Origin of the sequence: Streptosporangium roseum DSM 43021 (assembly GCF_000024865.1) — a bacterium.
Classification (GTDB): domain Bacteria; phylum Actinomycetota; class Actinomycetes; order Streptosporangiales; family Streptosporangiaceae; genus Streptosporangium; species Streptosporangium roseum.
In genome coordinates this window covers 7,024,242-7,139,584 of sequence record NC_013595.1, presented here as the reverse complement: position 1 = coordinate 7,139,584, position 115,343 = coordinate 7,024,242, and the positions used below count along the sequence as shown (strand labels likewise).

Annotated in this window: 91 protein-coding genes (1 of these 91 only partly in view); 50 read left to right on the top strand and 41 right to left on the bottom strand. The window is 70.7% G+C overall.

Annotated elements, in window-relative coordinates; all coding sequences use genetic code 11:
• Positions 1 to 245 precede the first annotated feature (245 nt).
• A complete protein-coding gene (locus tag SROS_RS31405; protein WP_012892952.1) occupies positions 246 to 1,472 on the top strand; it encodes a hypothetical protein in 1,227 nt (408 codons plus the stop codon).
• 117 nt (positions 1,473 to 1,589) lie between these two features.
• Here the strand turns inward: SROS_RS31405 and SROS_RS31400 are convergent, their stop codons facing one another.
• Together SROS_RS31400 and SROS_RS31395 are read right to left on the bottom strand one after the other, a co-directional pair.
• Positions 1,590 to 2,546, bottom strand: coding sequence for a polysaccharide deacetylase family protein (locus SROS_RS31400; RefSeq protein ID WP_218919721.1), 957 nt, complete (start codon positions 2,544 to 2,546; stop codon positions 1,590 to 1,592).
• 126 nt (positions 2,547 to 2,672) lie between these two features.
• Positions 2,673 to 3,233: a class I SAM-dependent methyltransferase gene (locus tag SROS_RS31395; RefSeq protein WP_043653305.1), complete on the bottom strand. Its 561-nt coding sequence runs from the start codon at positions 3,231 to 3,233 to the stop codon at positions 2,673 to 2,675.
• Positions 3,234 to 3,731: 498 nt separating this feature from the next.
• Between SROS_RS31395 and SROS_RS31390 the strand changes: the two genes are divergently transcribed.
• Positions 3,732 to 5,030, top strand: a complete 1,299-nt coding sequence (locus SROS_RS31390) for a lipopolysaccharide biosynthesis protein (protein ID WP_043653303.1) — start codon at positions 3,732 to 3,734, stop codon at positions 5,028 to 5,030.
• 63 nt (positions 5,031 to 5,093) lie between these two features.
• Here the strand turns inward: SROS_RS31390 and asnB are convergent, their stop codons facing one another.
• The 3 genes from asnB to SROS_RS31375 all read right to left on the bottom strand — a co-directional run bounded on the left by asnB (position 5,094) and on the right by SROS_RS31375 (position 9,765).
• Positions 5,094 to 6,992 carry an asparagine synthase (glutamine-hydrolyzing) gene (gene asnB, locus SROS_RS31385; protein WP_169369419.1) on the bottom strand — a complete coding sequence of 633 codons (1,899 nt, stop codon included), beginning with the start codon at positions 6,990 to 6,992 and terminating at the stop codon, positions 5,094 to 5,096.
• 5 nt (positions 6,993 to 6,997) lie between these two features.
• A complete protein-coding gene (locus SROS_RS31380) occupies positions 6,998 to 8,152 on the bottom strand; it encodes a glycosyltransferase (RefSeq protein WP_012892947.1) in 1,155 nt (384 codons plus the stop codon).
• A gap of 395 nt (positions 8,153 to 8,547) precedes the next feature.
• Positions 8,548 to 9,765: a glycosyltransferase gene (locus SROS_RS31375; protein WP_081453259.1), complete on the bottom strand. Its 1,218-nt coding sequence runs from the start codon at positions 9,763 to 9,765 to the stop codon at positions 8,548 to 8,550.
• Positions 9,766 to 10,097: 332 nt separating this feature from the next.
• Between SROS_RS31375 and SROS_RS31370 the strand changes: the two genes are divergently transcribed.
• Positions 10,098 to 12,290, top strand: a complete 2,193-nt coding sequence (locus SROS_RS31370; RefSeq protein WP_012892945.1) for a hypothetical protein — start codon at positions 10,098 to 10,100, stop codon at positions 12,288 to 12,290.
• Positions 12,291 to 12,449: 159 nt separating this feature from the next.
• On the opposite strand, the gene SROS_RS31365 is transcribed toward SROS_RS31370, so the two are convergent.
• Entirely contained in the window at positions 12,450 to 15,623 is a 3,174-nt protein-coding gene (locus tag SROS_RS31365) for a DUF4082 domain-containing protein (protein WP_148269260.1), read from the bottom strand.
• Between the two features lie 464 nt (positions 15,624 to 16,087).
• Between SROS_RS31365 and rffA the strand changes: the two genes are divergently transcribed.
• Together rffA and SROS_RS31355 are read left to right on the top strand one after the other, a co-directional pair.
• Complete coding sequence (rffA, locus tag SROS_RS31360; RefSeq protein WP_218919720.1) at positions 16,088 to 17,242, top strand: dTDP-4-amino-4,6-dideoxygalactose transaminase; 1,155 nt, start codon at positions 16,088 to 16,090, stop codon at positions 17,240 to 17,242.
• On the top strand, positions 17,242 to 18,051 hold the full coding sequence (locus SROS_RS31355; RefSeq protein ID WP_012892942.1) for a GNAT family N-acetyltransferase: 810 nt from the start codon (positions 17,242 to 17,244) through the stop codon (positions 18,049 to 18,051). Before rffA ends, SROS_RS31355 begins: the two co-directional genes overlap by 1 nt.
• Here the strand turns inward: SROS_RS31355 and SROS_RS31350 are convergent.
• Positions 18,002 to 19,009 (bottom strand): glycosyltransferase family 2 protein, encoded by a 1,008-nt coding sequence (locus SROS_RS31350; RefSeq protein ID WP_012892941.1) that lies wholly within the window; start codon positions 19,007 to 19,009, stop codon positions 18,002 to 18,004. The genes SROS_RS31355 and SROS_RS31350 overlap by 50 nt on opposite strands.
• Before the next feature lie 79 nt (positions 19,010 to 19,088).
• Between SROS_RS31350 and SROS_RS31345 the strand changes: the two genes are divergently transcribed.
• The 3 genes from SROS_RS31345 (at position 19,089) to rfbB (ending at position 21,730) form a co-directional block, all read left to right on the top strand.
• A complete protein-coding gene (locus SROS_RS31345; protein WP_012892940.1) occupies positions 19,089 to 19,553 on the top strand; it encodes a GtrA family protein in 465 nt (154 codons plus the stop codon).
• A 135-nt stretch (positions 19,554 to 19,688) separates the two neighbouring features.
• Positions 19,689 to 20,756: a glucose-1-phosphate thymidylyltransferase gene (locus tag SROS_RS31340; protein ID WP_012892939.1), complete on the top strand. Its 1,068-nt coding sequence runs from the start codon at positions 19,689 to 19,691 to the stop codon at positions 20,754 to 20,756.
• Positions 20,753 to 21,730 carry a dTDP-glucose 4,6-dehydratase gene (gene rfbB, locus SROS_RS31335; RefSeq protein ID WP_012892938.1) on the top strand — a complete coding sequence of 326 codons (978 nt, stop codon included), beginning with the start codon at positions 20,753 to 20,755 and terminating at the stop codon, positions 21,728 to 21,730. The genes SROS_RS31340 and rfbB overlap by 4 nt, the downstream gene beginning before the upstream one ends.
• Before the next feature lie 122 nt (positions 21,731 to 21,852).
• On the opposite strand, the gene SROS_RS46335 is transcribed toward rfbB, so the two are convergent.
• A complete protein-coding gene (locus SROS_RS46335; RefSeq protein WP_169369417.1) occupies positions 21,853 to 23,826 on the bottom strand; it encodes a DUF4082 domain-containing protein in 1,974 nt (657 codons plus the stop codon).
• Positions 23,827 to 24,602: 776 nt separating this feature from the next.
• On the opposite strand from SROS_RS46335, the gene SROS_RS31320 reads away from it, so the two are divergent.
• Positions 24,603 to 25,862 (top strand): nucleotide sugar dehydrogenase, encoded by a 1,260-nt coding sequence (locus SROS_RS31320; RefSeq protein WP_012892936.1) that lies wholly within the window; start codon positions 24,603 to 24,605, stop codon positions 25,860 to 25,862.
• A 66-nt stretch (positions 25,863 to 25,928) separates the two neighbouring features.
• Here the strand turns inward: SROS_RS31320 and SROS_RS31315 are convergent, their stop codons facing one another.
• Positions 25,929 to 26,312, bottom strand: a complete 384-nt coding sequence (locus tag SROS_RS31315) for a carboxymuconolactone decarboxylase family protein (RefSeq protein ID WP_012892935.1) — start codon at positions 26,310 to 26,312, stop codon at positions 25,929 to 25,931.
• A 268-nt stretch (positions 26,313 to 26,580) separates the two neighbouring features.
• A complete protein-coding gene (locus SROS_RS31310) occupies positions 26,581 to 27,417 on the bottom strand; it encodes an SDR family oxidoreductase (RefSeq protein ID WP_012892934.1) in 837 nt (278 codons plus the stop codon).
• Positions 27,418 to 27,843: 426 nt separating this feature from the next.
• Between SROS_RS31310 and SROS_RS31305 the strand changes: the two genes are divergently transcribed.
• From SROS_RS31305 to SROS_RS31295, 3 genes are all read left to right on the top strand, one after another.
• Complete coding sequence (locus tag SROS_RS31305) at positions 27,844 to 30,546, top strand: glycoside hydrolase family 3 protein (protein WP_012892933.1); 2,703 nt, start codon at positions 27,844 to 27,846, stop codon at positions 30,544 to 30,546.
• Positions 30,547 to 30,765: 219 nt separating this feature from the next.
• Complete coding sequence (locus SROS_RS31300; protein WP_012892932.1) at positions 30,766 to 31,458, top strand: hypothetical protein; 693 nt, start codon at positions 30,766 to 30,768, stop codon at positions 31,456 to 31,458.
• A gap of 14 nt (positions 31,459 to 31,472) precedes the next feature.
• On the top strand, positions 31,473 to 34,379 hold the full coding sequence (locus SROS_RS31295) for an AAA family ATPase (protein WP_012892931.1): 2,907 nt from the start codon (positions 31,473 to 31,475) through the stop codon (positions 34,377 to 34,379).
• A gap of 81 nt (positions 34,380 to 34,460) precedes the next feature.
• Here the strand turns inward: SROS_RS31295 and SROS_RS31290 are convergent, their stop codons facing one another.
• The gene (locus SROS_RS31290) at positions 34,461 to 34,691 is read right to left on the bottom strand and encodes a DUF397 domain-containing protein (RefSeq protein WP_012892930.1); all 231 of its coding nucleotides are present in this window, start codon (positions 34,689 to 34,691) and stop codon (positions 34,461 to 34,463) included.
• A 27-nt stretch (positions 34,692 to 34,718) separates the two neighbouring features.
• Entirely contained in the window at positions 34,719 to 35,594 is an 876-nt protein-coding gene (locus SROS_RS31285; RefSeq protein WP_012892929.1) for a helix-turn-helix domain-containing protein, read from the bottom strand.
• 146 nt (positions 35,595 to 35,740) lie between these two features.
• Here SROS_RS31285 and SROS_RS31280 point away from each other — a divergent pair, with 146 nt between their 5' ends.
• On the top strand, positions 35,741 to 36,145 hold the full coding sequence (locus tag SROS_RS31280) for an ATP-binding protein (RefSeq protein ID WP_012892928.1): 405 nt from the start codon (positions 35,741 to 35,743) through the stop codon (positions 36,143 to 36,145).
• Positions 36,146 to 36,283: 138 nt separating this feature from the next.
• Positions 36,284 to 38,104 (top strand): M14 family metallopeptidase, encoded by a 1,821-nt coding sequence (locus SROS_RS31275; RefSeq protein WP_012892927.1) that lies wholly within the window; start codon positions 36,284 to 36,286, stop codon positions 38,102 to 38,104.
• 209 nt (positions 38,105 to 38,313) lie between these two features.
• On the opposite strand, the gene SROS_RS31270 is transcribed toward SROS_RS31275, so the two are convergent.
• The 3 genes from SROS_RS31270 to SROS_RS31260 form a co-directional block, all read right to left on the bottom strand.
• On the bottom strand, positions 38,314 to 39,123 hold the full coding sequence (locus SROS_RS31270; RefSeq protein WP_012892926.1) for a class I SAM-dependent methyltransferase: 810 nt from the start codon (positions 39,121 to 39,123) through the stop codon (positions 38,314 to 38,316).
• Positions 39,124 to 39,730: 607 nt separating this feature from the next.
• Complete coding sequence (locus SROS_RS31265; RefSeq protein WP_012892925.1) at positions 39,731 to 41,266, bottom strand: aldehyde dehydrogenase family protein; 1,536 nt, start codon at positions 41,264 to 41,266, stop codon at positions 39,731 to 39,733.
• A gap of 67 nt (positions 41,267 to 41,333) precedes the next feature.
• Entirely contained in the window at positions 41,334 to 41,765 is a 432-nt protein-coding gene (locus tag SROS_RS31260; protein ID WP_012892924.1) for a cupin domain-containing protein, read from the bottom strand.
• A gap of 300 nt (positions 41,766 to 42,065) precedes the next feature.
• Here SROS_RS31260 and SROS_RS31255 point away from each other — a divergent pair, with 300 nt between their 5' ends.
• The 7 genes from SROS_RS31255 to SROS_RS50095 all read left to right on the top strand — a co-directional run bounded on the left by SROS_RS31255 (position 42,066) and on the right by SROS_RS50095 (position 51,275).
• Entirely contained in the window at positions 42,066 to 43,439 is a 1,374-nt protein-coding gene (locus SROS_RS31255; protein WP_012892923.1) for an SWIM zinc finger family protein, read from the top strand.
• Positions 43,436 to 44,845, top strand: coding sequence for a DUF5691 domain-containing protein (locus SROS_RS31250; protein ID WP_012892922.1), 1,410 nt, complete (start codon positions 43,436 to 43,438; stop codon positions 44,843 to 44,845). Before SROS_RS31255 ends, SROS_RS31250 begins: the two co-directional genes overlap by 4 nt.
• Positions 44,842 to 45,909, top strand: coding sequence for an ATP-binding protein (locus tag SROS_RS31245; RefSeq protein ID WP_012892921.1), 1,068 nt, complete (start codon positions 44,842 to 44,844; stop codon positions 45,907 to 45,909). Before SROS_RS31250 ends, SROS_RS31245 begins: the two co-directional genes overlap by 4 nt.
• A 111-nt stretch (positions 45,910 to 46,020) precedes the next feature.
• Positions 46,021 to 48,378: a DUF5682 family protein gene (locus SROS_RS31240; protein ID WP_012892920.1), complete on the top strand. Its 2,358-nt coding sequence runs from the start codon at positions 46,021 to 46,023 to the stop codon at positions 48,376 to 48,378.
• The gene (locus SROS_RS31235) at positions 48,378 to 49,535 is read left to right on the top strand and encodes a VWA domain-containing protein (protein WP_012892919.1); all 1,158 of its coding nucleotides are present in this window, start codon (positions 48,378 to 48,380) and stop codon (positions 49,533 to 49,535) included. The genes SROS_RS31240 and SROS_RS31235 overlap by 1 nt, the downstream gene beginning before the upstream one ends.
• Positions 49,536 to 50,178: 643 nt before the next feature.
• On the top strand, positions 50,179 to 50,367 hold the full coding sequence (locus SROS_RS31230; protein ID WP_043653294.1) for a hypothetical protein: 189 nt from the start codon (positions 50,179 to 50,181) through the stop codon (positions 50,365 to 50,367).
• A 50-nt stretch (positions 50,368 to 50,417) separates the two neighbouring features.
• Complete coding sequence (locus SROS_RS50095; protein ID WP_148269259.1) at positions 50,418 to 51,275, top strand: hypothetical protein; 858 nt, start codon at positions 50,418 to 50,420, stop codon at positions 51,273 to 51,275.
• On the opposite strand, the gene SROS_RS31220 is transcribed toward SROS_RS50095, so the two are convergent.
• Complete coding sequence (locus SROS_RS31220) at positions 51,200 to 52,855, bottom strand: serine hydrolase (RefSeq protein WP_012892915.1); 1,656 nt, start codon at positions 52,853 to 52,855, stop codon at positions 51,200 to 51,202. The genes SROS_RS50095 and SROS_RS31220 overlap by 76 nt on opposite strands.
• A 220-nt stretch (positions 52,856 to 53,075) precedes the next feature.
• Between SROS_RS31220 and SROS_RS31215 the strand changes: the two genes are divergently transcribed.
• Entirely contained in the window at positions 53,076 to 54,026 is a 951-nt protein-coding gene (locus SROS_RS31215; protein ID WP_012892914.1) for a helix-turn-helix domain-containing protein, read from the top strand.
• Between the two features lie 252 nt (positions 54,027 to 54,278).
• Here SROS_RS31215 and SROS_RS31210 read toward each other — a convergent pair whose 3' ends face one another.
• On the bottom strand, positions 54,279 to 55,733 hold the full coding sequence (locus SROS_RS31210; protein ID WP_012892913.1) for an MFS transporter: 1,455 nt from the start codon (positions 55,731 to 55,733) through the stop codon (positions 54,279 to 54,281).
• A gap of 156 nt (positions 55,734 to 55,889) precedes the next feature.
• On the opposite strand from SROS_RS31210, the gene SROS_RS31205 reads away from it, so the two are divergent.
• The 3 genes from SROS_RS31205 (at position 55,890) to SROS_RS31195 (ending at position 59,137) form a co-directional block, all read left to right on the top strand.
• Positions 55,890 to 56,627: a TetR/AcrR family transcriptional regulator gene (locus SROS_RS31205; protein WP_012892912.1), complete on the top strand. Its 738-nt coding sequence runs from the start codon at positions 55,890 to 55,892 to the stop codon at positions 56,625 to 56,627.
• Between the two features lie 48 nt (positions 56,628 to 56,675).
• Positions 56,676 to 58,028: an MFS transporter gene (locus SROS_RS31200; RefSeq protein WP_043657150.1), complete on the top strand. Its 1,353-nt coding sequence runs from the start codon at positions 56,676 to 56,678 to the stop codon at positions 58,026 to 58,028.
• Between the two features lie 104 nt (positions 58,029 to 58,132).
• Entirely contained in the window at positions 58,133 to 59,137 is a 1,005-nt protein-coding gene (locus tag SROS_RS31195; RefSeq protein WP_012892910.1) for an enolase C-terminal domain-like protein, read from the top strand.
• Between the two features lie 107 nt (positions 59,138 to 59,244).
• On the opposite strand, the gene SROS_RS31190 is transcribed toward SROS_RS31195, so the two are convergent.
• On the bottom strand, positions 59,245 to 59,541 hold the full coding sequence (locus tag SROS_RS31190) for a hypothetical protein (protein ID WP_012892909.1): 297 nt from the start codon (positions 59,539 to 59,541) through the stop codon (positions 59,245 to 59,247).
• A gap of 209 nt (positions 59,542 to 59,750) precedes the next feature.
• Here SROS_RS31190 and SROS_RS31185 point away from each other — a divergent pair, with 209 nt between their 5' ends.
• Complete coding sequence (locus SROS_RS31185) at positions 59,751 to 60,059, top strand: hypothetical protein (RefSeq protein WP_012892908.1); 309 nt, start codon at positions 59,751 to 59,753, stop codon at positions 60,057 to 60,059.
• 28 nt (positions 60,060 to 60,087) lie between these two features.
• Positions 60,088 to 62,067, top strand: coding sequence for a hypothetical protein (locus tag SROS_RS31180; RefSeq protein ID WP_012892907.1), 1,980 nt, complete (start codon positions 60,088 to 60,090; stop codon positions 62,065 to 62,067).
• Positions 62,068 to 62,077: 10 nt separating this feature from the next.
• On the opposite strand, the gene SROS_RS50090 is transcribed toward SROS_RS31180, so the two are convergent.
• Complete coding sequence (locus tag SROS_RS50090; protein WP_012892906.1) at positions 62,078 to 62,554, bottom strand: hypothetical protein; 477 nt, start codon at positions 62,552 to 62,554, stop codon at positions 62,078 to 62,080.
• Between the two features lie 494 nt (positions 62,555 to 63,048).
• On the opposite strand from SROS_RS50090, the gene SROS_RS54570 reads away from it, so the two are divergent.
• The gene (locus tag SROS_RS54570; RefSeq protein ID WP_012892905.1) at positions 63,049 to 63,576 is read left to right on the top strand and encodes a Scr1 family TA system antitoxin-like transcriptional regulator; all 528 of its coding nucleotides are present in this window, start codon (positions 63,049 to 63,051) and stop codon (positions 63,574 to 63,576) included.
• 108 nt (positions 63,577 to 63,684) lie between these two features.
• Here SROS_RS54570 and SROS_RS31165 read toward each other — a convergent pair whose 3' ends face one another.
• Positions 63,685 to 65,217, bottom strand: coding sequence for an LCP family protein (locus SROS_RS31165; protein ID WP_245564345.1), 1,533 nt, complete (start codon positions 65,215 to 65,217; stop codon positions 63,685 to 63,687).
• Positions 65,218 to 65,358: 141 nt separating this feature from the next.
• Here SROS_RS31165 and SROS_RS31160 point away from each other — a divergent pair, with 141 nt between their 5' ends.
• Both SROS_RS31160 and SROS_RS31155 read left to right on the top strand, forming a co-directional pair.
• A complete protein-coding gene (locus SROS_RS31160; protein WP_012892903.1) occupies positions 65,359 to 66,240 on the top strand; it encodes a crotonase/enoyl-CoA hydratase family protein in 882 nt (293 codons plus the stop codon).
• A 4-nt stretch (positions 66,241 to 66,244) separates the two neighbouring features.
• The gene (locus SROS_RS31155) at positions 66,245 to 67,201 is read left to right on the top strand and encodes an alpha/beta hydrolase (protein WP_012892902.1); all 957 of its coding nucleotides are present in this window, start codon (positions 66,245 to 66,247) and stop codon (positions 67,199 to 67,201) included.
• On the opposite strand, the gene SROS_RS48005 is transcribed toward SROS_RS31155, so the two are convergent.
• Positions 67,174 to 68,616 carry an alpha/beta hydrolase family protein gene (locus SROS_RS48005; RefSeq protein ID WP_245564344.1) on the bottom strand — a complete coding sequence of 481 codons (1,443 nt, stop codon included), beginning with the start codon at positions 68,614 to 68,616 and terminating at the stop codon, positions 67,174 to 67,176. The two genes, SROS_RS31155 and SROS_RS48005, sit on opposite strands and share 28 nt — an antisense overlap.
• A 213-nt stretch (positions 68,617 to 68,829) precedes the next feature.
• Between SROS_RS48005 and SROS_RS31145 the strand changes: the two genes are divergently transcribed.
• The 3 genes from SROS_RS31145 (at position 68,830) to SROS_RS31135 (ending at position 74,505) form a co-directional block, all read left to right on the top strand.
• Entirely contained in the window at positions 68,830 to 69,957 is a 1,128-nt protein-coding gene (locus SROS_RS31145) for an exonuclease SbcCD subunit D (RefSeq protein ID WP_012892900.1), read from the top strand.
• Positions 69,958 to 73,833 carry an AAA family ATPase gene (locus SROS_RS54025; RefSeq protein ID WP_012892899.1) on the top strand — a complete coding sequence of 1,292 codons (3,876 nt, stop codon included), beginning with the start codon at positions 69,958 to 69,960 and terminating at the stop codon, positions 73,831 to 73,833.
• 105 nt (positions 73,834 to 73,938) lie between these two features.
• Positions 73,939 to 74,505 (top strand): TetR/AcrR family transcriptional regulator, encoded by a 567-nt coding sequence (locus tag SROS_RS31135; RefSeq protein WP_012892898.1) that lies wholly within the window; start codon positions 73,939 to 73,941, stop codon positions 74,503 to 74,505.
• Positions 74,506 to 74,517: 12 nt separating this feature from the next.
• On the opposite strand, the gene SROS_RS31130 is transcribed toward SROS_RS31135, so the two are convergent.
• Genes SROS_RS31130 through SROS_RS31110 form a run of 4 tightly spaced genes read right to left on the bottom strand, consistent with a single transcriptional unit; the run spans position 74,518 to position 81,478 of the window.
• Positions 74,518 to 75,864: a threonine/serine exporter family protein gene (locus tag SROS_RS31130; protein WP_012892897.1), complete on the bottom strand. Its 1,347-nt coding sequence runs from the start codon at positions 75,862 to 75,864 to the stop codon at positions 74,518 to 74,520.
• Positions 75,865 to 75,904: 40 nt separating this feature from the next.
• Positions 75,905 to 79,075: a coiled-coil domain-containing protein gene (locus SROS_RS31125; RefSeq protein WP_245564343.1), complete on the bottom strand. Its 3,171-nt coding sequence runs from the start codon at positions 79,073 to 79,075 to the stop codon at positions 75,905 to 75,907.
• Positions 79,076 to 79,089: 14 nt separating this feature from the next.
• Positions 79,090 to 80,271 (bottom strand): hypothetical protein, encoded by a 1,182-nt coding sequence (locus SROS_RS53325; protein WP_012892895.1) that lies wholly within the window; start codon positions 80,269 to 80,271, stop codon positions 79,090 to 79,092.
• Positions 80,261 to 81,478 (bottom strand): hypothetical protein, encoded by a 1,218-nt coding sequence (locus tag SROS_RS31110; RefSeq protein WP_012892894.1) that lies wholly within the window; start codon positions 81,476 to 81,478, stop codon positions 80,261 to 80,263. Before SROS_RS31110 ends, SROS_RS53325 begins: the two co-directional genes overlap by 11 nt.
• A gap of 247 nt (positions 81,479 to 81,725) precedes the next feature.
• Between SROS_RS31110 and SROS_RS46330 the strand changes: the two genes are divergently transcribed.
• The 3 genes from SROS_RS46330 (at position 81,726) to SROS_RS31095 (ending at position 85,093) form a co-directional block, all read left to right on the top strand.
• On the top strand, positions 81,726 to 82,964 hold the full coding sequence (locus SROS_RS46330) for a winged helix DNA-binding domain-containing protein (RefSeq protein WP_012892893.1): 1,239 nt from the start codon (positions 81,726 to 81,728) through the stop codon (positions 82,962 to 82,964).
• A 126-nt stretch (positions 82,965 to 83,090) separates the two neighbouring features.
• Positions 83,091 to 84,233 carry a helix-turn-helix domain-containing protein gene (locus SROS_RS31100; protein ID WP_012892892.1) on the top strand — a complete coding sequence of 381 codons (1,143 nt, stop codon included), beginning with the start codon at positions 83,091 to 83,093 and terminating at the stop codon, positions 84,231 to 84,233.
• A 98-nt stretch (positions 84,234 to 84,331) separates the two neighbouring features.
• Positions 84,332 to 85,093, top strand: a complete 762-nt coding sequence (locus SROS_RS31095) for an SAM-dependent methyltransferase (protein WP_012892891.1) — start codon at positions 84,332 to 84,334, stop codon at positions 85,091 to 85,093.
• A gap of 51 nt (positions 85,094 to 85,144) precedes the next feature.
• Here SROS_RS31095 and SROS_RS31090 read toward each other — a convergent pair whose 3' ends face one another.
• Positions 85,145 to 86,308, bottom strand: a complete 1,164-nt coding sequence (locus SROS_RS31090; RefSeq protein ID WP_012892890.1) for a cytochrome P450 — start codon at positions 86,306 to 86,308, stop codon at positions 85,145 to 85,147.
• A 277-nt stretch (positions 86,309 to 86,585) separates the two neighbouring features.
• Between SROS_RS31090 and SROS_RS31085 the strand changes: the two genes are divergently transcribed.
• Entirely contained in the window at positions 86,586 to 87,269 is a 684-nt protein-coding gene (locus tag SROS_RS31085; protein WP_012892889.1) for a response regulator transcription factor, read from the top strand.
• A gap of 16 nt (positions 87,270 to 87,285) precedes the next feature.
• Here the strand turns inward: SROS_RS31085 and SROS_RS31080 are convergent, their stop codons facing one another.
• The gene (locus SROS_RS31080) at positions 87,286 to 89,286 is read right to left on the bottom strand and encodes a prolyl oligopeptidase family serine peptidase (RefSeq protein WP_012892888.1); all 2,001 of its coding nucleotides are present in this window, start codon (positions 89,284 to 89,286) and stop codon (positions 87,286 to 87,288) included.
• Positions 89,283 to 90,215, bottom strand: a complete 933-nt coding sequence (locus tag SROS_RS53320) for an ATP-binding cassette domain-containing protein (protein ID WP_012892887.1) — start codon at positions 90,213 to 90,215, stop codon at positions 89,283 to 89,285. The genes SROS_RS31080 and SROS_RS53320 overlap by 4 nt, the downstream gene beginning before the upstream one ends.
• Between SROS_RS53320 and SROS_RS53315 the strand changes: the two genes are divergently transcribed.
• Positions 90,202 to 91,089 carry a hypothetical protein gene (locus SROS_RS53315; protein ID WP_081453256.1) on the top strand — a complete coding sequence of 296 codons (888 nt, stop codon included), beginning with the start codon at positions 90,202 to 90,204 and terminating at the stop codon, positions 91,087 to 91,089. The genes SROS_RS53320 and SROS_RS53315 overlap by 14 nt on opposite strands.
• Here SROS_RS53315 and SROS_RS31070 read toward each other — a convergent pair.
• The 7 genes from SROS_RS31070 to SROS_RS31055 form a co-directional block, all read right to left on the bottom strand.
• Positions 91,056 to 92,729, bottom strand: coding sequence for an ABC transporter ATP-binding protein (locus SROS_RS31070; protein WP_012892885.1), 1,674 nt, complete (start codon positions 92,727 to 92,729; stop codon positions 91,056 to 91,058). The two genes, SROS_RS53315 and SROS_RS31070, sit on opposite strands and share 34 nt — an antisense overlap.
• 89 nt (positions 92,730 to 92,818) lie before the next feature.
• Positions 92,819 to 92,950, bottom strand: coding sequence for a SapB/AmfS family lanthipeptide (locus SROS_RS48835; RefSeq protein WP_012892884.1), 132 nt, complete (start codon positions 92,948 to 92,950; stop codon positions 92,819 to 92,821).
• A gap of 33 nt (positions 92,951 to 92,983) precedes the next feature.
• Positions 92,984 to 93,115: a SapB/AmfS family lanthipeptide gene (locus SROS_RS48830; RefSeq protein WP_012892884.1), complete on the bottom strand. Its 132-nt coding sequence runs from the start codon at positions 93,113 to 93,115 to the stop codon at positions 92,984 to 92,986.
• Between the two features lie 33 nt (positions 93,116 to 93,148).
• A complete protein-coding gene (locus tag SROS_RS48825; RefSeq protein WP_012892883.1) occupies positions 93,149 to 93,283 on the bottom strand; it encodes a SapB/AmfS family lanthipeptide in 135 nt (44 codons plus the stop codon).
• A 4-nt stretch (positions 93,284 to 93,287) separates the two neighbouring features.
• A complete protein-coding gene (gene lanKC / locus SROS_RS31065; RefSeq protein WP_012892882.1) occupies positions 93,288 to 95,924 on the bottom strand; it encodes a class III lanthionine synthetase LanKC in 2,637 nt (878 codons plus the stop codon).
• A 147-nt stretch (positions 95,925 to 96,071) separates the two neighbouring features.
• The gene (locus SROS_RS31060; protein ID WP_012892881.1) at positions 96,072 to 96,776 is read right to left on the bottom strand and encodes a sensor histidine kinase; all 705 of its coding nucleotides are present in this window, start codon (positions 96,774 to 96,776) and stop codon (positions 96,072 to 96,074) included.
• 275 nt (positions 96,777 to 97,051) lie between these two features.
• The gene (locus tag SROS_RS31055; RefSeq protein ID WP_012892880.1) at positions 97,052 to 97,765 is read right to left on the bottom strand and encodes a M50 family metallopeptidase; all 714 of its coding nucleotides are present in this window, start codon (positions 97,763 to 97,765) and stop codon (positions 97,052 to 97,054) included.
• Positions 97,766 to 97,839: 74 nt separating this feature from the next.
• On the opposite strand from SROS_RS31055, the gene SROS_RS31050 reads away from it, so the two are divergent.
• From SROS_RS31050 to SROS_RS31040, 3 genes are read left to right on the top strand one after another with little or no spacing between them, the layout of a single operon-like run.
• On the top strand, positions 97,840 to 98,769 hold the full coding sequence (locus SROS_RS31050; RefSeq protein WP_012892879.1) for an amidohydrolase family protein: 930 nt from the start codon (positions 97,840 to 97,842) through the stop codon (positions 98,767 to 98,769).
• Positions 98,766 to 99,260 carry a nuclear transport factor 2 family protein gene (locus tag SROS_RS31045; RefSeq protein ID WP_012892878.1) on the top strand — a complete coding sequence of 165 codons (495 nt, stop codon included), beginning with the start codon at positions 98,766 to 98,768 and terminating at the stop codon, positions 99,258 to 99,260. Before SROS_RS31050 ends, SROS_RS31045 begins: the two co-directional genes overlap by 4 nt.
• A gap of 10 nt (positions 99,261 to 99,270) precedes the next feature.
• Positions 99,271 to 100,413, top strand: coding sequence for a magnesium and cobalt transport protein CorA (locus tag SROS_RS31040; protein ID WP_012892877.1), 1,143 nt, complete (start codon positions 99,271 to 99,273; stop codon positions 100,411 to 100,413).
• Between the two features lie 263 nt (positions 100,414 to 100,676).
• Here SROS_RS31040 and SROS_RS31035 read toward each other — a convergent pair whose 3' ends face one another.
• Entirely contained in the window at positions 100,677 to 101,366 is a 690-nt protein-coding gene (locus tag SROS_RS31035) for a hypothetical protein (RefSeq protein WP_012892876.1), read from the bottom strand.
• Between the two features lie 300 nt (positions 101,367 to 101,666).
• Positions 101,667 to 102,191, bottom strand: a complete 525-nt coding sequence (locus SROS_RS46325; RefSeq protein WP_012892875.1) for a hypothetical protein — start codon at positions 102,189 to 102,191, stop codon at positions 101,667 to 101,669.
• 102 nt (positions 102,192 to 102,293) lie between these two features.
• Between SROS_RS46325 and SROS_RS31025 the strand changes: the two genes are divergently transcribed.
• Positions 102,294 to 103,004 carry a TetR/AcrR family transcriptional regulator gene (locus tag SROS_RS31025; RefSeq protein ID WP_169369415.1) on the top strand — a complete coding sequence of 237 codons (711 nt, stop codon included), beginning with the start codon at positions 102,294 to 102,296 and terminating at the stop codon, positions 103,002 to 103,004.
• Between the two features lie 84 nt (positions 103,005 to 103,088).
• On the opposite strand, the gene SROS_RS31020 is transcribed toward SROS_RS31025, so the two are convergent.
• Entirely contained in the window at positions 103,089 to 103,397 is a 309-nt protein-coding gene (locus tag SROS_RS31020; protein WP_012892873.1) for a transcriptional regulator, read from the bottom strand.
• Positions 103,394 to 103,879, bottom strand: a complete 486-nt coding sequence (locus tag SROS_RS31015; RefSeq protein ID WP_012892872.1) for a hypothetical protein — start codon at positions 103,877 to 103,879, stop codon at positions 103,394 to 103,396. The genes SROS_RS31020 and SROS_RS31015 overlap by 4 nt, the downstream gene beginning before the upstream one ends.
• Before the next feature lie 358 nt (positions 103,880 to 104,237).
• Here SROS_RS31015 and SROS_RS31010 point away from each other — a divergent pair, with 358 nt between their 5' ends.
• Both SROS_RS31010 and SROS_RS31005 read left to right on the top strand, forming a co-directional pair.
• Positions 104,238 to 104,888: a TetR/AcrR family transcriptional regulator gene (locus SROS_RS31010; RefSeq protein ID WP_012892871.1), complete on the top strand. Its 651-nt coding sequence runs from the start codon at positions 104,238 to 104,240 to the stop codon at positions 104,886 to 104,888.
• A gap of 47 nt (positions 104,889 to 104,935) precedes the next feature.
• Positions 104,936 to 108,103 carry a bifunctional cytochrome P450/NADPH--P450 reductase gene (locus SROS_RS31005; protein ID WP_012892870.1) on the top strand — a complete coding sequence of 1,056 codons (3,168 nt, stop codon included), beginning with the start codon at positions 104,936 to 104,938 and terminating at the stop codon, positions 108,101 to 108,103.
• A 51-nt stretch (positions 108,104 to 108,154) separates the two neighbouring features.
• Here the strand turns inward: SROS_RS31005 and SROS_RS31000 are convergent, their stop codons facing one another.
• Complete coding sequence (locus SROS_RS31000; protein ID WP_012892869.1) at positions 108,155 to 110,365, bottom strand: thiamine pyrophosphate-dependent enzyme; 2,211 nt, start codon at positions 110,363 to 110,365, stop codon at positions 108,155 to 108,157.
• Between the two features lie 207 nt (positions 110,366 to 110,572).
• Between SROS_RS31000 and SROS_RS46320 the strand changes: the two genes are divergently transcribed.
• The 5 genes from SROS_RS46320 (at position 110,573) to SROS_RS30975 (ending at position 114,585) form a co-directional block, all read left to right on the top strand.
• Complete coding sequence (locus SROS_RS46320) at positions 110,573 to 111,964, top strand: hypothetical protein (protein ID WP_012892868.1); 1,392 nt, start codon at positions 110,573 to 110,575, stop codon at positions 111,962 to 111,964.
• A 608-nt stretch (positions 111,965 to 112,572) separates the two neighbouring features.
• Complete coding sequence (locus SROS_RS52395; RefSeq protein WP_012892867.1) at positions 112,573 to 112,926, top strand: hypothetical protein; 354 nt, start codon at positions 112,573 to 112,575, stop codon at positions 112,924 to 112,926.
• Positions 112,927 to 113,087: 161 nt separating this feature from the next.
• A complete protein-coding gene (locus tag SROS_RS30985; RefSeq protein ID WP_148269255.1) occupies positions 113,088 to 113,456 on the top strand; it encodes a hypothetical protein in 369 nt (122 codons plus the stop codon).
• Between the two features lie 161 nt (positions 113,457 to 113,617).
• Positions 113,618 to 113,980, top strand: coding sequence for a TraR/DksA family transcriptional regulator (locus SROS_RS30980; RefSeq protein WP_012892865.1), 363 nt, complete (start codon positions 113,618 to 113,620; stop codon positions 113,978 to 113,980).
• A 272-nt stretch (positions 113,981 to 114,252) separates the two neighbouring features.
• Positions 114,253 to 114,585, top strand: coding sequence for a TraR/DksA family transcriptional regulator (locus tag SROS_RS30975; RefSeq protein ID WP_012892864.1), 333 nt, complete (start codon positions 114,253 to 114,255; stop codon positions 114,583 to 114,585).
• Between the two features lie 68 nt (positions 114,586 to 114,653).
• Here the strand turns inward: SROS_RS30975 and SROS_RS30970 are convergent, their stop codons facing one another.
• The gene (locus SROS_RS30970) at positions 114,654 to 115,253 is read right to left on the bottom strand and encodes an SACE_7040 family transcriptional regulator (RefSeq protein WP_012892863.1); all 600 of its coding nucleotides are present in this window, start codon (positions 115,251 to 115,253) and stop codon (positions 114,654 to 114,656) included.
• 89 nt (positions 115,254 to 115,342) lie between these two features.
• Between SROS_RS30970 and SROS_RS30965 the strand changes: the two genes are divergently transcribed.
• A protein-coding gene (locus SROS_RS30965; protein ID WP_012892862.1) for a carboxyl transferase domain-containing protein crosses the window boundary here: on the top strand, position 115,343 shows a 1-nt sliver of it. 1,568 nt of this gene lie beyond the right edge of the window; just 1 of its 1,569 coding nucleotides falls inside the window; only part of the start codon is in view: it crosses the right edge, with 1 base visible at position 115,343; the stop codon falls past the right edge of the window.

The following is a 115,343-nucleotide window of genomic DNA, read 5'->3' as shown; positions in this document are numbered from 1 at the left end:
GATCGAGTCACTTGCCGGGCGCGGTGGTTGTTCGCGCCGTCATATGCCCATGAGAGCGGTCGGCGGAATGCGCCGGTGGAAAGAATCGGCAAGGAGAGGTAATCACCGGACCATGGGCGACCGCTGGGCGCGCTGTCGCCCGGCCCTGGCGCTAGCGTCGCCGTCGCAGAGTTGCTCGCCGGCGGTTCAAATCGACCGCCGGCTCCTGTGGCGTCGTCCCCGGCGCGGACTGAAGGTCGCTTTCCATGGAATATCTCGTCGTCGTCGCCGCCGTGGTGGTACTCGTCTTTCTGGTTCACGCGAACCTGGAGAGGGGAGTGGCACGCCGGGCGCTACCGGTTCTGCTGGCCGCGTTCGCCGTCCGGATGGCCGTCCACGTTCTGGTGATGCGGAGCGGGGTCATCGAGTACGGTGGCGACAACCTGGGGTACGAGATCAGGGCCATGCAGATCGTCGAATACTGGAAAAGCAACGGCTTTCAGTTCGTCACGTCCGAGGACATCAGCACCCTGTCATTCGTCGCCGTGCCGTGCCAGGTCTTCGCGATCATCGTCTACCTGTGCGGCGGTCCGGCCCCACTGGCCTGCACCGCCGTGGTCGCGCTCCTCGCCTGTGCGCTCTGCATCGTCATGTACAAATTCGCGCGGCTGGTCGGCGCCGATGATCGCGCGTCGTTTCTGCTGCTTGTCGTGACGGCGTTCATGCCCGCATTCCTGCTGCATACGTCGGACACCTACAAAGACGGGTTCAACGCGTTCCTCGTGGTTACCAGCATCGGCCTGGGGACTTCTATCGCACGCCGTTTCGATATGCGCAGGCTGCTCATGCTCGTGCCGCTGCTGTGGGCACTGTGGTATGTGCGCCCGTACATGGTGTTCATGTGCGCGGTGCCGCTGATCCTTGGTCTGATGGGCCTGAAGAAGGTGTTCTCCCTGCGGGGCCTGTTCGTCTCCACGGTGCTGCTGGTGTCCGCTCTCCTGGTTTTCGGAGGTGTTTACGAGAGCACTCCGGTCGAGGTGATCCAGCAGCAGCTCGAGATGGGCCAGGCGGAGAACGTCCGCAGTGCCAACGGGGACGGCGGGTCGGGCGTCGTCTTCGAAGACGGCGGCAACCCGTGGAGCACGCTCGACGCCAAACTGCTCTATACGGTCCTGTCACCGTTTCCCTGGACCCAGGGTGGCCAGATGCTGCAACTCGGAAAGATAGACGTACTCATCTGGTACTTCCTTCTTTACCATGCGGTGCGCGGGGCTCGCCGGCTGTGGTGCCATGACCGTGTGGCACTCCTCGTCCTCCTCTCGTTCGTCATCCCGGGCACGATCGTCTACGCGACGACCATGGCCAACATGGGCCTCATATTTCGCCAGCGCATACCGATCGTCATGGTCACGAGTGTGTTCGCCGCGGTGGCGTGGACGAAGAACCCCGGCGACCGGGAGCAGCCCGTGGCCGAGGTCGTCTCGAGGGTTTGACGACCGGCCCGGCGCCGGTACGGCGCCGGGCCGGTGGGCGGCAGGACCTCAGAAAAGCGTCGGCACAGTGAGAACGCGCGTCATCGTCGGTACGGTGACCGGAAGCGTCACCGGGGACTATCTCCGGCCCGCGGCCTGGGAGATCCGAGCGTGATACTCGGCCAAGGTCAGGGGCTGGAACCTCTCGGCGGCGAATTCGAAGAGCTCCTCCATGTCGTCGAACAGCCCCTCGATGCTTCGGCCCGTGCGGAAGTACGGGCTCCCGCCGGGCATCATCTCCGACGAATGGAGCATGAATTCCACATGGTCGCACGCCGCCGCCGGCGCCTGGGCGGCGATCCGCAACAGGTCGGTTCTGTTCCTGCCGTCAGGCCTCATCCATTTGACCTCGGGCGAGACCCGGTTCATGAGGCGTTTCGCCGTGCTGCTGCGGGAGATTAATCTGTCGACCCCCTTCCAGGACTGCCTCCACGGGCTGGGGACTATGGTCATGGGCACCTCGAGAAGGGGCGAGTCGCCTTCTCTGCCGATGCATTCGAGATCGACGAAATACGCGTTCCGGGGAAAGTCTGAGTAGTCTCTCGGCCCTCGGCCCGCAGGCGCGCCCCGGTTTCCGCTCCAGGAGACATGCGGTGTCACGGAGCAGTCGACGAGGTATCCGTGTTCGACCAGGATCTTCGCGTATCGCTCGTCGAGCGCCCATCTGCCGGCGCGGTGACTCACCATGGACACCTGGAACATGTCTTCCAGGACCTCGGTCGCCATCCGTACCTTCTCCCTGATGACGTTCTCCGGGAACTCGATCAGAAAGGGGTGGTGCACATGGTCCATGCTCGTCAGGGGGACCGACGGGGGAGTGGTCCAGGAGTGCAGATGCATTCCGATCTCACCGGCGTCACGATCGACAACGGACGCGCCGAACTCCTGGAACACGGGGTCCTGGGCCATTGCCCATTCCGTCAGATATGTAGGGCGCATCCCGTGTTTTTCGCACAGCGACTGGAATCTCGGCAGATGCTTGGCGTTCTCTGTCGTGACCGTCGATGACCGGCTCCATTGATCATCGGCTTCCACGTCTATGGTGATAATGAAGGCAGGGCGAGGGTGAGATGATCCGTTCACACGCTCAAGATTAATTGGCGGTCGGAGGTGTCACGAAATGCATGGTATGTGTTTCTTCAGCATCTTCAAAACATGAGGTCACCGGTCACACTGAAACAGGAGGACGATTTTTCCGTCCTGCCAGTCGGACTCCTGCCTGACGAGTGTGCCGAAGGCCTTCATCATCGTCTCGATTCTGCCGCGCTGCCCCGGAAACTCATCCACCATGATGTACTGCACGGGCTTGTTCTTGAGCAGTGAACGCAGGTTCTCCTCGATCCACTCGTCCGGCATGTAGTGGAGCCAGCCCATCGCGATCAGCAGATCTATGGACTCGCACTCCAGGTGGACGAGGGAGTCGAAACTCCCCACCCGGTAAGAGGTGTCCGGGCGACGCAGCCTTCCCAGGAGCCTCGCGCACGAAATCGTCGCCGAGTCCACGTCGTATCCGAACTTCTTGTCGGCCTTCACCCTGCTCACGATGTCACCCAGACCGCAGCCGACCTCCACGACCACCCGGGACGATCCGGGCACCTCCCGGGCGAGGGCTACGGCGACCTTCTTGTAGTTCGTCGTGTGGAACCCCCTGAGATGCCACTTGTCCGCGCCGTACGCCGACAGCAGGGGAGACAGGAGGACCTTACGGGTCAGCGCGGTCACGGTGTTTCCGACTCCGTGCTTCCTTGCCATTTCGAGTTGATGCTCGAAGCGTCGCCTGATCACTTGGAAATCACTCCCATAGTTTTCCGCGCCACCGGGAAGTCGCGCGGATCTCACATGTCTTCGCCGAAACGGCCGATGCCGGACGGGTGCCGTGCCCGGTTGCCGGCGATGCCGCCGGGTGGCGGGCCCCGGCGCCCGGCCCGACCTGGAGAGAGGCTCCGTCACCCGCGTCCGTCCGAGTGGCGGTCGCCGTGGCTCCGATCCTTGGAGCGGCATCCCGCACGACACACCTCCGATCAGCGCACAGCGCTGGACGACGACACTCTCGGTAAGATTCAGTGACTGTGAGTATTTCATTGGAAGGACGCTCATGCGCCGAAAAGGCCCTATCGCCGGTTCGGCGTGCCGCGCCGTGCATACGTCCGACATCACCGTGATCGAGGTCGGATGCCTTCGCCGGAAGTAGCGACCCCTCTCCGCAGGACCGTGCAGACGATGGCGAGCAACACGCTCCGGCTCGTGCTGGCGACGGGTACGGGCGTCCTCATCGCACGGGCCTTGCAGCCGGAGAGCCGGGGCGTCTACGCCGTCGTCACCACCGCGGCCCTGATCGCGATGACCCTGGGGCAGCTCTCCCTCGACAGGTCACAGATCGCCCTGTGGCCGGATGCCTCCCAGCGTCGTTTCCTGATGGGCAACGGCCTGCTTCTCGGGCTGCTCCTGGGAGTCGTGTCCGCCTCGGCCACCTTCGCGGTCACAGCGCTGTTCGTTCCTCAGGCGACGCCTTACCTGCTGGTCATCGCCATGCTCACGGTGCCTTTCGGCATCTCGTGGACCAACCTTCAGGGGATCTTGCTTCTTCAGTCCCGCACACGTCTGGTCAACGGAGCCTGGGTCCTGACCGGGCTGGTCCAGTTCCTGCCGATACTGGGCTTCGCCGTAGCCGGCTCCCTCACCGTCACCTCTGTGATCGTCTGCTGGGCGGCCTCCACCGTGGCGCCCTTCATCCTCTTCCTCTACGTGCTGCGCCGCTCGGCCCTGGGCGGAGACGCCGCGCTCGCCCGGCGGCAACTCGCCCTGTCGGGCCGGTACCACATCGGCCGGGTGGCCTTCTACCTCCACATGACCGCAGACGTCCTGCTGCTGAATACCCTCGCCTCGCCGTCCGAGGTCGGCCTGTACACCGTGGCGGTGTCGATCCTGTCTCTCGCGCAGGTGCCGACCGAGGCGGTGCGGCAGGTCTGCCTTCCGGGTCAGGTCGTGGAGAACGACCGCGACGCCGGTGACACCACCGCCCGCGCCCTCCGGTTCAACCTGATGTTCTCAGCGATTGTGATCATCGCTCTGGTGGTCACCGCTCCAGTACTGGTCCCGCTGGTCTACGGTTCCGCCTACGCCGGCAGTGTGGCGCCGCTGTTCGCCCTGGCGGCCGGCGCGCTCGCCCTGGCCCCGCTCCGCGTGGTCGAGCAGTACCTGATCCGCCTGGGGCGCCCCATGACCATGACCGCCATCGCGATCGCCGGCCTCGCCGTGAACCTCGGGTTGAACGCGGTGCTCATCCCCCTGTGGGGAGCCGTCGGAGCAGGGCTGGCCTCAACGGCGTCCTATACGGTGATGGTCGCGATCGAAATCACTTGGTTCATCCGCGTCTCCAAAGTCGGTGCACGGGGAGTGCTTCCCCAGATATCCGATCTACGTCCTGTCCTCTCGGGACTCGCCCGGATGCGCAGGGGCACGTCCAAGGGGCCGGCGGAGTCGCATGATCATGCCGGGGACGGCCGCCTGAGCGTATGAGCGTTCATACGCTCAGGCCTGGAGCGGCGACCGGTCCGGGTCATCCCGCGGATCGGGATGGGCTCAGGGCTGCGGCAGGGGGCATCGGACCTCGTCCCGGCTCCACGTACCAGGCGTGGCATGCGTCCGATGCCAGAGCTCGAACTGCAGCAGAGCCCATAGCCGGACGCTGTGGTCGACGCCGTCCATGTGCCGCTGGAGCAGTCTCCGCACCGCCGCCGGCCGGAACAGGCCTCTGTCGCGCGCGGTGTCGTCGGTGAGCAGGTCATAGGCCAGCTCCCGCAGTTCACCGCGGAGCCAGGTGGCGAGCGGCACCCCGAACCCCTGCTTGGGATAGCGCAGCAGCTGTTGCGGCAGCCAGGGCGCCACCGCTTGTTTGAGCAACAGCTTGGTCTGGCCGTGGCGGACGTGGAGTGCGCTGGGAAGGGCCGCGGCCCACTCCATCAGATGGTGGTCCAGGAACGGCGAGCGGGCCTCCAGCGAGTTGGCCATCGTCGTAATGTCGATCTTGGCCAGCAGGTCACCTGGAAGGTAGGTGAGCGTGTCGACGTCCAGAACACGGCCGACATCGGTTTCCGCCGGCGAAGCTTGGAAGACCTCCTCAAGCAGGCGGTAGCTGTCCACCTCCGCCAGCAGGTCCCGGAGCCGGTCGCTGTAGATCTCGGATTTCTGTTCCGGCGTGCAGTAGGAGATCAGCCGGGCGTAACGCTGTGACGGATGCGCGGCGGCGAACCCCATCAGCCGGCCCAGCCGCTGGGACAAGGATTTAGGAGCGCTCCGCTCGCTTACGAGGGTGCCGGTGCGTGCGAGCACTGCCGCGAACGGCTGGGGGATGCGCGGAATCCTGCGGGTCTGGTCCATCAGCGCGTAGCGCTGGTAGCCGCCGAAACACTCGTCTCCGCCGTCCCCGTTGAGCGCGACGGTGACATGCTGCCGGCTCAGCTGGGCCACGTAGAAACTGGGAATCGCCGAGGAGTCGGCGAACGGCTCGTCGAAGTGCCACGCGAGGCGCGGCAGGGTGTCGAGAAGGTTCGACGTCACCACGAGCTCGTGATGATCGGTGGAATACCGGTCGGCGACCATCCGCGCCTTGTGGCGTTCGTCGTAGCGGCTGTCCTCGAAACCGATGCTGAACGTCTTGACCGGCTCACTGCTCTGCATCGCCATGGCGGCGACCACGGCCGAGGAGTCGACGCCGCCGGACAGGAAGGCTCCGAGCGGGCGCTCGCTCACCATGCGGATCCGCGTCGCCTCCAGGAGGAGTTCACGTAGCCGCTCCTCCTCCGCCCGTTGGTCCGTCACGGGCCGGGGAGAGCGGTCCAGCCGCCAGTAGCGGTCCACCGTGATCTCGCCGCCCTCCCAGACGAGCACATGCCCGGGAGGAAGTTTGTGCACGCCCTGATAGATCGAGCGCGGTGCGGGGACGTACAGGTACGTCAGGTAGTGGTGCAGGGCGACGGGGTCGATCTCGCGGTCCATGCCCGGGTCCTGCGTGAGGGACTTCAACTCGGAGGCGAACCGGATCGAGGCGTGGTCGGAGCGCCAGTAGAGCGGTTTCTTGCCCACCCTGTCCCTGGCCAGGACCAGACGCCGGCGGTCCCGGTCCCAGATGGCGAAAGCGAACATCCCCCGGAGGTGGTGAACCAGATCCACGCCGAACTCCTCGTAGAGATGCACGAGGCATTCGGAGTCTCCCGCGGTGCGCAGCCGGTGCCCTTTGGAGATCAGCGTCTCGCGGAGCTCGGGGAAGTTGTAGATCTCGCCGTTGAACACGGCCACGATCCGGTTGTCCTCGTTGTAGACGGGCTGGTCGCCGGTCGCCACATCGATGATCGCCAGCCGGCGCATGCCGAGTGCCGCGTGTTCGTCACTGTGAAAGCCGGCACCGTCGGGCCCTCGGTGCACCAGCACGTCACACATGCGGCGGACGAGCCCGGGGTCCGGATGCGATGTCGAAGCCATCCCGGCTATCCCGCACATCGGGCCTCCAGAAGTCGCTGATAAAGGGTGACGTGCTGGTCGGCCATGACGGCCACGTCGAGGTTCTTGCGCGCCCAGGCGCGTGCCGCGGCTCCCAGCGAGGCCGCGAGCTCCGGATCGTCCAGGAGGCGGACGAATCCTTCGGCAAGAGCCGGGGAATCGGCGGCGGGGACGAGGACGCCACGGTCCTCCAGGAGCTCGGGCGTACCGCCTACCGAGGTGGCGACGATCGGCCGGCCCGCGGCCATCGCCTCCATGACCGCGTTGCTCAAGCCCTCGGACAGCGAAGGAAGGGCCACCACGTCGGCGCGGGCCAGGAAGCCGGCCGTGTCCGTGCGGCATCCGAGGAAGCGGACGTCGACGCCGAGTGCGGCCGCCTGCGCCTCGAGGGGGCCGCGCTCGGGACCTTCGCCGATGAGCACCACCGTGCATGCGCGTCCCTGCCGGGAGAGCAGCGCGGCGGCCTCCATCAGGAAACGGTGCCCCTTGACCTCCAGGAGATTGGCGATGCAGACGATCACCGGGAGAGAGGTGTCCACATGCTCCGGCTCGACCGGATCGAACGCCGGCTCCGGTAGGCCGTTGTAGATCACACTCAGTTTGCGCGCCGGCACCCGCTCGACCGCTCGGGTCTCCCCGGCGATGGCGACGGCGTTCGCGACCACATGATCGGTGAGGCGGGTCGCACCCCTCTCCAGAGCCAGCACCCACCGGCGGCTCCTTTTGAAGAAGCCCTGACTGCGCCGGCCGGCGACCACGACCGGAACCCGCGCCAGCCGGGCCACGGGCGCCCCGACGACGTAGCCGAAATAGAGGAAGGCATGCAGCACCTGAGGTCTCAGGCGCCGCAACAGGCGTAACAGGGAGATACAGGCGCGCAGGTTGCGGGCCAGAGCCGACGGTCTCCCCGAGACGGGGACGAAGCCGAGCTGGTGTACCTCTATCCCCTCCAGCATCCCCTTCAGCCGCGGGGACTCCGTGTGCCGTCCGCCTCTCCGCAGGACGAGCACCTTTACGTCGATGTTCCTGGCGCGGAGCTCCCGGGCCAGCAGAGAGATCTGTACCTCGGTGCCTCCCAGCGGCATCAGCTGCGGGATGAGAAGCGCGACGCGCCGAAGGCCGGATCCATCGCTGACCGCCACGACGTTGTCCCTTCCAGAGGCTGCCCTCTAGCATCGAAATCTGGTTGAAACGGTCCGCGTCCGTGGTCCGTGGTCAGAGTCGCCGACAGGTGTGCCGTACGGGTGAAGGCAGGTCGGTGTGTCACGCCGATTTTTTGACGGACTCGGTGTCCATACCGCTCTCCACGCGTTTGGAAAGAGTCATTCGATTGCCTGTCCAGCAGGACGACAATGACGGCCACGCCGACAGGTCCCTGACTCCCGAGACATATTACGGAAGGTGACCGCACGGACACGAACAGGCGGAAGGGCGTGTCCTGAGACGGACCGTTGAAAAAGTTGAAAAAGACGCCGGGTTCCGTCCCTCGTAAAGGAAAACGTGAAGTCGTCGTGGACGCGACGCGAGCCGTTCTCATCTAACCTTGGGCGCGATGACCGGTCGGTATGTTCAGATCTGTCGCGAACTTCTGGCGTATGAGGCGCGCGTAGGTGCTCAGGTATCGATTGACGAGCATGTCGCTGGTGAAGTGGTTCACCGCCCACTCCTGCGCCGAGGCGCCCAGCCGTTTCGCGAGCGCGTGATCGGTGAGAAGGCGCTGGATCGCGTCGGCCAGAGCGGTGGCGTCGGCCGGGGGGACGAGCAGCCCGCGGTTCTCTCCGAGGAGCTCGGGTACGCCGCCGACGTCGGTCGAGACCGTGGGAAGTCCGGCCGCCATCGCCTCCATGACGCAGTTCCCGAGGGCCTCCGCCAGCGTCGGATGGGCCATGATGTCGGCGCGGGCCAGCCACGCGCCCACGTCGGTTCGGAAACCGGGAAAACGGACATCGATTCCGAGCTTCTCCGCTTGTCTCTCCAGATTGCCGCGTTCTGGTCCGTCCCCGATCAGAACGATGGTGCATCTCAGTCCGCGGAGTTCGAGGAGTGCCGCGGCGTCGAGCAGGTGGCGGTGACCCTTGAGAGGCTGAAGCCTGCTCACGCAGACCACGACGGGACACTCCGTTTCCAGGTGGGCCGGGCTGTGCGGAAGAAACGCCGCGGGTGGGAGGCCGTTGTGGATCACAGTGATTTTGTGGCGGACCCGGAAGCGGCTTGAGAGCTCGTCCGCGATGCTCCGGCTGACCGGAACGATGTGATCGGCCAACCGGTTGGCGGCCCTGTCGATGAGCGATGTCAGCAGGCCTCTGCCGGTGATCCTGAGCGGTGTGTGACGTCCCGCGACCACCAGGGGGACCCCGGCCAGCTTGCCCGCCGGTACACCGATGGCATAGGAGTGGAACAGGTGGGAGTGGAGCACATGGGGCCGGGTCCGGCGCAGGAGGCGTACGAGACGGCAGAACGCCGCGATGTCGCAGAGGAGCGCCCGCCGCCAGCCGGCGGTGCTGATGGTCCGGAAGCGCAGATGGACCACGGGAACTCCCGCATCCTGGAGAAACGCTTCGAAGGGGCCGCCGTCGAAGAGCAGGAGCACGCGGCTGTCGACACCACGGGCGCGCAGTTCCTTGGCGCGTAGTACGACCTGGCTTTCCGCGCCACCTATGCCCATGGTGCCGATCATGTAGAAGACGCGCAATTCACGGTTATCGGTCAGGCGACGGCTCCGCCCGCGACGCCATCCCTTGAGTTTGCTGATCATGGATGTAGCATTACAGATCACGACTGTATCTCCCGTTCCAGGAGATGGTGTGTCTTGCCGCCCTGCCGTACCGGCCGGCCCATGTGAACGAATGACAAAGACATTGGAAAACGTGGCCGTCCAAATCCGGTCAGGACGCTCGTGTCGTGAGACTTGCGTGCATGGCCAAGACTCCTCACCTTCAAAGTCCCTTGCCGGATCCCCTTGAACTTACGGGAAAAGCACCGGTAAATCGGACTTCGCATGCACGAAGATGGTCTGTATGGTGGCGGAGGGTCTGGTGCTTTCACCTATTCAGATGGTTGCCGGCGGCGTTTGTAACCATCTTTGCGGTGACGGTGCTGGGTTTCTTCGGGGTTTCCGCCGGGGATATGGCCTGTTTCGGCGCCTACCTCGCACTGGGGGTCACCTTCCCGGGGCTGCTGCTGGTCCGCGCCCTGTACGGCGGCAGGCGGACACTGCCGGAGGAGATCGCCCTCGGACTGGTGCTCGGCTACGCGATCGAGGTGCTCACCTACATCGCCGCCCGCGCGGCCGGCATGCCGCTGCTCGTCATCGCCTGGCCGGTCGTCACCTACGCGGTCTTCGCCGCTGTCCCCGGCCTGCGCCGGCACTGGAAAGGCCCCTCCCGCCCCGCCGCACCGGTCTGGTGGTCCTGGTCCATCGCCCTGATCACGGCCTATCTGGTCGCCTGGAGCGCCACCAGGTTCTTCAAGCTCCATGCCCTGACGTGGCCGGCGTTCGGAACCACCAGCCTCGACATACCGTTCCACCTGGCGCTGATCGGCGAGTTGAAGAACCACATGCCGCCCACAGTGCCGATGGTCGCCGGTGAATCGCTCTTCTACCACTGGTTCGTCTACGCGCACTTCGCGGCGGCAAGCTGGATCACCGGCGTGGAACCGCTGGTGCTGCTGTTCAGGCTGGTCATGCTGCCCATGATGGTCGCCTTCGCCGTTCTGATCGGGATGATCGGACGGCGTGTGGTGGGTTCGTGGGCGGCCGCGCTGCTGGTCACCGTGGGCGCCCTCTTCCTGGAGGCCCCGAACCTGCACCTCGGCATGGATGTCGGGGTGTTCACGTGGAGACCCACCCAGACCTGGCAGAGTCCCACCCAGACCTTCGGGGCCCTCCTGTTCGCACCGGTGGTCCTCCTCCTGGTCGATCTCCTCGACCGCAAGCGGGGCACCCCCGGCAGGTGGTTCCTGCTGGGCGTCTTCCTCGTGGCGCTGATGGGGGCCAAGGCCACGTATCTACCTCTGCTCGGCGCCGGCCTGGCCGCGATCGCGGTGGTGGAGGTGGTGAGACACCGTCGGACGCCCTGGCCCGCACTCGCCGTGCTGGGGATCACCGTGGCGTGCTTCGCCTACGCGCAGTTCGTACTGTTCGGCCAGGCGCGTCTGGGGATGGCGCCCGAACCGCTCGCCATGATGCGCAGCGTGTGGGGAGAGCTGACCGGCCTGGGGGAGGACGCCCAGCCGTCGCTTGCCTCGGCTCTCGCCGTCACGCTGCTGTACTTGCTGGGCTGGGTCATCGGATGGTGCGGCATCTGCGGTCTGCTGAGCCGGCCGCAACTGCTCATGCGACCCGCGGTGGTCCTGATGCTCGGTGTCGGCGCCGCGGGGATCGGCGCCACGCTCCTGTTCGGGCACCCCCATCACGCCGAACGATACTTCTCCTCGGGAGCCTATCCCTACCTGGGGATCGTCGCGGTCTACGGGCTCTTCGTCATCCTGAGGCGATCCCGGGTGCCGGTGCGCGCGACGGCGTGCGCGGTCGGCGCGGCGGTCGTGGCGACCTGTCTGACCCGTGTGGTGTTCGGGGTCCAGGTTCCCCTGAGCCCGGGTGAGAACGAGATCTCCCTGTACCGGCCGTACATCGTCCTGGTGGTCCTCGCCCTGCTCGCGACGGGCGCGCTGCTCGTCGTCAACAGGCGGCGCCTTGTCGTCGGAGCGGCTCTCGCGATCTCGATGATCTCGGCCGCGGGTCTGCCCGCAGCCTTCGCCATCCGCGTCGTCTCGGCGGCCGTCCCCACTCCGGCAGGCGTCGGCGTCAACCCGGATCCGCCCGTGGAGGCGCTGATGGTCCCCCGAGACGCCCTGGCCGCCGGACGGTGGTTGCGCGCCCACTCGGACCCGGACGATCTGGTCGCCACGAACACGCACTGCCGCTGGGGGTTCGAGAATCCCTGCGACACCCGGGAGTTCTGGGGGGCCGCTCTGACCGAACGGCGCATGCTGGTGGAGGGCTGGGCCTTCACCCCGACGAACTACCGGCACTGGCACAGGGGCCTCACGGTGGAGGACCTGCCGTTCTGGGACCAGGAGCGGATCCGGCTCAACGACGCGGCCTTCCGGTCGCCCTCGGCCGCGTCGGTCCAACGACTGCGGGCGCGCTACGGCGTGCGCTGGCTGCTGGTCGACGAGCGACACATGAGCCCGGGACACAGGCTCGGCGACGCCGCGAACCTCCGTTACCAATCCGGAGACTACGCCGTCTACCAGGTGCCGGGCGACACCACCTGACTCTCCTCAGCCGGACGTCTGATCGGAGAACGGGCTCGACCACCTGCCCGCGCCTCCCGCGGTCGTCCACCGCCCGAGCCCGGGATCGGACCGCGCCATCCATGCCCACAACCTGAGATCATCGGGGCCGTGCACGCTCAAGCGCGCACGGCCCCGACGTCAACGCCGGGATCTGTGGGATCCGGTTCCCTCGGGAACCCGGCCGCCACGCCGGTGGAGGTTCGCGGCCAGGGGCGCGTCGGCCAGGAACAGCACGTCGACCCAGTAGTTGGTCGATTGGTAGCTGGCATTCGGGAAGGCGTTCGTGGCGCCGTACCTGTACAGCCCGTTTCCGCCTGCCGCGGCGCTTGCAAGGGCGACGAGCGGACCGCGCGTGTACTGCTGGGTGAAGTACGGCCGTGTTATCGAATAGAATCCCGATGTCGTGTGATATGACGCTACATATGTAGTGTTGGCAGTTATTGTAATAGGTGTATCAAATAGCACCTGTTGCCATCCGGTCGCTGTCTCGTCGGTGAACGTCGCGCTCGTGATCAGCTGACCGCTGGCCGTCCACAGGCTTCCGACGTGGGTTCCGGTGTTCTGCGGGCCTTTGTAGAATCTGATCCCCTCGATCGCGCCCGTGCGCGTGGCCTGGAACTTCACACCGAGCGTCACGGCCTTGGGGTCGTCCATGGTCGGGACCGCCGGGAGCGTGCTGTCGTCCCACAGGCTGATCGGCGGTGAGAACACCACGTCGACCCAGTAGTTCGTGGCCTGGTAGGGAGTGGTCGGGAAAGTGCTCGTCGCGCTGTATCGGTAAACGCCGTTCCCTCCCGGCGTGCTGTTCGCGAGGGCGGTGAGCAGACCGGTCGAGTACTGCGTTGTGAAATACGGCCGTGTGATCGAATAATTTCCCGACGTCGTGTGGTAAGACGCCACATATGTGGTGCCGGGGATCACCTGAACGGGTTTGGAGAAGTTCACCTGCTGCCATCCGGTCGCCGTCTCGTTGGTGAACGTCGCCCTCGCCAGGAGGGTTCCCGTGGAGCTCCAGAGATTACCGGTGTGCGTTCCCGTGTTCTGCGCGCCCTTGTAGAACCTGATTCCCGAGACGAAGCCGGTACTCGAGGCCTGGAACTTCACTCCGAGCTCGACCGCTTTGGGATCGGGATGCGAACTGACGGCGGGCGTGCCGGTCGGCGCCCAGACGGAGCACGGGCACCCGTCGGTCACGGTCACGGTCCGCACGGTCGGCGTCCCCTGGATGTTGCCGATGTCGTCGAACGCCCGTGTCCTGATCGTCGTCGTGCCGGCGGCACCGGGCGTCCAGGTGTACTGCCAGTTGCTGCGGCCCGTCGTCTGGAACCACGTGGTGCCGCCGTCGACGGAGATCTCGACGCCCGCCACGACGCCGCCTCCGGTGTCGCTCGCCGTTCCCTGGATCGGGATGGCCACGCCGCCGGCGACGGTCGCGCCGCTGGAAGGGCTGGTGATCGCCGAGGTCGGTGGGGCGGTGTCCGTCGACGGCGTCGCCGGGACAAGGTTCGGCTGGAGGCTTGCCGGCTGGGCTCCCATGTCGGCGAAGAGGTTGACCGTCGCCTGCTGCATCCGGATGTCCGTGGGAGTGCCCGGCCGGTCGTGGACGGCGTCGAGCCCCCACGACCACTGGGTGGTTCCCGCGCCGAAGACGAGTGCACCGCCCGGATTCCGGTAGAGCGTCAGGCTGTGGGTGGCGGTCCCGGCGCCGTACGCGCTGCCGAAGTTGAGCAGGATCTTGGACGGCTTGGTGAACGTCGTCCTGGACAGCCGCACCGGCCCCATCGGCTCGACCCCGTTGTCGGGTGACTCATCCCATTCGTAGCCGAGCACCCCGTCGGGGAAGACCGCCGTCTCTCCCGGTTGGAGGGTGGCCACGGAGGTGTTCCGCCAGAACCGCATGGGGGCGTACTCGGCGGGCACGCGCATCGGGTCGTTGACGATGCCGTTCACCTTGAACAGGGTCCCGGTCAGGCTGTTCTCCGGCCTGCCGCCGTTCGACGGTGGAGAGAAACGCGGGTCGCGCCAGGTACCGGTCCACTGGGGGCTGGGGTCGATCTTGGCGTTGGCGATCGTCTCCTTGTAGCAGACAAGCGTCCGGAACGGGGTGGCGGTGCCATCCGCGCTGTCCTCCCACCGGGTCTTCCAGAAAATCTCGTTCCCGGAGAAGAACGCGAGGTCGAGGCCGTTGTCGCGCGCGTTCTCCACATTGTTCCGCATCTCGTTGGACCAATACTCGTCATGGCCGACGGAGATGAATATCTTGTGCTCGAGCAATTCGGTGGCCCGTGCGGTGGTGTCGACGTTGCTGGTGTAGCTGACGTCGTACGCATTGGCCTCCAGCCACCTGATCATCGGATACTCCGAATTGAAGAAGAAGCTCTCCGGATTGGTGGCCCGGGTGGTGAACGGACGGTTGTAGCTGACCTTGAAGGCGCGCCCGACCGGAATGCCGGTGTAGAGGCTGCTGCCGCCGAACCTGTTGTAGGCCTGCCAGGTGGCATCGGAGGTCTGCATCAGCAGCTCTGACCCGCGCTCGTCGTCCCGGACCACGAATATCATCTGGCCGGCGCCGGGTGTCCCGTCCTCCCGGATGAGGTTCGCGATGTAGACCCCGGAGACGGCGCTCGCCGGAACCGCCCAGGAGGCGGACACCGCCCAGTTGCCGCAGTCGAGCAGTCCGGTGGTCACGTCCTGCGAGCAGTCCGGCTGAATCTGGGGCAGGGGCACCGAGGGGGAGACCGTTGTGATCAACCGTGCGCCCATGCCGCTGTAGTAACCGATGCGGTAGATGTCCACACGGTAGTCGGTCGCCTCGGTGAGGACCTTGAACTGTACGGTCTGCCCTTTGTTGACGCTTATCTGGGTTGTATAGCCATCTATGTCACCGAACCCGGATCCGGGGATGTCCCATTCACTGGGAGGGTTGCCGGGCAGGCTGTTCTCCAGGCAGATGACGGAAGTCGGCGGGCAGGCGGCGCGGAGCGCCCGCGTGTGAGCGGACAGAGGCCTTCTCCTGTTGTTGTCGCCCGCCCTCTCGCCGTCGGCGTCGGCCGGCGGGCGGACTTCGTGCCTGCCGTCATCGGTGTCGGCCGGTGGGCGGGCCTCGTTCCTGTGGCCGGCGGCGGTCGTCTGCGAAGGAGGGGCCACCGCCCCCGCGGGCTTTTCCTCCGGGGCGGGTGTCAGCGCCTGGGCGACCCCGAGCGGGCTGATCAAAACGCTGAGCCCGAAGACGAAAGGCGCAATTCGGAGCGCCCGTCTCCATCCAAAAGCGGTCCTTTTACTATGATTCGACATTAGCGGCTCCGATGACAATCCGGAAGTCACCCCCGCCGGTCGGTGAGGGGTGAGAACATACGAAAAATAACGATGCCCGGGCCGCAATGGGTATTAGCCGAAGAAGCGGCGGTTTCCATACGGGACGGACATTGATGGTGATCCCGCACCGGAAAACCCTTTACGGTGGACGCCGCGCCCGCTCAACGGCGCCCAGGGGCGGCGTGGGCCGTCGTCCCGGAGATATGGAGAGAACAGAAAAGGAGTGTTCAAGAGGCGGCGCCCCGCTCGCCCGGCGTTATGGAGCGCGCGGATTTCCCCGGTGAAGTTCGCGCCGGTCCGGGATCGGGTGCGGGAGCCTCGCGAGGCTCCCATTCCGTTCCGATGACGAGGCCCTCTACCGGGTCCGGGCGGCCGGGAACAACGTAATGCTTGCGCAATGGCTCGCCAAGGGACACGGGCGCAATGCGTGTCGGCCGTCCCGCCCGTTGTTCACTGCGAAGGTGAGCACAACCGGTCTGAAGACGATTCCCTTCAATCGAACGCATCTCTCGGAGAACGAGCTCGATTACCTCGCGCAGGCCGTACGCCAGGGATCCACCTCGGGGGACGGGCCGTTCACCCGGCGGGCCACCGGGCTCCTGCGCGAGCTGACCGGATCGAGCGGGGTGATGCTGACCACCTCCTGCACACACGCGCTGGAGATGTCGGCGATCCTGCTGGACCTACGGCCCGGCGACGAGGTGATCATGCCGTCGTTCACCTTCATGTCGACGGCCAACGCCTACGTCCTGCGCGGGGCGGTCCCGGTGTTCGTCGACTGCAGGCCCGACACCCTGAACATGGACGAGCGGCTGATCGAATCCGCGATCACCGACCGCACGCGGGCCGTCATGGTCGTGCACTACGCGGGTGTCGCCTGCGAGCTGGAGACGATCGGCGAGCTGTGCCGGCGGCACGGTCTGGCTCTCATCGAGGACAACGCCCACGGCCTGGGCGGGTCCTACAGAGGCCGGCCTCTCGGGTCGTTCGGCCGGATGGCCACCCAGAGCTTCCACGAGACGAAGAACGTGCAGTGCGGCGAAGGGGGCGCGCTGCTGCTGAACGACGCCGGCCTCGTCGCGCGTGCCGAGATCATCCGGGAGAAGGGCACCGACCGCAGCCGGTTCTTCCGAGGCCAGGTGGACAAGTACCGGTGGGTCGACATCGGCTCCAGCTATCTGCCGTCCGATGTTCTCGCCGCGCAGCTCACCTCCCAGCTGGAATCATTCGACAAGATCCAGTTCCTGCGTCACGCCGTATGGCGGAGGTATCACGAGGAGCTCGCGGACTGGGCCGCGGAGAACGGGGTCGCACAACCCATGATCCCTGACGGCTGCGCACACCCGGCGCACCTGTACTACCTGCTGCTCCCGGATCTGCGGGAGCGGCAGGCGTTCATCGCCCACCTCGCGGGCAGGGGCGTGCGGGCGGCATTCCACTACCAGCCGTTGCACACCGCGCCGGCGGGCGTGCGGTACGGGCGGGTGGCCCCGGGCGGATGCCCGGTCACCGAGGAGTCCGCCGATCGTCTCGTACGGCTGCCGCTGTTCGCCGATCTGGACGAGGCCGGTGTGGCGAGTGTGCTCGACGCCGTCCGGACCTACCGGGTGGGCTGATGGCCTGGCATGACGTCTCGGACGGGGGGCCGCTGCTGATCCGGGAGTCTCCGCTTGAGTCCGCCCGGTTCGGATGCGCCGTCCAGCGCCTCACCGTGCCCACCGGGTCCGGGTCCGGATATTCGATCTCCGCGGTCCGGGAGGCCGTCGCGGGGTCGCCCGGGGATGTCATCGTGCTGCGGTACCCGGCCGAACACGTCGGCTGGTTCGCGGAGCTGACCACGCTCGGCCGGACCGCCGTACTGGCGGACTGCCTGGTCTACTGGCGGCTGCGGGTGGGGGAGGGGCGTACGCCGGAGCCGTCGCGGGATCTGCGGACGACGACGTCGGTCGCTCCGACGGCGGTGCGGGAACTGGTCTCCGACATCTTCGCCTCGTACGGAAACCACTACATGGCCAATCCTCTTTTCGAGGCCGCCAAGGCACTGGCGGGCTACCGGGAGTGGGCATTGAGGTCCGCCACGGAAGGACGGTGCCTGGCACTGCGGAGCCGGAGCGAGCGGGAGGGAGAGGGGGAGCCCAGGCTTCTCGCGCTGGCCACGCTGGAGGACACGGTGGACGGCTCTCCGACGGAGATCCTGCTCGCGGGTGTGGTCTCCGGAGCGCAGGGGCGCGGCCTCTACGCCCACCTGCTGAAGGCGGTCGAGGATCGCACGCGGGCCCGTGGCGGGAAAGAGGTCGTCATCTCCACCCAGGGGCACAACACGCGGGTGCAGCGGGCATGGGCCAGGTACGGATTCGAGCCCGTGCAGGCACTTCTCACCGTTCATCTGATCCGGAGCCGACTCCTGCGCGGGCCGGAGCGCTGACATCCCCCGCCTGCCAGGGCACGTCGAGGGCGGCGAACGATCCGGCGCGTTCACGCACCACGTAGGTCGGCCGTCCCATCCCGTTCCCGTGGATGCGCCCGACGTATTCACCGAGAAGCCCGACGGATATGAGCTGGGCGGACGAGAAGAGCGCGACCATCGAGGCGATGGTGGTGAACCCGGCCACCGTGGTGTCGCCCGTCGCGAAGCGCCACAGCACGACCCCGCCCAGCAGCAGGCCGACGATCCCGGCCAGAAATCCGAGATAGCTCGCCGCCCGTAGAGGAGCCGTGCTGTAGCCGAGGAGCATGTTCACCGCGTGCCGGACCAGCAGGCGCGGCGTGTAGTTGGACCGCCCCTGGACGCGTTCGCTCATGTTCACCTTTACGGAGCCCACCCGCGTGGTCGCCCAGGACAGAGCCACGTCGACGGACGCGTGCGGTCCGGACAGCTCCTCGAACCCGTCGCGCAGCCGCGTCCGGAAAGCGCGGAAGGCGCTGATCGTCCGTGCGGTGCGCACTCCCAGCGCACCTGCCAGGCCGGCCTTGACCGTTCGGGAGGCGGCGCTGCGGACGAAGCCGTGCTCCTCGTGATGCGGAACGCCGTACACCAGGTCGAGATGGTCGCCCTCAAGGGCGGCCAGCAGGAGGGGGATCTGCTCCGGCGGATGCTGGAGGTCGTCGTCCATCGTGACGACGATCTCGAACTCCGCCTCCCTGATGCCGGCGACCAGCGCGTTGTGCTGGCCGTAGTTGCGGGACAGGTGGATCGCCCGGACGCCGTCGATCCGCCGGGCCAGCTCGGCGGCCGTCCTCCAGGTGTCGTCCGGGCTGCCGTCGACGACGAGTATCACCTCGTGCCGGACGGACATGTCCTGCAGGACCGGCATCAGCCTCGCTACCAAACTCGGAAGGGACTGCGCGGAACGGTAACACGGAATAACCACCGACACCGACATTAATCCCCCGATTATTTATCGTCACCGGCTACACTCCTCCTGATCCCGTTGCCCGACCGCGATCCGGAGTGACCGTCATATGGTTGAAGTGGAAGGCCGGGCCGCCCGCGACAAGAGGTCGCATTCCGGGTGGCGAGCTTTGATATCGGCTCTTGGGGGCCAGCGCATCACATACCTGCTGGCCGGCGCCATGACGGCCGTGGTCTATTACGCTCTCCTTGGCCTAGCATTGCTGATGGCCAAGAATGAGGTGCCCTATCTTTTCCTGCTTGTGGTCAGCCACCTGGTCACCGTGGTGATCGTCTACCCCTGGTACAGATGGGTGGTCTTCCGGGCCTCCGGGGAGCCATGGCTCACGGGCTACCTGCGGTTTTACGCGGTGGGGGTGGGCTTCCTCGCGGTATCTATCGCAGGAGTCCCGATTTTGGTGGAGTTTGTTGATATGTCCATAATGGTGGCTCAGGGGGTGATAATAGTCGCGAGTCCGCCGCTGAGCTACGCGATAAACAAAAGATGGACGTTCCGCGATCGCGGACATGTCTAGTCTTGGCAAGTTGTCGCCTGCTCTTCGACAAAAGCGGAGAATCACAGAGGGGGTTCCGAGTAGGCCGCCGCCTAAATTCGAGTCGACAGATGGTCGCTGCGGCCATGCGTTCTTCGCGGAAGGACTCAAAGGGCGATGAAGGCACTCGTTCTAGCGGGCGGCAAGGGAACGAGGTTGCGCCCGCTGACCCATACCTCGGCGAAACAGTTGGTGCCGGTCGCCAACAAGCCGGTGCTCTACTACGGGCTCGAAGCGATCCGGGACGCCGGTATCACCGGCGTGGGCGTCATCGTCGGCGATACGGGCCGCGAGGTCCAGAGCGCGGTCGGGGACGGTTCGGCGTTCGGGCTTGACGTCACCTACATCCATCAGGAGGCTCCGCTCGGGCTGGCGCACTGCGTCCTGATCGCCCGGGAGTTCCTGGCCGACGAGCCGTTCGTGATGTATCTGGGTGACAACTTCCTGGTGGACGGCATCACCGGCCTGGTGGACTCCTTCCGCCAGGCGGACTACGACGCGCAGATCCTGCTCACCAAGGTCGCCGAGCCGCAGTTCTACGGAGTCGCGGAACTCGGGCCGGACGGCGAGATCATCGGGCTGGAGGAGAAGCCGGAACACCCGCGTAGCGATCTCGCGATCGTCGGGGTCTACACGTTCTCTCCGGCCATTCACGAGGCGGTCAGGGCGATCAGCCCGTCCGCGCGCGGCGAGCTGGAGATCACGGATGCGATCACCTGGCTCATCGACAACGGCCGCCGTGTCCATTCGCACTTCGTCAGCGGCTACTGGAGGGACACCGGGCGGCTTCAGGACATGCTGGAGTGCAACCGGATCGTCCTGGAGGCGATCGAGCCGGACATCCGGGGAACCGTGGACGGGCTCTCCGACATAACCGGGCGTGTCGTCATCGAGCCCGGAGCCGTGGTGGAGAACTCCGTGATCCGGGGCCCCGCCGTCATCGGGGCCCATACCAAGATCGTAAATTCGTTCGTCGGTCCCTACACCTCGATCGGAGAGGGCTGCACGCTGGAACACGCCGAGGTGGAATACGCCATAGTCCTGGGAGAGTCCACCATCAGGGGCGTCTCACGGCTCACCTACTCCCTGATCGGCCGGAACGTCGAGGTCACGCGGGCCCCGGGAGTGCCCGACACGTGCCAGCTCATGGTCGGCGATCACAGCAGGGTCCAGGTGCGGTCATGAGGATCCTGGTCCCGGGGGGCGCGGGGTTCATCGGCTCCCACTATGTGCGGTCGCTGCTGTCCGGGATCTATCCCGGCTACGAGGACGCCCGGGTGACGGTGCTGGACAAGCTCACGTACGCGGGCAACATGGCGAATCTGCGTCCGGTGGCCGGGCATCCGCGCTTCGCGTTCGTCAGAGGAGACATCACCGACGTCCGGTTGCTCGCCGACGTGGTGCCGGAGCACGACGTGATCGTGAACTTCGCCGCCGAGACACACGTGGACCGATCGATAACCGCCGCCGGGGATTTCGTGGTCACCAACGTTCACGGCACCCAGCGGCTCCTGCAGGCGGCGCTCGACGCCGGCGTGCGCACGGTCGTCCAGATCTCCACGGACGAGGTGTACGGGTCCATCGCCGCGGGGTCCTGGACCGAGTCGGAGCCGCTGCTGCCCAACTCGCCCTACTCGGCCGCCAAGGCGGGAGCCGATCTCCTGTGCCGCGCCTACCACCGCACCCACGGGCTCGACGTACGGGTGACCCGCTGCTCCAACAACTACGGCCCCTACCAGTATCCCGAGAAGGTCATCCCGCTCTTCGTGACCAACCTGATCGACGGAGACCGTGTGCCCCTGTACGGGGACGGTCAGCATGTCCGCGAGTGGCTGCACGTCGATGACCACTGCCGGGGCATTCAGCTCGTGCTGGACAAGGGCGAGGGCGGCGAGGTCTACAACATCGGCGGCGGGGTCGAGCTGACCAACCGGGAGCTCACGGAGCGGCTGCTCGCGGCCTTCGACGTGGGCTGGGAGATGGTCGACCACATGCCGGACAGGCTCGGGCACGACCGGCGCTACTCCGTGGACAGCGGAAAGATCCGGGCGATCGGCTACGGACCGCGGACGGACTTCGACGAAGGACTCGCCGAGGTCGTGCGCTGGTATCGCGATCACCAGGACTGGTGGCGGCGTCTGAAGGGGGAGGGGCGCTGAGTTCTCCGGCTCCGCCGTGAGCGCCGCGGCACAGGCCGAGGGCCCGGTCGATCGGACCGGGCCCTCGGTGGTCGAGCCGGTGGGCCGGGTGATTCGCCGGCCTTCGGAGCCGGACCGGAGGATCAGGCGACCGTGAACACGACGTCGACCCAGTAGTTCGTGGCCTGGATGGTGCTCGTCGGGAAGGTGTTGGTCGCGCTGTAGGTGTATACGCCGTTGCCGCCGTCATCGCCGTCCGCGAGGGCGATGAGGGGGCCGTTGGCGTGTTGTGAGGTGAAGTAGGGGCGCGTGATGGAATAGCGTCCCGACGTCGTGTGGTAGGCGGCGACGTAGGTGGTGTTGGCGGTGATCGCCACGGGTGTCGCGAAGTTCACCTGCTGCCAGCCCGAGGCGGTCTCGTTGGTGAAGGTCGCGTTCGCGAGCAGGTTGCCGTTGCTGCTCCACAGGCTGCCGACGTGGGTGCCGGTGTTCTGGCTGCCCTTGTAGAAGCGGATGCCCCTGACCGTTCCGCCCGTGGTCGCCTTGAACTTCACGCCGAGCGCGACCGCGTTGGGGTCGCTGTAGGACGGGACCTCCGGGGTGGCCGTGTCCTCCCAGATGGTGCTCGCCGGGACGAACACGACGTCGACCCAGTAGTTCGTGGCCTGGGTGGTGCTCGTCGGGAAGGTGTTGGTCGCGCTGTAGGTGTATACGCCGTTGCCGCCGTCGTCGCCGTCCGCGAGGGCGATGAGGGGGCCGTTGGCGTGTTGTGTGGTGAAGTAGGGGCGCGTGATGGAATAGCGTCCCGACGTCGTGTGGTAGGCGGCGACGTAGGTGGTGTTGGCGGTGATCGCCACGGGTGTCGCGAAGTTCACCTGCTGCCAGCCCGAGGCGGTCTCGTTGGTGAAGGTCGCGTTCGCGAGCAGGTTGCCGTTGCTGCTCCACAGGCTGCCGACGTGGGTGCCGGTGTTCTGGTTGCCCTTGTAGAAGCGGATGCCCCGGATCGTTCCACTCGTGGTCGCCTTGAACTTCACGCCGAGCGCGACCGCGTTGGGGTCGTTGTGGGACGGGACCTCCGGGGTGGCCGTGCTCTCCCAGATGCTGCTCGACACGGTCTGGGTCACAACGGGTGATGTGCTCGGGGCGAAATGGATGATCGCTTCGTTGTCGGGGGTGTTGCCGCCCAGATACACGGCGGTGATCGGATGCTGCCCCGCGGCCAGGCTGGATGTCGTGAGCTTCGCGGGGCCCGTGTCGTCGTGCCAGTCGGAGCCGATGATGGTCGCGCCGTCCTTGAAGACCACCTGCCCCTGGGGGACGAGTGAGCCCGTGACCGGGCTCACCGTGGCGGTGAAGGTGACCGACTGCCCTTCCCGGGAGGGATTGACCGATGTGGTCAGGGCGGTGGTGGTCGGCGGGTCGTCCGGCACGGTGATGCGGGTTCTCGGCGGGTTGACGGTGCCCTGGACGGTGACCGTGTTGTTGAGGGCGAAGACGCGGCCGTAGACGGCGGCGCCCTCCGCCACCGTGGCCGCGGTCGAGGCCAGCACGTTCCCGCGGAAGGTGGAGAGCGTCCCGAGGAGCGCGGAGCCGTTGATCTGCCAGAAGACGTTGTCCTCCTGGGCTCCGCCTATCAGGTTGATGTTGCTGACGTTCGCGGTGGCGAGACTGGTCGCCTTGAAGATGAAGACCGCCTCCGGATTGCTCTGGGCGTCGAGCGTGAGCGTCCCGGTTATCCCGAAACCACCTCCGGGGGAGGTGTAGACGCCCGGAGGCTTGGTCGTCCCGCCCAGCTCCGCTGGGACGGTGACGACAGGCGTCCGTCCGGCGGCGTCGTTGTAGGCGGCGACCAGGTCGGCCTTGGCCGCCGCCGCGGTGGCGTCGCCGGCGTGTGTAGAGCCGCTCACCGTGCCGGGTGGGAATCCGGTCACCGTGTTGCCCGGGCTCACGCCGAGATCCCCGGTGATCGCGGTGAGGTTGCTGCTCGTCACCGCGGCCCCGGCCAGGACTCCGAAGGGGGCGGCGTCGCCGAGGTTCACCGGCGCCTGATCCGCGTTCGCGCTGCCTGCCGTCCCGGTGAGCACACCCGTCGTGAGAAGGGCTGCGAGAGCGGCCACGAGCCAGGGACGACCGGTACCTCGTGGGAGAGAGCGGGGGTGTCTGTTGCCGATCATGGGCGGGGAGGCTTTCCGTGTGTGGGTCGAACTGCGGGCGTCTGCGGCTGCCCTTTCCGGATCCACCGGGGACCGTTCGGCGGTCGCTCCGGGGTTCGGTTCTGCGGGCACGGCCATGCGGGCTTTTTGCCCGGGCGTGTCGCGGTGAGGTTTGAACATACGACTCAACTTCTAGGTGATCTTGCGCCGTGTCAGGCGTGCGGCCTGCCTGCGCCTGGTAATTCATCAAGGTTTTACCTTGGGATGTGCGATCTGCCTTCACCCGTTGTGTCGCGTTTATCATATAAAATGCGATGAATAGTGACGGCCGCAGGCGTCATCTGGATTTCGCCGCGCCAGTGGAGGGCGTCGCGACGTGTGCGGGTGGCTGCGCCTTGAGCGGCGGCGGGTGCGGGTCCATGTTCGACCATGAGGGGACCTCTATCAATGCATGATTGAAATTACGTTACCCCTGGACCTCCTGGATTGCCATACTGAGAGCCGCAAAAGGTGAAGTATTATCGGTGCGGCAATTGGGTGCTTCTGGCGTCGATCAATTGCGCGCCGTATATGTCTTGATATTTGGCGATTTTCTTCTCACTCCTCTATTCGAGCCCGGATCCCCCGTCCCGGACTCGGACGGGAGGCGACACGCCCGATTCGCCGCTGAATCGACGTCATGAGAACAGTCGCTCCTACAGTCGGGTCATATCTCATCTCGAAGTGACGGGGGTCCTGAAATGAGAGAGAAGCTAGTCGTTGTCGGTCAGGGGTACGTCGGTCTGCCTCTGGCGATGCGGGCGGTCGACGCGGGGTTCGACGTCGTGGGGATCGACCTGGACGAGTGGCGGGTCAAGCGGCTCAACGCCGCCGAGTCCTATGTCGAGGACGTCGACGACGACCTGCTGGCCGCGGCTCACCGTTCGGGCCGATACCTGGCCAGCGCCGACTACGCCGACGCGGAGGCGTTCGACGTCTGCGTGATAACCGTGCCGACGCCTCTTCGCGAAGGCGTCCCCGATCTCCGTCACATCGGCTCGGCGGGCCAGTCCCTCGCCCCGCTGGTACGGCGTGGCGCGACGGTGATCCTGGAGTCCACCACCTACCCCGGGACCACCGAGGAGTATCTCCGGCCCCTGCTGGAGGAGGGATCCGGGCTGCACACGCCCGATGACTTCTCCCTCGGCTACAGCCCGGAGCGGATCGACCCGGGCAACTCCCAGTGGCGTCTGGAGAACACGCCGAAGGTCGTGTCCGGGATCGACGCGGTCTCCCTGGAGAAGATCCAGGCGTTCTACGGGCGGATCGTGCAGGAGGTCGTTCCCGTCTCCTCGCTGCAGGTGGCCGAGCTGTGCAAGCTCCTGGAGAACACCTTCAGGCACGTCAACATCGCCCTGGTGAACGAGTTGTCGATCTTCGCGCAGCAGCTCGGGATCGACGTCTGGGAGGCGATAGACGCCGCCTCCACCAAGCCGTTCGGCTACATGCGCTTCACCCCGGGGCCCGGCGTCGGCGGCCACTGCCTGCCGATCGACCCGTCCTATCTGTCGTGGAAGGTCAAGCGCAGCCTGGGGCACAACTTCCGGTTCGTGGAGCTGGCCAACGACATCAACGACCACATGCCCGACCACGTCGTGCACCGGCTGATCCTGGGCCTGAACCAGCGACGCAAGCCGATCAAGGGGAGCCGGGTGCTCCTGCTGGGGCTCTCCTACAAGAAGAACGCGGGCGACTGCCGCGAGTCGCCCGCGATCGAGGTGGCCAGGGCCCTGTGGAAGCTGGGCGCCGACGTGCGGGCCGCCGATCCGCACGTGGAGGACTTCCTGCTGCCGCCGGGGATCGAGATCGTCAGGCCGACGGGCCGGGAGCTGGCCCTGGCGGACGCGGTCGTGATCCTCACCGACCACGACTGCTTCGACTACGAGCTGGTCGAGCAGATGGGCACCTTCGTCTTCGACACGCGTAACCGCTGCCGGGGTTCCAACGTCGAGCGTCTCTGAGCCGGCCGGCCGGTGGCGGGACCGCCACCGGCCGGGCCGCGGGCGCGGTGGCCCGGCGCGGAGGGATCACGGTTTCATGACGCGGTCGATCAACTCCTCGACCTGGGTGTTGAGCTTGGCGCCACGCGGCCAGCCCGCGTAGTGGGTGAGGAAGACGACGATCTCGCGGAGCTCGTCCGGGGTGAGCTCCCCGGTGCGCAGCGCCGCGTCGAGCTGGAGCCCGAGCTCGTCGTCCATGCCCTGGCCGACGAGGAGGCCGAGCAGGAGCAGCCGCCGGTCCCGCAGGCTCAGCCCGTCCCTGGACCACACCTCGGCGAACAGGTGCTCGACGGTCATTCCAAAGAAATCGCCGGGACCGTCACCGATGTGGTCCCATCCGTGAACCCGCTTCATGATCTCCAATCCGCGGGCCCGGCGGTCGGGAGTGTCGTTGTCCGCGTGGTCGTTCATGGGGCACTCCGAGTCCGTCAGCCAGCCGATCCGGGGCGAGTGCGGAGGGGGCGTCCTGCCCCTTCATCCTTGGCCGGTTCCAGCGCCAGTGATAGCTCCTTCTCGCCAAGAGTCCTGACATGTACCAATATGTCGTGTCAAGGAACGCTGGATGTTACAGGTGCGGCCGTCTTCCGTGATCTGATCGTCCCCGGACGCTCCCGGGCGCCGCAGGCGGGTCCGCGCCCGTCGACCTGATCGTCTCCGGACGCCGCAGGCGGGCCCGCGCTCACCGGTCCCCCTCCCGTCCCGTCTCGCGGGGCGCGGCCGTCCCGTGGTCCGGGCCGACCTCCGCCCGCAGGGGCGCCTCCGGCTCGACCTCCAGCAGGGTGACGTGCGCGCCTCGCGGCATGGAGATCACGGCCAGTACGGCCGCCGCCACGTCGCGAGGTCTGAGGAAGCGGTCGTGCCGGGCCAGCCCGAACCTGACCCAGTCGTCCAGCACGGCCTGCAGCACCTCCACCGGCCAGGTGGACCCCACCCCCGACAGGGTCGGTCCCGGCCGCAGGATCGACGCGCGGACCCCGGTGCCCTCCAGCTCCATCTGCATCGCCCTGGCCAGGCCCTCGACGCCGTTCTTGGCGGCGACGTAGGCGCCCATCCGGGGGCGCGGCAGCCGTACGACGTCGGAGCTGACGAACACGATGTCGCCGCGCCGGCGCGCGGCCATCGCGGGGGCCACCCTGGCCACGAATCGCTGGGTGCCGACCAGGTTGAGCTGGAGCTGCGCCTCGAAGTCGGGGGTGGCGGTCTCGTAGGCGTTCTCCGGCGTCACCTCGCCCGCGCACGTCACGACCACCTCTACCTCACCTAACGCTTGTTCAGCCTCGGCGACGAAAAAAGAGACCGACTCGTCCGACGTGACATCCAGCGCCAGCGCCACCGCCTCCCCGCCGTCGGCGCGGATCTTCTCCGCCAGTTCCTCGCAGATCGCGGTACGGCGTGCCCCCAGCGCCACCGGGTACCCGGCCGCCGCCAGCCCGACGGCCACGGCCGAGCCGACGCCCGAGGAGGCCCCGGTCACCAGGACCGGCCGCCGGTCGGGATGGGAGAGGGGGGTGGGCATGGGAAGACCTCCACGGTCGGCGGCTCAACGGGTTCTCACGCTCACCGGGAGGCCGGCCGGCCCCGGCGGTCCGCTCGTGCGCGCGCAGCCCGATCCGGGCACGCGGCTCGCCGTACGTCCGGCTCGCCGGAGAGCGGCGCCGTGGTGCGGGCCGCGGGGAGGACCCGGAACGCCTCCGTGGTCCCGGGCATCGACGCTCCTCCGGCTGGACACCTTTCCGGAAGCTAGTTCAGCCGCCCGCCCCTGCCTAGACCCAAATCCGGCGGCGGGCGATGTCCGGGAGATGAGGGTGATTGAAATCCCAATGATCGAGAGAGCGCTCTCTCGAAACTATTGACCCGGCCGCCCCCGCAGGGTCAAGATCTGCGCAATGCGGTCCCGTGAGGCCGCCGTGACCGTCGCCGTGTTTTCGAGAACGGACTGCCGATGACTGGACCTCTCGCGCGATCACGCGCCCGCCGGAGCGCGTTCGCGGCGTTCGCGAGCCTGACCCTCCTGGTCGGAGGGGCCGTCGGCGTCCCCGGAGCGGGAGCCGAGACCGCGGGGGGAGCCGCCGCCGCGGAGGCCGCCGGGACGGCGAAGGGGGTCCGGCAGCCCGAGGTCGGCAGGCCGTCCCTCGGCGCAGGCGGCTGCGCCCGCATCGACAGGAGCCTGCAAACGCTCTCCGACTGGCCCAGGGTCAAGAGCCGGATCAAGCGCGACCCGGCCGGCGAGAGGCGGGTGGCGAAGATCCTCGCCGGTATGACCCTCGCCGAGAAGGTCGGGCAGATGACGCAGCCGGAGATCGCCGCGATCACTCCCGCGGAGGTCCGGCAGTACGCCATCGGCTCGGTGCTCAACGGCGGCGGCTCGTGGCCCGGCCGTGACAAGCACGCCCCGCCGCGGGCCTGGCTCGACCTCGCCGACGCCTACTGGGAGGCGTCCGTCGGCAGCAGGACGAAGATCCCGGTCATCTGGGGCATCGACGCCGTCCACGGCAACAACAACGTCTACGGCGCGACGGTCTTCCCCCACAACATCGGCCTGGGCGCCGCGCACGACCCGTGCCTCGTCCGCGACATCGGATCGGCCACCGCCGCGCAGATCCGCGCGACCGGCCAGGACTGGGCCTTCGCGCCCACACTCGCCGTCGTCCGGGACGACCGGTGGGGCCGCACCTACGAGGGCTTCTCCGAAGACCCCCGGATCACCCGGGCCTACGGCTACGAGGCCGTCAACGGCCTGCAGGGCAGGCACCCGCGCGGGATCGGCGACAGGGGCGTCATCGCCACCGCCAAGCACTTCATCGGCGACGGCGGCACCCTCAAGGGGACGGACCAGGGGGTGAACCCCTCCTCGGAGGCCGAGATGATCAACATTCACGGCCAGGGCTACTACGGCGCGCTCGCGGCCGGGGCCCAGACCGTGATGGCCTCCTTCAACAGCTGGACGAACGCCGAGCTCGGCATCGACGAGGGCAAGCTGCACGGCAGCAGGCGCGCCCTCGACGACATCCTCAAGCGGAAGATGGGCTTCGACGGCGTCGTCGTCTCCGACTGGAACGGCATCGGCCAGGTGGCCGGCTGCACCAACGCGAGCTGCGCGCGCGCCATCAACGCCGGCCTGGACGTCGTGATGGTGCCCAACGACTGGAAGGCGTTCATCGCCAACACGATCGCACAGGTCGAAGCGGGCGAGATCCCGATGGCACGCATCGACGACGCGGTCACGCGGATCCTGCGGGTGAAGCTGCGCGCCGGAGTGCTCAGCGCGCCGAAGCCGTCCGAACGCGCCCTGGCCGGGTCGGCCGGCGCCCTGGAGGCAGGGAAGCTCGCCCGCGAGGCCGTCCGCAGGTCGCAGGTCCTGCTCAAGAACAACGGCAGGGTGCTGCCGCTGGCCAGGGGCTCCAAGGTGCTCGTGGTCGGCAAGAGCGCCGACAGCATGCAGAACCAGACCGGTGGCTGGACCCTCACCTGGCAGGGCACCGGCAACACCAACGCCGACTTCCCGGGCGGCACGACGATCCTCGGCGGCCTGCGGCAGGCGCTGGGCGAGGCGAACGTCACCTTCAGCGAGACGGCCGACGGCGCGGACCCCGCGGCGTACGACGCGGTCATCGCGGTGATCGGCGAGACGCCGTACGCCGAGGGGGTCGGCGACCTCGGACGGCGCACGCTGGAGGCGGCCAAGCTCTACCCCGGCGACCTCGCCGTCCTGGACAAGGTCAGCGGCAAGGGCGCACCCGTGATCACCGTCTACGTCACCGGCCGCCCGCTCTGGGTCAACAAGGAGCTCAACCGCTCCGACGCCTTCGTCGCGGCCTGGCTGCCGGGCACCGAGGGCGGCGGTGTCGCGGACCTGCTCGTCCGAGGGGCGCATCGGGACGGCGGATACACCGGCAGGCTGTCGTACTCCTGGCCGAAGAGCGCCTGCCAGACGCCGCTCAACCCGGGCGGCGAGGGCTACGACCCGCTCTTCCCGCTGGGCTACGGCCTGCGCGACGGGCAGAGCGGATCGGTCGGGACGCTCGACGAGACCGCGCCCCCCTTCGGCTGCGGCCAGCCGGGCGGCGGCGGGGAGGCGAGCGAGGACCTGGAGATCTACAACCGGGCCGACGTCCCGCCGTACAAGGGCCTGATCGGCTCCGCCGACAACTGGGGCGGAACCGAGATCGGGGTCGACGGTGAGGCGGCCCACGCCGCGATCAGCGTGGTGCGCTCCGACGTCAACGTGCAGCAGGACGGCCTGAAGGTGACCTGGAACGGCAGCGGGCCGGCGCAGTTCTACATGCAGGACCCGGCCAAGGGGACCGATCTGCGGAGCTACCTCAACGCCGACGCGGCCCTGGTCTTCGACACCATCGTCCACCAGGCCCCGGCGTCGAGGACCGTGATCGGCGTCCACTGCGGTTATCCGTGCATGTCGGAAGTGGCGGCGACCTCGCTGTTCCAGGGGCTCCCCGTCGGGACCAAGTCGACGGTCAAGATCCCGATCGCGTGTTTCGCGGCCGCGGGCCTCGACCTGGAGGCGGTCAACACGCCGTTCCTCGTCTACACCGACGGCGCCTTCTCCGCCTCGTTCGCCGGCGTCCGCTGGGTGCCGAAGGCCGCCAAGGACGCGGACGCCAGGAGCTGCGACAGCCTGACCTAGCCGTGCGGGCCGCGGACGCCGGCAGGGCCGGAGGGCGGACCGCCCTCCGGCCGTCTGCCTGCCCGGCTGGTCTCACCCCCATGATCTGTAACAAGTGAAGACAACATAGCGCCAAGATTTGGTCAAGATTTCCAGGATGGCTGAGCCGCGAAAGGCGAGGGATACTCAAAAAACGGGCACAACCACCCTGTTGGCCCGTAAGGCGGAGGTACAGCCCTGGTGAGACGATCAAGGGCCAGGTTCGCCGTGGTCGCGGCAGGGCTCGTCCCCGCCCTGGCCGGCGGGCTGACCGGATGCGCAGGTTCGGAGTTCACCTACGTCCGCCACGACGACGGGCAGACGTACTTCAAAGTCCCGGCGGCCTGGCGGCAGGTCGACCAGAAGGCCCTGGACAAGGCGACCACCGGAGCGGATCCCGAGTCGGCCACCGCCCGGCTGCGCAGGCAGCTCGTCTGGTCGATCGCCTACGACGCCCACGCCAGTCCCTCCGCAGGCCACCTCCTCGGCTACGGCACCGGAGACGAGCCGTTCGTCTTCGCCCGGGTCACCAGGCTGCTGCCCGAGGAGCGGGACGCGGTCTCCCTGAACGGCATGCGCAACTCCGTCATCCCCGTCACCGAGTCGCTCCGCAAGGAGTACGCGCAGGTCCCCGGGTATCCGCTGACCGGCTTCGAACTGCTCGCCGACGACGTGCTCCAGCCCGGGGACGGCCTGCGCGGGGTGCATGTGCGGTTCAACTACACGGTCCAGGGGGCCGGCACGCAGACCTTCGACCTCACCTCCTACCTGGCCGGGGACGGCGAGCGGATCTCCACCCTGCTGATCCGCTGCTCCGCGGGCTGCTACCGCAGGCGCGCCGCCGAGTTCGACAGGATCGCGCACTCCTTCAAGGTCAAGCGACTCACCGGGTGAGGAGAGGCCCGAACATGAAGCCACCGCCGCCGCCCCCGAGCTTCGAGGGCCTCCGCGCCCCCGGCTCCGGCCCCGTCGACCCGCATCCCCGGACCCGCAAGCGGATGCCGTTCTGGGACCGGGTCAAGTTCGTCCTCATCCTTACGATCATCTACTTCATCCTCGTCTGGAATGAGATGGCCTCCTACGAGGGCATCATCAGCGTCCGGGACGCGATGATCAGGACCGCGGCCGCGGCGCCGTGGATCTTCTGGCTGCTGGGGGCCGAGGTCCTGCGGCAGGTCCACTTCTCCGTCAGCGAGCGCTCCGCCGGATACCACCGGTTCTGGATGCGCGGGGTGTTCGGCGGCTTCGAGCGCTGGTCCCGCCGCCGCTTCTCCGACTGGAACCGCTTCAGGATGGCGCGGGCCGTCAAGTGGCTGTTCTGGATCGCGGTGCTCGCCCTCATCCTCGGCGAGGTGCTGGACACCTCACCCGCCCTGGCGCTGTTCCAGGCCCCGGCACTGCTCTGGCAGGCGCTGCCGTACGTGGCGCAGCTCGCCTTCGCGTTCTTCTTCATCGCCTTCCAGTTCATCGGCCTGTTCTGGCTGCTGTCACGGGGCGGCGTGGAGACCTACTTCCCCGACGACATCAAGACCCGGTTCACCGACGTCTGGGGACAGGACCACGTGGTCGAGCGCGTCAAGGAGAACATCGTCTTCCTGGAGCGGCCCGACGAGATCGAGGAGCGCGGCGGCTACGTGCCCAGCGGCCTGCTGCTGTGGGGGCCGCCCGGCACCGGAAAGACCCTGATGGCCGAGGCCGTGGCGGGGGAGACGGGCAAGCCGTACGTCTTCGTGGACCCCGGCGCGTTCGTCAACATGTTCATGGGCGTGGGCATCCTGAAGGTGAAGTCGCTGTTCAGGAAGCTCCGCAAGCTCTCCCTGCGGTACGGAGGCGTGATCGTCTTTTTCGACGAGGCCGACTCCCTCGGCCGCCGCGGCTCGCTGGCGCAGCAGGGGCCCCGGGGCGGCCCCGGCTTCTCCCCGAGCGCGGGCGGCTGCCACGGATTCACCTACCTGGCCGAGGAGAGCCGGTGGCTGCTGACCCGCCAGGGCGCGCGGCGGGAGCGGGAGCCCGCCACCGGCCGCAGCCGCTTCTTCATGGGCGGCAACATGGGCGGCGGCGGTGGGGACCCGGGGACGTTGCAGGCGCTGCTCACCGAGCTGTCGGGCCTGAAGAAGCCCCGCGGCATCGTCAACCGCCACGTCCGCAGGCTGCTCGGCATGCGGCCCAAGCCGCCGCCCAAGTATCGGATCCTGGTCATGATGGCGACCAACATGCCCAACTCGCTGGACGAGGCGCTGCTGCGGCCGGGCCGTATCGACCGCATCTACAAGGTGGGCTACCCGTCCAAGGCGGGGCGGGTCCGCACCTACCGCGGCTACTTCGACAAGGTCGACCACGACCTGACCGAGGAGCAGCTGGACAAGCTGGCCACGATCACGCCCTACGCCACCGGCGCCACGATCAAGGACCTGGTGAACGAGTCGCTGATCACAGCGATCCGTGACGGCCGGAAGGTCATCACCTGGTCGGACGTGACCAGGGCCAAGCGGCTCAAGCAGCTCGGGCCGCCGGAGGACGTGGAGTACATCGAGCGCGAGCGGCACGCGGTGGCCGTGCACGAGGCGTGTCACGCCGTGGCCGCCTACCGCACCCGCTACCACCTCGAGATCGACATCGCCACGATAGAGAAGGGCGCCGACTACCTCGGCATGGTCGCGAGCATCAAGCCCGAGGACCAGTTCACCCGGTGGAAGTCCGAGCACGAGGCCGACATCATGGTCTCGCTCGCCTCGCTGGCCGGGGAGCGGATGTTCTTCGCCGAGGACAACTCCTCCGGCGTCTCGGGTGACCTCTTCTCGGCCACCTACCTCACCGCGCTGATGGAGGCGCACTGGGGGATGGGCCGCGGGGTGACCTCGGTGCCCGCCCTGCAGGAGCTGGAGATCATGGGTGGCAAGTCGATGCCCAAACCCGGCGGCGGGGGGATCGGGTTCACCCGGGCGCCCGGCGGGCAGGCACCGGCCCCGGACGTGCTGGGCGAGCGGATCGAGTACAACCTGGTGCGCCTGCTGGACAGGACCGAGGACCTGCTGAAGGAGCACCGGAGGGAGGTGCTCTGCCTGGCGCACGCGCTGGAGACCCACAAGACGCTCAACGGCGACGACGTGATCGCGGTCCTGGAGCACCGGCGGGGACCGCTGGTGGACGGCTCGATCTACGCCTCGGACGATTTCTACGCCGAGATCGAGGAGTATCACCTGGAGGCCGCGCGGGCGCACCGCGAGCACAGCCACGTGGCACGGGAGTTGCCCGTCCCGCTGGTCCCGCCCCGGCTCGAACCCGCCACGGCGGTCATCCAGGGCGCGGTCGTCACGGGAAACGGCCACGGCTCCACGCTGCCCGCGGCGGTGGGGCCGGTGACCGCGGCCGGGCCGGACTTCGTGCCGTGGGGGGACAGGGGCGACACCGGCCAGGTGCCCGAGCACCTGCCGTCTCCGCCTCCGCCCGACGTGCCGCCGCCGGGGAGGCGGCTCCGGACGGTGCTGGTGGTCGCGGCCGGCCTGGCCGCGCTGGCGGCTTTCACGCTGCTCGGCGTCTACACGCTCAACGGCGGGATGACGATGGCGGGCGAGGTGGGGCGGCCGCCGGGGTCCGGCACGCTCCCGGTGGTGCTCGTCGCGGTCGTGGCGGCCGTCATGGGGATCGGCGTCGTCTTCGCGGTGATCCGGGGCGCCCAGGCCACCCGGGTCAGAGCCGAGGCCCAGCGGGACCGCGCCGTGGAGCGGGCCCAGCTCCTGGCCGCTGCGATGGACCCCGAGGTCGCGATGCGGATCCTCGGCTACAAGGGCACCGACGGCCCGAAGGGCCGCTGAGGCCGCTGGGGGACCGTGCCGGAGTGCCGGGGCCGCCGGCATCTCCGGGGGGACCGGCGCACCGGTCCCCCCGGGGACGACTCAGCCGAACTCGCCGTCCTTCACACCGCCGACGAAGGCGTCCCACTCACGTTGGGTGAACGCCAGCGCCGGGCCGTCCGGATCCTTGGAGTCGCGGACGAGGTAGAGCTCGTCGGCGTCGGCCTTGTGTCCGGCCAGGGCCGGGTCGCCGGGCACGATCGCCACTTCGACGCAGTCACCTCCGTTGGTGCTGCGACTGCTCTTGCGCCACATGACGCTGGACAGATCCATCGTGGACCCCCGCACTCTCTCTTCCTCTCATTCCTGTGGTTGGTTGGAACATCTCTTCGCCATCTGGGCGATGAAGGTGGCCGACGCCTCCGCGCCGAGAGCCAGTGCCGACAGGCTCCCGAACATGAGGGTGTAGCGGCGCACCTCCTCCGGGTCCTCCGGCACGAGCCCGCTCGCCGCCTGTTCCAGGTAGACGAGGTCGGGATCGCCGGGCTCGGGGAAGCTGAGCAGGCAGAACTTGCCGTCCATCGCGGCGTGCGCCCCAGCGGAGAACGGGATCACCCGGATCTCCACATTGGGCAGCCTGCCGAGATCGAGCAGGTGTTCCAGCTGCTCGCGCATCACCCCCGGGCCGCCGACCTGACGCCGGAGCACTGCCTCGTCGAGCACCGCGACGAGTTGGATCGGGTCACCGGGGCCGTGCAGCAACTGCTGGCGCGAGACGCGCACGGAGACCTTCTCATCGACCGCTGAGGGGGCGTGGGTGAGGGCGGTCGCCTCGATGACGGCACGTGCGTACGGCTCGGTCTGCATCAGGCCGGGGACGACCAGCGGTTCGTACGAGCGCACCACCGACGCCTCCGCCTCCAGCCCGATGTAGGAGTCGAAGCCGGGTTTGAGGGCCTGCCGGTGCCGGTGCCACCAGCCTCGCTTGCGGGCGTCCCTGGCCATCTGGATCAGGGAGTCCCGGGCCTCTCCGGTCACGCCGTACACATCGGTGAGGGCCGCCACGTCGGAGGGTTTGGGACGGGTGAGCCCCGTCTCGTATCTCCAGACGGTGGTGTCGGTGGAGCCGATCCGCTCGGCCACCTCCGCCCGTGACAGCCCGCTGCTCTCCCGAAGGCGGTTCAGTTCCGTGATCAGACGGCGATGGCGGGCCGTGGGACTGCGTCGGGAAGCCATGCACGTACCTCCATCCGGGGGAAGGAAACTGTGGAATTTCAATATGAGCTATTGAAGTCCCTGATAGAACAGTTCACCGTGAGTGAGTGTGCCATCTCGGAGCGCGATGTGCATGTGAATGTGCATGTCGGAGAGTGAGGCCAGCCATGACGCTCGAGCAGCGGACCGTTCCGCCCCGGTCGACCGTCACCCTGCGGGGGGCGCCGGAGTCGGTGTCGACGGCCCGTCAGCGGGTCAGGGAGCTCCTCGGGGAGGGGCATCCCGCCTTCGACGACGTCGTCCTGCTGGTGAGCGAGGTGGTGACGAACTCGGTGGTCCACTCGTGCTCGGGCGGCGGCGGGAGGGTGGCGATGACCGTGGCGGTGAGCTCCGGCGCCGTGCTGGTGGAGGTCTCCGACGCCGGGTCGGGGCTGTCGGCGCCGCACGTGCGCAACGAGCCGGACGCGGAGAGCGGGCGCGGGATGTTCCTGGTGGACCTGCTCGCCGACCGGTGGGGGATCCAGGGCGACGGCGGCGGGCCCAGGACCGTCTGGTTCGAGGTCCGTTTCTGACCTGTGCGACTTTCGGCTCCGTGTAGGCGAAAGCCGGACAAGCCCGAAACTTTGGGCCTTTGCCGATCGACATATTTGCCTGACTCTCGGTGCAGACGCGTGACAACCCCCTAGATCGCGCGCCTGAGGAGGGCACAGGTGAGACGCCGTCTGATCGTGGTACTCGCGGTCCTGGCGCTGTTATGCCTCGACATCACCGGGGCGGGAGCATCGGCCGAACCGCAGCCGAACAGCCAGTACAAGGTGCAGGGCCCCAGCGACTCCCGGCAGCGCAGCGCGGTCGCGGCCACCGGTGCGGCCATCGACCAGGTGGACCCCGCCTCGGTCGTGGTCACCGCGACCGAGGCCGAGGTCGCCGCGATCAAGAAGCTGGGCTACACCGTCACGAAGATCCCCCGTCCCTCACCCTCGGACATGCGGACCTTCGACTTCCCGCCGGCCGACTCCGGGTACCACAACTACGCCGAGATGACCGCCGCGATCAACCAGATCGTCGCCGACCACCCCGCGATCGCCCGCAAGACCAGCTACGGCACCTCCTACGAGGGCCGCGACCTGATCGCCATCAAGATCAGCGACAACGTCGGCACGGACGAGAACGAGCCCGAGGTGCTGTTCACCCACCACCAGCACGCCCGGGAGCACCTGACCGTCGAGATGGCGCTCTACATCCTCAACCTGCTCACCGACGGCTACGGCACCGACGGCAGGATCACCGGCCTGGTGAACTCGCGCGAGATCTGGATCATGCCGGACCTCAACCCCGACGGCGGCGAGTACGACATCGCCTCCGGCTCCTACCGCTCCTGGCGCAAGAACCGGCAGCCCAACTCCGGCTCCTCCTCGGTGGGCACCGACCTCAACCGCAACTGGGCCTACCAGTGGGGCTGCTGCGGCGGCTCCTCCGGCTCCACCTCCAGCGACACCTACCGGGGCGCGGCCGCCGAGTCGGCACCCGAGGTCAGGGCGGTCGCCGACTGGGTGCGCGGCCGGGTGGTCGGCGGCGTGCAGCAGATCAAGTCGCACATCGACTGGCACACCTACGGCGAGCTGATCCTGTGGCCCTACGGCTACACCAACAACGACACCGCCCCCGGCCTGACCCAGGACGACCACGACGCGTTCGAGGCCCTGGGCCGGAACATGGCCTCCACCAACAACTACACCCCCGAGCAGGCCAGCGACCTCTACATCACCGACGGCTCGATCGACGACTGGATGTGGGGCGTCCACAAGATCTTCAGCTACACCTTCGAGATGTATCCGACCGGGTCCCCGGGCTTCTACCCCCCCGACGAGCAGATCGTCCCGCAGACGACCCGCAACCGGGAGGCCGTGCTCCGCTTCCTGGAGTACTCCGACTGCGTCTACCGGATCACCGGCAAGGAGTCGCAGTACTGCGGCACCGGGACCCCGCCGGTGACGGTCTACTCCGACGAGTTCGAGACGGCGACCGGCTGGACCGCCAACCCCGGCGGCACCGACACCGCCACCCTCGGCCGGTGGGAGCGCGGTGACCCCGAGGCCACCACCTCCAGCGGCGCCAAGCAGCTCGGCACCACCGTCAGCGGCAGCAACGACCTGGTCACCGGACGGCTGGCCGGCGCCTCCGCCGGAGACCACGACATCGACGGCGGCACCACGACCATCCAGTCGCCGGCCGTCACCCTGCCCACCGGCGGAACGCTCAAGCTGAACTTCTCCTGGTACCTGGCCCACGGCTCCAACGCCTCCAGCGCCGACTACCTGCGCGTCAAGGTCGTCGGCTCCACCACCACCCAGGTCTTCCAGCAGCTCGGCGCCGCCACCAACCGCAACGGCGCCTGGGCCGCCTCAAGCGTCGACATCTCCTCCTACGCCGGGCAGAGCGTCCGGATCCTCATCGAGGCCGCCGACGCCTCCGGCGCCTCGCTCGTCGAGGCCGGCGTCGACAACGTCAAGATCACTCAACAGCCCTGACGGCTCCGGGGCGTTCCTCCTGGGAGCGCCCCCTCCGGGCTCCCGCCCGCGGTGCGCCGGTGCGCCGCGCCCTCTTGCGGACTTCCGCCCGAGGAGCGCCGGTGTGCCCTTCTTGCGGGCTCCCGCTCGCGGAGTGCCGGTGCGCCCTCTTACGGGCTCCCGCCCGCGGAGCGCCGGGGCGAGCAAGGTGGATCGGCTCGCCGCGGGGCTCAGGCTCGGCAGATCAGCTCGCCGTGGAGCAGGGACAGCCAGCCGTCCCGCTCCGCGGCCCAGGCCTGCCAGCCGTCGGAGATGCGGCGCAGGTCGTCGCCGGTGGCCGCGCCCGAGTCCAGCGCCTGGCGGGCCATGTCGGACCTCAGGACCCGCTCGGCCCACATGCCGCCCCACCAGGCGCGATCCTCCGGCGTCGCGAAACACCAGGTCGAGGAGGTGGCCGAGATGTCGGAGAAACCGGCCTCGCGGGCCCACGACAGCAGTCGCCGCCCGGCGTCCGGCTCGCCGCCGTTGGCCCTGGCCACCCGCTGGTAGAGGTCCATCCACTCGTCCAGCTCGGGCAGCTCGGGGAACCAGGTGAACGCGGCGTAGTCGCTGTCGCGGACCGCGACGATCCCGCCGGGCCTGCAGACCCGCCGCATCTCCCGCAGCGCCTGGACCGGGTCGCCGAGGTGCTGCAGCACCTGGTGGGCGTGGACGACGTCGAAGGTGTCGTCGGGGAACTCCAGGGCGTGCGCGTCGGCGACGGAGAACTCGATGGTGGACCGGCCGCGCCGCTCCGCCTCCGCGCGTGCCAGGGCGAGCGCCTCCGCGGTGACCTCGACCGCGGTGGTCACCCCGGGGGCGACCCGCTCCGCCAGCTCGACGGTGATGGTGCCGGGGCCGCAGCCGACGTCCAGCAGCGACATGCCCGGCCGCAGGTGCGGCAGGAGGTAGGCGGCCGAGTTCTCCACGGTGCGCCACCGGTGGGACCGCAGCACGGACTCGTGGTGGCCGTGGGTGTATACGGCATCCTTCGCCGCCATGGCGGATCACTCCTTCGCTCGGATGGGTCGACCGTAGCAGGAGTCTCATATTCTAAGAGAGATCGTCTCAATATTTGGTATAAGAAGTCCGTGACCGCCCGCCGTCACACGGAACCGCGCTCATCCCCGGGCCGGTACCGGTGTCCCGCCGGGGGTCCTGACGCACGAGGAGTGCGTCACTCGTGAAACCCGGCCGCCGGAGTGCCCGCCCCGCGGACACGTCCGGCGGGAGGAACCCCCTCGACCGCCGCCTGACCGGCGGCCACGGCCACGGAGTCGTGGTCCGGGCGCGCCCGGAACGTCCGCGTCCGTGAGGGGCCGCGCCGCAGCACGCGGCCCCTCACGTGTCCTGGCAGGCCTTACGGCCTTCCAGGGCGGGTGGCGGCCTCGCGCGGCCCCTACGGGTCCTCCTCGGGTACGGCGCGCGGGCCGGCGGACGGGGTGACGGGGCCGGGACCCCGTACGGCCGGAGGCCCCGGCCGCGAGAAGATCGGCCCCGTCCGCGACGGCCGCTCCGTCCGCGAGGATCACCTCGGCCGTCACGGAATCTTCTCCACGGAGAGGCATGCCGCGATCGTGATGGGGAGAACCTCCCCCTATGGCAAAGTCAGAGCCGGAAGTCCAGATCCGGGACGATCTCGGCGACATCCATCTGGGCCTTCTGCAGCCTGCCGGAGTAGTCCCAGTTCATCGCCTGCCACCGGGTGAACTGGTCGAGCACCCACATCCCCGACTGGCGGCTGCCGTTGCCGGACTTGCCGTTCCCGCCGAAGGGGAGGTGGGCCTCCGCGCCGGAGGTGGAGTTGTTGACGCTGACCATGCCCGCGCCGATGCCCGCGCGGAACCGGAAGGCCGACTTGGGATCGGTGGTGTAGATGGAGGAGGAGAGCCCGTAACCGGGCCGGTTGGCCAGCTCGACGGCCTCCTCCAGCGTCGAGAAGGTGGTCACGCCCACGATCGGGCCGAAGGTCTCCTCCAGGAACAGCCGGTCGTCGGGACGCACGCCGTCGACGACCACCGGGTGGTAGTAGAGCCCCCCGTCGCCGGAGAAGTCCCCGCGGGGACTGTCGCCGGTGATCCGGCCGGTCGGGCCGGAGACGACGGTGTGGTGCGGCTGGATCCAGCCCAGATACTCCTCGTAGCGGGAGGCGAACTTGTGGTCGAGCAGCGGCCCGCACAGCACGTCCCCCGCCGGGTCGCCGATCGTCGCGGCCGCCACGGCACGCGTGTAGCGGCCCAGGAACTCGGCGTGGACGCTCTCGTGCACGATCACCGTGCCGAGCGAGGTGCAGCGCTGTCCCGCCGTGCCGAACCCGGCGAACAGCGCGCCCTCCACCGCCAGGTCCAGGTCGGCGTCCGGCATGACCACCATCGGGTTCTTGCCGCCCAGCTCCAGGCAGGGCGACTGCAGGTGCCGCCCGCACAGCTCGCCGATCCGCCGGCCGACCTCGGTCGAGCCGGTGAAACCGACCTTGTGCACCGTGCCCTCGGCCAGCGCCGTCTCCAGGCCTTCGGACGTCGCGGAGCCGTCGGCCAGCACGAGGTTCAGCACGCCCTCGGGCAGCCCCGCCGCCGCGAACAGCCGGTAGAGCGCGTGCGCCGAGGCCGCGGCGTACTCCGCGGGCTTCCAGACGACCGCGTTGCCCGACAGCAGTGCCGGAACGAGATACCAGGACGGCACCGCGACCGGGAAGTTGCCCGCCGTGATCACCGCGGCCACCCCGACCGGGACCCGGAAGGTGAACAGGCTCTTGTCCGGCATCTCCGAGGGCACCGTCTGCCCGTAGAGCCGCCGGCCCTCGCCGAGGAAGAAGTCGCAGGTGTCGACGATCTCCCGGACCTCCCCCAGGGCCTCGGCGTAGGGCTTGCCGATCTCGCGGGTGACCAGGCTGGCCAGCGACTCGGCGTTGGCCTCGACCAGCCGCCCGATCGAGGCGATCACCCGGCCCCGGACGGGCGCGGGCACCCGGGCCCATTCCCGTTGCGCCTCGGCCGCCGTACGGCACGCGGAGGCGAACGTCTCCGCGTCGGCCAGCCGGACCTGTGCGACCACCTCGTCCACGCGGGCCGGATTGATCGAGTCGTAGGCCGCCCCGTTGGGGGCCTGCTTTCCGCCGATGACGGAGACGATCTCGTGGGTCACCGTTGACCTCCTCGTATGTCTGTAATCGCATTCTCTCCACAGACGGGGAGGTCGTCACGCCAAGCGGTCAGAGCATGCGGAAGTCGGCGAAGTCGAACCCCGGGGAGACGACGCAGCTCACCAGCACACCCTCGTCCCCGGCGGGCCGGGCGGCCTGCCAGGTCCCGCCGGGCACCAGGGCCTGCGGGACCTGCCCCTCCTCGACCAGCGGGCCGAGGGTCACGGTGCTCACCGGCTGGCCGTCGTGCCCGCCGAGGATCAGGGTCAGCGGGCCGCCCCGGTGCCAGAGCCACACCTCGTCGGAGCGGACCACGTGCGGGCGCGACTCCTCTCCCGGCTCCAGCAGGAAGTAGATCCCGGTGGCGGTGGCCCGGGGCCCCTCGTACCCGGGCGGGCTGAAGGAGACGGCGGTCTTCCAGGTCTCCCGGAACCAGCCGCCCTCGGGGTGCGGCAGCAGGTCCAGCGTCTCGGCGAGCGGGGGGCGGGAAGGAGTCGTCATCCAACCGATCTTAGGGAGTCGCCCGCCGGAGCCGCTCGCAGGACACACCCGTCGGCAGGCCGCGCGACCGCCTCCCGGCCGGTGGCCCGCGCCGGTCGCCGTGCGCCTGCGACCGGCCCGCGGCGGTCGCCGTGCGCCTGCGACCGGCTCGCGGTGGTCGCCGTGCGGCCTGCGGCGGCCGTGGCGTGACGGGTGCCGTACGGCCGCGATCGGCAGGCCGCGGCGGCCGTCTCGGCGGGGAGCGGCGGCCGTGGTCCGACGGGGCCGGTTTTGTCGGCGGGGTTGGCTACGGTTCGGACCGTGATCGAACGGTGGAACCGGGATCAGGTGCTCGCGCTCGCGCCCGACGCCTCGTCCCAGAAAGCGGCCCAAGGGGTGTCCTCACCCGGCAAGTGGTCGGGGGCCGGAGTCACGGCGGATGCGCTGTGGGGCGAGTGCAAGGGCAGCGGTTCCAAGCCCTACCGGGCGTGCGTGGACCTGTCCGAGCCCGCCTACCGGTGCAGCTGCCCCAGCCGGAAGTTTCCCTGCAAACACGCGCTCGGCCTGCTGCTGCTGTGGTCGGCCGACGGCGTCCCCGCCGCCGCCGAGCCCGCCGACTGGGTGGCCGAATGGCTCGACCAGCGGCGCGACCGCGCCGCCAGGGCGGTCGCCCGCCCGGCGGCCGCAGCCGGCACGGCGGGTGCGGCGGAGACCGGCCCGTCCGGCGACCCCCGCCGGGCCGAGCAGCGTGAGCAGCGCGTGGCCGCCGGCCTGTCGGAGCTGGAGCGCTGGCTCGCCGACCAGATCAGGCAGGGCATCGCCGGATCCCGGCGCCACGACCAGTGGGACGACCTCGCCAGACGACTGATCGACGCGCAGGCCCCGGGCGTCGCCGGCAGCGTCTCCCGGCTGAACGCCGTCCTGGCGACCGACGACTGGCCCGCCCGTCTCCTGGGCGAATACGCCCTGCTGCACCTGCTGTCGGTGGCCCACCGCCGCCTCCCCGAGGTCGTGCGGGCGGCCGAGGCCGGCGCGGACGCCGGGCCGGAGACCGGGGAGCCGCGCTCCCCGGCCGCCGGGCTCCTGCGGCGGGTCCGCGAGCGGGTCGGTTTCCCGGTCACCAGGGAGGAGGTGCTCGCCGGGGAGACGGTCAGGGACGTGTGGGACGTGCTCGGGCGCCGCGACGAGGAGCAGGACCGGCTGACCGCGCGACGGGTCTGGCTGCGCGGCCGGGACACGGGCCGGGCGGCGCTGGTGCTCTCCTTCGCCCCGCCCGGCCAGGCACTCGACGCCTCGCTCGTCACCGGCACGGCCATCGACGCCGACCTGGCGTTCTATCCGGGCTCGTCGCCGCTGCGCGCCCTGGTCGCCGCCCGCCACGACGGCGTCCCCGCCGGCCCTCCGCCCGGCTCGACCCTGGAACAGGCGCTGGAGGAGGTGGCCGAGGCCCTGGCGGGAGACCCCTGGCTGGACTCCTGGCCCGTCGTCGTCACCTCGGTCACTCCGGCGGGGAGCCCCTCCTGGCAGCTCGCCGGTTCTTCCGGGGGGCTCGTGCTGCACCCTTCCGCCGGCACCCCCTGGCGGCTGATCGCGGCCTCCGGCGGCCATCCGCTGACCGTCGCCGCCGAATGGACTCCCAGGGGCCTGCGGCCCCTCACGACCTGGGACGAGGAGGGCCGGGTGATCGTCCTGTGAACGCCTCGACCGAATGGGAGGACCTGGTCTCCACCGCGCTCGTCGGCACCGACCGCCGCCCCCTCCCCGGACAGCCCGCCGGCGAGATCGAGCTTCTCGAACGCGCTGCCGTGCACACGTTGCGGATGCGGGCCGGTCGCCGGCCGGTCGGCGGCGAGCCCCTGAGCGTCGCGCCCCCGGAGGAGCAGCCCGCGGTCTCGCGCGCGGCGGCCGACCGGCTCGCCCGGATCCTCGGCGGCGAGCGGCCGAGGCTGCTCGCCGAATGGCTGGAGACCGCGGCCGGCCACGGCTACCGGATCTCACCTCACCTGCTGCCCGAGCTGCTCGACCAGGGGGCCGGAGACCGGTCGATCCGCCCGCACCTCGGCGTCCTCGCCGGAAACCGGGGCCGCTGGCTGGCCGGGCTCAACCCGGCGTGGAGCTTCCTGCTGGAGGAGGTCACCGCGGCCGCTCCGGACGGGGCCGGCGAGGCCCGGGAGGTCTGGGAGCTGGGGACCTCCGGCGACCGCCGCGCCCATCTGGCCACGCTGCGGGCGGCGGCCCCGGCGGAGGCCAGGCGGCTGCTCGCGGCGACGTGGGAGCGGGAGACCCCCGACGACAGGGCGTCCTTCCTCGAGGTTCTCGCCGACCGGCTCTCCTCCGACGACGAGCCGTTCCTGGAGGCCGCTCTCGACGACCGCCGCCGCGAGGTCCGCCACCAGGCCGCCGACCTGCTGACCCGCCTGCCGGACTCGCGTCTGGCCCTGCGGATGGCCGGGCGGGTCGCCCGCTGTCTCTCCGTCGAGGACGGCGAGATCCAGGTCACCCCGCCCGACGCCTGCGACGCCGCGATGGAGCGCGACGGCATCCGGGCCAAGCCGCCCCGGGGGACGGGCGAGCGGAGCTGGTGGCTGCAGCAGGCCGTCGCGCGCACCCCGCTCGGGGTCTGGCCCCGCCTGCTCGGCCACTCACCCGGCGAGCTCGTCCGGATGAAGATCGTCGACTGGGGCCGCGAGGTCATGGCGGGATGGGTCAGGGCCACCGTGCTCCAGGGCGACCCCGAATGGGCCAGGGAGCTGTTCGCCTGGGACCCGCTCGCCGACCTGCTGGCCGCGCTGCCCCCCGCCGAGCAGGAGAGCGTCGCCGCCGACTTCGTCCGGCGGCACGGCCTGGACGGCCAGCTCATCATGGTCCTCGGCGGCGCCTCGGCGCCCTGGGGGCCGGGCCTGGCCGGGGCCGTGCTGCAGAAGATCCTCGAGGTCTCCGGCACCCAGCCCTGGAACCTCGGCGAGCTGACCAAGCTCGCCGGCGAACGCATCGACCCCGCCCTGTACGGCGTGGCCGAACGGCTCTCGCCCGAACCACCCATCCAGGAGGTCGCCGCCCTCCTGCGTTTCCGTGACGACATGCTGAAGGAGCTTCTGTGACAACGGTTCTGCGGGCCCACGCCGAAGACCAGTACGCCGAGGAGCTGGCGATCCTGGCCAAGGACGACGACCGGGTCCGGCCGCCTGGCTGGAAGCTGTCCCCCTGGGCGGTGACCACCTACATCCTGGGCGACGGCGACCAGATCACCCCGAAGTACATCGGGCCCCGCCGCATCGTGGAGGTGGCCGTGGCGACCCTCGCCACCGACCGCGCGCTGCTGCTGCTCGGCGTGCCGGGCACGGCCAAGACCTGGCTGTCGGAGCACCTGGCCGCCGCGATCAGCGGTGACTCCACCCTGCTCGTGCAGGGCACGGCGGGCACCGCCGAGGAGGCCATCCGCTACGGCTGGAACTACGCCCGGCTGCTGTCGGAGGGCCCGTCCAGGCAGGCGCTCACGCCCAGCCCGGTGATGCGGGCGATGGCCGAGGGGCGGATCGCCCGGGTGGAGGAGCTGACCCGCATGCCCTCCGACGTCCAGGACGCGCTGATCACGGTGCTGTCGGAGAAGACGCTGCCGATCCCCGAGCTCAACGAGGAGGTTCAGGCCTCGCGCGGCTTCAACATCATCGCCACCGCCAACGACCGCGACCGGGGCGTCAACGACCTGTCCAGCGCCCTGCGCCGCAGGTTCAACACCGTCGTGCTGCCGGTCCCCGCCACCGCGGAGGAGGAGGTGGACATCGTCTCCCGCCGCGTCGACCAGCTCGGCCGCTCCCTGGAGCTGCCCCAGACCATGACCGGCCTGGAGGAGATCCGCCGCGTCGTCACGGTCTTCCGCGAGCTGCGCACCGGTGTCACCGAGGACGGCCGGACCAAGGTCAAATCTCCCAGCGGCACCCTCAGCACCGCCGAGGCCATCTCGGTCCTCACCAACGGCATCGCCCTGGCCGCCCATTTCGGCGACGGGGTGCTCCGCCCCTCCGACGTGGCCGCCGGAATCGTCGGCGCGGTGGTCCAGGACCCGGTCTCCGACCGCGTCGTCTGGCGGGAGTATCTCGAGACCGTCGTCCGCGAGCGCCAGGACTGGCGCGATTTCTACCGGGCCTGCCGTGACGCGGGCTGAGGCGCGGGCCGCCGGAGCGGGGCCGTCCCGTCTCACAATGACCACACCACGTGACCCCCGCTCCGGCCCGCCGGCCGCGCGGACGGGTGGCCCGGTGGCCGGAGGCCGCCCATGAGCGTCTCCGTGCTGGGGGTCCGGCACCACGGGCCGGGATCGGCGCGCTCCCTCGGAGACGAGCTGGAACGCCTCAAGCCTGACATCGTGCTCATCGAGGGCCCGCCCGAGGCCGACGGGCTGGTCGAGCTGGCCAAGGACCCCGGTCTCGAACCCCCGGTGGCGCTGCTGGCCCACGTGCCGGGGGAGCCGTCCAAGGCCGCCTTCTGGCCGTTCGCGGTCTTCTCGCCCGAGTGGCAGGCGATCCGCCACGCGGTGGAGGCGGGCATCCCGGTCCGGTTCTGCGACCTGCCCGCCGCCCACAGCCTCGCCTCCGGGCCGGAGGAGCCGGCCGCCCGGCCGGACACGCCGGACACGCCGGACGGAGAGGGTCCGGACTCCGGGATACCGGCGGCCGTACGGACCGATCCGATCGGGACGCTCGCCCGCGCCGCCGGATACGACGATCCGGAGCGCTGGTGGGAGGACGTGGTCGAGCACCGCGGGGACACGCCGTTCCAGGTGATCGCCGAGGCGATGGCGGCGGTCCGCGAGGGCCACGTGGCCGACGCCTACGAGGCCCGGCGTGAGGCCTTCATGCGGCGCACCATCCGCAGGGCGGTCAAGGACGGGTTCGAGCGGATCGCCGTCGTCTGCGGCGCATGGCACGTGCCCGCGCTGGCCGGGCCGTCGCGGGAGGGCGCGGCCTGGGGGGCCGGGCTGCCCACGGTGAAGGCCGACGACGCGCTGCTGCGCGGGCTGCCCAAGGTCAAGGCCGAGATGACCTGGGTGCCGTGGACGTACGGGCGGCTGGCCGCCTGGAGCGGATACGGCGCGGGGGTGACGTCACCCGGCTGGTATCACCACCTGTTCACCGCCGCCGACCGTCCGGTGGAGCGGTGGCTGACCGCCGCCGCGGGGGTGCTGCGCGAGGAGGACCTGCCGGTCTCCTCGGCGCACGTCATCGAGGCGGTACGGCTCACGCAGAGCCTGGCCGTGCTCCGGGGACGGCCGCTGGCGGGGCTGGCGGAGGTCACCGAGGCGGCCAGGGCTGTGCTGTGCGAGGGCGACGACCTGCCGGTGGAGCTGATCCAGCGGCGCATGGTCGTGGGGGAGCGGCTCGGCCACGTCCCCGACACGACCCCGATGGTCCCTCTCCAGCGCCACCTCCGCGAGGAGCAGCGGCGGCTGAAGCTCAAGCCCGAGGCCCTGGACCGCGAGCACGATCTCGACCTGCGCAAGCCCCTCGACCTGGAGCGCAGCAGGCTGCTGCACCGGCTGCGGCTGCTCGGCGTGGAGTGGGGCACGCCCCAGGAGAGCCGGAGCAAGGGCACCTTCCGCGAGTCGTGGACGCTCGCCTGGCGTCCCGAGTTCGACATCGAGCTGATCGAGGCGAGCGCCTGGGGCACCACGGTCCCCGCCGCGGCCGGCGCCCGCGTCCGCGATCTCGCGGACGGAGGACGGCCGCCCGGCCCGGCCGCGCCGCAGGGGACCGCCGGACCGGGACCCGGGGGCGGCGGATCCGCCGCACCCGCCGGGGTCTCGCTGGCCGGGCTCACCGGGCTGGTGGAGCGGTGCCTGCTCGCGGATCTGCCGGACGCGCTGCCGTACGTGCTCGACTCGCTGTCGGCGCGGGCCGCACTCGACAGCGACGTCACGCACCTGATGGCGGCGCTGCCCGCGATGGTCCGCGCGCAGCGCTACGGCGACGTGCGCGGCACCCCCGCCACCGGCCTGGCCGCCATCGTCGACGCCCTGCTCACCAGGGTCTGCGTCGGGCTGGGCGGAGCGGTCACCGGGCTGGACGACGACGCGGCCCGCGACCTGCTGCGCCACATCGACGGGGTGCACGCCGCGGTGGCCCTGCTCGACGGGGCCACCGGCGCGGAAGCGCCCCAGGGCCGCTGGCTTGCCACGTTGCGCGGCGCGTCGGGCCGCTCCGACCTGCACGGGCTGATCGAGGGCCGGCTCACCAGGATCCTGCTGGACGCCGGTGACCTCGACGCCGACCAGGTGGGCCCGCGGATGTCGCGGGCCATGTCGGCCGGGCACCCGCCGGCCCGGGCGGCCGCCTGGATCGAGGGATTCCTGTCGGGCGGCGGCCTGCTGCTCGTCCACGACGCCCGGCTGCTCGCCCTGATCGACGGCTGGCTCACCGGGCTCGCCCCGGAGACGTTCGTGGACGTGCTGCCCCTGCTCCGCCGGACGTTCGGCGCCTTCGCGGCGCCGGAGCGGCGCTCGATCGGCTCGCGGGTCCGCTCGCTCGCGACCGGGGCGGTTGCGGGCGGGGAGGACGTCGCGGAGCTCGACGAGGAGCGGGCGGCGGCGGCCGTGCGGACCGTGCTGATGATCCTGGGGAAGACGGAGGCCGAGTGATGGACGAGAGACTGCGCCGCTGGCGGCTGGTGCTCGGCGGCGACGCCGACGGCACGGGATGCGCCCTCGGCGGGACCGACGCCCAGATGGACGGAGCCCTGGCCGCGCTCTACAACGGCGGTAAGGGCGAGGGCGCGGACGAGCGGAGCGGCGGCCTGGGCGCCTCCGCGCCCAGGGTGGCGCGCTGGCTGGGCGACATCCGGTCCTACTTCCCCTCCACCGTCGTCCAGGTCATGCAGAAGGACGCCGTCGAGCGGCTGAACCTGACCAGGCTGCTGCTGGAGCCGGAGATGCTGGAGGCGGTCGAGCCCGACGTCCACATGGTCGGCACGCTGCTGTCGCTCAACCGGGTGATGCCGGAGAAGGCCCGCGAGTCGGCCCGCGCGCTGGTCCGCAAGGTCGTCTCCGAGCTGGAGCGGCGGCTGGTGCAGAAGACGAAGGCGGCCGTCACCGGCGCGCTGGACCGGTCGGCGCGCACCCACCGGCCCAAGCGGGTCGCCGACATCGACTGGGACCGCACGATCCGGGCCAACCTGAAGAACTACCTGCCCGAGCGGAACACCGTGGTGCCGTCGAGGCTGGTCGGCTACGGCAGGCGGCAGCGGGCCGTCCAGCGCGAGGTCGTGCTCTGCATCGACCAGAGCGGGTCGATGGCCGCCTCCGTCGTCTATTCGAGCGTCTTCGGCGCGGTGCTCGCCTCGATGCGCTCGCTCAGGACGTCGCTGGTGGTCTTCGACACCGCGGTCGTCGACCTCACCGACCAGCTCCACGACCCGGTGGAGCTGCTGTTCGGCACCCAGCTCGGCGGCGGCACCGACATCAACCGGGCCATCGCCTACAGCCAGGGCCTCATCACCCGGCCCACCGACTCGATCTTCATCCTGATCAGCGATCTCTACGAGGGCGGGGTCCGGCAGGAGATGCTCCGCAGGGTCGCCCAGATGACCGCGGCCGGAGTCCAGGTCATCGTGCTGCTCGCGCTCTCGGACGAGGGAGCTCCCTTCTACGACCGCGACAACGCCGCCGCCCTGGCGGCCCTGGGGGTGCCCGCGTTCGCGTGCACCCCCGACGCCTTCCCCGCCCTGATGGCCGCGGCGATCGAGCGCCGCGACATCGGCCAGTGGGCCGAGCGGGAGCTGGAACGCACGGCCACATGATCCCGCTCTGGCAAGGGTGGCACGGAGGCCCGCCCCTGTCAGAGCGCCATGGCCGCAGGCCGTCCCCGCCGGGCCGCGCGTCCGGCAGAGATGTCCGGGCGGAAGGGCTATCCGAACGGAAGGGATGCCCGTCTGGCGGGAGCGTCCGCCCGCGGGGAGGTCCAGACGGTTCCCGTCACGCGGAGGCGTCGTCAGAGGTCGATCCGGAGCCTCACCTTCATGATCATCGACACCGCGGACCGGGCTCGGTATCCTCCTGGCGGGCTGGTCATGATCGGGTGGATCCGTCCCGGATTGCGCACGACGGGTCCGGAGGTGCTGCGGGACTCTCTCTGATGGAGGTCCAGGCGGTCCGCGACTTCGACGGGTTGACCGCGACGCTCGATGGGACGCTGCGACAGCTGGAAGGCAGGTAGGGGCGATGCTGCCCGAGCAGGTGACGATCGATGCCGACGGCCGATACCCCTCCGGGCGCGGCTTCCGGGCATTGGCGGATGAGTATGCGCAGTTCACTGAGGGGCTGCGGAGCCGCAGGGGGATGAGGCACCGTTGCCGTGCGAGGAGTTCGCCGGCCCCTACCGGGAGTTGAGGCGCACGCTGCTGGAGGAATGCCGGCACCTCGGCGAGCGCCTGCGCGACACCGGTGACGGCCAGGTCGTCATGGCCGACACGGACGTGGCAGCCGGCCGACCTCGCTGACCGTCTCACCGCCGCGGCCGACACCCTGCGGATCTCGAAGAACAGCGTCGAGTGGATCGTGGGCCTGCTCGTCGGGGTCGCCGGTGCCGCGGCGATCGCCGTCGCTCTCGCTCCGCACCTCCTGACCTCCTGACCTCCTGACCTCCTGCCCGTCTGGCCGACATGGCCCGGCGATTCACGGCCATGCTCCGCAGCGCCCTGAGGAGCATCGGAAACATCTTCAAACGCCTTGTGAAGTTCCCCCGGGCACGCCGGGCCCGCATGGAACAGAGAATCAACAAGGTGGCCCGCGACATGCATCACAGGTGGCGTGATGAGCGTGAGGCGGAGCTTGTTCGGGATGCCGTGAGGGCGGGAAAGCCTCCTCCCAGTGCCAGAACGACTGCCGACCGAAAATGGATGGACGAATACGGGACGGATCGGGTCGGGCTTGCCGGTGAAAAATACGAGAGACTGCCCGACGACCGGGTCTATGAATCCAACATGAAGTCGACCGCTGACCGGGGATGGATAAAGGCGCACGGCACGGACCGGGTCGACATCGCCAGGTCGAAATACGATGACCTGCCCAAGGACTGGCAGAAGGAGAACAGGGCGTCTGCGACCGTTGCGGTCAACGCGGTGCGCAACGCGCGACTGCGCGGAGCAGACATACGGAAAGAGGAATTCCTGAAAAAGGGAGCAGGAAGGTTCACGTCAAATGGCTGGAGCGGAATAAAGGGCGGGCTTCTCCTGAGCAGAGGCTTAAGTACAAGAATCTTTCGGAACTGGAGAAGGGAAAGGACAGGGTGGTCGTCCGGCCGGCGATCGATTACTGGTAGGCGCGCCAGACCGCCGGTCGTCCGCGTGTCCACCGGCCATCCGGCCGTTCTCGAAGCGGGTCGGCCCCGGGGATCCGGTGTCAGGCACGGATCCGAATGGTGCGCCGCCGTCGCGGCTTGGGCGGACGGCAGCGCAGGGAGCGGCTACGTCGTCGGGAGGCCGACCGCGTTGGACGCGTCGGCCTCGAAGTATTCCGTCGTGGCGAAGGGGCCGGTGTGATCCTCGAAGAAGCTTCTGACGCCGTCGATCGAGTCATGGACGATGACGTTCACCGCCTTGGTCCCGTCGGTGCTCGCCACCGCCATCGTCCACTTGGCACCCATGGGAAGCTGGCCGTACGCCTTCTTCACAGAACCCCAGAAACCGTCGTTGTCGGAAATTGTGGAAACAGTCATGACGTGCACCGTGGCACCCTCCTCATTGACTTTCGGATTTACTCGGCAATTGATGTGAAGATACTGTGCGGCACCGTTCTTGAAGTCGTAGATCGCGACGGTCTGAGGGTCCTCGAGCGGATCGTCCGAAGGCATCAAGAAGTGGGTCTCGCTGATCGGGAGCAGCTCGTAGTCGAGCTGTTCTGGTCTGTTGAGGAGTTGCGCCTCCATGGGGTTCAGGGTGAATTTGAGGTGGAGCTTTCCGCGTTCGGCCGCCACTTCGTAGCGGGTGCCGGGGCGCTCGTAGGAGCCTTCGTACCTGGACAGATCGAGGGCCAGGGTCGGGTCGGGCTCCGGCAGGTCGGGGATCGTGACCGCGCCGAGGTCGGCCAGGATTTCGTTGAACACCTTCCGGTAGAAGCTGTCGCGTGGCCCGGCGTTCACCAGCATCGAGACGGCGATGTTCGATTCCGGCAGGATCCGCAGGCGGGCGCTCTGGCTGACCGCGCTGCCGTCGTGGGCGTAGACGGTCTGGCCGTGCCAATCGCACACGATGAGGCCGAGTGCCCATTCCGGCCCGAACATGTACGGGTCAGGTATGGGGACCCGCGACTCCGTCATCTCGCGGATGGCGCCGGGTGAGATGATTCTGGTCCCGTTCGGCGCCTTTCCTCCGTTGAGGAAGACGTACGCCATCATCAGCGATTCCCGGGCTGTCGTGCTGACGTTGCCTCCGGGGCCGAAGGAGCGCGGCAGGTGACCCAGCGGTGAGAGGACGGGGCCCTCTTGGAGGGATCGGATCAGGTATCCGGTCGCGGCCCGGTCCTGGTCCACGTGCTCACGCCGGCTGCTCGTCGAGGTCAGTCCCAAGGGGTCGAACAGACGATCCTTCATGATGTCGTCCCACCGCTTGCCGTCGACCACCTCCATGATGCGGGCGAGGATCGCGTAGCCCAGGGCCGCGCTGTAGCCGTGAGTGTGGCCCAAGGGGTGGACCTGGGGTGCGCCGGCGATGTTCTCCACCATGCGCTCGTACACGTCGTCGTCCTCGCCCGGATCTCCGTAGCTCTCCTCGATGCCGTTGGTGTGGTTGAGGAGACGGCGGGGGGTGACCTTGGCGCTGACGCCGGGGTCGGCGACCCGGAAGTCGGGAAGGTAGGTCCGCACCGGCTCGTCCAGGGCGACTTTCCCCTCGTCGACGAGCTGCATGAAGGCGAGGGCGGTCCATGTCTTGGATACGGAGCCGCACTGGTAGACGGTGTCGGTCGTCGCGGGCTCGCGCGTGGAGATGTTCTTGACGCCGACCGCGAAGTCGGTGATCTCCCCGTCGCTGAGGACGCCGATCGCGGCACTCGGAATCCGGTACTCCGCGAGCAGCTCGGAGACGCGAGCTCGCATCCGGGTCACATCCAACGCTCTTGCCATAAGGGGTTCCTCGTCCTGTCCGATTCTTTCCAAGCGAGAAAAGGCTACGTTGCATTTCAAGTTGCGTCAACGAAAACCCTCGATGATGTGCTTGAAATGCTGGGCTTATGGCAAATCGTTGCAACAGCATTGTCGATAAACGCAATCCACGCCAACCGACCGTTGCAATGTAATGTTGGTGAACGCACCTGTGAACCCGAACCGACAGGAGGGCGGGCCGATGCCCGGAGGCAGGCTGACCCACGAGGATCGCCGGCAGATCGCGATCGGGCTGGCCGAAGGGCTGGGATACGCCGAGATCGCCAGGCGGCTGGGCAGGCCCACATCCACGATCAGCCGCGAAGTGGCACGCAACAGCGCGCCCGGCGGCTACCTGGCCGACCGCGCCCAGCAGGCCGCCGGGCAGCGCGCCCACCGCCGCAGACCGGTTCAGGCCACGGAGCCACCGGCCGACGAGCTGCCGGCCGAGTCCGTGCGCGGTTTCGTGGAGCAGTTCGCGACGCTGCTGGTCGGAACCGGCCTTCCCCGGATGCCCGCTCGCGTGTTCGTCTGCCTGCTCACCTCCGGCTCCGGGGGGCTGACGTCCGCCGAGCTCGTACGCCGGCTACAGGTCAGCCCGGCGTCGGTGTCCAAGGCCATCGGCTACCTCGAGGAGATCGAGCTGGTCAGACGCACGCGGGATTCCGGCCGCCGCGAACGGTATGTGATCGACGACAACGTCTGGCTCCGGGCGTTCAAAGCCGACACCGGGGCACACGCCGAGGTCGCGGCGGCCGCGCGGCACGGGATCGAGATCTTCGGCTCCGGCACGCCCGCCGGCACCCGGCTGGGCCAGATGGCTCAGTTCTTCGCCTGGATCAGCGAGCAGATGAACGACAGCGGCCTCACCGACGCCGTCGTGCGCGACGCGCTGACGGTGCTGGCCGCACTGGTGCACGCCGCTCGGCCACTCACCGTGGACGACCTCGCCACGGCGCTGGACTGGCCCGTCCGGCGGGCGGCCGACGCCCTGGACGCGATCAGCCGTCGTCCGATCCTCGCCGACCCGCTCGCCGTGGAGCGGCTCGGGCGCGGCGAGTACGCCGTCACCCCGAGGCCGGACCGCCTGAGCTCCGCACAACGCGACGCGCTGATCGTCGGTCCGCGCGCGACCCGAGGGACTCGGAAATGACGGAGCCGGATGGACTAGGGCCCGGGGCGTTCCGGGCCGGAGCCGCGAGGGTGTCCTGCCACGGGCTTCCGCTGAAGGCCAGGGCGCTCGTACCGGGCATTGAAGCACGAAGAAAATGTACGGCGTTCCATCGATGAACCTCCCATATGAGGATCAACCCAGCGGATCGCCGTACCGGCACGCGTTCCCCGCCGCGGGTGTGCCACGTCCCGGCTCCCCGAAGTGGGCGTGGCACGTCCCGGCGGGGTGCGTTCAGTGGGCGCTCTCCTCCTCGGGCCGGGCGCGGAGCGGGAGCAGAAAGGCGACCAGGAAGGTGACGGCGAGCAGGCCGACCTCGATCCAGATCGTCAGCCGCATCGTGTCCTCGAAGCTCCAGCCCTGCTTGAGCAGGCCGAAGAAGACCGTGCCGATGGCGGCCACTCCCAGTGCGCCGCCGAGCTGCTGGACGGCGGTCAGGGTGCCGGAGGCCGAGCCGGACTCGTGGGGCTCCACCCCGGCCAGCACGATGTCGAAGAAGGGGGCCATGATCATGCTCATCCCGACGCCGGTGACGGCCAGGGCGGGGGCGAGCTGCCACGGGGTGACGCCCGTGCCGGCGAGGCCGAGGGTGACGCCGACCCCGGCGACGCCCGCCGCCATGACGACCGTGCCCAGGTGGATCAGCTTGCGGCCCACCTTCCGGGCCAGCCCCGAGGCGTTGACGACGATGAACCCGGCCAGGGCGCCGACGGCGTTCGGCAGACCGGCGAGCCCCGCCTTCAGCGGGTCGTAGCCCAGGGCGATCTGGGTGTAGAGGCCGAACACCAGCGAGAAGCCGATCATCCCGGAGAAGAAGGCGAGGCCGGTGACCAGGCCCCCGCTGAAGGCGCGCTTGCGGAACAGGCTCATCACGACCAGCGGGGCGCCGCCCGCGCGCTCCTTGCGGGACTGGTGGCGGCCGAAGACGATGAAGATCACGATCGAGGCGGCCATCGAGGCGAAGGTCCAGGCGGGCCAGCCGAGGTCGCGGCCCTGGACCAGCGGGAAGATCAGCAGGAACGAGGCGGCCGAGACCAGTCCCGTCCCGGCCAGGTCCAGCCGTGAGGCGTGCGGGGGCTTCGACTCTGGCAGGTAGCGGATCGCGCCGAGGAGGGAGAGCAGGCCGATCGGCAGGTTGATCAGGAAGATCATGCGCCAGCCGGTGCCGAAGAGGTCGGCGTCGACCAGCCAGCCCGCGAGCACCGGCCCGGCCACCGTGGACAGGGCCATGATCGGACCGAACGCGCCGAACGCGGTGGCCAGCTCCCCGGGCGGGAACATCTCCTTGATCATGCCGAGCCCCTGCGGCACCATCACCGCGCCGAACAGGCCCTGCAGCACCCGCGAGCCGATCAGCATCTCGGGGGAGACGGCCAGCCCGCACAGCAGCGAGCACAGGGTGAACCCGAGCGCGCCGACGGCGAACATGCGCCTGCGGCCGTAGAGGTCGCCGAGGCGGCCGCCGGTGACGAGGCCGACGGCCATCGCCAGGGTGTATCCGGCGCTGAGCCACTGGATCATGCTCGACGGGCCGCCCAGGCCGGCCTGGATGGACGGTGCCGCGATGGTGGTGATCATCGAGTCGAGCAGGTCCATCGCCTCGGCGGCGAGGATCACGCACAGGGCGATCCAGCGCCACCTGTACGGCTCGGCGCCGGCGGGTGGTCCGGTGTTGATCGCTTGGGTCATCGGGGGGCTCCGGTCCGGAGGAGGGGAGGCGTTCGACGAACGCCGTTCGTTATCTACGAACATTGTTTTAACGACGAACACTGTTCGCGTCAAGTACGCCGTTCGATGTTAGTACGGTGTTCGTGAAAGCAGTCCGGCGCGGTATAGGATCGGCCGATGACCGACATCCCGGCTCCGCCGTGGCGCAGGACCCGCAGGGCGAACGCTCCCCGGACCGTCCTGAGCAGGGACCTCATCGTCGCCGCCGGCCTGCGGATCCTCGACGCCGAAGGGCTTGACGCGGTGAGCATGCGCCGGGTCGCCCAGGAGCTCGGCACCGGCCCCGCCTCCCTCTACGCCCACGTGGAGAACAAGGAGGAGCTGCTCGACCTGATCTACGACGAGGTCATGAGCGAGATCCAGGTGCCCGAGCCCGAGCCGGAGCGCTGGCTGGAGCAGCTCAGAGAGCTGATCATGGAGGCGTCCCGGGTGTTCCGGGCCCACGCCGACATCGCCAAGGTCGGGCTGGCCACCATCCCGACCGGGCCCAACGCGCTGCGGATGGCCGACGCCCAGCTGGCCGTCATGCTCGCCGGAGGGGTGCCGCCCAAGGTCGCGGCCCTGATGATCGACCGCCTCGGCCTCTACGTCTGCTCCGACGCCTACGAGGGCTCCCTCTACCTCAACAGGCAGCGCGCCAGCGGCAGGGACCTGGAGAGCTTCCTGGGGGAGTTCTTCGGGCAGATCGAGGAGTTCTACCGCAGCCTGCCCGCCGATCGCTTCCCCCACCTCGTCGCCCAGATCGACAACCTGATGGAGGCCGGCGGCGCCGAGCGGTTCGAGTTCGGCCTGGATCTGCTCCTGCGCGGCCTGGCCTCCCACGTCGAGGCGGCGGGTCCTACGACCAAGGGCTGATCTCCGAGGCCGATGCCCGGCGTGGGGCGGCGGCCGTACTGTCCGATCATGACTGCTACGACGGTTTCCGCCCCGGTTGAGGGGATATTCGCCCAGCGCTACCGCGCGCTGACGGTGGGCATGGTCGCGTTGATCGTCCTGGTGGCCTTCGAGGCGCTCGCGGTGGCGACCGCCATGCCGGTCGTGGGACGCGAGCTCGACGGGCTCGCGCTGTACGCCCTGGCCTTCAGCGGGGCGCTGGCCGCCGGAATGATCGCCACCGTGCTGGGCGGGCGCTGGGCCGACCTCCGGGGGCCGGTCGCCCCGCTCTGGGCGGGTGTCGGCGCCTTCGTGGCGGGGCTGCTGATCGCGGGCCTGGCGCCCACCATGGACGTGTTCATCCTGGGCCGGTTCGTGCAGGGCTTCGGCGGCGGGATCTTCCAGGTCTCGCTGTACGTGCTGGTCTCACGGGTCTACCCGGCGGCCATGCACCCCAAGGTCTTCTCCGTCTTCGCCGGGGCCTGGGTGGTGCCGTCCATGGTCGGGCCGGCGATCACCGGTGTCGTGACGGAGCAGGTCGGCTGGCGCTGGGTCTTCCTGGGCGTGCCGCTGCTCGTCGCCCCCGCGGCGCTGCTGCTGTGGCGCGGCCTGTCCTCCGCGCCGATGGACGACCACTCCGAGGTGAGCGAGCGCAGCCCCATCCTGCGGCGGCTGGGCTGGGCGGTGCTGGCGGCCGTGGGCGCCGCGCTCATGCAGTACGGCGGGGCGGCACGTGGCTCCGGGCTGGTCCTGCTGGTCGCCGGCCTGCTCGTCCTCGCCGTCACGCTGCCCCGGCTGCTGCCGCCCGGCACGCTGCGCGCCGCGCGCGGCCTGCCCTCGGTGATCACCCTGCGCGGGATCGCCGCCGGCACGGTCTTCGGCGGCGAGGTCTTCCTGCCGCTCATGCTCACCGAGGAGCGCGGCCTGTCGACCACCCAGGCCGGAATGGTGCTCACCGGCGGCGCGCTCGCCTGGTCGCTCGGCTCGTGGGTCGTCGGGCGCAAGCGCTACGACCGGGTCATGGTCCTGCGGACCGGTCCCGCCCTGATCGCCGTGGGTCTCGTGCTGATGGCCCTGACCGTCTTCCCCGCCGTCCCCGTGGCCCTGGCCTTCATCGGCGAGGCCGTGCTCGGATTCGGCATCGGGATCGTCTACCCGACGCTGTCGGTGCTCGTCCTGGAGCTGTCGCGCCCCGGCGAGGAGGGCGAGAACAGCGCCTCGATGGGGATCGGGGAGTCGGTCTTCACCGTCGTCACGGTCGCCGTCGTCGGCGCGATCGTCGCCGCCTTCGGCGCCGTCGGGCACGTCTACCTGGTGTGCTTCGCGCTGACCGCGCTCCTGGCGGGCACGGGTGTGCTGGTCGCGGGCCGGTTCAGGAGCTGACCCCATGGCACTATGGGAAGAACGCCGCCCTTCTCCGTGTTGAGGGGTGAGTCCCGCCTTCGGGCGGGATTCGCGTTTTTCCGAGCAGAGATCGAGGGGGGTCCATGCCACGCGTGCGTGAGCTTGAGGTGTTCCGCCTGGTCCTGCCGTACGGCAGGCGGCCGGAGAGCATCCTCGTCCGGCTCACCGACTATGGGGGCATGGCCGGGTGGGGAGAGGTCGTCGACCCCGACCCGAAGACCTGGGCGTTCCTGGAGGAGGGGCTCGGCCGGGCGCTGATCGGCATCGACTGGGAGCACCCCGACGAGCTGGGCGCCGTCCCCGGCGGCCCCGCCGCCGACATGGCCTGCTGGGATCTGTGGGCCAGGATGCGCGGCGTGCCGCTCTCCCACGCGCTGGGCGGCAGCCGTACCTCGCTGATGGCCACCGTCAGGATCGGCGCCGATCGCAACCTGGAGAGCCTGGTCGCGCGGGTGAACCGCCACGTCTGCGCCGGATACGCCCACATCACCCTGGACGTCCACCCCGGCTGGGACATCGAGCCGCTGCGCGCCGTCCGCCAGGCCTACCCGGCGCTGGGCATCGGCGTGGACGCCCGCGGCGCCTACACCGACATCGGCGCCCTCGAGGCGCTGGACGCCTACACGCTCTCGTCCATCGAGCGCCCGTTCGCCAACCTCACCGACCATGCCGACCTGCAGGAACGCGTCGCCGCCCCGGTCCTGCTGGAGGTGTCCTCGCTGGCCGAGCTCGACGAGGCGATCCTCGTCAACGCGGGCCGGGCGCTGCTGCTGCGCCCCGCCGCCCTGGGCTCCCTGCGCGAGGTACGGCGGGCGCACGACCACGCCGTGGCGGCGGGCTGGGAGATCGCCTGCGCCGGAGGCCAGGGCACCGGCCTGGCCCGGGCGGCCACGGTCGCCGCGGCCAGCCTGCCCGGCTGCGACCTGCCCTGTGACGTGGCCGAGCCTCCGCGCAGCGCGCAGATCGTCACCCCGCCGGTCGGCGCCACCGGCGGCGTCGTGGCCGTGCCGCTCACCCAGCCGGGCCTCGGCCACACCGTCGACGTGGACCGCGTCCGCCGGCTGGCCAAGGAGTCCTACGCCACCTGAGCGCCTCCGGTGACGTTTTCGGCGCCGTGACCGGCCACGACGAAGGTCATGATCGAAGCCCCGGCTCCTGGCCGGGTGCGGGAGATGATCGGGGCGGCTACGGGTGGTCAACGGTCCGGCCGCTGTAGCCGCCGGATCTGGAGGCGCAGCTCTCGTTCGCGGTTCTCGCGCCGCTGCTCGCGACGGAGCTCCCGCTCCTCGGCGTGCTCCTGGTCCCAGCGCGCCCGGGTCTCCTTGATCTGGTACATGGTGATGCGGGACACGCAGATGACGACGACCGCGATAACCAGAGGCGCGCTCGCATGGCCGGTGAAGACCAGCGCGAAAATGGCGATGAAACACACCCATGACGCGGTCTTGGCGGCGATTTCTATCGCGTCGATGTGCTCTTCGAACAGCGACATCAGTTACTCCGATGCTGTCGGGTGGAGTAGTCGTTTCGGCGCGATAGGAAATGACCGAAATATCAGACCCGTCCGCTCTCGCGGTTATGACTTAAACGACAGAAGCGCTATGCCGACGGCGTCCTGGCCTTGTCGGCATAGACGATCTATACCTAGTGTGGTATTAATTTTTTCTTTCATCACGGGGTCCTGGAGAGGACGGGGGCGGCGTGGCCGAGCCGATGGTGCCCAATCCCCGGCACGCGGAGCTGCAACGCCTCCTGGTGGAGGCCGAGGACAGGGCTCACGAGATACGGCAGGCCTACCAGCGCGCCTCCGGAGCGATGCGGTCGGGGAAGGTCTGGACGGGGCCGACAGCCGCCAGGTGGACCACCGAGCTGGAAGACCGGCACCAGCGGCTGGGGCGGCTCGCGCAGCGCGTGGTGGACGCGGTCGAGGAGGAGCTGCGCCGCACTCCTCCACTGGTGACCGAGGCCCAGGCGAACGCCGCGCGCCGGGAGATGGCCGGGCGCACATGACCGTCGTGACCACGAGGGGGAACGCTCCATGGCACCCACCGCCGAGTTCTGCGGCATCGATCCCGAGGAGATGGGACAGCTCGCCACCTCCCTGTGCGGCGCGGCCGACCGGCTGACCGCGTTCAGCCAGGAGTTCGAGGGAAAGCTCCGCCAGCACGGGATCAGCACCCCCGCCCTGCGGGAGATCGCCGACATCGCCGACTGGGGCGGCACACAGGTCTCCATGCTCCACGGCCGGATCGACCTGATCAAAGCATTGGGCGATGGAGCTCCGGAGCTGGGCGGCGGAGGGGGCCGGTCGTCGCTCGTCCGCCTGCCCGACGAGCTGGAGGACTTCGAGACCGCCCGAGGCCTGGCGAACATGTACGGCAACGACATCCTCGTCAACCACGGCGGCGAGTTCCAAGCCACGCTCATCCACGAGCACGCCGACGAGGTCGCCCAGCTCGCGAAGAACCCCCAGGCCGCCGCCGCCTTCTTCGCCCTGCTGCCGGCGGGGATCCGCGACAGCCTGCCAAGCCGCATAGCGCGTACCGGCAGCAAGACCGCCAAGCAGGACCTGGCCGCCTTCAGCGCGGCCCTCGGCGCCGCCCTGCGCGCTCCCACCTTCGTCCCCGCGTTCGCCAAGGTCAGAAACGAGCTGGTGAAGCCGACGGACAAGACCACCGCCTGGAACCGGCTCGCGCTGCTCAAGGGCGCGAACGCCCCCTCCGGCGTCCGCAGCGCGGCGGCTCGCGCACTGGCCCTGGACGGTTTCACCAAGGACCCCCGCCAGGACCGCCGCGCCGTCGGCCCCACCGAGTCGAAGGCGTACGGATACTCCTCCGACCTGGTCGCCATGGGGTTGGAGGTGCTCGCCGGGGACGGCGCGGCCGTGCGAGACGCGTTCAGCAAGATGGGCGGTACGGACGTCAAGCTGAGCCAGGTCGACAAGATGAAGCAGTTCCTCGGCTATGCCCAGATGATCGACACCGGAGACGAGGTGGCCGACGCCTTCGGCCGGGTGCTGGAGGCGGGCACCGAGGCCACGACCGAGAAACCCGGCCGGCACAGCCCGGCTGCCGCCGCCTTCGCCCTGGACGCGATCAAGGCCATGGGACCCTTCGGCGATGGCCTGCCGACGGTCACCAAGGACTCCATGGTCACCATCGCGAAGTCCTATATCCACGAGCTGGCCTCGGGCGCCCGCTTCGACAAGGCCGTGGACCGGGCATCCGGGGTGGGGGTTCCGGAGAACTGGATCACCCTTCCCGGCCTGGCACCGGCGTTCTATCTCAGTCCGGGGGATACTCATCGTTTCCTGAAGACCTTCGTTGGGGACAAGCGGCTCACCGACGACTTCGACGCGACCGCAGCCCACTTCCGCCACGACACGCTGAAGGCGGCGGCCCGCCTGGACACAGAGGGCGGAACCCGGCACTTCGAGAGAACGGCGAGGGCGTTTGGCGACTTCGCCGGTCTGGAGTTCAAGGCGACGCTAGATGTGCGTGGCGAACGGGACGCCACCAACGACTTGATCATCGACATCACCAAGAACACCCTTGCCCTTGGGATCGACCGGATTCCCCTCGTGGGCCCCCTCGCGGACGAGGGCGTGAAAGCGGGATGGGAACTGGCCAAGGCATACGGAATCAGCACCGCCCTCGACGGCTGGGCCGATAGCTTCGAAACACGGGTAGAGGAGGTCACCGGCACTCGATCGGACTTCGTCCTGCGCCAGAAGTACGACATGGCTCACATCCTTCACGAGGCCGGATACCCGGCGAGCGAGCCGCCTGCCGAGCTCATCAGCAAGAGCACCGGCGATCTTAAGACCTATGACGAGCTCCTGGCCGAAGCGAAGCGAGAAGCCGGTGAAGGCAAGAAATGGGAGCAGATGCTGGGGGAGAAGCTGACACCCTATGAACGCTGGATGGACAGCAATGGAAAGTTTGACGACAAGGTCGAGGATGCCTCAAATTTCCAGACCAGCGAGCAAGCCAAGGAGCAGATAAGACTTTGGGGCTGAATCGATTTCCTCACCGTGGCAGGCAGGCGGTTACCGCATGCAGTCGCCAGGTAGGAGCTTCGGGTGCCACATATACGGTTACCTTTATCGTTGGGTCACTTTTTGCGCCGTAAATGAATCGCCCTTCTTTGGCGTCCATTTGGCTGAAGTCGAACTCCAGCTTGTATCCGAGCGCCTGGGCGAGAGTGTTCTCCATCAGCGTTTGAGCCTGATCCAAATGGGCATCCAGCGGTTCGTTAATACGCACATAATCGGCCGTGGCTCGCAGCACTCGTTTGAACTTGTCCTTGTCGCAGCGGATGTCCTTGTCTGGGCGCTGCAAGATGCGCAGCTTCTTGAGCGGGTTCTTGAAGACGTCGTTGGTCTCCAGTCGCTGTGTGTCCTTCTGCAGCTCTGCCGCTGCCTCCTTCAGTGAAGGCTCGGAAGTGCAACCCGATGCCACCATCGCTAGCGCCAAACCGATGGCCAGTAGGCGGGCGACGCGCATTCGGTACCTCCGGGGGCAGCGGACTCCGGGACGTACTAATCTTCACCCACTCGGCACGCTTCCGCCACACCCTTCCCGCATCCGTATGTCGGTGATGGCCGTCTTTGAGGTGATGGCAGGCCTTGCCTCTCGACCTCAAGGCGGCCTTGTCGTCACGGACCAGAGTTCCGATTCGTCCGGCTGGCGGCCTCGCCCGTCATCATGATTCCCTCTTCCGGACACATTTAGATGTTTATGATCCGGACGTTAAAGAGTGCCGTCGCATCTATGTGTGGCCTGGCCTATTTCTGTCAGAGAAGGTGATGAACTGCTTTCTTTCTCGTGCTGTCGTGGAGAGAATTTCTGTGCCTAGAATGTCGTATGGATAGTTGATCGGCTGCTGAATTGGCAATCCAGGCTAGAGTGAATGATGACAGTCGTTGGTATGTCCGCGCTGGACTCAGTGTCGCCGATCGAATGATAGGTCCGTTTTTTTTAATTCGGGAGGAAATGCGATGGATGGTGGGCCTTCTCTCGACCCCGGCTCCCCGCGCGTGCTGTTCGGCACCGAGATGCGCCGCCTGCGGGAGGCCGCGGAGCTCTCGCAGGTCGCTGTCGCCTCGCGCCTTGGCTGCACCCAGACTCAGGTCAGCCGCCTGGAGAAAGCCACCCGAACCCCGTCGAGGTCTGATGCCGAGCGGCTGGACCGCCTCTTCAAGACCCCGAGCAGCTCATTCTTCACTCGGCTCCATGAGAGCATCGTCTCGCAGTCCCGTACTCCGGCCTGGTTCCGGGACTGGGCCGAGGAGATCGAACCCACCGCCCTCGTCCTGCGCTCCTGGGACCCCCTTCTGGTCCCCGGTCTTCTCCAAACAGAGGCTTATGCCCGCTACGTCCTCAGCCAGGAACCTCGAATGACCCCTCAAGATGTAGAGGAACGTATCGAGTCGCCCTGCATGTACGGACCATCCGAATGGACAGGTCCTGGCGCGGTGCCGTTCCCGACTCGTCCACGCTCACGCCGGAAGATGAGGACGCATTGACTCATCGCCAGGATCTCCGGCGTGAGCGGTGCCTGCTCTTGATGGCCCGCACCCGGATCCGCGACACGTCGCAGGTCTCACACAGCGGCAGGGCGGGCCCGTCCGTCGTCAGGCGCAGCCGTCGGTGATTCCCTTGGGTTCGGTCGCGTCCGGCGTCCTGGCGGCGCTGGACCGTGGAGCAGGCGTGACGGCAGGGGTGATGCGGGACCCAGGAGTGGGCGTGGCGGCGGTGGTTCCGTCCGGGCCGGGGCCGGGGGTGGCGGTCGGAGTCGTGGGCCGGGCGGTGGCGGCGAGGTGGCGGCGCGGGGCGGTCGGGGCGGCCGAGGCGCGGATGGCCTTGGCGGTGACGGTGCGGATCTTGGCCCAGTCGGGGTAGCCGGTGTTGATCAGCGGCGGCACGAACTGCACGCTGGTCACCTTGGCGCCCTTCACCTTCAGGGCCAGCGGGACCAGGTGCTCCAGCATCGGACGCGGGATGTCGGTCCGCAGGAGCTCCTTGGTGGCCAGCGCGATCCGGTTGAACCGGGACAGCACGGTCGCCGGGTCGGCCTGGGTGAGCAGGGCGCCCAGCACGCAGCGCTGGCGTCCCATCCGGGTGAAGTCATCGCTGTTGGTGCGCGAGCGGGCGAACCACATCGCGTCGGCGCCGCGGAGCTTGCGGGTGCCCGCCTTGACCAGGCCCTCGTTGTACTTGCCGAAGACCACGTCCTGCGGCACGGTCAGCCGGACGCCCCCGATCGCGTCGATCAGGCGGGCGAATCCCCACATGTTCACCAGGGCATACCAGTCGATCTTCAGCCCCAGGGTGTGGCCGATCGTCTCCACGAGCGTCTGGGTGCCCTGGCCTTTGCGGCCGCCGAAGATCTCCGGGTGGGCGTCGGCGTACTCCCAGACCGCGAAGAGCAGGTCCTCGCGCGAGCCGTCCGGGTTGGCGGGCAGCCGGAAGCCGTCGGGGAAGCGCCTGGCCATCGGCGAGCCCGGGACGAAGCGCACGTTCTCCAGGTTGCGCGGCAGGCTCAGCAGCACGGTGTTGCCGGTCGCGACGTCGATGCTGGCCACGTTGATGCTGTCGGTCCGCACGCCCACCCGATGGGTGTCGGCGTCGCCGCCGAGCAGCAGGATGTTCACCCGGCCCCGGCCCGCCCACGGGTCCCGCGGGTCCTGCCCGCCGTCCGAGGGCGGCGGTGTGACCGGGGCGTTGAAGACCTTGTCCAGCGCCGACTGCGAGACCGCGGCGTACTGCCCCACCAGGCCGAAGGGCAGCAGCACGGCCACCGCGAGCGCGCCCGCGAGGGTCCCGGCGATCGCCTGGCCGGCTCCGGGGAGCGTGCCCGGGTTCAGCACCACGAACGAGTGCACGACCAGCGCGAACCAGGCGACGCCGAGCGCGACGGAGGCCACGGTGACGACGGTCAGCCAGGACGACGCGGCCAGTTGCCCGGCGAGGCCGGCGAGATCGGCGAGGTCGGAGGTGAGCCCGATCCACAGCAGTCCCAGCAGCAGCACGGCGTGGACGGACAGCAGCGCCAGCCCGGTCCTGCGCCATCCGGCCCGCAGGTGCGCGGCTCCCGGCGCGACGGCGGACAGGGCCGTCCACCCGATGACCGTGCCGACCCCGGACGGCCTTGATCTGTCCCGCACCTGCTCCCCAATTCCTCCGCGCTTGAGCGCCGCAGGGGAGATGGTAAGGCGACGACCCGAGCTCGCGGGCGACGAGTGAGTGAACAGCATGAGAAGCAATCTGCCTTTATCCTCACATTTCTACTGGAATAAGGTTCGGTCATGTCTTTTACCGAGATCGAGTACGGCGTGGCCGACGGGGTGGCCACCGTCACGCTGAACCGCCCCCACCGCCTCAACGCCTTCACCTACGCCATGCGCGGCGAGCTGATCGAGGCCTTCGACAGGGCCGACGCCGACGACGAGGTGCGCGCGGTGGTGGTCACCGGCGCGGGCCGGGCCTTCTGCGCCGGAGCGGACCTCGGCGGCGGCGGCGACACCTTCAACCACCACAGGACCGAGGAGATGTACGGCGGCGAGGACACCGTCGACGGCTCGCCCCGCGACGGCGGCGGCACGGTCGCGCTCCGCATCGCCCGCTCGCTCAAACCGGTCATCGGCGCGATCAACGGCCCCGCCGTGGGCGTCGGGGTGACGATGACGCTCCCGATGGACATCAGGCTCGCCTCCGACACGGCCAGGTTCGGCTTCGTCTTCGCCCGGCGCGGCATCGTGACCGAGGCGGCCTCCAGCTGGTTCCTGCCCCGGATCGTCGGCATCGCCCAGGCCATGGAGTGGGCCGCCACCGGCCGGGTCTTCCCCGCCTCCGAGGCCCTCGAAGGCCGGCTGGTCTCGAAGGTCCACGCCCCGGACGAGCTGCTCCCGGCCGCCTACGCGCTGGCCCGTGAGATCGCCGACAACACCTCGGCGGTCTCGGTCGCCGCCATCCGGCGGCTCATGTGGTCAGGCCTGTCGGCGGCCTCCCCCTGGGAGGCCCACCGCGCCGACTCCCACCTCATGAACGCCCTCGGCGCCGCCCCCGACGCCGCCGAGGGCGTCACGGCCTTCCTGGAGAAGCGCCCGGCGAGGTTCCCGATGAAGGTCAGCGAGGATCTTCCGGACGCGATCCCCTCGTGGCCCGCCAACCCCTACGAACTACCCTGACCGCATGCCTGACGTTCTCGGTCCCGACTACGAGCTCACGGTCCTGCCCATGGCCGACGACTACGAGGGAGCGGTGGTCGCCTCGCTGGTACGGCGGCGCGCCCCCGAGCCCACCGGCAGGGCCGTGCTCTACCTCCACGGGTTCACCGACTACTTCTTCCAGACCCATCTGGCCGACCACTTCGTCGCCCGGGGCGTCGACTTCTACGGTCTGGACCTGCGCAAGTACGGCCGCTCGCTGCTGCCGCACCAGACCCGGGGCTTCGTGCGCAGCCTCACCGAGTACTTCCCGGAGCTCGACGAGGCGGTCCGGGTCATCCGCGAGGAGGACGGCCACGACGAGGTGATCCTCAACGGCCACTCCACCGGCGGCCTGATCGCCGCCCTCTGGGCCGACCGGGTCCGCGGCCGGGGGCTGATCCAGAGCCTGGTGCTCAACAGCCCCTTCCTCGACCTCAACGTCCCCTCACCCCTGCGGGTCGCCGCCGACCTGCTCAAGGGGCCGATGTCCAGGATGTCGCCACGCGCCGTCCTGCCCCTCGGGCCGGCCACCGCCTACGGCACGAGCCTGCACCGCGACCACCACGGCGAGTGGGACTTCGACCTGGAGTGGAAGCCGATCGGCGGGTTCGCGGTGCACGCCGCCTGGCTGGCCGCGATCCGCCGGGCCCAGCGGCGCCTGCACGGCGGCCTCCGGGCCGACGTCCCGACCCTGGTGCTCTGCGCGGAGAAGGGGCTGCAACTGCGCGACTTCGCGCCGGAGGCCCAGGGGGCCGACGTCGTGCTCAACCCCGAGCAGATCGCGCACTGGGCGACCAGGATCGGCCACCACGTGACGTGCGTCCGGGTGCCGGGCGGCATGCACGACCTGGTGCTGTCACCCGAACCCGCCCGCAAGGTGGTGTTCGCCGAGATGGACCGCTGGCTCGACTGCTACCACGGGAACGCGAAGAGGCTGTAGTAGGCCGCCGCGACCAGCAGCAGACCGGTGCTCCCCAGCACGCCGGCGATCGCGGCGCGCTGGGGGCGGCTGGGCTGCCAGCCCTCCCGCAGCCCCGAGACGACCGCCGCCACGGAGGTGACCTCCTGCAGCAGCATGAGCACCGCCAGGATCCGGATGACCAGCCATCCGGCGAGCACCGCCGGCCAGGCTCCGGCCTGGTTGACCGAGAACAGCACCAGCAGCGTGATGAACGCCAGCACCGACACCAGCAGCCCGAGCCCGGTCCAGGCCATCCGGCGGAACCTGCGCCGGATGGGCGGCCAGATCAGGGCGTTGGCCTCGGCGGGCAGCTGCCGGCCGCGCAGCCGTACGACCATCTCGGCCACCGGGCCGACCACGTATCCGACGGCGGCCAGGCAGAGCGTGAACCCCAGGACCGCGCCCCCGGCGTACCACGGAGCGGCGGGGACCTCGCTGGCCTCGTAGCGCTGGACCGGGGTGGCGCCCGCGATGTGCACCGGCGGCCTGGCCGTGCCCGGCAGGCCCTTTACCCAGTTGGACAGCGTCTCCAGGTAGCCGGGCGCGAACGGCCCGCCGTGGATGCGCATGCCGTGGTCGGCGCCTTCGAGGTAGCGGATCGTGTAGTCGGCGTTGCCGCCCTCGGCGAGCGCGCGGGTGAGTGCCCGGCTGCTCTCCACGAACGGGATCGACGGGTCGCGCGTGCCGTACAGGGCCAGGACCGGTTGCCGGATCCCGCGCAGCGCGGGCAGGCCGTCGTAGCGCAGGAAGTTCATGTGGACCGCGCTCATCGCCCTGGTGACCAGCTCGCGCACCCCGCTGGGCGCGTGCAGCCGGTCGAGCTGCTCGCCCATGGCCCAGGTGACCTGCCGCATGGGCGAGACGTTGGGCGCCGAGACCAGCACGGTGAACCCCACCGCGTCGCTCTTGGCGGCCGCGATCGGGACCACCCAGCTCCCCTCGCTCACCCCCCAGAGCCCGATACGCGCCGGGTCGACGTCGGCGCGCGTGCGCAGGCGGGCCAGGACCCGCAGCGCGTCGTCGGCGAGCAGGCCGAAGTCGCGGTTGCGGAAGTCGTAGCGCACGGTCCGCTTGTCGTAGACGAGGGTGACGATGCCCGCCCTGGCCAGCAGCTCCGCCTGCGTGGTGAACTCGCCCCGCACGCCGGGCCCGGCCCCCTGCACGAAGACCAGGGCGGGGTGCCTGCCGGGGGTGAGCGGCGCGCGGATCGTGGCCTCTAGAGTGGTGTCCCCGACGTCGACGGTGATGTCCTGCGTGACGATCTGCCCGGTCGTGCTGATGGGCCGGATCTCGGCCGGGGGCTGGGCGGGCAGGGTCTGGAAGACGGGGTCGACGCTCAGCGGCGGCGGATCGAACGGCGGAGGCAGGGCGTAGCCCACTGTCGCGAGAGCCACCAGGATCAAGCCTGCGGCCACGCTCAAAACGCCCCGGCCAACCTGCATGCCGATCCGCTCCCCGATCGTCGCCCGCCTCCGTGAGGACCGTATGCCGGTATCGTTCCCTCTGATCAACAAGCGTACTCACCCTCGCGATCGCGGGACAGAGGGTGGGGGCGGTGTGGTCAGAGTGGACGCATTTGTGGCTGAGGCCTGTTAGCTTCAAGCGACATGCGCGTGCTGCACACATCGGACTGGCATCTGGGCCGTTCGTTCCATCGCGAGAGCCTCCTGGCCGCCCAGGGGGTCTTCGTCGACCACCTGATCGAGACGGTCAGGGCCGAACGGGTCGACGTGGTCGCCGTCTCCGGCGACGTCTACGACCGGGCGCTGCCCTCGGTCGACGCGGTGGACCTGTGCAACCAGGTCCTGCGTCGGCTGGTCGCCGAACGGGTCCGCACCGTGCTGATCAGCGGCAACCACGACTCGGCGCGCCGTCTCGGCTTCGGCGCCGACCTGATCGACGCCGCGGGCGTCCACCTGCGCACCGACGCCGGGCGGGTGGGCGAGCCCGTGGTGATCGACGACGTGGCGTTCTACGGCATCCCCTATCTGGAGCCCGAGCTGGTGCGCGGGCCGTGGGAGCTGCCCGAGCGCACCCACACCGCCGCGATCGGCCACGCCATGTCCCTGATCCGCGCCGACCTCGGCCGCCGGGGCCCCCGGTCGGTCGTCCTCGCCCACGCGTTCGTGACCGGAGGGCAGGCCAGCGACAGCGAGCGCGACATCAGCGTCGGCGGAGTCGCCCACGTCCCGGTCTCGGCCTTCGACGGCGTCGACTACGTGGCGCTGGGCCATCTCCACGGACGCCAGAGGATGAGCGAGACCGTCCGCTACTCCGGATCCCCGATCGCCTACTCCTTCTCCGAGGCCGGCCAGGTGAAGGGCTCCTGGCTGGTGGATCTCGCTCCCGGCGGGCAGGTGGCCGCGGAGTTCGTCGAGGCGCCGGTGCCCCGGCCGGTCCACCGGCTCCGCGGCCGTATCGACGACCTGCTGACCTCCGCCGAGCACGCCCCCTACGAGGACCACTGGCTGCAGGTGACGCTCACCGACCCGATCCGGCCCAGGGGCGCCATGGAGCGGCTCAGGTCCCGTTTCGAGCACACCCTCACCCTCTCCTTCGAACCCGAGGGCGGTGTCCGGGAGACCGCGGCGCGGCCGAAGCTGGCCGGGCGTCCCGAGATCGAGGTCGCCCTCGACTTCGTCCGGGAGGTGCGCGGCGAGGCCGCCGACGCCGAGGAGACCAGGTTGATCCAGGAGGCCGTCGAGGCCTGCCGTACCAAGGAGGCGATGGCGTAGATGCGCCCGCACCGTCTGTGGATCAGCGCGTTCGGCTCCTTCCCCGCCGAGGAGGAGGTCGACTTCGACGCCCTGGCCGAGGCCGGGCTGTTCCTCATCCACGGCCCCACCGGCGCGGGCAAGACCACCGTGCTGGACGCGCTCTGCTACGCCCTGTACGGCAGGGTGCCGGGCAAGCGCGACAGCGCCAAGAGCCTGCGCTGCGACCACGCGCCCCCGGGCCGGGGGCCCAGCGTGGCGCTGGAGGTCACGATCAGGGGCCGGCGGCTGAAGATCACTCGATCGCCGGCCTGGCAGCGCCCTAAGCTCAGGGGCACCGGCACCACGAGGGAGAACGAGAAGGCCCTGCTGCAGGAGCTCACGCCTTCGGGGGAGTGGACCGGGCTGACCACGCGGGTCGACGAGGCCGGAGAGCTCATCGGCACCCTGCTGGGCATGAACGCCGAGCAGTTCTTCCAGGTCGCGATGTTGCCCCAGGGGGATTTCGCGAAGTTCCTGCGCGCCGACGGCGAGGACCGCCGCAGGGTCCTCGAACGGCTCTTCTCCGTGAGGATCTACGCCGCCGCCGAGTCCTGGCTCGCCGACCGGCGGACCGAGGCCCACCGCGAGCAGCAGGCCCTCCGCAAGGAGGTGGACTTCGCGGTCAAGCGCCTGGAGGAGGCCGCGGGCCCCGGCCTCCTCGCGTCGCTGGCAGGGGCCGCCTCCCCGCAGCCCCCCGGTTCCGCGGAGGCCGGAGCGGCCGGGCTGTTCGAGCTCCCCGAGGGCGACGCCGGGCCGTCCGCGGTGGCGGTCTCCGCGGAGGACGATCCGCTGGAGTGGGCCCGGACGCTGGAGGAGCTGGCCGCCGAGGAGGTCGCCGGGATGAGCCGGGGCCACGGCGAGGGCGAGGAGGCGGTACGGCAGGCACGCGCGAGGCTGGCGCACGGCGTCGCGCTGGCCGAGAGGCGGCGCCGTCACGCCGAGGCGCTGACGCGGAGCCGGGCGCTGGAGGAGAGCGCCGAGGAGCGGGCGGATCTGGAGACCATCCTGGCGGAGGCGGCCCGCGCCGACCGGGTGCTGCCCCTGATCCAGGCCGCCGAGCAGCGGGCCGAGGCGGCGGCCAAGGCCCACCGGCTGGCCGCCGACGCCGTCGCCCGTGCCCTCCCCCTCCTCCGTGACGGCCGCGACACCACCCCGGACCGTCTGGCCACGCTGGAGCGCGACCGGCACCGCGAGATCACCCGGCTGGGCGAGCTGCGCGCCGAGGAGTCACGCCTGGCGAAGATCCTCCAGGACCGGGAGGAGTCCGGCCGTGAGATCACCGGGCTGACCGCCGCGCAGGCCGGGACCGACGCCCGCCTGGCGGTCCTTCCCGGGCTCCGCCGCGACGTGGACGCCCGCCTCACGGCCGCCCGCCTGGACGCCGCCCGCATCCCGGCCGCCGAGTCCGCCGGGGAGGGCGCGGCCGCCCGCCTGCGGGCCGCCGAGCACCGCGACGGCCTCGCCGCCGCGCTGGCCGCCGCCCGCCACGACCTGGCTGCCAGGCTCCGCGCCCTGCCTGCCCTCGCGGACGGCGCCGGCGTGCCCGCCGTCCGCGAGGGGGCCGAGGTCCGCGAGCTGCTGGCCTCCTGGGAGCGCGAGCGCAGGGAGGAGAGCGCCGGGCTGGAGGGGTTGCGCGCCGACGAGGCCCGGCTCGCCGAGCTGGCCGGGCTGCTCGCCGCGCTCGACGTCGAGCTGCGGGAGGCGGCCGGGCAGGAGTCCGCGCTCCGCGAGGCCCAGGAGGCGCTGCCCGCCGCACTGGCGGACGCCTCGGCGCGCCTGGCGGCGGTCAGAGCGCAGGCGGCCGGGATCCCCGCCGCCCAGGCGGCCGCCGACGCCGCCGCCGCCGGGCTCGACGCCGCCCGGCGGCGTGACGCCCTCCGCGTCGAGCTGGAGTCCGCGCGCGCGGCCCAGACCGAGGCCACCGACCACGCCCAGCGTCTCCGCGACCGCCACCTGGACCTCCGCCAGGCCAGGATCGACGGCATGGCCGCCGAGCTCGCCCTCAAGCTCGCCCCGGGCGAGCCCTGCGCGGTCTGCGGCTCACCCGACCACCCGGCCCCCGCCGCCCCCGCCGACGCGGCGCCCACCGCCGAGGACGAACGCGCCGCCCAGAGCGCCTACGACACCGCCACGGACCGGCGCCGGACCGCCGAGAGCGCCGTCGCGGCCCTGGCCTCGCGGCTGGAGGAGGCGCTCGCCGTCGCGGGCGAGCTGGGCGCCGACCACGCGCGGGAGGCTCTCGCCGAGGCCGGACGGGAGCTGGCGGCCCTGACCGCCGCCGCCGGCACCGAGGCGGCGCTCAGCGCGGAGGCGGACCGCGTCGCGGCCGAGCTGGAAGGCGTGAAGGCACGGGCCGCGGAGACGGCCCGGCTGCTGGCCGAGGGCCGTACCCGCCGGGCCGGATGGCTGGCCGAGCGCGACCGGCTGGCCGGCCGTCTGGACGAGGCCCGTGGCGCCGACCCCACCGTCCAGGCCCGCCGCGACCGCCTCACCGGGGAGGCGTCCCTCCTCGCCGCCGCCCTCACCGCTGCCGTCCGCACCGCCGAGCTGGAATCCGGCCACCGAGAGGCGGCCGAGAGGACCGATCTCACCCTGGAGCTGGCGGCACGCGAGCTCCGGGAGGCCGAGCTGGCCCTGGCCAGGCTGCGGGAGTCGGCCGGGGCCGAGCCCGCGCTGGTGGCCGAGGCCGACCGGATCGCGGCCGAGCAGGGAGAGCTGGAGGAGCGCTCGCGCGAGTTCGCGGTCACGCTGGCCGCCCGCCGTACGGACGTGGACAGGCTCACCGCCGAGACCGAGCGGCTGACCGCGCGCATCGACGGGGCCCGGGGCGAGGACCCGACCCTGGCCGCCAGGCTGGAGCGGCTGGCGGACGAGGCCGAGCTGCTCAAGGAGGCGGTCGAGGCCACCCGGGAGGAGCTGACCACCGCCACCGAGCTGGCGGCGGCCCGGGACCGGGCCGAGGCCGCCGTCGCCGAGGCGGGCTTCCTCGGGCCCGACGACGCCCGCGCGGCGGCCCGCCCTCCCGCCGAGCAGGAGGAGAAGGCCGAACGGCTCCGCGAGCTCGACAAGGAGCGCGCCGCGGTCGCCGCGGTGCTGGCCGATCCGGAGCTGATCGCCGCCGCGGCCGAGGACGAGCCCGACCTCGACGCTCTGCAGCGCGCGCGGGACGCCGCCGACGCGGCCCACGCCGGCCTGCTCTCCGCCCGGCACCAGGCCGAGACCCGCCGGGCCCGGCTGGCCGCGCTCCGCGCCGAGCTGGCCGAGTGCCTGGAGCGCTGGCTGCCCGCCGCCGGACGGCACCGCCTCGCCGACCGGCTCGCGGCCCTCACGGGGGGAAACTCCACCGACAACCAGTGGAACATGCGGCTGTCGTCCTACGTGCTCGGCGAGCGCCTGCGCCAGGTGGTCGAGTCGGCCAACGAGCGGCTCGACCACATGTCGGGCGGACGCTACCTCCTCGAACACCACCTCAGCCGTTCGGCGGGAGACCGGAGCAAGTCGGGCGGAGGGCTCGGCCTGCGGATCCTGGACGGCTGGACCGGGGTGGACCGCGATCCGGCCACCCTGTCCGGCGGCGAGAGCTTCGTCACCTCGCTGGCGCTCGCCCTCGGCCTGGCCGACGTGGTGACCGCCGAGGCCGGGGGAGTGGAGCTCGGCACGCTCTTCGTCGACGAGGGCTTCGGCACCCTGGACGAGGACACCCTCGACGGGGTGCTCGACATCCTCGACGGCCTGCGCGACGGCGGCCGGGCCGTCGGCATCGTCAGCCACGTCGCCGAGCTGCGCACCCGCGTCCCCGCCCAGCTGCGGGTCCGCAAGGAACGCCACGGCTCCACCCTGTCCACGGTCACCTGAGGGGGACGGCGGTCATGGCAGGGTTCCGTTCGGGGCGCGATAGCCTTTTCGGAGGCTGACTCCGCCAGACATATGGAGAAGGCCTCCGATCAGCAAGGAGCCGTGGTGACGACCACACAGCGTCCCATGCGCGCCGACGCGCGCCGCAACTACGAGCGGCTGCTCGCCGCGGCCAGGGATGCCTTCGCCGGGCACGGCACCGAGGCGTCGCTGGAGGACATCGCCCGTTCGGCGGAAGTGGGCATCGGCACCCTCTACCGGCATTTCCCCACCCGGCGCGCACTGCTTGAGGCGGTGCTCCACGACGGCATCGCCACCCTCGACGCCCGGGCCCGCGAGCTGCTGGAGTCCCCCTCCCCCGAGGAGGCCCTCCTGGAATGGCTGCGCCATCTGATGGCGCACGCCACCACCTACCGGGGCCTGGCCGCGGCGCTGATGAGCAGCATCCACGATCCGGACTCCGAGCTGTACGGCTCGTGCGAGACGATGCAGACCAGCGGGGCCCGGCTGCTCGCCCACGCCCAGAACGCGGGCGCCATCCGCCCGGACCTCACCGGCACCGACCTCGTCAAGCTGGTCAACGCGATCGCCTGGGCGGGCGAGCACGGCGAGAACGAGGCCGACCGCCTCCTCGACCTGGTGGCCGACGGCCTGCGGACGCGCGATCGGTGACGGGGGCGCGGGTCAGTAGCCGCGGGTGCGGCGGGCGGCGGGGCGGGTGATGAACGGCCTGCGCCGGCCCGACGGCCGGCGCACGCGCCTGGTCAGGTCGGAGCCGGTCACCGCGCGCAGGATCTCCGCGCCGAGGATGACCCCGGCACCCAGGGCGAGAGCGGTCGACAGGGCCTGCAACAGGCTGACAAGTCCCTCGTCCGCATGGCCGAGGCTGGCTTCGAGCATGCCCCGGTAGAGCGCGGTGCCGGGCAGCAGCGAGCCGATCGCCGGGATTGTGACCACCATCGACGGCACCCGGGCGCGCCTGGCGTAGGCGCTGCCGAACAGGCCCACCACCGCCGCCGAGACGGCCGTCGCCAGGATGACCGGGACCTGCCAGATGTAGAGCTGGACGAAGACCACCCAGACCACCCCGCCGCCGACCGCCGCGGGGATCAGGTGGCGGGGCGGCACGAGCAGGGCGACGGCGAACGACAGCGTCAGCCCGATGGCGCCCAGGAGCTGCTCGGGCCTGATCACCAGCGGCGCGGCGGGCACGTTCTCCACGCTCAGCGGCACGCCGAGGCGGACCGCCGCGTAGAGCGTGACGCCGATCCCGGAGATGATCGCGGTCAGGATGAAGAAGATCTCGAACAGCCGGCCGGTCGCCGTGACGTACTCACCGGCGATGCCGTCCTGCACGCAGGCCACCATGGGACGTCCGGGCAGCAGCGCGACGACCGCGCCGACCACCACGGCCGAGGCCTGCACCGGCGCGTCGATCCAGATCATCAGCACCGCGACCAGCGAGCCGAGCATCGCCGCCACCGCGAGCTGGAAGAACTCCGCCACGCCCCGCCGGGCCAGCCAGGCACCGGCCCGGTCGCCCAGCACGGTGGCGGCGAACGCGGCCACCGCGACGAGCACGCCGCCGCCGACCAGGATGCTCGCCGAGGAGGCGATCAGCGCGAGCGCCGTGATCAGGACCCAGTTCGGGTAGACCGGCACGCGCCGGGTGATCTCCCTCAGCCGGGTCTCGGCGTCGTCGAGCGGCAACGATCCGCCGGAGGCCTCCCTGACCATGTCGTGGACCGCGATCAGCCGGTCGTAGTCGGGCAGGCGACGGCGGACCCGGCGCTCGGCGGTGACCGGCGCGCCGCCGTCGGAGGGGACGTGCGACAGCGTGATGGCCGACAGGTTGACGTCGGCCTCACAGTGCGGCACGCCGTAGGCGTTGGTGATCCTGCGCATGCTGCCGGCGACCGTCTCGGTGCCCTCCCCGCTGCCGAGCAGCAGCTCGCCCACGCGCAGGGCCAGCACCATGGCCCGGTAGAGGTCCTGTTGATCAGGGGCCTGCTCCAGCGGTGACGCGGACACCGATCCCCCTCAACCTCTCCCGTGCCGATCCCTGCCGAGGTTATCGGCTCACCGCGGAGGCGAGGACACGCACGCGCTCAGCGTGCCGGTCATGACCGATGATCACCGGTGGCTCGTTGTACGGCATGGCGTCGGAGGAACGGCGCAGCTTGATGTACTGCCCGCAGGCGTCGACCGCGTAGGGCTCCATGTCGTCCTGGAGCGCGCCGATCACCGTGATCCCGTAGGTCTCGCCGATCCGCCGGAACAGCGCCACGGCCTCCCTGCGGTGCTCCTTGCCGAGGTTGCGGCCCAGCTCGTCCAGGACCAGGCACAGGTGGCCGCCGCCGGAGGACGCGATCGCCGCCGCGCAGACCAGCTTCACCGCCTTCTCGTCCATCAGCGCCGTGTTGGCCCGCCGGTTGTACGGCACGAAGCCCTGCCCCTCGCCCCGGCGCCACTTGGGCGTGACCCGCCACGCCCAGCGCTGCTCCGGGTCGGCGGGCGCGGGCGGCACCGGGAACTCCAGCGTCGCGCCGTAGCCGCCGTAGGAGGTGTCCAGCTTCTCGAACTCCTCCGCGACGCGGGTCAGCCGCGCCTTGATCGCCGCGGTCAGCGCGGCCCGGTGCACGGCGGTGGACTGGGCGGCCTCCTCGGCGCCCTTGGCCGAGGCGGTCAGGTCCCACTGCCGGGTGGCGATCTGGGACTCGATCTGGCGGCGCTGGTGCCGTTCGTACTCCTCCTGGCCGCGCAGGTAGGACGAGAGGGCCGCGCAGACGCCGGGGAACGTCGCCTGCTCGCGCGCCGTACGCCCGGCGCCGGGCTCGCCGCGCTGCCTGACCAGGAAGCGCAGCTCCTCGGGCATCTCCTCGTCATCACCCGGGAAGGTGTCGCGCAGTGCCTCGTCGAGCAGCCGCTCCGCGGCCCGCCACCACTCCTCGGCCGTCAGCGGACGCTCCTGCTCGCTCAGCGCCTCCAGCCACTCGCGGGCCCCGTCGACCGTGCCGCCCCAGTCTCCGGCCAGCGCGTCCAGCCCCAGCGCGTCACGGTCCGCGGTGATCTTCGCCGCCTGGTCCCTGGCCTGGTCCCGGTCCGCCTCGTGCCGGGCCCGGCGGCCCTCCAGACGCTCGATCTCCATGTTTCTGGTCCGGGCGCGGAAGTCCAGCGTGCTCGCCCGCCGCTCGGCCTCGCCCACCTTCGGCCCGATCTCGGCCAGCGCCCCGGCCAGCTCGGCGAGCGTGGCCCGCCGCTCGGCCATCCGCCGCTCGATGTCGGCCAGCTGCACGGCGGCCCGGGCACCCTCCAGCCGCCGGCCCGCTTCGGCCACCCCGTCCTCGGCGACCCGTACGGCTCCGGCGGCCGTCTCCTGCGTGTCCCGTGCCCGGTGCAGCCGCTGCTCGGCGGCCTTGATGCGGGCCTCCCGGCCGGTGGCCACCGCCTCGAACGAGCCCACGACGGTAACGCCCGCCGCGCTGACCAGCACCGACCCGGGCAGGGCCCGCAGCGCCCGCGCCGCGGCCTCCAGATCGGCCACGTCCACGATCACCGCGTGCTCCTGCGGCCACCCGCGAGCCCCCAGGGCCGCCGCCCCCTGCCCCGCGCCGGGGGCCGTCTCGTCGTCGCGGGCGTGCTCGGCCACGTCGATCGCGTCGAGCAGCCCGGTCGCCCCGACGCCGGCCTCGGTGAGCGCGTTGAGCTGGGCCGCCGCCGGGCCGCCCTCGGCGTCGTCGAGGGCGGCCCCGGCCCCCTCGACCTCCCGGTCGGCCACGCCCAGCGCCTTCAGCGCCTCGTTGAGCCGGAGCCTGGCCTGAGCCAGCTCGGCGTCGGCGGTCCTCACGTCGCGGCCGTCGGCCAGCCGCCGCTGCTCCTCCAGCCCCGGGATCCAGCCGCGCAGCTCGTCCACCGCGTTCTCCGCCACGGCCCGGTCGGCGTCCAGCTTGGCCGCGCGGGACTGCAGGGAGGTCAGCTCCCTGCGGGCCTCGGCCAGGGCGCGCTCCATCGTGTCGTCCTTGAGCGTGGCGATCTCGGCCCTGATCATGTTGATCGCCTCCACCGCGCGCTCGCCCGCCGCGCGCGAGCGCTCCAGGTCGCCGGCGAGCGCCTCGTCCCGCCGCGCCGCGTCGGCGAGCCTGCGGGCCAGCCGCCCCCGCCAGCAGCGCAGCGCGTCCGCCAGCCGTACCCGGGCCCGGTCGCGCCGGTCGAAGGTCTCCAGCAGCGTCCGCGACTCGTCCTCGAACTCCTTGAGCAGCTCCACGGCCCGCGCCGCCCGCACCCGCTTGACGTGCTCGTCGCGCCGGGCCTCCCGCTCCTGGTCGAGCTCGGCGTCCAGCCCGGTCAGCGCGGCGATCGCCTCGAAGACCCGCTCCGGGGAGATCTCGTTGAGCGGCTGGGAGAGCAGGTTCGTGGCGACCTTGCTCCGCACCGAGGTGGACAGGAACGACACGCACCTGACCCGGTCGCCGTACAGGAACCTGGTCAGGTCGCGCGCCACCACGTCACGGCGTCCCGCCGAGCGGGGCAGCGTCGCCCACACCTCGTCGGCCCGCGCCACCCGCTCCGCCTCGGAGGCGGCCGCCGCCACGCGCACCCCCTGGATCCACCTGATCTCCAGGTGCGGCGCCTCCTGGTTGACCCGCAGCCACACCGTCACCGCGTCGTCCACGGAGTCGGCCCCGGCGAAGACGCCGACGATGTAGCCGTGGTCGGCGCTGGCCCACGACCTGCCGCCGCCGCCGGCGGCGAGCTCGGCGTTGAACAGCAGCTCGGAGACCGCCTTGGCGCCGGAGGCGAAACGCCACTGCTCGTCGCCGAGCAGCGCGGTGATCATCGCGATGAACGAGGACTTGCCCGCGCCGTTGGAGTCCTTCGGCCCCGCGCCCGCGACCACGATCAGCGTGCCCGGCACGGTCGGCACCGGATGGGTCGACAGCCGGGAGATGTTGACCGCCTGCACGGCGATCAGCACGCGGTCCCCGACCACGTTCTCGCTCGGAGCGGCGGCCCGGACCTCTACGGGAACCAGGCTCGCCTGGCTCCCGTGCGCCGGCCGCGCGGCCTCGGCGCCCTGGGCCGGGTCCGGCCCGCTCCCGCGCGGGCTCCTCGCCGCGGGGCCCGGTGGCTCGGCCGGTCCCCCCTGGCTCGCGTGTGCCCGCTCCGCGCTCTCGGCGGCCCGGGCCGCGGCTGCTCCGCGCTTCCGCGGGCTCTTCGCGGCCTGGCCAGGCTGTTCGGTCAACCCCGTCTTTCCTTTCATCGGCGGTTCGCCCGCACTGCCGCCGCCAGCGGGGTGTGCGGTCCCGCGGCGAGGATCAGCTCTTCCTGCAGGCCCCGTCTGGCCTGCGGGGTCAGTCGGTGGAACTGCGGGCCCGGGGTGTATCCCCCGGCCTCCTCTCCCGCCTTGACCTGGGTCACCAGGCCCGCGTGGCGCAGGGTCCGGAGCGCGGCCTCCAGCTCCCCGATCGGGAGCCTGGTGTGCCGCCGCAGCTCCTCGACCTGGGCGGGGAACGGCGACAGCCAGCTGTCGGCGGGCAGCAGGCCGTCGGCCCGGGGGATCGCCACCGAATGGATCAGCACGAGCACCAGCACCGCCCGCTCGGCCTCGCCCACCGTCGTGCCCGTCACGGCGGTCACCTCGGGGGCGTAGCCCGAGGTCCACGCCTCGCGGTCCTGGATCAGGACGCGGCCGCGCCGTTGCAGCATCTCCGCGAGAGCGCGGCGGAGCACCGGGTCGCGCAGCGCGGGCAGGCGCGCCTCGTGGACCGGCTCGGCGGCGTGCTCCACCGCTATGAACGCCGCCACGATCTCGGCCCGGCGCCGCTCGTCGAACGGGCCGAGCAGATCCTCGTCCACGTCCTCGGGAGGCGCGACGCTCGCGGCCGTCTCGGCGGGGGCCCGCCCGTCCGCCGGGAGCACCTCCAGCCCGGTGAGCCCCTCGTCGCCGGTGGGCAACCGGCGCATCAACTCCCTGAGCTGGGCGTGGGACTCGGAGGGCCAGCAGGCGCAGCGGGGGCCGAGCCGTACGACACCGTCCTCCACCTCCAGCCAGGCCGAGTCGTGCAGGCGGCGCAGCGCGCCGATCGCCCAGTTGCGCATGAGGTCGTCGCCGCGGCCGATCAGGGCCCGGTAGGCCGACAGCACATCCTCCACCGGCGCGGGGGCACCCGGCCACGGGTCGGCGCCCAGATCGGTCCAGCAGCACTTCAGCGCCGCGGCCAGCACCCGCCGGGTCTCCCCGGATCGTTCCACGTTCACCGGCGCGACCTGGTATTCCTCCAGCAGCGACGGGGTCGCCCCGTCCGGCCAGACCTGCAGCGCCAGGCCCGTCCCGTCGCCGTGCGCCAGCCGGACCATGCCCCGGGGGGCGGGCTCACCGGCGCCGAGCGGGAGCGGACCGGTCGCCCTGGCCCGCGCGTGTGCCTGCTCAGGCGTCATGGCCGGTCCTCTCCAGGTAGCCGTGGGACAGCCAGGCGGGCTCGGTGCCGGGGTCGGCGGTGAGGGAGTCGGACCAGCGCAGGCGGTAGGGGGACTCCGGGCGCAGGTCGGCCGAGACGAGATCGGCCAGCAGGCGGCGGGCGGAGACCCACTCGCCGTCGGCGGTGAGCAGCTCCTCCAGCCGGGCGGAGGAGCGCCCGGCGAGCGCGGCCTCGGCGACGGCGGTCAGGTGGTCGAGACCCCCGGTGCCGGGATCGTGGGAGTCGGCGGGGCCGGGGTCGGGCAGGGCCGAGCGCGGGGGAGTGGGCTGGGCGGGCGCGGGCCGGGGACTCTCGTCCACCGCCCGGACGATCGCCGCGGGGTCGTGCCAGGGGGCGGGGGCGTCGAAGACGAACCCGTCGAGCACCGCCGCGAGACGCTCCTTGGAGGCGGTCTGCGCGAAGGTGCGCCAGGTCTCCGCGGGCAGCAGGGTCAGGTTCCTGGTCGTGCCGGCGGAGTCGGCCAGGCGTCCGGCGGCGCGGCGGGAGGCGTCGCTGTAGGAGTAGATGGCGGCGCGCAGCTCGGTGCAGGTGCGGTCGAGATCCGGCCAGCGGGTGAGGATCGTGCCGTGCAGGCTCTGCGCCCTGCGGGCGATCTCCTCGGTGCCCCAGAGCTTGGGGGCCTGCTCGCGCAGCTCCTCGATGGTGCCGCCGGTCAGCGTGATCAGCTCCAGCGCCCAGAGCCGGAACGCCCGCGACAGGTTCTGCGCGCTGAGGCGGGCCTCCTCCATGGTCGTGCGGGGGTCGGCGACGTTGAGGTCCTCCAGCGCGAGCAGCCGGTGCATCTCCGACTGGCCGCCGTCGTCCATCATCCGCCGGATGAACATCAGCCCCACCACGCTGGTGAACGACGCGCGGTATCGGAGCTGGTTGGGCTTGGGGAACACCTCGCGGATCGCGCCGAGGCCCTTGAGCACCCGCAGCCGGTTCTCGAACTGGTCGAGCGGATAGGCCCGGCAGACGTGGCGCATCTGCTCGTGGGTCAGCCACTCCTCACCGGCCTCGGCGAACGCCGCGAACAGCGTTTCGGCGATGTCGACCAGCGCGGGCTCGTCGACCACCGCGCCGCTGTCGCGCGCAAGCGCGGCGAACATCCGGCGGTAGGTCGCGAGCACGGCCTCCTCGGTGAGGGCCGAGTCGAGGGTGATCTCGTGGTTCGTCTCTGGCACGCGCCCTACCGTAAGGCTTTCGCACGACAATCCCGGCCCGTACGCCGCGTGGACGGTGCCACTGCGACGGTCGCCACGGCACGCTAGGGTAACCCGGTGAACGGGGGCGAGAGCGGGTTCGTTTCGGCATGCGGGGTGGGTGACGGGTGAGGATTCCCAGGCCGAAGGGCGTTCCCGGCCCGGACCCGGCTCCGCCGTCCGGACCCCGCGGCGTGCTCCCGGTCGGGCGGTCCGCGCGGGAGGCGGCGTGAACGACCTCCGCAGAGAACGGCTCGCGGCGCAGTCGCTGCTCCGGCCCGCTCCCCTGGGAGTGCCCGGCCTCGTCGGGCGGCTGCTGGCCGTACAGGCCCAGGACGTCACCGCGGCGGCCCTGGCCTTCCGCGTCCGCTCGACCGGTCTGACCCGGGAGGACGTCGAGGCCGCCGTCCGGGAGCGTTCGATCGTCCGCGCCTGGGGGCCGCGCGGCACCCTGCACTACGTGCTGCCCGAGGACCTGGGCTGGCTGATCTCCCTGTCCGGCCCGGCGCTGGCGCGCGACGCGATCCGCCGGATCGGCCAGGAGGGGGTGGCCGGGTCGCCGGAGACGTTGCTCCCGGCCGTCGTGCGGGCCCTCGAAGGGCAGGGGCCGCTGACGAAGGCCGAGCTGGGGGAACGGCTGTCCGCGCGCGGCCTCCTCGCCACCGGACAGGCGATCGTCCATCTGGCCGCCCTGGGCGCGGCCCACGGCCTGGTCGTCCTCGGCCCCAGCGGGCGGGACGGTGTGCCCGGCGCGGGTAAGCCGACCTACGTGCACGCGGCCGACTGGCTCGGTGCCCCGGTGGCCTCCTCCCTCGACCGGGATCGCTCCCTGGCCGAACTCGCCCGCCGCTATCTGCGCGCCCACGCCCCCGCCACGTCGGCCGACCTGGCCGCCTGGTCCGGCCTGCCGCTCAGGGACGCCCGGGCCGGCTGGCGGCTGATCGCCGGCTCGCTCGACGAGCTGCCCGGGGGAGGCTGGCGCCTGCGGGGGACCGCGCCCGGGATCGAGACCGCGTCCGAGACCGCGTCCGGGTCCGGGATCGAGACCGCGCCCGGGATCGAGACCGCGTCCGAGAACGCGTCCGGGACCGGGATCGAGACCGCGTCCGGGTCCGAGACGGCGTCCGGGTTCGAGATCGCGTCCGGATCCGCGGCGGCGCCGCACGCCGTACGGCTCCTGCCCGCCTTCGACGAATACCTCCTGGGCTGGCGCACCCGCTCCGGCGTCCTGGCCGACGCCCACGCCCGCGCGGTGCACCCCGGCGGAGGCATCCTGCGTGCCACGGTGCTGGTCGACGGCGTGATCCGGGGCACCTGGAGCCTGAACGGCCCCACGCTCACGGTCTCCCCGTTCGAGGGGGAGCGGCTCCCCGTCCAGGCGGAGGCCGAGGACGTCTCCCGCTTCCTCGGCCGCCCCGTCACGCCGGTGCTGTCCCGCCGGGAGACCCCCTCCGGCCGCGGTCGCTGACCCGCCGGGCGCGGGCCCGCCGCCGCGCCGAACCGTCTGAGATTAGGGCTGTTAACTGACGGTTAACGCGCGTATTCTGAGCTCCTCGCGTCACGTACACGGTCGTTCCCGGACAGGAGGGTATGCGTGGCGAATCTCGCCGAGCGACTGGGGGAGGCGCTGCGTCACCGCGGCTATTCCACCCGGAGGGCAGCGAGAGCCGTCACCGACGCGGGAGTGCAGACCACTCACGTCTACATTCACCAGCTGAGCAAGGGCCAGCGGACCAATCCGACCCTGGAGCAGCTCACAGCGCTCGCTGTGCTGCTCCGGGTGCCTGTGGGATGGCTTGTGGGGGATGACATCCCTAGCCCTTTCTCTTCCGGCGACAGCGGTCAGGTTCTCCCCGACATCGAGGAGAACCCGCCGCGCCTCGTCGGAAAGCTCGATGTCGGCCAGCGCGCTGTTCTGGGCGAGCGGCTGCGGCTCCTGCGGGAGGCGCGCGGGCTGTCTCCGGCGCAAGCCGGGGACATGGTCGACGTCGATGAGCGGGTGGTCACGTCCATAGAGAACGGCGTCGCCGAGACTGAGACCCCACTCGACGACGTCGAAGCGCTGCTCACCCTCTATGGCGTGACCGCCCGCTTCCAGCGGGAGGCGATCCTGTCGATCGCCCGCGGCGAGCGCGGGCCCGGCTGGTGGGACATGCCCCCCATCCCGCTGTGGGTGTCGGCGACGTTCGGCCTGGAGCAGCGTGCCGAGCTGATCCGCACCTACCAGCTCCAGTTCGTCCCCCCGCTGCTGCAGACCGCCGAGTACGCGGCGGCCGCGGTCCGCGTGTCCCAGAACCCCTTCCCCCCGCCGGACCTGGTCGAGGGGGCGGTGGAGACGACCGTGCGGCGGCAGGAGGCACTGGCCCGGGAGAGCGGTCCGACGCTGTGGGCGATCGTCGACGAGGCGGCGCTGCTGCGGTGCATCGCCGGGCCGCAGGTCCAGGCCGACCAGCTGAGCCATCTGATCGGCATGTCGAAGCAGTCGCACGTCACGCTGCAGGTGACGAGGCTCGCGTCGTCCTACCTGCCGAGGTCGGCGCCGTTCACGATGTTCCGCATCCCCGGCATGGACCCGGTGGTCTCGGTCCATCAGTTCAACAATGACTTCGTGCTGGACGGCCCGGACGCGGACGGCTACCACGAGGCGTTCGCCAGGTTGACGGTGGCGGCATGCATGCCGCAGCAGACGGCCGACGTGCTCACGGAGGTCCGCGACAGGCTCCGCTGCCTGGCGTGACCGGCCTGCCCTCCCGATGGCCGCCTCCGGAGACCGCCGCCCCCGCTGAGCACTACTGTGGCGCCCACCGCCCCCCCGACAGCGAAAGGTGGTCACGCGTGAACTTCGACACGTCCAAGCCGCACCCGGCCCGCGTCTACGACTGGATGATCGGCGGGCGGGAGAACTTCCCCGCCGACCGCGAGGCCGCGCGGCGGATCCTGGAGCTCAGCCCGGACGTGCGCAGGTCGTTCGTGGAGAACCGCCGATTCCTCGGCAGGGTGGTGGGCCACCTCGTGGACCAGGGCGTCCGCCAGTTCCTCGACATCGGAGCGGGGCTGCCGGCCAGCGGCAACGTCCACGAGATCGCCCACGCGATCGCGCCCGACACGCGTGTCGTGTACGTCGACCACGACGAGATCGTCCTGGCGCACGCCCGCGCGCTCATGGCCGGCTCCGACAGGGTGCGCATCGTCGGCGGCGACGCCACGGAGCCGCAGAGGATCCTGGACGAGCCCGTGGTGCGGGACTTCATCGACTGGTCCCAGCCGGTCGGCCTGCTGATGGTGGCGCTGCTGCACTTCGTCTCCGACGAGGACGACCCCGCGCGGATCGTGGGGACCTTCCGGGACGCCCTGCCCGCGGGGAGCTTCCTGGCGATCTCCCACGGCGGGGTGGAGGGGTGGGAGGACCGCAAGGAACAGATACGGAAGGCCTCGCAGGCCTACGTGCGCACCCGCGCGGAGATCGCCGACCTGTTCGCCGGCTTCGAGCTGCTGGAGCCGGGCCTGGTCGATCTGGCGCTGTGGCGTCCCACCGCCGCCGATCCCGCTCCCACAGGACTGTACGGCGGGGTCGGCAGGCTCCCGGCCGGAGCGTGAACGCGGCCCCGGACGCGCCGGCGGGGACGGCGGAACGCCGCCGGCCGGCTCCTAGCGGAGCGTGACCGTGGTCGGCAGCGCGCGGAAGCCGCGCAGGTTCGGCGAGTGCACGAACTCGATGCCCGTCTCGTCGACGTCGTAGCCTTCCACCGCGGCGACGAGCTCCTCCAGGACGACCCTGAGCTGGAGGCGGGCCAGGGCCGCCCCGAGGCAGAAGTGCGGGCCGGACCCGAAGGCCAGAGCCTGCCCGGTGTCGCGGGTCAGGTCGTAGCGGTCCGCGTCCGGGAAGACGCGGGGGTCGCGGTTGGCGGACGCGCCGAGCAGCACCATGCGGGCGCCGGCCGGGACCGTCGTGCCGTACAGGACGGTGTCGCGGGTGAGCCGGCGGGCGACCATCTGCGCGGACCCGTCGTAGCGGAGCGTCTCCTCCACCCAGGCCGCGATCGCCCCCCGCCACGCGATCGCCCGCTGGCCGGGGTGGAGCCAGGCCTGGTACCAGGCGTTCGCCGCCAGCTTGGTCACCGACTCGTTGCCCGCGACGCCGATCAGCGAGAGCACGGCGACGATCTCGTCGTCGCCGAGCCGGTCGCCGTCGACGTCGGCCAGGACGAGCGCGCTGACGAGGTCGTCGTGCGGCCGGGCCCGCCGTTCGGCGATCAGCTCCTTGTAGGCGGCGGTCAGCGTGCCGGCGGCCTCCCAGAACGTCTGCGGTATCTCGGTGTCGCCGTCGTAGCGGGTGATGAGGATCTCGGACAGGCGCAGCATCTCCGCCCGATCCTCCCGGGGGACGCCGAGCAGCTCGGAGATGACGTACACCGGGATCGCCGACACGACCCCGGCGAAGTCGAACGTCCCCGCCTCCAGGGCCGGAGCCAGGAGCTCGCGGGCGACCGCGCGCACGGCGGGCTCCAGACCGGCCACGCGGGCGGGTGTGAAGCCCCGGGAGACGAGCGCCCGCATGCGGGTGTGGCGGGGCGGGTCCATCGCCAGGAACCCCACCAGGCCGGACGCGTCCGGGTCCCACATCTCCAGGGAGACGCCGTGGGCGCTGGAGAACAGGGCCGGGTCGCGGAACGCCGCGTTGACGTCGGCGTGCCGGGACAGCGCCCAGAAGTCCAGCTCGTCGTTGCGGTAGAGCGGCGCTCCGTCGCGGAGCCGCGCGTAGGTGGGGTAGGGGTTCTCTTGCAGCGCGTGGTCGAACGGGTTGTAGAGCAACAGGCCCTCATTCCGGCGCGGCGGACACGACCCTCATCATCAGCGAAGCGGATGATCAAGGCAATACGGTCATGCCCATCTGTCGCGCCCGCCGGGTTTCCGGACACCCGCCCGCGGTGCCCCGCGCCGGGGCACCGCCCGGCAGGACCGCGATTTCCCCGTCCGGATCGGCGGTCCGATGGTTAACTCCGCTATCCAGGGTAGTCGTCTGACTGCCCGGGGTAGCAGCAGTGACCCGGGAGACACGATTGGCTCACCGAAAAAGGGGAGACGACCGGTGATAAGCGTCCTGATCGCCGAGGACATGCATCTCATCCGCGGAGCGATGGTCGCCCTGCTCTCCGCCGAGCATGACATCAAGGTGGTCGACGAGGTCGGGCACGGCGACGACGTGGTGCCCTCGTGCCTGGTCCACCGGCCCGACCTCGCGCTCGTCGACATCGGCCTGCCCGGCACCGACGGCCTGTCCGCCACGGCGGAGCTGCGCCGCAGGCTCCCCTCGTGCAAGGCGGTGATCCTGACCGGGCTGGCGACGCCGGCGGCGCTACGGCGGGCGCTGGACGCCGGGGCGCGCGGGTTCGTCGTCAAGGACACCCCGGCCGGGCAGCTCGCCGAGTGCGTGCGCCGGGTGGTCGCCGGCGAGCGGGTCATCGACCCCGAGCTGGCTGTCGCCGCGCTCAACGCCAGGCAGAACCCGCTCACCACCCGTGAGCTGGAGGTCCTCAAGGCCGCGGCGGAAGGGGCGCCGGTCAGGGAGATCGCCGACCGGCTCTTCCTGTCCGGCGGCACGGTCCGCAACTACCTGTCGCGGATCCTCGCCAAGATCGGCGCCCGGACCCGGGTGGAGGCGGTCACCATCGCCCGCGAGGCCGGCTGGCTGTGGCCGGACGACGTGCGGGAGATCGGCCTGATCCGCTACCGGGACGGGGGGCCGGCGCTCCGGCCTTCGGAGCGGGGGTGAGGGCTCGCGAGCGCCGTCACCGCGGGACCTTCGTGAGACCGGTGTGCGCGGCCAGGAAGGCGAGCATGTCGGCCGCCAGCCCGACCGCCCGGCTGGTGGCCCGTGCCCCGTGCCCGACGTCGCTCTCGTGGCGCAGCAGGATCGGCCGGGAGCCCGAGGTCGCCCCCTGCAGCGCCGCGCACATCTTGCGGGCGTGGAAGGGGTCGACGCGGGAGTCGCCGCCGAAGGCGGTCAGCAGCGTCGCCGGATAGTCGACCCCGTCCCTGACCCGGTGGTAGGGGGAGTAGCCCAGCAGCCAGCCCAGCTGCTCCGGGTCGGAGGCCGAGCCGTACTCCGAGCGCCATGACGGGCCGAGGCCGGAACGCTCGTAGCGGACCATGTCGAGCAGCGGGGCCGAGCAGACCGCCGCGGCGAACAGGTCCGGCCGCTGCGTCACCGCGGCTCCGACCAGCAGCCCGCCGTTCGACTCGCCGCAGGCGGCCAGCTGCGCGGAGGTGGTCCACCCGTCGGCGATGAGCCGTTCCGCCGCCGCCACGAAGTCGTCGAAGACGTTCTGCTTGCCGTCGAGCATCCCGGCGCGGTGCCACTGCGCGCCCTCCTCGCCGCCGCCGCGCAGCTGGGCGAGGACGAAGACCCCTCCGGCCTCCACCCAGGGCAGGATGTAGCTGGAGTAGGAGGGGGTCAGCGAGAGCCCGAACCCGCCGTAGCCGTACAGGATCGTCGGCCGGGGACCGGTCCCCGGGCGTGCCAGCACCACCATCCGCACCGGCGTCCCGTCCGCCGAGGGGTAGACGATCCGGCGGGCCGACAGCTCCGGCACCTCGGCGGCGCCGGGCGCGGCGGCCCAGAGCGTGGTCCGGCCGGTGCGCGCGTCGTAGCGGTGCACGCTGCCGGGGGTGACGCTGTCGGTGTAGGTGAACCAGACCTCGTGCCCGTCTCCGGGGCGCACGGACATCCGCCCGGCCGAGCCGAGACCGGGCAGCGGCACCCGGCCGAGCGGCTCGCCGCCGTCCAGGTCGTGGACGCTGATCTCGCTGACCGCGTGCCGGGTCCAGCCGACCAGGAGCACCGAGTCGCCGAGGATCGCGAAGTCGCCGATCACCGCCTCCGGATCCGGTCCGACCAGGTCGAGCCAGTGCTCGGGCTCGGGACGCGCCGGGTCGGCGACGCACAGGCGGCCCCGGGGCGCGCCCATGGTGGTGAGGAGGTACAGGCGCCCGTCGGGGCCGACGGCCGGCGCCGTCACCGCGTCCGTCCCCTCCTGGATCACCCGCAGCGCGGGGCGCTCCGGGGAGGACGCGGCCAGGTCGGCCAGCCAGAGGTCGTTGCCGCCGCCGGCCGCCGCCGACACCGTCAGCCAGCGGCCGTCGTGGCTGATCCCCAGGCCGTAGGACCGGTCGGTCCCGCAGATCACCACGTCATCCCCGGCCGGGGTGCCGAGCCGGTGCAGGCACACCCTGCGGGAGCGGACGTAGAAGAACGCCTTCCCGTCCGGCAGCCACGCCACGGGCGCGTAGCGGCAGCGGTCGATGGGGCCGTCGACGATCTGCCGGGTGCCGACGTCCATGACATACAGCTCCGACCGCTCGTCACCGCTCCTGGACAGCTGGTAGGCCAGCAGCCGGCCGTCCGGGCCGGGCTGCCACTGGTCCAGCGTGGTCAGGCCGGTGGGGTCGAGCTCCACCGGGTCGACCAGCGCCTGCTCGGCCTGGCGGGGGGTGGCGGTGTAGAGCACCGCGTGCTCCTGCCGGGCCGTACGGCGCACGAAGAACCGGCGCTCCCCGCGCCAGACCGGCGGGCTGACCGTTCCGACGCCGGTGAGCTCGGAGACCCGGGCGTGCCATCCGTCGCGCCCGGCGAGCGCGGCGGCGTGGCCGCGCCACAGCTCGTCCTGGGCGGCCAGCCAGCTCCGCGTCGCCGGGCTCGACGGATCCTCCAGCCACCGGTAGGGATCGGGTACGGCACGGCCGTGGAGGTGGTCGACGATCGGCTGCCGCTCGGCGGGAGGGTAGATCATGGCACCAGCTCCTGCGTGTCCGTGGGGTTCCAGTGGCCGACCAGGTCCGCGTAGAGCGGTGAGGCGGCGAGCATCTCCGTGTGCGCTCCCAGCCGGACGCTCGTGCCGTCCATGACGAGGATCCGCCGGGCGCGCAGCGCCGAGGTCAGCCGGTGGGCGATGACGAGAAGGGTGCCGTCGCGGCGGGCGAACGCCTCCTCCGCGCGGGCCTCGGCCACCGGATCCAGATGGCAGGTCGCCTCGTCGAGGATCACCAGGCGGGCCGGGGTCAGGTAGGCGCGGGCCAGGGCGACGAGCTGGCGCTCGCCCGGCGACAGCAGGCCGGAACGGATCTCGGCGGAGTAACCGCCCAGCCGCTCCACCAGAGCGGTCAGGCCGACCGCCGTCACGGCCTCGTCCACGGCCTCCCGCGACGCCTGGGCGAGGTAGGTCAGGTTCTCCATGAGCGAGCCCCGGAAGACGTAGGCCTCCTGGGGGATGAGCACCCGGTGGGCCGGGTCGAGCCGGTCGGCCCGCACGCCGCCGACCAGGATCCGCCCCGCGTCCGGCCGGAGCACGCCCGTGACGAGCGCGGCGAGCGTGGACTTGCCGATGCCGCTGGGCCCCACCACGGCGATGTGGTCCCCGTCGGGGACGGACAGGTCGAGATCGGAGATCACCGGTTCCGCGTGCGGTCCGTAGGCGAACGTCACCCCGCACAGCCGGACGCCCGCGTCGCGGGCGGTCTCCCGTCCGGTCGCCGGGCGGGCGGGCCCGTCCGGGCTCAGGATGCGGCCGAGTGAGACGCGCAGCCGGACCCCGCTGATGCCCAGGCCCTCCACGAGGTTGCCGAGCGCCGGGGCCAGCGACTGCGTGATGTAGGCCAGCGCGCCGAGGATCACCCCGGCCCCGGCTCCCTGGCGCAGCAGCCAGGGGATGCCGGCGAGCACCAGCAGGACCGGCAGCCAGCCCCCCCACCGCCAGCGACAGCGTGCGCAGGGCGGTCACCCTGGCCAGCGAGCGCCCCGCGCCGGCCTGCTCCGTCACCTGCCGGCCGACCCGCTCGGCCACCCGGTCGCCCGCCACGCAGGCGGCGATGTCGCGCAGCCCGCCGGTCACGGCGGTGACCGCCTGGGCGGTGCGCTCGTCGGCCAGGAGGAACGCCCGCTGCCGCCGGGCCATGGCCGGGAGCGACAGCAGGAACAGGCCCAGGCCGACGACGAACGGCGGCAGCACCAGCACGAGCACCTGCGGGATCAGCGTCATCAGGCCGAGCACCACGCTCACCACGGTGAAGGCGAAGGACCTGACGACCGTGATGACCGAGGCGAAGGCGTCACGGGCCAGCTCGACCTGCAGGTTCGACCGGGCCACCGCCGCCGTGTCCGGCCCCCGCCCGGACACGGCCGACCGGTCCAGCGTGCTCTCGACGACGTGGCCGAGCAGGTCCTCCCGGAACGGCTCCACGATGGCGGCGACGGCCAGCACGACCTGCCGCGCGCCGGCCGCGGCGACCAGCCAGGCGCCGGCGAGCACGGCCAGCCAGGCGAAGCCGGTGCCCGGCCGGCCGGCGGCGAAGCCATCGTCGATCGCCCGCGCGATGGCGAGGCCGATGATGAGAGCGGGCGCGGTCTCCGCGACGGACCAGAGTCCGAGGCGGAGCAGCTGGTACGGATCCCGCCGCAGCGCCCGGCGGATCGGGCGGTTCACGGGGCCCGCCGGGGAGCGGGCGCGGTCGCCGTGCCGCACCGTGCCCTCGGGGGCCGCGGAGGACCGGGGCCGCCGGCGGCTCACGGGGCGTCCACCTGGAAGACGGCGCGATAGCCGGGGTCGTCCCACAGCACCCGGTGCCTGTCGTAGGCGCGCACCCGGCCGCCGTCCAGCCAGATCACCCGGTCGGCCGCCGCGGCGGTCGCGACCCGGTGGGCGACGATCAGCCGCGTACGGCCGCGCAGCTCGCCGGCGAGCGCCCCGCTGACCTGCCGCTCGGTGACGGTGTCCAGGCTGGAGGTGGCGTCGTCCAGGACGAGCAGGCGTTCTCCGTGCGCGAAGGCACGGGCCAGGCCGATCCGCTGTCTCTCACCGCCCGACATCGGAGCCTCCTCCACAGGGGTGTCGTATCCCAGCGGGAGCCGGCGGACGAAGGCGTCGGCGCACGCCGCGCGGGCGGCCGCGCGCACGGCCTCCGGGGCGGGACGGTCGAGGCCGAGGCCGATGGCGTCGGCGACGGTGTCGCCCACCAGGACGGGGCGCTCGAAGGCGTAGCCGACGGCCCGGCGCAGCGCCTCGGGGGAGAGGGCGGGCAGCGGCACGCCGTCGAGGCAGACCGTTCCGCGCAGAGGATCCACCAGGCGGCCGGCGAGGGCGGCCAGCAGCGACTTGCCGCTGCCGGAGCGGCCGACCACGGCCACCGCGCATCCGCCGGGGACGACGAGATCGACGCCGTCGAGACCGTCCGCGGCGACGCCGCGCAGCTCCAGGGTGCCGGGGCCGGGGCCCAGCGGCCGCCCGCCGTACGTTCTCGGACTCTCGCCGATCAGCTCCACGACCCGGCCGGCGGCCGCGCGGGCCCGGGTCAGCCGGTTGACGTAGCCCAGCGCGGCGCCGAGGCCGGCTCCGAGCACGGCGTAACGGGCGGCGGAGTACAGCTCGCCGACCGTGAGATCACCGGACGCCAGGCGCAGGCCGCCCACTCCCAGCACGGCCACCTCCAGCAGCGGAACCACGGCGCCCGCCTGGACACCGGCTCGGGCGTTGGCCCGCCACATGTCCATGGCATGGGCGCGCAGCCGGGGAAGCGCGGTGAGCACCCGTGACTTCTCCTGGGCGGCGGTGCCGGCCGCGGCGATCGTCCGGGCTCCGGCGAGGGCGTCGACCAGGCGGGCGGCGATGTCGCCCTGCGCCTCCTGGTAACCGCCGGCGATCGAGGTGGTCGCGTGGAAGAACGCCCGGAGCACGAGCGCGATGAGGACGAGGCCGGCGACCAGGGTCAGGGTCAGCCAGAAGTCGATGAGGGAGAGTGCCACGATGCTGCCCGCGGTGGGGATGACCAGCGCCGCCCCGGTGACGATCGCCTCCGGCGCGCGTCCGGCCTCCTCGGCGTTCACGCCTATCCGGGTGACCAGGTCGCCTTCGGGGAACCGGCGGGTCATCGCGGGGCCGACCCCGAGGACGTGTCGCAGGATCCGGTGGCGGAGCCATGCCGAGACCTGGGCGCCACCGGCTCCGGCGCCCCAGACGCCGAGGGTGTCACAGACCACCGCCACGACCACGATCGCGGCGCAGACGCCCAGCCAGGCCCCGCTCGCGGGTTCGGACGCCACGAGGCTGTCGACCGCCCTGCCCAGGACGGCGGGGAGTGCCAGCTCCGCGACGGCGCCGGCGACGGAGGTGAGGGCGAGGACGCCCAGCCAGGGGCCGCCACGCCGTACGGTCTGGAGCACCAGCCGATCTGCGGTCCGCATCGCTCGGCCCTCCTTAGCTCGGTCCTCCTGGGGGAAAGGGCGGTGCCCGGGACGGCCGCCGTCGCTGGCCGTCCCGGGCACCCGGTCCACTAGTGGCAGAGCAGGAGGCTGAGGTTGCTCGGCTTGTAGGACTCGCAGCCCAGGACGGTCAGGGTGCTGCCACCGCCGCCGCCGTGGCCGCCGCCGGGAGCTTCCAGGGTCTGGAGGTCGAGAAGAACCATGGGATTACCTCACTTCTTGGGGGTGTGGACGGGTTAGTGGCAGAGCAGGAGGCTGAGGTTGCTCGGCTTGTAGGACTCGCAGCCCAGGACGGTCAGGGTGCTGCCACCGCCGCCGCCGTGGCCGCCGCCGGGAGCTTCCAGGGTCTGGAGGTCGAGAAGAACCATGGGATTACCTCACTTCTTGGGGGTGTGGACGGGTTAGTGGCAGAGCAGGAGGCTGAGGTTGCTCGGCTTGTAGGACTCGCAGCCGAGAACGGTCAGGGTGCTGCCGCCACCGCCGCCGTGGCCGCCGCCGGTGGGGGCTTCCAGAGTCTGGAGATCGAGAAGTACCATGTGCTTACACCTCCTTCAGTGGCTCGTGGGAGCGGAGCCGCTCGGCGGATCCATGCACAGGCAGTGCCATGGTCAGGGCACCTGTGCCGCCGGGCGGCCCGGTAAAGGGGAGGAACACCGGCCGGTCGTGCAGCGCGGTGCCCATCGCGAACAGGACTCCGGCCGTGCCGGTCGCGAAGTCCATGGAGAGCCTGAGCAGTTGGTCGCCGGGGAAGGCCAGCCCGCCGCCGTAGGGCAGCGCGTGCCAGCTCAGTCCGCGGATCTGCTCGGCCAGGTCGATGTCGGGGTAGTGCGGCGCCGGCCCCAGGCCCGCGGCGAGAGCCGCGATCATGCCGCTCCGGCCGGTGAACAGCCCCGGCTGGACGAAGTAGCGGCCCTCGGTGACGCGCCGGCAGCCGTCGAGCGCGGCGCGGAAGTCGTCGTCGTCACGGTGGGCCAGGTAGCGGGAGAGGACCACGCCGATGCCCACGGAGCCCTCGTCCAGGTAGGGCAGGGTGCGCCAGCCCTGGCTGACCTGCAACGTGCCGTCCTCGCCCGAGACGCAGCGCCGCAGGTCCTGCCGGAGCGCCACGGCGGCCCGGTCGAGCATCGAGGTGTCGCCGGTCCGCTCGTAGGCGTGCAGGAACAGCAGGGCGGGGCCGGACGAGCCGTACATCAGCCCCGCGCGGGGATTGGCCCCTCCGCTGGTCTCCGGCACGTCGTCGGGGCCGCCGAGCCTGTCGGCGCAGAGGTCGACGATCTGGAGCGCCAGGTCGGTGAACGTCTGCTCCCGCGTCGTCCCGCCCAGGTGGAGCAGGTTCAGCCCGACTCCCGAGAGCCCGCCGAACAGGCCCAGTTCGAGCGACTCCCACTTCTCCCGCAGGCACAGGTCGACGGTGTCGAGCGCGTCCTGGCGGTGTCCGAGCAGGTCCAGAACGTAGGCCACGCCGTGCAGGCCGTCGTAGAAGCCGATGCCCGTCCCCCGGCCGGGTGCCAGCGCCTTCCGGCGCAGCCAGTCCTCGTGCTCGGGGAAGCGGCCCATCCCGGCCGCCGCCAGCGCGTAGAGCACGCCCGCCGCGCCGTAGGCGAGGTTGACGCCCCCGCCGGGCTGGAACTGGGCCACATCGCCGGGGAAGAGCCGGTCCTCCCGGTCGGGGGTGGCGCTCGCCATGATCGCCCGGCACATCGCCTCCCTGACCCGGGGCCAGCCGTCCCGGTCCAGCCGGGGGATCGGCCGCGCCGTCACCGGGGCCGTCCCCATGATGGTCCGGACGGCCTCCTCGACCACCTCGGGCGGCACGGGGAAGGTCTCGGTGACGAGCCCGGCCAGATGGACGACCTTGGCCCGGTCGAGCGGCAACATGATCGTGAGCTGGGGGGCGAACAGTCCCAGGCAGAGGCAGGCCAGGGCGTAGACGTCGACGTCGACGCCCTGCCGGTCGGGCGGCGCGCCGAAGGCCGGGTGGGCGAGGGCGGCCCGGCCGCGGTCCACGGCGAGGGTCGCGACCTCGTAGTCGATCAGGACCAGCCGCCCCTCGCCGGTGAGGAGGATGTTGTTGGGATGCAGGTCGCCGAAGACCACTCCCCGCCCGTGCAGGGACTCGACCGCCTGCCGGACCTTGGGGAGCACGTCGAGCACCCACCGGGTGTATCCGGCGATGGTCTCCTGGTCGCAGCCGGCCCGGGTCAGCGGGTATCTCTGCACGAGGAGCCGCTGCAGCGGATTGCCGTCGACGAACTCCTGGACCAGGAAGTGGTGATCGCCGAGCGTGAAGTAGTCGAGCAGCGCCGGCACCGCGTCCAGCCCGGCCAGGCGCTCCAGCATGTCCCGCTCGTGTGCCAGGCGCGCCACCGCGTCCCGGTCGGCGGCGTCGAGCCCGGCGTGCGGGCGGGCCTCCTTCAGCACCACCCGCTCATCGGTGCGCAGGTCCCGGCCGAGATACACGCCCCCGCCGTTGGAGAACTGTATGACGCTCTCGATGGTGTAGGGCAGGTCGTTGGTCGTGACCGCGTTGCGGGCGGCCAGATGGGGCTCCAGGAACCCCGGAAGCGTCACCCAGGCCGGCAGGTGGAAGGCCGGCCCCCGCGCGTCGGGGACCAGCCGTCCCTCGCCGTCCTCGACGGCGAGGACCAGCTCGCCGTTGCCGCCCAGGCAGCGCCGCGGCGTGAAGCCGCCGTAGCGCACGTAGAGGGGGCCCTCGCCGTAGCGGAGGTCGCTGAGGATGTAGGGGCCGCTGACGCCGCGGAGCAGCTCGTCGAGCTCCTTCAGCGTGAGTTCGAGCTGCCCCTCGTCCAGCGGGTAGATCGTCACGAGCTTGCCGCTGGACCCGCGGGCCGCCGCCTTGGAGTTCAGCATCGTCATGACCGGCCGGTTGCGCAGGAACTTGAACGCGATTCCGCGAGGCACGCAGTAGTCCCAGACGGCTTCCATGGCCTGCTCGGCGTCTTCCAGGCACGCCGAGACGTGGATCTTCCAGCCCTGTGCCGGCGTCCGGGTGGCGAGGGGCGCGTAGTGCATCCACGTGTCGGTCGCCTCGTGCGCCCAGCCGTCCGGGACGTCCCGGGCGACGAGTGCGAAATCGGGGTGATCGCCCCGGCGGCCGTCAAGGGTGTCGTAAAAGAGCCGGTCCGCGAGGCAATAAAGCTCATACTGGTCATTCACGGCAATCTCCCTGCTGTCTTCCAGAAGAGAGAATTACGGATAACCCGAGAAATCACCAGTTACAAATTCAACTACTCATACGTGCGAACTTCACAGGTCCAATCATGAATATGTGCGCCACCTGGGCTTTCGCATTAAAAGTGAAACTTATTCGGAAAATTTTCGGGGCACTTCGGCGATCAGGTTGAACCAGCCGCCCTCGCCGGCGGTCGCGCGCACCGCGCCCCCGAGCCGGGCGACCCGGTCGTGGAGATTGCCCAGGCCGTCGCCGGCGGACGGCAGGGGGGCCCGTCCGGGGGCGCCGTCGTTGGCGACGGTCAGCCGCAGCAGGCCGTCGCGCTCGGCCAGCTCGATCACGCACGTCCTGACCGCGCTGTGCCGCAGCATGTTCGTGACGCCCTCGCGGACCACGGTCCCCAGCGCGGCGCTCACCTCCCGGGACAGCCCGGTGGTCTCCATCCGGACCGTGCAGGCGGCCCCGAAGCTCGTGAGAAGGGCCTGGGCGCGCATGCTCTCGCCGTGCAGTGACAGGTGCCGGTGGGCTTTGGAGACGTTGCGCACCGCGTGCGCGGCGTGCCGTACGGCCTGGAGCGCCTCGCCCAGATCCCCGCGCAGGCGCGCGTCGCCGGCCGCCCGCCGGTAGGCCAGCTCGCTCTTGATGGAGGCCAGCCAGAGCCAGTGGCCCACGAGGTCGTGCACGTCGCGGGCGAACTCCTCGTGCGCGCGGGTGACGGCCCTCTCCTGCTCGGCCCGCAGCCGCCTGATCCGCAGCGCCAGGGTGACGGTTACGCCCAGTGAGATCAGGATGATCCCGGCTATGACGATTATGGCGACATATAGCTGGGGTGGCATCGACCGGCTCTCACTAGAAGGGCGGCATACCTGGACATAAACTCAAGAAATCGTTTAACTGTCAATGAAAAAGAACAATACTCTGCGGTAGAGGGGTGCGCTGAAAGAATGGCGACAACGCTCATCCATAACGCGGGGTTATAACCCGCCCGGTCGGGCGGGACCGCCGGTGCGGGCGGCCGGCCGGATACGGCGCCGCGGACGCGGGTGGTCCGGCCCGGGCGGCGGCGGCCGTTCCCGTGACCGGGCGGCGAGGGTCTCCGGCCGTCCGGCGATCAGTGGAAGGCGAGCGGCAACGGGACCAGCAGGTAGGCCCCGCCGAGCAGGGCGGCCCCCGCCACCAGCAGGAACAGCAGCACCCAGAACCCGCCGGGCAGGAAGGTCAGCCGGGCGAGCTGGTCGGCGTCGGAGCTCGGGGCGCGGCCGTGCCGCCGCTTGCGCTGCAGCTCCACGATCGGCCGGACACCGCCGAACAGCAGGAACCAGACGGCCAGATAGGCGAGGACGGCGTCCACGTCGGGCGGGGCGTACCAGGTGAGGGCGGCTGTCGCCCCGCCGGTGGCCAGCAGGCTGACCACGCCGAACAGGTTGCGGATCAGCAGCAGCATGCAGAACAGCAGCGCGATCACGATCGTGATCAGGATCGCCACGTAGCCGGCGGAGGTCAGCCACGCCCCGCCGAGCCCCAGCAGGGACGGGGCGACGTATCCGGCGGCGGCGGTCAGGATCATCCCCGGGCCGGTGGGCCTGCCCCGGGTCAGGGTGACGCCCGAGGTGTCGGAGTGCAGCCGGATGCCCTGCAGCTTGCGTCGGGTGAGCAGCGCGGTCAGCGCGTGCCCGCCCTCGTGCGCGATCGTGATCAGGCCCCGGGAGAGCTGCCACGAGGCGGACCACGTCACCACGGCCAGCGCCGCCAGCGCGGCCAGCAGCACGATCCACAGGGGCGGCCCCGCCTGGGGCGTGGTCAGAGTCACCCAGACCTCGGACAACGATCACTTCTCCTTCACGACGTCGGAGCAAAGCGTCCCATGACATCCGGTGTGCTGGCGATAAAGTCACGGATATGCAGAGCATTATTCCGGAACCGGCCGACGCCGACGTCCCCGCCTGGTGGCGGGGCCTGGGCCTGCCGGGTCTGGCGGACGTGCACGTCCACTTCCTGCCCGAGCGGATGGAGCGCCGGGTCTGGCACCACTTCGAGAACGGCGGCCCGCTGATGGGGGCGGGGTGGCCGATCCACTACCGGGTGCCTGCCGAGGAGCGGGTCGCGCGCCTGGGAGACCTCGGGGTGCGGGCGTTCTCCGCCCTGGCGTACGCGCACCGGCCCGGCATGGCGGCCGACCTCAACGCCTGGACCCTCGACTTCGCCCGCCGCACCCCCGGATGCCTCCCCTCGGCCACCTTCTACCCCGAACCCGGGGTCCTCGACTACGTGCGGGACGCCCTCGACCGGGGGGCGCGCATCTTCAAGGTCCATCTGCAGGTGGGCGACTTCGATCCCAGGCTCAGGGAGATCGACGAGGTGTGGGGGCTGCTGGCCGAGCGGGGCGTCCCCGTCGTGGTCCACGCCAGCTCGATCCCCCTGCCCGGCCGCTGCACCGGCCCGGTGCCGATCGCCGGGGTGCTGGCCCGCCATCCCCGGCTGGCCGTGGTCGTCGCGCACCTCGGCATGCCGGAGTACGAGGAGTTCTTCCGGATGGCGGAGACCTTCGCGAACGTACGGCTCGACACCACGATGACCTTCACCGACTTCGCCGAGCGCGGCATGCCGTTCCCCGCCCACCTCGGGCCACGGCTCCGTGACCTCGGCCTGGCGGGTAAGGTCCTGCTCGGCAGCGACTTTCCGAACATCCCCTACCCCTACGCACACCAGATCCACGCGCTGGACCGCCTCGGCCTCGGCGAGGACTGGCTGCGGGCGGTGTGCTGGGACAGCGCCGCCGATCTGTTCGATCTTTCTCCCGATTACACTCGGTCATCGGGAGAACGATGATCTGGGGGATCCGCGTGAACGACCAGAACGCCGCGCTCATCAGGACTTTCTACGACGCCTTCGGACGCCGCGACGCCGACGCGATGGAGCGCTGCTACCACCCCGACGCCACGTTCGGCGACCCCGTCTTCCAGGAGCTGGAGGGCCGCGACAGGGTCATGGGCATGTGGCGGATGCTGCTCGGCCGCAACCACGACATCGCGGTGGCCGTCCGCGACGTCAGCGCGCGCGACCACGACGGCGAGGCGCACTGGACGGCCCGTTACACCTTCGGCAGGACGGGCAGGGAGGTCGTCAACGAGATCGACGCCCTGTTCCGGTTCGAGGGCGGCCTGATCATCCGGCACCACGACGAGTTCGACTTCAAGCACTGGTCCAAGATGGCCCTGGGCCGGCCGGTGGGGCTCTTCTTCGGCTGGACCCCGATGTTCCGGGCGACGATCCGGGGTAGGGCGATGCGGTCGCTGGAGGAGTTCATGAACGTCGGATGAGGAGAAGGACGTGGCTGATCGGCGGGTGCGGGGTATGCGGAGCCTGATGCGCGGGCGTTCCGGAGCGGTGCGGGACTCTCCCGAGCGGTCGATGGACCCGCGCTCCGCCGGCGACGAGCCGCCTTCGCCCCGGTCGCACGTCATCGACAACGCGATCTACGTGAACGGGCGGCGGACGGCCACCCCCGGATCGCTGCCCGAGGCGTTCGAGTGCCTGAAGAACACCCCCGACAGCATGGCCTGGATCGGCTTCTACCGGCCCGAGGACGCGGTGATCCTCAACGTGGCGGAGGAGTTCGACCTGCACGAGCTGGCGGTCGAGGACGCCATCGTCGCCCACCAGCGGCCCAAGGCCGACCGCTACGGGGACACGCTGTTCGTGGTGCTCCGCCCGGCCAGATACGTCGACGAGGCCGAGGAGGTCGACTTCGGTGAGCTGCACCTCTTCGTCGGCCGGAACTTCGTGATCACCGTACGGCACAGCGAGGCCCCCGACCTGTCCCAGGTCCGCCGGCGGATGGAGGGCGATCCCGAGCTGCTCGGCCAGGGCCCGCAGGCGGTGCTCTACGCCATCATGGACGCGGTCGTGGACGGCTACGCCCCGGTCGTCGCCGGCCTGCAGAACGACATCGACGAGATCGAGGTCCAGGTCTTCGGCAACGAGCCCGGCGTCTCCCGCCGCATCTACGAGCTCTCGCGCGAGGTGATCGAGTTCCAGCGGGCCACGGGGCCGCTGCTCGGCATGATCGAGGGATTCATCGCGGGGGCGGCCAAGTACGGGGTGGACCAGGAGCTGCAGAGATACCTGCGCGACGTCGCCGACCACGCGATCACCGTGGCGGAGCGGGTCAGCGGCTTCCGCCAGATGCTCCACGACATCCTCGTGGTCAACTCGACCATGGTCGCCCAGGCCCAGAACGAGCACATGACCAATCTCACCGAGGCCAGCAACGCCCAGAACGAGGAGGTCAAGAAGATCTCCGCCTGGGCCGCCATCCTGTTCGCCCCCACCCTCGTCGGCACCATCTACGGCATGAACTTCGACGACATGCCCGAGATCCACTGGGATCTGGGCTACCCGTTCGCGGTGCTGCTGATGGCGGGCGTCTGCACGACCCTGTACGTGGTGTTCAAGCGCCGGGACTGGCTGTAGGCCTCCGTCGGGCTGTGGGTTCCGTCCGGGCGCGGGCCTGGGCTCCTCCCGCGTCCGCCGCGCACGCCGTCATTCATGAGACGTGCGTGCCGTCATCCAGGAGAACGGTGAATCACGCAAATACAAATGCCGAATTTTAGGGGTATTGCAGGCGGCGGCCGGTGTTTTTCATGCGGCCGAAATGCCCTGGACGGTGATATGTCCAGGGCATTTCCGTGCCGCGCGCGGAGGGGTCTCATCAGACGCTCCTGACAAGAAGGCGGCTACCGCGTCTGGAAGTAGAAGCGGTAGTCGGTGCCGTCGTGCAACATCGCCGCCCGGCCGGCGTCACTGGTGTCGGGGAAGTCCTTCAGGTTGAGCTGGGGAATCGAGTTGTGGCCGTACTGGTATTCCGCCGCGTCGCCGTTCCACGAGCCCTGGGAGATCCTGTCGTTGCACCCGTGGTGGAAGGCGTAGATCCGGTAGGCGGTGCCGTCGTGCAGCATCGACCAGCGCGACCAGTCGGTGTCGGGCGGGAAGCCGGTGACCCGGAGGGTGGGGGCGTGGTCGCCGTAGGACCACTGGTAGGTCGCCGTGCCCGGCACCCAGACGAACTGGTAAAGGGTGGTGGGGTCGCCGAGCCTGCGCAGGTAGGCGTGGTAGGCCCCGCCGCTGTGCAGCAGCGAGATGCTGCCGCTGTCGGCGTCCGCCGGCGCGCCCGTCAGTGTGAGCACCGGGATCGAGTTGTAGCCGTAGGCGTACGAGGTGCCGTCCCAGGCGAACTGGTACAGCGTGTCGCGGCTGCTGCCCCGGAAGGCGTACAGGCGGTAGAGGGTGCCGTCGTGCAGCACCGACCAGCGCCGGAAGTTGGCGTCGGCGGGGGCGCCGGTGATCGGGAGATTGGGGAGCGAGTTGTAGCCGTAGTGGTAATTGTCGCTACCGGGAACCCAAGCTCCCTGGTTGACGGAAACCATCGACCGACCCTCCGTGTGTGGAATAAAACGATTGGCATGCCGCGTGCTTCGTCATGAAACAGTAAATCAATCTGTTGATTTTTTGGGTTGAATCATTCCGGGTTTCACGGAGGCACTCGATCATTCCGGTGTTGGCGGCGAGTTCGGCGGCCAAAAGCGACTGTTCGGATATTTCCGAAATGTGAGACAGGGGAGGTAAGGAAGGGGGCGGCGCGACTCGACCGCGCCGCCCGCTCCGGGCCCGGCTCCGGCCGCCTCCCGCCGGAGCCGGGAGGCGTCATGCCCGCCGCGGCCGGTGGATCAGGTGAGCGCCTCGACGGCGGCCACGGCGCCGCCCGCCACGAGGCCGACGACCAGGACCAGCGGGCTCCCCTTGAGGCCCTGGACGAGATGGAACCTCAGGTCCCGGTACTCCTTCATGCCCTCGGTGCCGGGCAGCGTCATCAGGCGGGGACGCAGGCCGGCGAAGACGAGCCAGTCGATGACCACGAGGTCGTAGACGGACATCGTCGCGAAGACGATCGCGGCGCAGGCCGCCGCCGGGAGGAATCCCAGGTCGCCGCCTGTCGTGGCTCTCAGGTCGAGCAGGGCGACGACGAGGAGCGGGAGGAAGCAGGCTCCCCAGAAGATCAACCCGAAGCACAATGCCACCCGCCGGCCCCGGGCGCTCTTGGGCTTCGCGTACCGTTCCCGGATCGCGGGCGGGTAGGCGTCGACCAGGAAGTCCCGGCCGGCGAGGAATCCGGCGAGCAGGGCGAGGGTGAACAGCACGCTCACCGCGAGGCCGTACAGGACGCCGTGAGCGGCGATCGAACTCCACTGCATGCGATCTCCCTAGACATTAGGTAAGGCATGCCTAAGGGTGGTCTCCGTCATCCTTAAAGTCAACATAGTGTGAAGTTCAATCGGGCTGGCTACGATGAGCCCGTGCCATCCAGAGCGGGCGGGGAGCCCGATGTCCCGGTCAGGCGTCGCAGGCGCCCCGAGTACCGCGCGGGGCGCCCGACGCTCACCGGGGAGGGGATCGCTAGGGCGGCACTGGAGGTGCTCGCCGGGGGAGGGCCGGCCGAGCTGACCATGCGGGCCGTCGCCACGCGGCTGGAGGTCTCGCCGCGCGCCCTGTACAACTACGTCACCGACCGCCGTCACCTGCTGGAGCTCGTCGTCTCCGTCAGTCAGGCCGACCGCCCCGCGCCCCGGCTGGATCCCGCGCGGTGGCAGGAGAGCCTGCGGGAGCACTGCCGCGATCTGCGCGCCTGGTATCGCTCCCATCCGGGGCTGCTCGCCCTGGCCCGCGCCGAGGATCTGACCCCCTTCGCCTCACCTGACACCCTGCGCGCCGACGATGTCGTGGTGGGCTTCTTCCTTGAGGTCGGGCTGTCCCCGCAGAACGCCTACCGCGCCTGGGCGGTCACCGTGCTCCAGGTGGCCGGCTTCGCCGAGATCTGGGACGCGTGGCACGACCGGCCGCCTCCCGGCACGGAGCCGGGCGGGTGGAACGGGCTGCCGCGACCGCTCTCCCCGGACGACGGGCTGCCCAGCCTGCGGAGGGCCGCGGGCGCGGCCTCGGCCGCGCCGGACGCGCTCTTCGAGTCCGTGCTGGACATGCTGGTCGCGGGTGTCGAGGCGATGCGCTGACCGCCCCGCCGCCGGCCCCGGACGCCGCCTCGCCGCCCGCGCCTCGCCGCCCGTGCCTCTCCGGCCGGGGAGGACTGCGAGATCTCAGCCGGGCAGGACCGAGAGGCCGGACCGGGTGACGATGGCCTGGAGGGCGGCGACGTGGGCGGTGTAGGCCGCGCGCCCTTCGTGAGTGAGGCTGAACCACGTCCTCGGGCGCTTGCCGACGTGTCCCTTGCGGATCTTCACGTAGCCGGCCGCCTCCAGGGCGCTCGCGTGCTTGGACAGCACCGAGTCGCTGACGTCCAGGTTGTCACGCACGAAGGCGAACTCGGCCTCGTCGGCGGCCGCCAGCAGCGCGACGATCTGCAGCCGGGTCGGCGCGTGGATCACCGGGTTGAGCTGCGGCGTCATCGCTCCGCCGCCCCTGCCCTGCGGGCGGTCCGGGTGGACATCCAGCGGGCCAGGAGGGGGGAGGTGACCGCCACCACCACGGTCATGATCACGCCCATGAGGGTGCGCGGGTAGGTGGTGTCGCCCCCCGTGAGCCACCACGCCAGCACGCCGCCCCCGGCGCCGGTGGCGATCATCCAGCCCACGAAGCCGGCCCATGCCCATGGATCCACCACGGAGGGGTGAGGGCGCAGGTTTGCGTTCCGGACATCTCTCACGAACTTGAGTACGGCGACGGCGAGGCCGGCCGACAGGGCCGTGACGGCGATCCAGAGCCACCACGCGGGCGTGACCTCGGTGACGAACTGCAGGCCGGTGACGAAGAGCCAGACCGCCACCGGGTACCAGGCCGGGAACATCGGCGGTGCGGAGCGAAGGGCTCTGTGCTGCGTCTCGTGGACCTGGGCCAGTGTCCGTGCGGCGTCTTCGGGGGTGATGTGCATGATCCGCTCCTTTGTTCTTTCCTGATTGGAAAGTACTTTTCACTTTCCAATCTGTCAAGTACTTTCCGGGCTTGATCGGACGGATCGGACTGAGCGGACGGATCGGAACCCCCTGTGCCGGCTCGGCCTCTCGCGGCTGCTCGGCCCCGCCGCCGGGCCGGCGGTTGCGGGCCCGGCGGAGGTCCGGGTGCCTCGCATGGGCGGGGGCGACCCGCCGCCCGGTCCGGGCCGGCGCCATGGGGTGATCGTGTTCACCCCGACCGGGAGCGTCGCTGATTTGCACATCACTGAGCAAGTTGGTTAACTGCACAGCAGTGTGCAAATACCGATATATGAGCAGTTGAGGGGAGGGGGTCGCATGGACGTCTCGGACACGGCCGCCACGGGCGGTGCCCGCGCGCGGTCGAACAGGCGGCGCATCCTGGCGGTCGCCGCCCAGGAGCTGAGCCGTAACCCGCAGGCGAGCATGGACGACGTCGCCCGCGCGGCGGGGGTCGTCCGGCGCACGCTCTACGGGCACTTCCCCAGCCGGGACGCCCTGATCGACGGCATCGCCCAGCAGGCGGCGCGCGAGGTCACCGAGGCCTTCCACCGCGGCCAGGCCGACGCCGACTCGCCCGACGAGGCGATGGCCCGCTTCACGCTGGCCGTCTGGGAGGTCGGCGACCGCTACCGGCTGCTCATCGCACTGGCCCAGCGGAACCTGACCAGCGCCGGGATCCACGAGCTGCTCCGTCCCGTGCGGGAGAAGACCGCCGAGCTGCTGGAGATCGGGCAGCGGCTCGGCGTGTTCAGCGGCCACCTGCCGGCGCCGGTGCTGTCCTACGCCGTGGAGTCGATGACGCTGGGACTGCTCCAGGCGGTGAACGACGGGGCCTGGGAGAACGGCGACGCCGTGGCCGCGACGACCGCGTGCCTCATCGCGGCGGGCGTGCCGGCCGGCCGGGCGGCCTCGGTGACGGAGCGGATCGCCGCGGCCCGAGCGGGAGCGCGGCCGGTGTCCCCGTGACGTCGCCGCGCTGACCACCACCATTTCTTTCCGGGGGAGAGACAGACATGACCGACCACGCCGGATCCGCCAGGATCCCCCAGCCTCCGATGCGCCCCATCGTCGGCAACGCGCCCGAGATCGACTCCGGTGCGCCGGTGCAGAGCATGATGAGGCTCGCCGCCGACCTGGGACCCGTCTTCCGGATGAGCGTTCCCGGGCGGGAGATGCTCATCCTGAGCTCGCGCGAGCTGGTGGCGGAGGCCTGTGACGAGTCGCGCTTCGAGAAGCACGTGCACGGGCCGCTGGAGCACATCCGCGACTTCGCCGGAGACGGCCTGTTCACCGCCTACGGCGACGAGCCCAACTGGGCCAGGGCCCACCGGATCCTGATGCCGGCGTTCGGTCCCGCGGCGATGCGGAACTACTTCGACGACATGATCGACATCGCCGACCAGATGCTGACCAAGTGGGAGCGCCTGGGCGCCGACCAGGACATCGACGTGGCCGACAACATGACCCGCCTGACGCTCGACACGATCGCGCTCAGCGGGTTCGGCTACCGCTTCAACTCCTTCTACCAGCGGGAGATGCACCCCTTCATCGACGCGATGGTCCGGGCCCTCAGCGAGGCGGGGGGCCGGTCCCGGCGCGTGCCGCTGCAGAACAAGCTCATGTTCGTCAGCCGCCGGCAGTACGAGGCCGACGCCGCGCTCATGCACGACGTCTGCGACGAGCTCATCGCCCGGCGCAGGCAGGCCGATCCCGGCGAGGCCCCGCGCGACCTGCTCGGCCTGATGCTCGGCGCCGCCGACCCCCGGACGGGGGAGCGGCTCGACGACGCCAACATCAGCAACCAGCTCGTCACCTTCCTGATCGCCGGGCACGAGACGACGAGCGGCCTGCTGTCGTTCGCCGTCCACCTGCTGCTGGACAACCCCGACCTCCTCCGCCACGCCCGCGACGAGGTCGACCGCGTGCTCGGCGCGGAGATGCCGCGTTTCGAACACCTCTCCCGGCTCGGCCACATCGACCGGATCCTGCGCGAGACGCTCCGGCTGTACCCGACCGCGCCGGCGTTCGCCGTACACGCCAAGCACGACACGGTGCTCGCCGGGCGCTACCCGCTCAAGAAGGGCGACGTGCTGTTCGTGCTCACGCCCTCCCTGCACCGTGACCCCTCCGTGTGGGACGATCCCGAGCGGTTCGACCCCGCCCGGTTCGCGCCGGGCGCCCGGGAGAACCTCCCCGACAAGGCGTGGCTGCCGTTCGGCAACGGCAGCCGCTCCTGCATCGGGCGGGCGTTCGCGCTCCAGGAGGCGACGCTGGTCCTGTCGATGCTGCTGCAGCGGTTCGAGTTCTGGGCACCGGAACCGTACGACCTCAAGGTCAAGGAGACGCTGACCCTCAAGCCCGAGGGGCTGCGCATCCGCGCGCGCGTCCGGCAGGCCGTCGAACGGGCGGCCCCCGCGCCCGAGCCGTCGGCCCCGCCGCAGGACAGGCCCGTCACCGCGCACGGCACCCCGTTGCTGCTGCTGTACGGCTCCAACTCCGGCGCGTCCGAGGCGTTCGCCCGGCGCGTCGCGGGTGACGCCGCCGCCCGGGGATACGCCGCCCGGGTGGCCCCGCTCGACGAGCACGTGGGCAGGCTCCCCGCCGAGGGGGCGGTCGTCGTCGTGACCGCCTCCTACAACGGCCAGCCGCCGGACAACGCGCGCGACTTCGTCACCTGGCTCTCCGACGTCCCGCGGGGCGCGCTGGAGGGCGTACGGTACGCCGTCTTCGGGTGCGGCAGCCGCGACTGGCTCTCCACCTACCAGGCCGTCCCCACCATGATCGACGAGAGGCTCCAAGGCGCCGGCGCCCAGCGGGTCGTCGCCCGGGGTGAGGCGGACGCCGGCGGCGACTTCTTCGGTGACTTCGAACGCTGGTACGCCCCGTTCTGGGAGAGCCTCGGCGACAGCCTCGGCGTCAAGGAGGGCGGGGTCGAGACCGGCCCGCTGTACGAGGTCGAGGTGATCCCCTCGCCGAGCGCCGAGCTGGTGGCGCAGAACCGGCTCGGGCTGGCCACCGTGGTGGAGAACCGGGAGCTGGTCGACGTGGGCTCCCCGCTGGGGCGCTCCAAGCGGCACATCGAGTTCGCCCTTCCCGAGGGCACGACCTACCAGGCCGGCGACTACCTCACCGTCCTGCCCGAGAATCACCCCGAGCTGGTGGAGAGGGCGGCCCGGCGGTTCGGGATCCAGACCGACGCCGCCGTCGTCCTGCACTCCAGCCGGGGCGCCATGGCCGCGTCGCTGCCGACCGGGCAGCCCGTCTCCGTGCGGGAGCTCCTCGGCCACCACGTCGAGCTGTCGGCCCCGGCGACGCGCAAGGACCTCGAACGGCTCGCGCGCCACGCCCAGTGCCCGCCGGACCGCGACCGCCTGTCGGCCCTGGCCGGCGACCCCGTACGGCACCGGCAGGAGATCCTCGACAGGCGGGTGAGCGTGCTCGACCTGCTCGACACCCACCCCTCGCTCGACACGCCCTTCGGGGAGTTCCTGGACATGCTGCCCGCGATGAGGGTCCGGCAGTACTCCATCTCGTCGTCCCCGCGCTGGAACCCGGCGCACTGCACCCTGACGGTGGGCGTGGTGGACGCCCCAGCCCTGTCCGGCGTGGGCAGGTTCCGCGGCATCTCGTCCACCTACCTCGCCCGGCTGCGCCCGGGAGACCGGGTGCCCATCGCCGTCCGGCGGCCGAACGTGCCGTTCCAGCCTCCGGTCTCGAACGGCACGCCGGTCATCATGATCGCCGCCGGCACCGGGATCGCGCCCTTCCGCGGCTTCGTCCAGGAGAGGGCCCTGCGGAAGGCGGCCGGCGAGCCGCTCGGGGAGACGCTGCTGTTCTTCGGCTGCGACCACCCCGACGTGGACTTCCTCTACCGCGACGAGCTGGCACGGTGGGAGGCCGACGGCGCGGTCCGCGTGCTCCCGGCCTTCACCCACCAGCCGGAGGGGGAGGTGACGTTCGTCCAGCACCGCGTCTGGCGGGAGCGTGACCGCGTCCGCGACCTCTTCCGGCAGGGCGCCACGGTCTACGTCTGCGGCGACGGCCGTCACATGGCGCCCGCCGTACGGGAGAACCTCGTCAGGATCTACCAGGACGCGACGGGCAGCACCGGCGAGGACGCGACCGCGTGGGCCGCCGAGGTCGAGCGGAACGGCAGGTACGTGTCCGACGTCTTCGGATGATCCCGCGGCCGCCCCCGGTGCCGATCCGGCAGGCGGCCCGCCTCGCCGGGCTCAGCCCAGCAGCTTGCGGGCGGCGGCCTCGATCTCGCCCTCCGACAGCAGCACATGACTGGAGGCGTCGCCCAGCGGGATGAAGCTGTCGGCGGAGGTCACCCGGGCGATCCTGCCGGTGAAACCGGCGTCGAGCAGCTCGGCGACGATGCTCTCCGAGACGCCGCCGGTACGGCGGGTCTCGTCGGCGATCAGCACCCTGCCGGTCAGCTCCGCCGCGTGCAGCAGGTCGTCGATCGGGAGCGGCGACAGCCAGCGCAGATCCAGCACCCGGCAGCTGTATCCCTCCGCGGTGAGCCTGACCGCGGCGCGCAGGCTCATCCGCACGCCGTTGCCGAAGGTCACGATGGTCAGGTCGCGGCCGTCGCCGTAACTGCGGGCGCGGCCGATCGGGACGTGCGTCTCCGCCCAGCGGGCCGGCGGCGCGTACGGCGAGAGCCAGCCGTTGTCGCCGTCGTCGAACAGGTCGCGGGTGTTGTAGAGGGCGATCGGTTCGAGGAAGACGCAGACGCTGCCGTCGGTGCGGGCGGCGGCCAGGCAGGTGCGCAGCATCGAGGCCGCGTCGTCGGGGCGTGCGGGAGAGGCGACGACCAGGCCGGGGATGTCGCGCAGCGCGGCGACGGAGTTGTCGTTGTGGAAGTGGCCCCCGAAGCCCTTCTGGTAGGCGTAGGAGGCGACGCGGACCACCATGGGGTTGCGGAAGGCGCCGCGTGAGAAGAACGAAAGCGTCGCGGCCTCGCCCCGGATCTGGTCCAGCGCGTTGTGCAGGTAGGCCAGATACTGGATCTCGGGCACCGGCAGCAGCCCGGAGACGCCCGACCCCAGTGCCAGGCCGAGCACGGCCTGCTCGTCGAGGAGCGTGTCGAACACCCGGCCCGCGCCGAAGCGTTTCTGCAGGCCGCGGGTGACGCCGTAGACGCCGCCCTTGCGGGCCACGTCCTCGCCGAAGACCAGCACGTCGGGGTGGGCGGCCAGGGTGTCGGCCAGGGTCCGGTTGATCGCCTGGGAGAGGGTCAGCGGGCCCTCCAGCTCGGGCAGCCTGCCGCCGAAGGCCCTCTCCCTCGAAGCCGCGGCCACCGTGCTGGCCGGGGCGACGGCCTCGGGGGTGCGGGGGGCGAGGGGCTCCATGATCTCGACCGCCGAGGTCAGCCGGGAGCGCCGGGAGCTCTCCATGGCCATCTTGAACAGGTGCTCGCGCGTCGTCTCGTAGCGGGTCAGCAGCTCGTCGGGCGTGGTCAGGCCCGCCTCGACGAGCAGGCGGGCGGTGGCGACGAGCGGGTCGCGCTCCAGGTCGGCGTTGATCTCCCGCTTGGTCCGGTAGGACAGCTCCACGTCGGAGCCGGCGTGGCCCATCAGCCGGACGGTGCTGATGTGCAGCAGGGCGGGGGAGCGGTGCCTGCGGACGTGCTCGGCGGCGGCCCTCGCCACGTCGTGGACGTCGGCCAGGTCGCAGCCGTCGGCCTCGAAGTATTCCAGCAGCCGGTGGCGGGCGGCCTCCACCCAGCCGTCCGGGGTCCGCACGCTGATGCCCAGGCCGTTGTCCTCGCAGACGAACAGCACCGGCATGGCCAGCCCCTGGTAGGAGCCGTAGGCGGCGGTGTTGAGCCCGGACAGGGCGCTGGCGTGGTTGACGGAGGCGTCGCCGAAGCCGCACACCGCGATCGCGTCGCCGGGCCACGCGCCCGCCAGGCCGAGCTGCCGGGCGCGCTCGATGGCGAAGGCCACGCCCACCGCGCGCGGCAGGTGGCTGGCGATCGTGGAGGTCTGCGGGATCACCGCCAGGTCGGGGTGGCCGAAGACCTTGTGGCGGCCGCCCGCCATCGGCTCCTCCGCCGAGGCGGTCAGGCCCAGCAGGACGTCGCGCAGCCCCTCCTCGGGCAGGCGCCCCGCCATCACGGACCGGGCCAGGTAGAAGGCCCCCGAGCGGTAGTGCAGCAGGGCGGGGTCGGTGACCCGGACCGCCGCCGCCACCGCGACGTTGCCCTCGTGCCCGGCCGAGCCGATGGTGTAGAAACCCTCGCCGTGCTCGCGCAGCCAGCGCGAGGCGACGTCCAGGAGCCTGCTGCCGAGCTGGAACTCGAACAGCTCGCGGCATCGGGCGCCGGTCAGGGTCGTCCCCTCCCGCACGGGCATGCCGGGATCACGCGGGGCCCCGGGGGAGAGGGCGGTCACCGCCTCGGTGAAATGAGTCTCAACAGTGTCGCGCGCCACAGCTCGATTATGTCCTCCTCGACGGCTCCCGTCCCCGGCGTTGAGGTCTTTGGGCCTTAAAGAGGTGGTGGACCGATCCTATTCGACAGTTATTAATAACAACTTGTCAGATCTATCAACCAATTGCCCTCTCTGTACGTCTACTTGAGAGAAGTAACGTGGCACCCTCATGCCGCGTTCAGCCAACGGGGAGGATGGACAACCCGAATGTTGCAACGCACCCGAGCCGTTATCGTCGCGGTGGCCATGGGAGCCGGAGCCCTCGCTCTCGCTCCCTCCGCGACAGCTGCGGCGGGAACCTCAGCGGACCCCGTCGTCTCCAACGTGGAGATCGACCCCAACCCGGTCGTGGTGACCGGATCGCCGGTCACGGCGAAGTTCAGCTTCACCACGACCGCTGCGGGCAAGGCCGAGTTCCAGATCAAGGCGCCGGGCGTCGGCGCCTGGACCTCGCTCGACCTGAAGCCCAGCCCGCACGGCACCGAGACCAAGTGGACCGCGTCCAAGTCGTTCGACGCCAAGAGCGCCACCGGGCAGTGGAGCTTCCTCGCGATCGCCCACAGCGGCGACGGCAAGGAGGACTCGACGCGCGGCAAGTTCGCCGTCGAGGTCCGGAAGGCCCTCGACACCAAGATCGTCGACTTCGACGCCTCTCCCGACGACGTCGCCAAGGGCGCCGGCATCGAGGTCTCCGGCAAACTGCTGCGTGACAGCGGCGGCTGGAGCGGATACGGCGGCCAGCCCGTGACGATCACCTTCCGGGAGAAGGGCACCGACGCCTACCGGCACGTCGCCAAGGTCGGGACCGGCCGCAGCGGCTGGTTCAAGGCCAGGGTCAAGGCCGACGCCACCGGCTGGTGGCGTGCGGAGTTCGCCGGCAACGGCGGCGCCCGCGCCTCGGTGAGCGACACCGACCGGGTCGACGTCAAGGTCGCCCCCAGGGTCGTCGACAGCCGGATCGTCGACTTCGACGCCCGGCCCGACCGGGTGGAGGAGGGTGACAGGCTGAGCCTCCGCGGACGCCTGCAGCTCGACACCCGGCACGGCTGGGACGGCTACTCGGGCAAGAAGGTCGTCATCCTGTTCCGCGCCGACGGCTCGTCCCGGTGGGACGACGTGGCCCGCGACTGGACCGACCGCTACGGCCGCTTCGGCGCCGACGTGACGGCCAGGCGTTCCGGTCACTGGCGTGCCGTGTTCGCCGGCGCCGACGGTGTCAGGGGCAGCAGCAGCGGCACCGACCACGTGACGGTCGTCCGGCCCCAGCCGGAGCCGGAGCGCGCCGCCAGCCGCCTCGTCAAGTTCAACGCCTCGCCGGAGCCCGGCCGCTACGGCCGCTACCTGAAGTTCACCGGCAAGCTCCAGGTGGACGACTCGTCGGGCTGGGACGGCTACCGCGCGAAGGTCGCGCTGTACTTCAAGGCCAAGGGCTCGGACAAGTGGAGCTACGTCAAGACCACGCGGTCCAACGGCAGCGGCAACCTCTACACCAAGGCCAGGACCTACAAGTCCGGCTACTGGAAGTTCGTCTTCAAGGGTGACGGCGACTTCTACGGTGACTCCAGCCGGAGTGACTACGTCGGCGTCGTCAGGCGCTGACGGTGAGATCGAGGCCCGCTCCCCGTGAGCGGGCCTGAACGGACGGCGGCCCGGGTGCTCGAGCACCCGGGCCGCTCCCGTGTCCCCGTGCGACGGCGTCCTCCCTGCGGAACGGCAGGTCCCGGGAGGGCCGCGCTCCCTGTGGAACGGCAGGTCCCGGGCAGGCCGCGCGCCTGGCGGAAACCTCTGGTGCGACGGCGACGAGCGGCTCCCGGCAAGCCATCCGGCTTGCTGAGATTCGCTTTGCCCGGAGCAGGCATGGCCGGTGCGAGCATCTCTCCTGGAAGTCAGAGCCGATCATGACAACTGGGGAATGAATGCTGCGGAAAGTGATCCTGATGCTGGTCGTGGGTGTCGCGGCCGGGCCGCTGACCGGGGTGTCCGGCGCCTGGGCGGCCGGACCGCCGCCCGTCGCACCCGTCGCACCCGCTGCGCCCGTCGAGCCTGTCGCGCCCGTCGAGCCCGCTGCACCTGCCGTGCCCGCCGTGCCTGCCACGCCTGTCGCGCCCGCTGCACCCGCCGCGCCTGCCGTGCCCGCTGCACCTGCCGCGCCCGCTGCACCCGCTGTGCCCGCTGCGCCTGTCGCGCCCGCTGCACCCGCCGTCCCGGTGGCCACTCCGCCGCCCGTCGCGCCCGCCGTTCCGGGGCCCGAGCAGTCGCCCGTCGCGCCCGTCGCCCAGCCCGCCGAACTGCCGGCCGTCGCCATCGGGTCCGTCACCATCGGCTCCGTCACCTGGAAGGACATCCGCGTGGGCAGTCTGTGCCCGCCCATGTCGCCGTGTGCGACGGTCAAATGCGGTCCGGGCCACATCTGCGTGCCCTCCCCCGAGAAGTGCTCCACCACGCCGTGCCCGCAGTACGACTGCGTGTCGATGGTGCCGCTGCCCATGCAGCCCGCCCCGGCCTCCGGGCCGGTGGCGGTGGCCCCTCCTGCGGGCAACCCCGCCTCCCTGCCCATGTGACTTCCCCCTCAGGCTCGCCCCCTCCGCGTGGTCACCGGGAGTCGCGGCGGCCATCCCCGTCACGTGGGCGAGGTGCCGGGCCGGGGCGCATGAGAGGGCCGGGGAAACCCGGGCCGTCGTGTGAAGTGCCCTTTCGCGGGGGGTGAGCTATGGTCGAGACGATGAGGGAACCGCGGTGGGTCACACCCAGGCCCACTGCCGCAGCGGCCGTGGTGGGCCTTGTTCTCGCGGTCGTGCTGTCGGCCGTGGCCCCTTCCTCGTGGTCGGGCGGGTGGCGTCCCGCCGACGCCGACACCAGCCTCTGGATTCCCCAGACCGTCGGCGCGCACCCGTCGACCGCGCCGAGGCTCATCCCGGGCGGTACGGAGCACCTGCCGACGGTGGGGCAGCTCCGCCATCTCCTCGGCGTGAGCGCCGTGGCGGTGGCCTCCGTCCTCGTGCTGCTGGCCTGGCTGAACGCGGGCCCGGCGGCCAACCCCCGGCGCGGTGTCCAGCGGATCGTCACCCTGCGCAGCCCGCCGCCTTCCTAGACTCCATCCTCTTTTCCGACCTCCGCCGAGCCACGGGCCCGGCAGGAGTTCCCCCGGTCATGCGCCGCCGTACGCCCGCGCGTGCCCGGGATCCGGCTTTCACCTCGGCGGGCCGTCGCAGGCCCGCGCCACGGTGAGTCATTCAAGGAGTCGATGTCGTCATGGGTGACATCAGATCGGCAAGCAGGCTGCTGGAGGAGTACCGGCGGCACACCGCGCAGCTGGAGGAGCTGCGCGCCCTACTGCACGAGCGGCTCGCCGTCGCGCGGGCGGAGCGGGATTCCCTCACCGGGTGTGACCGGGTGCCGGGACCCGCGACGGCGGACGGGCCGGTCCCGCTCGCCTGGAGGCGGGTCGAGCGAGCCAGGAAGGCCGTCGCCGAGATCGAGGCGGCGATCGAACGGCTGGACTTCGGCCTTTACGGCACCTGCCGCCGGTGCGGGGCGTTCATCGCGCTGGACCGCCTGCGCCGCGCCCCCCATGCCCGGTACTGCGCCGTCTGCGGGCACACCGCGCGGCACTGACCGGGCCCGCCCCGGCCTGCCCGCGCCACCACCCGTGGCCGGTTCAGGCAGTTTCGAGTCGGTTTGGTTTGGGCTGATTCGAGCCGGCTCATGTCACCCCGGACCGGAGCGGGCCGGGTCCCATCCGGCCGGACCGGCCCCGTCCGGCGGGAGCGGTCCCGGCCTCCGGGCCGGTCCGCCGCTGCCGCCCTGCCGCCGCGGCCCGGCCCGCCGGCGCCTCTTCCCCACCTCACTTCCCCGCGTGCCCCACTTTCCGAAAGGACCAGAACATCATGTCCGTCGACACCCACCTCAGCACCGTCCAGCTCGACACCATCCGCGAGGAGCTGGAGGGACAGCTGTTCCGCTGGACCAGGCAGCTGGCCGACCTGGAGACCGCGGTGAACGACGACGCGGTGGAGGTCTCGGCGAAGTCGGGACTCCTCGCCGACATCGTCTCCGCCGAGCGGAACCTCGCCGTCGTGCGCCAGGCCCTCCGGGACGTCACCGAGCTGACCTACGGCCGCTGTGACGGCTGCGGGCTGGCGATCCCCTTCGAGCGGCTGAAGGCCCGCCCTCTCGCCCGCTTCTGCATGCTGTGCCAGCGCCGTCACGAGAGCCGCTGAGACCGGGACGCCCATGGCCGCCGGGGAGGCGGCCACGGGCGTCCAGGGCCGATGAACGTTAAAGATCCCTAACTCTGGACCCTGGCGAGCGCCGCGCGGGCCATGCTCCGCAGCAGCCCGGCCATCGCCTCGGGGTCGAGCTCACCCGCGCTGTGCGGGGTGGAGTTGAGCAGGCCGAAGACGGCGTGGGTCGCGGCGCGCAGGCGTGACGGGGGGCAGCCCGGGTAGAGCTCGCTCAGCACGGTGACCCACTCCTCCACGTAGAGCCGCTGCAGGCGGCGGATCTGCCGGCGGGCGGGCTCGGGGACGTTGCCGAGCTCGCGGTCGTGCACGGTGATCAGCGCGGGATGGCTGAGCGCGAACTCGATCTGGCCGGTGAGCAGGGCGTCCAGGGCGTGCTCGGCGTCCGGGGCCTCGGTCACGCGGGTGGCCGCCGAGGTGTGCAGGCGCTCGCTGACATCCAGCAGCATCTCCGCCAGCAGGGCCTCCTTGCCGCTGAAGTGCCGGTAGAGGGCGGGGCCCGAGGTGCCGACCGCGCCGCCGATGTCCTCGATGGAGGTGCCGTGGAAACCGCGCGCCGCGAACAGCGCGGCGGCCGCGTCCAGGATCTCCGTGCGGCGTGACCCGCGACTGCGGGTGAGGGGCTGGGCAGTCGTCACACCTCGCATGGTAGACGGTGAGGTTAATGATGACTAACATCGGGAGCGGAGTTAGTAACCGTTAACCCACGGCGACGGAGCCGGACAAGGGGGCTCGCA

What these genes read in the sequence shown, in the direction of transcription:
- SROS_RS31260 (WP_012892924.1), bottom strand. Translation starts at nt 41,765, where the DNA reads ATGACGACTCCTTCCCGCCCCCCGCTCGCCGAGACGCTGGACCTGCTG.
- SROS_RS31290 (WP_012892930.1), bottom strand. Translation starts at nt 34,691, where the DNA reads ATGGATCTGTCCAGCGTCATGTGGCGCAAGAGCAGTCGCAGCACCAAC.
- SROS_RS31200 (WP_043657150.1), top strand. Translation starts at nt 56,676, where the DNA reads ATGACTGCTACGACGGTTTCCGCCCCGGTTGAGGGGATATTCGCCCAG.
- SROS_RS31315 (WP_012892935.1), bottom strand. Translation starts at nt 26,312, where the DNA reads ATGAACGACCACGCGGACAACGACACTCCCGACCGCCGGGCCCGCGGA.
- SROS_RS50095 (WP_148269259.1), top strand. Translation starts at nt 50,418, where the DNA reads ATGCTCCGCAGCGCCCTGAGGAGCATCGGAAACATCTTCAAACGCCTT.
- SROS_RS53325 (WP_012892895.1), bottom strand. Translation starts at nt 80,271, where the DNA reads ATGACGCCTGAGCAGGCACACGCGCGGGCCAGGGCGACCGGTCCGCTC.
- SROS_RS31180 (WP_012892907.1), top strand. Translation starts at nt 60,088, where the DNA reads ATGGCACCCACCGCCGAGTTCTGCGGCATCGATCCCGAGGAGATGGGA.
- SROS_RS30970 (WP_012892863.1), bottom strand. Translation starts at nt 115,253, where the DNA reads ATGCGAGGTGTGACGACTGCCCAGCCCCTCACCCGCAGTCGCGGGTCA.
- SROS_RS48830 (WP_012892884.1), bottom strand. Translation starts at nt 93,115, where the DNA reads ATGGTTCTTCTCGACCTCCAGACCCTGGAAGCTCCCGGCGGCGGCCAC.
- SROS_RS30980 (WP_012892865.1), top strand. Translation starts at nt 113,618, where the DNA reads ATGGGTGACATCAGATCGGCAAGCAGGCTGCTGGAGGAGTACCGGCGG.
- SROS_RS31215 (WP_012892914.1), top strand. Translation starts at nt 53,076, where the DNA reads ATGCCCGGAGGCAGGCTGACCCACGAGGATCGCCGGCAGATCGCGATC.
- SROS_RS31035 (WP_012892876.1), bottom strand. Translation starts at nt 101,366, where the DNA reads ATGGTTTCCGTCAACCAGGGAGCTTGGGTTCCCGGTAGCGACAATTAC.
- SROS_RS31010 (WP_012892871.1), top strand. Translation starts at nt 104,238, where the DNA reads ATGGACGTCTCGGACACGGCCGCCACGGGCGGTGCCCGCGCGCGGTCG.
- SROS_RS31350 (WP_012892941.1), bottom strand. Translation starts at nt 19,009, where the DNA reads ATGTCGGTGTCGGTGGTTATTCCGTGTTACCGTTCCGCGCAGTCCCTT.
- SROS_RS31080 (WP_012892888.1), bottom strand. Translation starts at nt 89,286, where the DNA reads ATGATCTACCCTCCCGCCGAGCGGCAGCCGATCGTCGACCACCTCCAC.
- SROS_RS31045 (WP_012892878.1), top strand. Translation starts at nt 98,766, where the DNA reads ATGATCTGGGGGATCCGCGTGAACGACCAGAACGCCGCGCTCATCAGG.
- SROS_RS31050 (WP_012892879.1), top strand. Translation starts at nt 97,840, where the DNA reads ATGCAGAGCATTATTCCGGAACCGGCCGACGCCGACGTCCCCGCCTGG.
- SROS_RS53315 (WP_081453256.1), top strand. Translation starts at nt 90,202, where the DNA reads ATGCCGGCGAGCACCAGCAGGACCGGCAGCCAGCCCCCCCACCGCCAG.
- SROS_RS31270 (WP_012892926.1), bottom strand. Translation starts at nt 39,123, where the DNA reads ATGGCGGCGAAGGATGCCGTATACACCCACGGCCACCACGAGTCCGTG.
- SROS_RS31220 (WP_012892915.1), bottom strand. Translation starts at nt 52,855, where the DNA reads ATGGCAAGAGCGTTGGATGTGACCCGGATGCGAGCTCGCGTCTCCGAG.
- asnB (WP_169369419.1), bottom strand. Translation starts at nt 6,992, where the DNA reads ATGGCTTCGACATCGCATCCGGACCCCGGGCTCGTCCGCCGCATGTGT.
- SROS_RS31195 (WP_012892910.1), top strand. Translation starts at nt 58,133, where the DNA reads ATGCCACGCGTGCGTGAGCTTGAGGTGTTCCGCCTGGTCCTGCCGTAC.
- SROS_RS31390 (WP_043653303.1), top strand. Translation starts at nt 3,732, where the DNA reads ATGGCGAGCAACACGCTCCGGCTCGTGCTGGCGACGGGTACGGGCGTC.
- SROS_RS31355 (WP_012892942.1), top strand. Translation starts at nt 17,242, where the DNA reads ATGGCCTGGCATGACGTCTCGGACGGGGGGCCGCTGCTGATCCGGGAG.
- SROS_RS46320 (WP_012892868.1), top strand. Translation starts at nt 110,573, where the DNA reads ATGTTGCAACGCACCCGAGCCGTTATCGTCGCGGTGGCCATGGGAGCC.
- SROS_RS31320 (WP_012892936.1), top strand. Translation starts at nt 24,603, where the DNA reads ATGAGAGAGAAGCTAGTCGTTGTCGGTCAGGGGTACGTCGGTCTGCCT.
- SROS_RS31340 (WP_012892939.1), top strand. Translation starts at nt 19,689, where the DNA reads ATGAAGGCACTCGTTCTAGCGGGCGGCAAGGGAACGAGGTTGCGCCCG.
- SROS_RS31060 (WP_012892881.1), bottom strand. Translation starts at nt 96,776, where the DNA reads ATGCCACCCCAGCTATATGTCGCCATAATCGTCATAGCCGGGATCATC.
- SROS_RS31070 (WP_012892885.1), bottom strand. Translation starts at nt 92,729, where the DNA reads ATGCGGACCGCAGATCGGCTGGTGCTCCAGACCGTACGGCGTGGCGGC.
- SROS_RS30975 (WP_012892864.1), top strand. Translation starts at nt 114,253, where the DNA reads ATGTCCGTCGACACCCACCTCAGCACCGTCCAGCTCGACACCATCCGC.
- SROS_RS31205 (WP_012892912.1), top strand. Translation starts at nt 55,890, where the DNA reads ATGACCGACATCCCGGCTCCGCCGTGGCGCAGGACCCGCAGGGCGAAC.
- SROS_RS30985 (WP_148269255.1), top strand. Translation starts at nt 113,088, where the DNA reads ATGAGGGAACCGCGGTGGGTCACACCCAGGCCCACTGCCGCAGCGGCC.
- SROS_RS31145 (WP_012892900.1), top strand. Translation starts at nt 68,830, where the DNA reads ATGCGCGTGCTGCACACATCGGACTGGCATCTGGGCCGTTCGTTCCAT.
- SROS_RS31015 (WP_012892872.1), bottom strand. Translation starts at nt 103,879, where the DNA reads ATGCACATCACCCCCGAAGACGCCGCACGGACACTGGCCCAGGTCCAC.
- SROS_RS50090 (WP_012892906.1), bottom strand. Translation starts at nt 62,554, where the DNA reads ATGCGCGTCGCCCGCCTACTGGCCATCGGTTTGGCGCTAGCGATGGTG.
- SROS_RS31345 (WP_012892940.1), top strand. Translation starts at nt 19,089, where the DNA reads ATGGTTGAAGTGGAAGGCCGGGCCGCCCGCGACAAGAGGTCGCATTCC.
- SROS_RS31285 (WP_012892929.1), bottom strand. Translation starts at nt 35,594, where the DNA reads ATGGCTTCCCGACGCAGTCCCACGGCCCGCCATCGCCGTCTGATCACG.
- SROS_RS31155 (WP_012892902.1), top strand. Translation starts at nt 66,245, where the DNA reads ATGCCTGACGTTCTCGGTCCCGACTACGAGCTCACGGTCCTGCCCATG.
- SROS_RS31020 (WP_012892873.1), bottom strand. Translation starts at nt 103,397, where the DNA reads ATGACGCCGCAGCTCAACCCGGTGATCCACGCGCCGACCCGGCTGCAG.
- rfbB (WP_012892938.1), top strand. Translation starts at nt 20,753, where the DNA reads ATGAGGATCCTGGTCCCGGGGGGCGCGGGGTTCATCGGCTCCCACTAT.
- SROS_RS31005 (WP_012892870.1), top strand. Translation starts at nt 104,936, where the DNA reads ATGACCGACCACGCCGGATCCGCCAGGATCCCCCAGCCTCCGATGCGC.
- SROS_RS54570 (WP_012892905.1), top strand. Translation starts at nt 63,049, where the DNA reads ATGGATGGTGGGCCTTCTCTCGACCCCGGCTCCCCGCGCGTGCTGTTC.
- SROS_RS48835 (WP_012892884.1), bottom strand. Translation starts at nt 92,950, where the DNA reads ATGGTTCTTCTCGACCTCCAGACCCTGGAAGCTCCCGGCGGCGGCCAC.
- SROS_RS31160 (WP_012892903.1), top strand. Translation starts at nt 65,359, where the DNA reads ATGTCTTTTACCGAGATCGAGTACGGCGTGGCCGACGGGGTGGCCACC.
- SROS_RS46325 (WP_012892875.1), bottom strand. Translation starts at nt 102,191, where the DNA reads ATGCAGTGGAGTTCGATCGCCGCTCACGGCGTCCTGTACGGCCTCGCG.
- SROS_RS48825 (WP_012892883.1), bottom strand. Translation starts at nt 93,283, where the DNA reads ATGGTACTTCTCGATCTCCAGACTCTGGAAGCCCCCACCGGCGGCGGC.
- SROS_RS31305 (WP_012892933.1), top strand. Translation starts at nt 27,844, where the DNA reads ATGACTGGACCTCTCGCGCGATCACGCGCCCGCCGGAGCGCGTTCGCG.
- SROS_RS31295 (WP_012892931.1), top strand. Translation starts at nt 31,473, where the DNA reads ATGAAGCCACCGCCGCCGCCCCCGAGCTTCGAGGGCCTCCGCGCCCCC.
- SROS_RS31405 (WP_012892952.1), top strand. Translation starts at nt 246, where the DNA reads ATGGAATATCTCGTCGTCGTCGCCGCCGTGGTGGTACTCGTCTTTCTG.
- SROS_RS31280 (WP_012892928.1), top strand. Translation starts at nt 35,741, where the DNA reads ATGACGCTCGAGCAGCGGACCGTTCCGCCCCGGTCGACCGTCACCCTG.
- SROS_RS31310 (WP_012892934.1), bottom strand. Translation starts at nt 27,417, where the DNA reads ATGCCCACCCCCCTCTCCCATCCCGACCGGCGGCCGGTCCTGGTGACC.
- SROS_RS31210 (WP_012892913.1), bottom strand. Translation starts at nt 55,733, where the DNA reads ATGACCCAAGCGATCAACACCGGACCACCCGCCGGCGCCGAGCCGTAC.
- SROS_RS31240 (WP_012892920.1), top strand. Translation starts at nt 46,021, where the DNA reads ATGAGCGTCTCCGTGCTGGGGGTCCGGCACCACGGGCCGGGATCGGCG.
- SROS_RS54025 (WP_012892899.1), top strand. Translation starts at nt 69,958, where the DNA reads ATGCGCCCGCACCGTCTGTGGATCAGCGCGTTCGGCTCCTTCCCCGCC.
- SROS_RS31375 (WP_081453259.1), bottom strand. Translation starts at nt 9,765, where the DNA reads ATGATCAGCAAACTCAAGGGATGGCGTCGCGGGCGGAGCCGTCGCCTG.
- SROS_RS31190 (WP_012892909.1), bottom strand. Translation starts at nt 59,541, where the DNA reads ATGTCGCTGTTCGAAGAGCACATCGACGCGATAGAAATCGCCGCCAAG.
- SROS_RS31235 (WP_012892919.1), top strand. Translation starts at nt 48,378, where the DNA reads ATGGACGAGAGACTGCGCCGCTGGCGGCTGGTGCTCGGCGGCGACGCC.